This window comes from Enterococcus casseliflavus (assembly GCF_029215545.1).
In the GTDB taxonomy this organism is placed as follows: Bacteria; Bacillota; Bacilli; order Lactobacillales; family Enterococcaceae; genus Enterococcus_D; species Enterococcus_D casseliflavus.
Genome location: NZ_CP119393.1, coordinates 1,209,339 through 1,324,681, shown reverse-complemented (window position 1 = coordinate 1,324,681; position 115,343 = coordinate 1,209,339). Strand labels below are relative to the sequence as shown.

98 protein-coding genes, 1 tRNA gene and 1 pseudogene (1 of these 100 only partly in view) are annotated in these 115,343 nt (G+C 40.3%); 9 read left to right on the top strand and 91 right to left on the bottom strand.

Annotated features, from left to right (window positions below; translation table 11 throughout):
- The 15 genes from P0G38_RS06425 to parE form a co-directional block, all read right to left on the bottom strand.
- Positions 1-2,884, bottom strand: the 5' portion of a protein-coding gene (locus tag P0G38_RS06425; protein WP_275854603.1) for a WxL domain-containing protein. It extends 134 nt beyond the left edge of the window; the window shows 2,884 of its 3,018 coding nt (coding positions 1-2,884); the start codon lies at positions 2,882-2,884; the stop codon falls past the left edge of the window.
- Positions 2,885-3,308: 424 nt separating this feature from the next.
- On the bottom strand, positions 3,309-4,070 hold the full coding sequence (locus P0G38_RS06420; protein WP_142968261.1) for a hypothetical protein: 762 nt from the start codon (positions 4,068-4,070) through the stop codon (positions 3,309-3,311).
- An 81-nt stretch (positions 4,071-4,151) separates the two neighbouring features.
- The gene (locus P0G38_RS06415; protein ID WP_275854599.1) at positions 4,152-6,605 is read right to left on the bottom strand and encodes a glycogen/starch/alpha-glucan phosphorylase; all 2,454 of its coding nucleotides are present in this window, start codon (positions 6,603-6,605) and stop codon (positions 4,152-4,154) included.
- A gap of 117 nt (positions 6,606-6,722) precedes the next feature.
- Entirely contained in the window at positions 6,723-8,156 is a 1,434-nt protein-coding gene (gene glgA, locus P0G38_RS06410; protein WP_010749405.1) for a glycogen synthase GlgA, read from the bottom strand.
- Positions 8,153-9,304 carry a glucose-1-phosphate adenylyltransferase subunit GlgD gene (gene glgD / locus P0G38_RS06405; protein WP_016610808.1) on the bottom strand — a complete coding sequence of 384 codons (1,152 nt, stop codon included), beginning with the start codon at positions 9,302-9,304 and terminating at the stop codon, positions 8,153-8,155. Before glgD ends, glgA begins: the two co-directional genes overlap by 4 nt.
- A complete protein-coding gene (locus tag P0G38_RS06400) occupies positions 9,294-10,436 on the bottom strand; it encodes a glucose-1-phosphate adenylyltransferase (protein ID WP_016610807.1) in 1,143 nt (380 codons plus the stop codon). Before P0G38_RS06400 ends, glgD begins: the two co-directional genes overlap by 11 nt.
- A gap of 31 nt (positions 10,437-10,467) precedes the next feature.
- Positions 10,468-12,414: a 1,4-alpha-glucan branching protein GlgB gene (gene glgB, locus P0G38_RS06395; protein WP_275855224.1), complete on the bottom strand. Its 1,947-nt coding sequence runs from the start codon at positions 12,412-12,414 to the stop codon at positions 10,468-10,470.
- Between the two features lie 177 nt (positions 12,415-12,591).
- The gene (locus tag P0G38_RS06390; protein WP_005229650.1) at positions 12,592-12,999 is read right to left on the bottom strand and encodes a hypothetical protein; all 408 of its coding nucleotides are present in this window, start codon (positions 12,997-12,999) and stop codon (positions 12,592-12,594) included.
- 98 nt (positions 13,000-13,097) lie between these two features.
- On the bottom strand, positions 13,098-13,544 hold the full coding sequence (locus tag P0G38_RS06385) for a hypothetical protein (protein ID WP_194193704.1): 447 nt from the start codon (positions 13,542-13,544) through the stop codon (positions 13,098-13,100).
- 197 nt (positions 13,545-13,741) lie between these two features.
- On the bottom strand, positions 13,742-14,551 hold the full coding sequence (locus P0G38_RS06380; protein ID WP_275854593.1) for a DUF1803 domain-containing protein: 810 nt from the start codon (positions 14,549-14,551) through the stop codon (positions 13,742-13,744).
- 88 nt (positions 14,552-14,639) lie between these two features.
- Complete coding sequence (locus tag P0G38_RS06375) at positions 14,640-15,569, bottom strand: manganese-dependent inorganic pyrophosphatase (RefSeq protein ID WP_275854590.1); 930 nt, start codon at positions 15,567-15,569, stop codon at positions 14,640-14,642.
- Positions 15,570-15,663: 94 nt separating this feature from the next.
- Positions 15,664-16,419, bottom strand: coding sequence for a pyruvate formate-lyase-activating protein (gene pflA, locus P0G38_RS06370; protein WP_010749400.1), 756 nt, complete (start codon positions 16,417-16,419; stop codon positions 15,664-15,666).
- Between the two features lie 104 nt (positions 16,420-16,523).
- The gene (gene pflB, locus P0G38_RS06365) at positions 16,524-18,752 is read right to left on the bottom strand and encodes a formate C-acetyltransferase (RefSeq protein WP_010749399.1); all 2,229 of its coding nucleotides are present in this window, start codon (positions 18,750-18,752) and stop codon (positions 16,524-16,526) included.
- A 269-nt stretch (positions 18,753-19,021) separates the two neighbouring features.
- The gene (parC, locus tag P0G38_RS06360) at positions 19,022-21,484 is read right to left on the bottom strand and encodes a DNA topoisomerase IV subunit A (protein ID WP_016610800.1); all 2,463 of its coding nucleotides are present in this window, start codon (positions 21,482-21,484) and stop codon (positions 19,022-19,024) included.
- An 11-nt stretch (positions 21,485-21,495) separates the two neighbouring features.
- Positions 21,496-23,523, bottom strand: a complete 2,028-nt coding sequence (gene parE, locus P0G38_RS06355) for a DNA topoisomerase IV subunit B (RefSeq protein ID WP_074535153.1) — start codon at positions 23,521-23,523, stop codon at positions 21,496-21,498.
- 284 nt (positions 23,524-23,807) lie between these two features.
- Between parE and plsY the strand changes: the two genes are divergently transcribed.
- Positions 23,808-24,446: a glycerol-3-phosphate 1-O-acyltransferase PlsY gene (gene plsY, locus P0G38_RS06350; RefSeq protein ID WP_275854581.1), complete on the top strand. Its 639-nt coding sequence runs from the start codon at positions 23,808-23,810 to the stop codon at positions 24,444-24,446.
- 52 nt (positions 24,447-24,498) lie between these two features.
- Here plsY and P0G38_RS06345 read toward each other — a convergent pair whose 3' ends face one another.
- From P0G38_RS06345 to P0G38_RS06275, 15 genes are all read right to left on the bottom strand, one after another.
- A complete protein-coding gene (locus tag P0G38_RS06345; RefSeq protein WP_151194979.1) occupies positions 24,499-25,374 on the bottom strand; it encodes an aldose 1-epimerase family protein in 876 nt (291 codons plus the stop codon).
- A gap of 11 nt (positions 25,375-25,385) precedes the next feature.
- Entirely contained in the window at positions 25,386-26,177 is a 792-nt protein-coding gene (gene codY, locus P0G38_RS06340; protein ID WP_010749394.1) for a GTP-sensing pleiotropic transcriptional regulator CodY, read from the bottom strand.
- A gap of 13 nt (positions 26,178-26,190) precedes the next feature.
- Positions 26,191-27,588, bottom strand: a complete 1,398-nt coding sequence (hslU, locus tag P0G38_RS06335; RefSeq protein ID WP_010749393.1) for an ATP-dependent protease ATPase subunit HslU — start codon at positions 27,586-27,588, stop codon at positions 26,191-26,193.
- 14 nt (positions 27,589-27,602) lie between these two features.
- Positions 27,603-28,145: an ATP-dependent protease subunit HslV gene (hslV, locus tag P0G38_RS06330; RefSeq protein ID WP_005229630.1), complete on the bottom strand. Its 543-nt coding sequence runs from the start codon at positions 28,143-28,145 to the stop codon at positions 27,603-27,605.
- Between the two features lie 22 nt (positions 28,146-28,167).
- Positions 28,168-29,106, bottom strand: a complete 939-nt coding sequence (gene xerC, locus P0G38_RS06325) for a tyrosine recombinase XerC (RefSeq protein WP_275854572.1) — start codon at positions 29,104-29,106, stop codon at positions 28,168-28,170.
- A 195-nt stretch (positions 29,107-29,301) separates the two neighbouring features.
- Positions 29,302-30,738, bottom strand: a complete 1,437-nt coding sequence (locus tag P0G38_RS06320; RefSeq protein ID WP_015510006.1) for a flotillin family protein — start codon at positions 30,736-30,738, stop codon at positions 29,302-29,304.
- Between the two features lie 13 nt (positions 30,739-30,751).
- The gene (locus tag P0G38_RS06315; RefSeq protein ID WP_275854569.1) at positions 30,752-31,177 is read right to left on the bottom strand and encodes a hypothetical protein; all 426 of its coding nucleotides are present in this window, start codon (positions 31,175-31,177) and stop codon (positions 30,752-30,754) included.
- 119 nt (positions 31,178-31,296) lie between these two features.
- Positions 31,297-32,598, bottom strand: a complete 1,302-nt coding sequence (trmFO, locus tag P0G38_RS06310) for an FADH(2)-oxidizing methylenetetrahydrofolate--tRNA-(uracil(54)-C(5))-methyltransferase TrmFO (RefSeq protein ID WP_005229622.1) — start codon at positions 32,596-32,598, stop codon at positions 31,297-31,299.
- A 151-nt stretch (positions 32,599-32,749) separates the two neighbouring features.
- Positions 32,750-34,828, bottom strand: coding sequence for a type I DNA topoisomerase (gene topA / locus P0G38_RS06305; RefSeq protein WP_005229621.1), 2,079 nt, complete (start codon positions 34,826-34,828; stop codon positions 32,750-32,752).
- Positions 34,829-34,970: 142 nt separating this feature from the next.
- Complete coding sequence (gene dprA, locus P0G38_RS06300) at positions 34,971-35,849, bottom strand: DNA-processing protein DprA (RefSeq protein WP_121260975.1); 879 nt, start codon at positions 35,847-35,849, stop codon at positions 34,971-34,973.
- 68 nt (positions 35,850-35,917) lie between these two features.
- Positions 35,918-36,682, bottom strand: coding sequence for a ribonuclease HII (locus P0G38_RS06295; RefSeq protein ID WP_005229617.1), 765 nt, complete (start codon positions 36,680-36,682; stop codon positions 35,918-35,920).
- Positions 36,666-37,532: a ribosome biogenesis GTPase YlqF gene (gene ylqF / locus P0G38_RS06290; protein WP_005229614.1), complete on the bottom strand. Its 867-nt coding sequence runs from the start codon at positions 37,530-37,532 to the stop codon at positions 36,666-36,668. Before ylqF ends, P0G38_RS06295 begins: the two co-directional genes overlap by 17 nt.
- 420 nt (positions 37,533-37,952) lie before the next feature.
- Positions 37,953-38,849: a class C sortase gene (locus P0G38_RS06285; protein WP_275854557.1), complete on the bottom strand. Its 897-nt coding sequence runs from the start codon at positions 38,847-38,849 to the stop codon at positions 37,953-37,955.
- A gap of 22 nt (positions 38,850-38,871) precedes the next feature.
- Positions 38,872-40,740, bottom strand: coding sequence for a SpaH/EbpB family LPXTG-anchored major pilin (locus P0G38_RS06280; protein WP_275854554.1), 1,869 nt, complete (start codon positions 40,738-40,740; stop codon positions 38,872-38,874).
- Positions 40,741-40,780: 40 nt separating this feature from the next.
- Positions 40,781-44,371 carry a SpaA isopeptide-forming pilin-related protein gene (locus tag P0G38_RS06275; RefSeq protein WP_275854551.1) on the bottom strand — a complete coding sequence of 1,197 codons (3,591 nt, stop codon included), beginning with the start codon at positions 44,369-44,371 and terminating at the stop codon, positions 40,781-40,783.
- Between the two features lie 343 nt (positions 44,372-44,714).
- On the opposite strand from P0G38_RS06275, the gene P0G38_RS06270 reads away from it, so the two are divergent.
- Positions 44,715-46,208, top strand: a complete 1,494-nt coding sequence (locus tag P0G38_RS06270) for a helix-turn-helix domain-containing protein (protein ID WP_275854548.1) — start codon at positions 44,715-44,717, stop codon at positions 46,206-46,208.
- 128 nt (positions 46,209-46,336) lie between these two features.
- Here P0G38_RS06270 and lepB read toward each other — a convergent pair whose 3' ends face one another.
- The 7 genes from lepB to P0G38_RS06235 form a co-directional block, all read right to left on the bottom strand.
- Positions 46,337-46,885 carry a signal peptidase I gene (lepB, locus tag P0G38_RS06265; RefSeq protein ID WP_005229602.1) on the bottom strand — a complete coding sequence of 183 codons (549 nt, stop codon included), beginning with the start codon at positions 46,883-46,885 and terminating at the stop codon, positions 46,337-46,339.
- Between the two features lie 31 nt (positions 46,886-46,916).
- Entirely contained in the window at positions 46,917-48,347 is a 1,431-nt protein-coding gene (locus P0G38_RS06260; protein WP_275854542.1) for a S41 family peptidase, read from the bottom strand.
- 68 nt (positions 48,348-48,415) lie between these two features.
- Complete coding sequence (locus P0G38_RS06255) at positions 48,416-48,637, bottom strand: YozE family protein (RefSeq protein WP_275854539.1); 222 nt, start codon at positions 48,635-48,637, stop codon at positions 48,416-48,418.
- Positions 48,630-49,151: a peptide-methionine (S)-S-oxide reductase MsrA gene (gene msrA, locus P0G38_RS06250; protein WP_005229599.1), complete on the bottom strand. Its 522-nt coding sequence runs from the start codon at positions 49,149-49,151 to the stop codon at positions 48,630-48,632. Before msrA ends, P0G38_RS06255 begins: the two co-directional genes overlap by 8 nt.
- On the bottom strand, positions 49,151-49,801 hold the full coding sequence (locus P0G38_RS06245) for a YpmS family protein (protein WP_275854534.1): 651 nt from the start codon (positions 49,799-49,801) through the stop codon (positions 49,151-49,153). The genes msrA and P0G38_RS06245 overlap by 1 nt, the downstream gene beginning before the upstream one ends.
- Positions 49,798-50,784 carry an SGNH/GDSL hydrolase family protein gene (locus tag P0G38_RS06240; RefSeq protein WP_010749380.1) on the bottom strand — a complete coding sequence of 329 codons (987 nt, stop codon included), beginning with the start codon at positions 50,782-50,784 and terminating at the stop codon, positions 49,798-49,800. Before P0G38_RS06240 ends, P0G38_RS06245 begins: the two co-directional genes overlap by 4 nt.
- Positions 50,785-50,996: 212 nt before the next feature.
- The gene (locus P0G38_RS06235) at positions 50,997-51,839 is read right to left on the bottom strand and encodes a DegV family protein (RefSeq protein ID WP_026008095.1); all 843 of its coding nucleotides are present in this window, start codon (positions 51,837-51,839) and stop codon (positions 50,997-50,999) included.
- A gap of 126 nt (positions 51,840-51,965) precedes the next feature.
- Here P0G38_RS06235 and trhA point away from each other — a divergent pair, with 126 nt between their 5' ends.
- Positions 51,966-52,619: a PAQR family membrane homeostasis protein TrhA gene (gene trhA / locus P0G38_RS06230; protein WP_005229593.1), complete on the top strand. Its 654-nt coding sequence runs from the start codon at positions 51,966-51,968 to the stop codon at positions 52,617-52,619.
- A gap of 63 nt (positions 52,620-52,682) precedes the next feature.
- Here the strand turns inward: trhA and P0G38_RS06225 are convergent, their stop codons facing one another.
- The 11 genes from P0G38_RS06225 to P0G38_RS06175 form a co-directional block, all read right to left on the bottom strand.
- Positions 52,683-53,171: a dihydrofolate reductase gene (locus tag P0G38_RS06225; protein ID WP_005229592.1), complete on the bottom strand. Its 489-nt coding sequence runs from the start codon at positions 53,169-53,171 to the stop codon at positions 52,683-52,685.
- A 5-nt stretch (positions 53,172-53,176) separates the two neighbouring features.
- Positions 53,177-53,923 (bottom strand): hypothetical protein, encoded by a 747-nt coding sequence (locus P0G38_RS06220; protein ID WP_275854527.1) that lies wholly within the window; start codon positions 53,921-53,923, stop codon positions 53,177-53,179.
- Positions 53,924-53,966: 43 nt separating this feature from the next.
- Positions 53,967-54,914 (bottom strand): thymidylate synthase, encoded by a 948-nt coding sequence (locus P0G38_RS06215; RefSeq protein ID WP_275854524.1) that lies wholly within the window; start codon positions 54,912-54,914, stop codon positions 53,967-53,969.
- Between the two features lie 16 nt (positions 54,915-54,930).
- Positions 54,931-56,838 carry an ABC-F family ATP-binding cassette domain-containing protein gene (locus P0G38_RS06210; protein WP_010749377.1) on the bottom strand — a complete coding sequence of 636 codons (1,908 nt, stop codon included), beginning with the start codon at positions 56,836-56,838 and terminating at the stop codon, positions 54,931-54,933.
- A gap of 203 nt (positions 56,839-57,041) precedes the next feature.
- Entirely contained in the window at positions 57,042-59,078 is a 2,037-nt protein-coding gene (locus P0G38_RS06205; protein ID WP_005229585.1) for a cation:proton antiporter, read from the bottom strand.
- A gap of 3 nt (positions 59,079-59,081) precedes the next feature.
- On the bottom strand, positions 59,082-59,363 hold the full coding sequence (locus tag P0G38_RS06200; RefSeq protein WP_010749375.1) for a hypothetical protein: 282 nt from the start codon (positions 59,361-59,363) through the stop codon (positions 59,082-59,084).
- A 188-nt stretch (positions 59,364-59,551) separates the two neighbouring features.
- Positions 59,552-61,672, bottom strand: coding sequence for a peptidoglycan D,D-transpeptidase FtsI family protein (locus P0G38_RS06195; RefSeq protein ID WP_060792205.1), 2,121 nt, complete (start codon positions 61,670-61,672; stop codon positions 59,552-59,554).
- Positions 61,673-62,079: 407 nt separating this feature from the next.
- Entirely contained in the window at positions 62,080-63,105 is a 1,026-nt protein-coding gene (locus P0G38_RS06190) for an LCP family glycopolymer transferase (protein ID WP_074535133.1), read from the bottom strand.
- A 254-nt stretch (positions 63,106-63,359) separates the two neighbouring features.
- On the bottom strand, positions 63,360-63,560 hold the full coding sequence (locus tag P0G38_RS06185; protein ID WP_005229578.1) for a cold-shock protein: 201 nt from the start codon (positions 63,558-63,560) through the stop codon (positions 63,360-63,362).
- Between the two features lie 141 nt (positions 63,561-63,701).
- Complete coding sequence (locus tag P0G38_RS06180) at positions 63,702-64,307, bottom strand: superoxide dismutase (RefSeq protein ID WP_060792203.1); 606 nt, start codon at positions 64,305-64,307, stop codon at positions 63,702-63,704.
- Between the two features lie 76 nt (positions 64,308-64,383).
- A complete protein-coding gene (locus P0G38_RS06175) occupies positions 64,384-64,827 on the bottom strand; it encodes a GtrA family protein (RefSeq protein ID WP_275854513.1) in 444 nt (147 codons plus the stop codon).
- Between the two features lie 132 nt (positions 64,828-64,959).
- Here P0G38_RS06175 and P0G38_RS06170 point away from each other — a divergent pair, with 132 nt between their 5' ends.
- Positions 64,960-65,769: a DUF1189 family protein gene (locus tag P0G38_RS06170; protein ID WP_275854510.1), complete on the top strand. Its 810-nt coding sequence runs from the start codon at positions 64,960-64,962 to the stop codon at positions 65,767-65,769.
- A 26-nt stretch (positions 65,770-65,795) separates the two neighbouring features.
- Positions 65,796-66,791: a phosphoglycerate dehydrogenase gene (locus P0G38_RS06165; RefSeq protein WP_275855222.1), complete on the top strand. Its 996-nt coding sequence runs from the start codon at positions 65,796-65,798 to the stop codon at positions 66,789-66,791.
- A gap of 68 nt (positions 66,792-66,859) precedes the next feature.
- On the opposite strand, the gene P0G38_RS06160 is transcribed toward P0G38_RS06165, so the two are convergent.
- From P0G38_RS06160 to P0G38_RS06100, 13 genes are all read right to left on the bottom strand, one after another.
- Entirely contained in the window at positions 66,860-67,801 is a 942-nt protein-coding gene (locus tag P0G38_RS06160) for a glycosyltransferase family 2 protein (protein ID WP_010749368.1), read from the bottom strand.
- Positions 67,802-67,858: 57 nt separating this feature from the next.
- Positions 67,859-68,158 (bottom strand): HesB/YadR/YfhF family protein, encoded by a 300-nt coding sequence (locus P0G38_RS06155; RefSeq protein WP_005229567.1) that lies wholly within the window; start codon positions 68,156-68,158, stop codon positions 67,859-67,861.
- Between the two features lie 11 nt (positions 68,159-68,169).
- Positions 68,170-68,835, bottom strand: coding sequence for a potassium channel family protein (locus P0G38_RS06150; RefSeq protein ID WP_005229566.1), 666 nt, complete (start codon positions 68,833-68,835; stop codon positions 68,170-68,172).
- Positions 68,836-68,922: 87 nt separating this feature from the next.
- Positions 68,923-69,552 (bottom strand): response regulator transcription factor, encoded by a 630-nt coding sequence (locus tag P0G38_RS06145; RefSeq protein WP_005229563.1) that lies wholly within the window; start codon positions 69,550-69,552, stop codon positions 68,923-68,925.
- 3 nt (positions 69,553-69,555) lie between these two features.
- Complete coding sequence (locus P0G38_RS06140; protein ID WP_081117280.1) at positions 69,556-70,623, bottom strand: sensor histidine kinase; 1,068 nt, start codon at positions 70,621-70,623, stop codon at positions 69,556-69,558.
- Positions 70,620-71,351: a cell wall-active antibiotics response protein LiaF gene (gene liaF / locus P0G38_RS06135; RefSeq protein ID WP_010749367.1), complete on the bottom strand. Its 732-nt coding sequence runs from the start codon at positions 71,349-71,351 to the stop codon at positions 70,620-70,622. The genes P0G38_RS06140 and liaF overlap by 4 nt, the downstream gene beginning before the upstream one ends.
- Positions 71,352-71,503: 152 nt before the next feature.
- Positions 71,504-71,983 carry a transcription elongation factor GreA gene (greA, locus tag P0G38_RS06130; protein WP_005229556.1) on the bottom strand — a complete coding sequence of 160 codons (480 nt, stop codon included), beginning with the start codon at positions 71,981-71,983 and terminating at the stop codon, positions 71,504-71,506.
- 115 nt (positions 71,984-72,098) lie between these two features.
- Positions 72,099-73,442, bottom strand: coding sequence for an endolytic transglycosylase MltG (mltG, locus tag P0G38_RS06125; protein ID WP_275854497.1), 1,344 nt, complete (start codon positions 73,440-73,442; stop codon positions 72,099-72,101).
- A gap of 61 nt (positions 73,443-73,503) precedes the next feature.
- Positions 73,504-75,036, bottom strand: a complete 1,533-nt coding sequence (locus P0G38_RS06120; protein ID WP_275854494.1) for a lipopolysaccharide biosynthesis protein — start codon at positions 75,034-75,036, stop codon at positions 73,504-73,506.
- Positions 75,037-75,124: 88 nt separating this feature from the next.
- Positions 75,125-76,231 carry a glycosyltransferase gene (locus P0G38_RS06115; RefSeq protein ID WP_275854491.1) on the bottom strand — a complete coding sequence of 369 codons (1,107 nt, stop codon included), beginning with the start codon at positions 76,229-76,231 and terminating at the stop codon, positions 75,125-75,127.
- A complete protein-coding gene (locus tag P0G38_RS06110; RefSeq protein ID WP_010749362.1) occupies positions 76,228-76,584 on the bottom strand; it encodes a DUF2304 domain-containing protein in 357 nt (118 codons plus the stop codon). The genes P0G38_RS06115 and P0G38_RS06110 overlap by 4 nt, the downstream gene beginning before the upstream one ends.
- 1 nt (position 76,585) lies before the next feature.
- A complete protein-coding gene (locus tag P0G38_RS06105) occupies positions 76,586-77,362 on the bottom strand; it encodes a glycosyltransferase family 2 protein (protein WP_051095375.1) in 777 nt (258 codons plus the stop codon).
- The gene (locus P0G38_RS06100; protein WP_060792197.1) at positions 77,331-78,113 is read right to left on the bottom strand and encodes a glycosyltransferase family 2 protein; all 783 of its coding nucleotides are present in this window, start codon (positions 78,111-78,113) and stop codon (positions 77,331-77,333) included. The genes P0G38_RS06105 and P0G38_RS06100 overlap by 32 nt, the downstream gene beginning before the upstream one ends.
- A 236-nt stretch (positions 78,114-78,349) precedes the next feature.
- On the opposite strand from P0G38_RS06100, the gene P0G38_RS06095 reads away from it, so the two are divergent.
- Positions 78,350-80,152 (top strand): LTA synthase family protein, encoded by a 1,803-nt coding sequence (locus P0G38_RS06095; protein ID WP_275854482.1) that lies wholly within the window; start codon positions 78,350-78,352, stop codon positions 80,150-80,152.
- Between the two features lie 805 nt (positions 80,153-80,957).
- A pseudogene (locus P0G38_RS06090) lies at positions 80,958-81,311 on the top strand (transposase); the annotation flags it as partial.
- Between the two features lie 168 nt (positions 81,312-81,479).
- On the opposite strand, the gene P0G38_RS06085 reads toward P0G38_RS06090, so the two are convergent.
- From P0G38_RS06085 to P0G38_RS06005, 17 genes are all read right to left on the bottom strand, one after another.
- Positions 81,480-82,790: a DUF2142 domain-containing protein gene (locus tag P0G38_RS06085; RefSeq protein ID WP_010749356.1), complete on the bottom strand. Its 1,311-nt coding sequence runs from the start codon at positions 82,788-82,790 to the stop codon at positions 81,480-81,482.
- Between the two features lie 20 nt (positions 82,791-82,810).
- Positions 82,811-84,058 carry a glycosyltransferase family 4 protein gene (locus tag P0G38_RS06080; RefSeq protein ID WP_010749355.1) on the bottom strand — a complete coding sequence of 416 codons (1,248 nt, stop codon included), beginning with the start codon at positions 84,056-84,058 and terminating at the stop codon, positions 82,811-82,813.
- A 46-nt stretch (positions 84,059-84,104) separates the two neighbouring features.
- Positions 84,105-87,179, bottom strand: a complete 3,075-nt coding sequence (locus P0G38_RS06075; protein ID WP_275854477.1) for a rhamnan synthesis F family protein — start codon at positions 87,177-87,179, stop codon at positions 84,105-84,107.
- A gap of 26 nt (positions 87,180-87,205) precedes the next feature.
- Positions 87,206-88,435: an ABC transporter ATP-binding protein gene (locus P0G38_RS06070; protein ID WP_010749353.1), complete on the bottom strand. Its 1,230-nt coding sequence runs from the start codon at positions 88,433-88,435 to the stop codon at positions 87,206-87,208.
- Between the two features lies 1 nt (position 88,436).
- Positions 88,437-89,237 carry an ABC transporter permease gene (locus P0G38_RS06065; RefSeq protein WP_151195675.1) on the bottom strand — a complete coding sequence of 267 codons (801 nt, stop codon included), beginning with the start codon at positions 89,235-89,237 and terminating at the stop codon, positions 88,437-88,439.
- Positions 89,238-89,446: 209 nt separating this feature from the next.
- The gene (locus P0G38_RS06060) at positions 89,447-90,613 is read right to left on the bottom strand and encodes a nucleotide sugar dehydrogenase (RefSeq protein WP_060792925.1); all 1,167 of its coding nucleotides are present in this window, start codon (positions 90,611-90,613) and stop codon (positions 89,447-89,449) included.
- Between the two features lie 16 nt (positions 90,614-90,629).
- Entirely contained in the window at positions 90,630-91,481 is an 852-nt protein-coding gene (gene rfbD, locus P0G38_RS06055) for a dTDP-4-dehydrorhamnose reductase (RefSeq protein ID WP_121260935.1), read from the bottom strand.
- Positions 91,482-91,523: 42 nt separating this feature from the next.
- Positions 91,524-92,552 carry a dTDP-glucose 4,6-dehydratase gene (gene rfbB, locus P0G38_RS06050; protein WP_275854468.1) on the bottom strand — a complete coding sequence of 343 codons (1,029 nt, stop codon included), beginning with the start codon at positions 92,550-92,552 and terminating at the stop codon, positions 91,524-91,526.
- 12 nt (positions 92,553-92,564) lie between these two features.
- On the bottom strand, positions 92,565-93,137 hold the full coding sequence (rfbC, locus tag P0G38_RS06045; protein ID WP_060792922.1) for a dTDP-4-dehydrorhamnose 3,5-epimerase: 573 nt from the start codon (positions 93,135-93,137) through the stop codon (positions 92,565-92,567).
- Positions 93,138-93,152: 15 nt separating this feature from the next.
- Positions 93,153-94,019 carry a glucose-1-phosphate thymidylyltransferase RfbA gene (rfbA, locus tag P0G38_RS06040; protein ID WP_060792921.1) on the bottom strand — a complete coding sequence of 289 codons (867 nt, stop codon included), beginning with the start codon at positions 94,017-94,019 and terminating at the stop codon, positions 93,153-93,155.
- A 106-nt stretch (positions 94,020-94,125) separates the two neighbouring features.
- Positions 94,126-94,830, bottom strand: a complete 705-nt coding sequence (locus tag P0G38_RS06035; protein ID WP_086295564.1) for a glycosyltransferase family 2 protein — start codon at positions 94,828-94,830, stop codon at positions 94,126-94,128.
- A complete protein-coding gene (locus P0G38_RS06030; RefSeq protein WP_121260932.1) occupies positions 94,827-95,657 on the bottom strand; it encodes a glycosyltransferase in 831 nt (276 codons plus the stop codon). Before P0G38_RS06030 ends, P0G38_RS06035 begins: the two co-directional genes overlap by 4 nt.
- Entirely contained in the window at positions 95,657-96,445 is a 789-nt protein-coding gene (locus tag P0G38_RS06025; RefSeq protein WP_151195671.1) for a glycosyltransferase family 2 protein, read from the bottom strand. The genes P0G38_RS06030 and P0G38_RS06025 overlap by 1 nt, the downstream gene beginning before the upstream one ends.
- A gap of 268 nt (positions 96,446-96,713) precedes the next feature.
- Positions 96,714-98,012 (bottom strand): asparagine--tRNA ligase, encoded by a 1,299-nt coding sequence (asnS, locus tag P0G38_RS06020; RefSeq protein ID WP_194194066.1) that lies wholly within the window; start codon positions 98,010-98,012, stop codon positions 96,714-96,716.
- Positions 98,013-98,055: 43 nt separating this feature from the next.
- A complete protein-coding gene (locus tag P0G38_RS06015; RefSeq protein WP_005229502.1) occupies positions 98,056-99,249 on the bottom strand; it encodes a pyridoxal phosphate-dependent aminotransferase in 1,194 nt (397 codons plus the stop codon).
- Between the two features lie 50 nt (positions 99,250-99,299).
- A complete protein-coding gene (locus tag P0G38_RS06010) occupies positions 99,300-99,800 on the bottom strand; it encodes a cell wall elongation regulator TseB-like domain-containing protein (protein ID WP_010749344.1) in 501 nt (166 codons plus the stop codon).
- Between the two features lie 48 nt (positions 99,801-99,848).
- Positions 99,849-102,605, bottom strand: coding sequence for a helicase C-terminal domain-containing protein (locus P0G38_RS06005; RefSeq protein WP_275854454.1), 2,757 nt, complete (start codon positions 102,603-102,605; stop codon positions 99,849-99,851).
- Positions 102,606-102,817: 212 nt separating this feature from the next.
- Between P0G38_RS06005 and P0G38_RS06000 the strand changes: the two genes are divergently transcribed.
- The gene (locus tag P0G38_RS06000; protein WP_275854451.1) at positions 102,818-103,588 is read left to right on the top strand and encodes an SDR family oxidoreductase; all 771 of its coding nucleotides are present in this window, start codon (positions 102,818-102,820) and stop codon (positions 103,586-103,588) included.
- Between the two features lie 99 nt (positions 103,589-103,687).
- Here the strand turns inward: P0G38_RS06000 and P0G38_RS05995 are convergent, their stop codons facing one another.
- The 5 genes from P0G38_RS05995 to P0G38_RS05975 form a co-directional block, all read right to left on the bottom strand.
- A complete protein-coding gene (locus tag P0G38_RS05995) occupies positions 103,688-104,320 on the bottom strand; it encodes a YfbR-like 5'-deoxynucleotidase (protein WP_074536758.1) in 633 nt (210 codons plus the stop codon).
- Between the two features lie 110 nt (positions 104,321-104,430).
- The gene (locus P0G38_RS05990; protein ID WP_003126918.1) at positions 104,431-104,631 is read right to left on the bottom strand and encodes a cold-shock protein; all 201 of its coding nucleotides are present in this window, start codon (positions 104,629-104,631) and stop codon (positions 104,431-104,433) included.
- 278 nt (positions 104,632-104,909) lie between these two features.
- Positions 104,910-106,034, bottom strand: coding sequence for a baeRF6 domain-containing protein (locus P0G38_RS05985; RefSeq protein ID WP_005229492.1), 1,125 nt, complete (start codon positions 106,032-106,034; stop codon positions 104,910-104,912).
- Between the two features lie 107 nt (positions 106,035-106,141).
- The gene (locus P0G38_RS05980) at positions 106,142-106,837 is read right to left on the bottom strand and encodes a ThuA domain-containing protein (RefSeq protein ID WP_218212680.1); all 696 of its coding nucleotides are present in this window, start codon (positions 106,835-106,837) and stop codon (positions 106,142-106,144) included.
- Positions 106,838-106,933: 96 nt separating this feature from the next.
- Complete coding sequence (locus P0G38_RS05975; protein ID WP_275854437.1) at positions 106,934-107,866, bottom strand: DUF7916 family protein; 933 nt, start codon at positions 107,864-107,866, stop codon at positions 106,934-106,936.
- A gap of 69 nt (positions 107,867-107,935) precedes the next feature.
- Here P0G38_RS05975 and P0G38_RS05970 point away from each other — a divergent pair.
- Positions 107,936-108,007 (top strand) — tRNA-Arg (locus tag P0G38_RS05970).
- A 76-nt stretch (positions 108,008-108,083) separates the two neighbouring features.
- Here the strand turns inward: P0G38_RS05970 and P0G38_RS05965 are convergent.
- The 8 genes from P0G38_RS05965 to P0G38_RS05930 all read right to left on the bottom strand — a co-directional run bounded on the left by P0G38_RS05965 (position 108,084) and on the right by P0G38_RS05930 (position 115,315).
- A complete protein-coding gene (locus P0G38_RS05965) occupies positions 108,084-109,265 on the bottom strand; it encodes a GNAT family N-acetyltransferase (protein ID WP_275854433.1) in 1,182 nt (393 codons plus the stop codon).
- 60 nt (positions 109,266-109,325) lie between these two features.
- Complete coding sequence (locus tag P0G38_RS05960; RefSeq protein ID WP_275854430.1) at positions 109,326-109,739, bottom strand: DUF3284 domain-containing protein; 414 nt, start codon at positions 109,737-109,739, stop codon at positions 109,326-109,328.
- Positions 109,739-109,924, bottom strand: coding sequence for a DUF3188 domain-containing protein (locus P0G38_RS05955; RefSeq protein ID WP_275854427.1), 186 nt, complete (start codon positions 109,922-109,924; stop codon positions 109,739-109,741). The genes P0G38_RS05960 and P0G38_RS05955 overlap by 1 nt, the downstream gene beginning before the upstream one ends.
- 42 nt (positions 109,925-109,966) lie before the next feature.
- Positions 109,967-110,188 carry a hypothetical protein gene (locus P0G38_RS05950; RefSeq protein ID WP_081118753.1) on the bottom strand — a complete coding sequence of 74 codons (222 nt, stop codon included), beginning with the start codon at positions 110,186-110,188 and terminating at the stop codon, positions 109,967-109,969.
- An 87-nt stretch (positions 110,189-110,275) separates the two neighbouring features.
- A complete protein-coding gene (locus P0G38_RS05945; RefSeq protein WP_371179804.1) occupies positions 110,276-111,691 on the bottom strand; it encodes a PTS sugar transporter subunit IIC in 1,416 nt (471 codons plus the stop codon).
- Between the two features lie 102 nt (positions 111,692-111,793).
- Positions 111,794-112,111, bottom strand: coding sequence for a PTS lactose/cellobiose transporter subunit IIA (locus P0G38_RS05940; protein ID WP_005229473.1), 318 nt, complete (start codon positions 112,109-112,111; stop codon positions 111,794-111,796).
- Between the two features lie 37 nt (positions 112,112-112,148).
- Positions 112,149-112,466 (bottom strand): PTS sugar transporter subunit IIB, encoded by a 318-nt coding sequence (locus tag P0G38_RS05935; RefSeq protein WP_005229471.1) that lies wholly within the window; start codon positions 112,464-112,466, stop codon positions 112,149-112,151.
- 134 nt (positions 112,467-112,600) lie between these two features.
- Complete coding sequence (locus tag P0G38_RS05930) at positions 112,601-115,315, bottom strand: sigma-54-dependent transcriptional regulator (RefSeq protein ID WP_010749333.1); 2,715 nt, start codon at positions 115,313-115,315, stop codon at positions 112,601-112,603.
- Between the last annotated feature and the right edge of the window lie 28 nt (positions 115,316-115,343).

The following is a 115,343-nucleotide window of genomic DNA, read 5'->3' as shown; positions in this document are numbered from 1 at the left end:
GAATCCAAGTTCCCGCCCCTTGCTTTTCATTGGCACGTGCAATCACTTGGTTCTGCGGTCCCAGCTCGATTGCATCAAAGTAGTCTGGTGCTTCAGAGGGATTTTCTCTAGAGGTAACCATTTCAATATTCGTCAAATGCACACTCGCTCCTTTTAAGTGGTGCTTAAACGCATCCGTGCTAACGAACCCTTCCTCTGATAATCGGGCACTCAAGGTCCAGCCCTTTTGAAGAAATCGACGATCGGAAACCTGAATGTAGTTTGGTCGTTCGGTTGATTCATGATCATCCACTAAAGAAATTCGTTGCGGACGCGCCGGATAGCGGCTTGTCGACGAGCGAATCGGTACTGTACCAAAATCGAATTGTGAAACAAAGTCTATACTGATAAACCCGCGATTTTCTGGTATCAAGGGTGGATTTTCAGGTAGAATCGGTTGATCAGGATCAAGGGGATCTTTTGGGTCTACGTCACCAATGGGTTCCACAGTGGTTGATGCTTCTGCCCATTTGCCATCAAGAAATGCCTGAGCGGTGACCACCTCACCTTGAGTAAAATACTGGAAAGGTTCTAAATCAGATAGATCAAGTAAATAATGCCCGTTTTCATCCGCTTGGCTGTGAAAATACGTGCTATTGCCAGCATTATCGACTGTCGTTTCAAGCGTCGGTTCTGGCATCAGTCCCTCTCTTTGGAATCGAAGGTAGCTACCAGGATTGGCGGTTCCCGAAATCGTATAGGCATTAGGTAAGGTTCTATCTTCTGTCAAAGGATCGATGGTCACCGTGACGTCTGGTATGTTCTCAAACAATAACCGTTGCGAACGAGAAGCAAACTGCGCGGCAAACCCTCGACTTGTTTCCTCATTTAGCGAAGATACATTGGTCACATTGGTATTGGTTCCTGAAATCGCCGCAGTCATGGACAGAATCGGTTGCCACTGAAAATCAACTGTCTCTCCTGTATTTCCATGCCGCCACTGGCGAATCGCCTGATTCTTTGCAGTGATTCCTCCCCCTTCAATTAGACCATTTGTGGTGGTCGTTATGGCGCGGGTTCTTTGCAAATTGACACGCTTGGCATCGTCGATCGTCAATCTTGCGGGATTGTTGGCACTGGTAAAGAAAAGTAGCCGTTGGACAGCCTGTGGGCTGTCCGAACGAATATCTAAGGTAGCATCTTTGCCTACGTTGAGATTGCCAGTCGTGCCAGAGAAGTGGAAGATATTTGCGGTTGTATTTTGATTTGTTGCTTCAACCTCTAAGGTGCTGCTGTCTTCTAAGGTGACATGCGTATTGGCACTTAACCAGAAAATATGACTGTACAACGTTCGGTTTGCAGCAGCAACCGACAAGCGACTTTTTTCCATTAAGCGAATATCATGGGGCGTGCCTGATGTGATGACTGCTGGGCTGTTGTTTTGTGTATTTAGTGCCAATTCCGCGCCTTTTCCTAACTCAATGCGTCCATTGCCAGCGACAAAGCGAATATTAGCACCGCCTGCTTCACCAGCTGAACCGTTGGCATTTAATGATAGTCGGGCATTATCCCCTAATACGAGACGCGCATTTGTATTATAAAAATCAAGATTTCCTGAGCTGATCGTCGACATTTCGACGTTTGCTCCCTCACGAAGCTCTATTTGGTTGATTTCAAAATTCGCCTGAGTATTTGTGTGAATCGTCCAAGAAGCATTGAAGTCTGAGGTATATCTAGGCGTTTGGTGTGAAACCGAATGTCCAGAAAAGCTGGCTCGAGAGTGCAACCCGTAAAACAACTGATTGCCCGTATGGTTGAGATTGTGGTACCGAATGATTGAACGCTGCTGATTTGACATATTCAAATCATGGTATTCAATTGCCCCCCAAAAGTTTCCATGGTAGAGTTTCAAATTTTGCAAAGTAATGTCCCACGGGGAGTCTGGATTGACACTGGAATCGCGAAAACAGATCGCTACGGCTCTAAGATCCATCTGATATTTGTCGAGGCCATCGATGATTAACGTTCTTGAGACTTCCCTGGCATTGATATAAACATAGGCTAATCCGCCATTAGGATTGACGCTGCTGCTCCAGCCGTCAATTCCCGTAATGCCTAAACGAGGATTATCGTTCGTTTGAAAACTGGCTGTCAAATAAATATAATTGACCGTCGGATCGACCATTGCAGCCATAAATTCGACCCAATTGGCAACTCCTCTTTTTTTTACGTCGTCGCCTAAAAGATAAAGATTGCCAGGATCAGATGCTGATGCCTCAGGAAGCTGGCTTTCTATTTCCTTCTCTTCTGCTACTTGATCTTCTCGATCCTCTTGATCCAAATGATCCAATTGATCCAATTGATCAGTGGAGTCACTCGAATCAGTTTGCTCATCCTCTTGTGTGTCCGTAGGGTTTGTCTCCCGTGCTTCTTTTATTTCAAGCATTATCATTGAATCTGCTACTTCAAATGGAAACGATCCTGCTGCATCAACTATCAATGGAACCAAAAAATCACTTCTAGGAGTATCGGTCATTAGTTTCCAACCGTTCTCTTCAGTGAGTGGCGTGATCTTGACTCCCTTTGGCAACTCCTCTTCAGCAATAACCGCAGCTTTCGGCAATCGGATCGCTATTTCACTAATGGGACGGTCCGTATGAAACGCAACCAGTAACAGGTCTCCTACAGTCCCGGATTTCGTTGATTCATCAAAATAAATGGCAACTCTTTCCTCAGCCTCTTGCTCTCGTATCAGATCGAATGATTCACTCGCAACCGTTTTTTCCTCCAGCTGCGCAGCAAAGAAAACGTTTGAAGAAAACACACTCATGGTTGAAAAAAAGTAGAGTCCTCCAAGTAAGCCAATAATGATGGTGAAATATACCTTTCTCTTTTTCTTGTTCATTTGTTGATGCCCCACCTTTCAGCGTATCTTTCCCTTGAAATCGATCAAGGATCAGGCCTTCCCAAAGAGCAGCTTTAGCCATCAGGACGCTTGCTTCCCTTTTTCAATTGCAGCTGATCAGAAAACCACTGTCCTGCCACCGTTTGACTTGCCATCGATTTTAAATGACAAAAAAAATCGCCAATTAAAATAACAAACATTATAAATAACGATGGTTTTGATCGTTTCACTTTATTCTATAGCCCACGCTATTGCTTAGTAAAATCAGAATATTCCTCAGGCGGTGAAAAATGTATTTCAACTAATCACTTTGTGAAATCGATAGTTTCGGCACACAAAAAAAACAGCTAGATGTTAGCCATCTAGCTGAAATCATTCATCGTTATGCTCAAAGGACCACTTCTATTAAGAGTAACTGTCACTGCTATTTAGAACGAAAATAGCCATTTGAAGATTCTTCTTGTTGATCGTCTTCAATCATTCCTTTTAATGATCGATCTAAAACGGAACGTTTTTTCTCACCATTTTTTTTATTGCTGGCTCGAAACTCACTGCGTGTCATCCCAACAGAGGGGTGGCGATTGAATTTTTTGACGGTCGGATCATTTTCTTCTTTGACTTGATAAGCTGCTGGTTCAGTATCAAACAACAAATAACTTTCTTGTTTTTTTGCCATTGCATCCATCAAATCGTTCGGCGTAATTTCAGGTTTTTGCTCATCTGGAATAATCGATGCAGGAATATATTTAGGCACGAAATAAGAGCGCCCCGAATATTCTTTTTTCGAAGAAACAGGAACCTCAGCTTTTTCCTTCTTACTGGTCACTTGATAAGAAGAATGGTTCGCCTCTTTGCCAAAAAAGTTGGTTTTTCCTGTTGGCATCTGCTCTTTCACTGGACGTTTTCCGTACTGAGGCAAGTTGGCACGGTGATTGGCAAGCTCTTCTTTTTGACGAACATTGTGCCCCCGATCCCGTTGGCTGGACTGCACTTTGCGCTGCAAAGATTGATTTTCATCCTTGTGAGAATGACTCACGGGATCTTTGATTTCGGTTAAAATCCAATCATCTGCTTTACTGAATGCGGGGCGATGCTCGGATTGCAGCTTCACACCATCTGTATCATCATAAGCAGGAAAACGGAAGTGTTTTCGTTTCACATCTAAATAATTTGCCACTGTACTCATCCTCTTACATGCATTTTTTTCATCATACCATAAATTAAGGAGAATTTCACGAAAGACTACACCATTTCAGATGAGGACACTTCAGCTAAATTCGGCTGGAGGCACCGTCTCAGTCAAGCTTGCTGCATTTGGTTCTTTGACATGGGCAAATAATGGATCGATCTGCCAAATATCTGCAGCATAATTTCGCACCGTTTCATCTGCCGAAAATTTGCCTGCATTCGCAATATTCATTAGGCTGACTTTACGCCAACGTTGCGTATCCTGATAGGCACTATCTACCCGATGCTGCGCGTCACAATAGGCATGAAAATCCTTTAATAAAAAGTATTCATCATTGTATTTCAAAAGGGAATCAAAGATTTCCCGACCTTCAACTTGAATATTCGGGATCGTCCCATCAATAAAGGCATTGACCACCCGTTGTAAGACTGGATCTGACTCATAGTAGGTGTAAGCAGAATAATTATGCTGGGCGTAATACTGATACACTTCTTCTTCCGTCAACCCAAAGATCGCAATGTTTTCATCACCGATCGCATCTCGAATCTCAATATTGGCACCATCTAAAGTCGCGATCGTTACTGCCCCATTTAGCATCAACTTCATATTGCTTGTCCCTGACGCTTCTTTAGAGGCCAATGAGATTTGTTCACTGACATCCGCTGCTGGAATGATTTTTTCTGCTAATGAAACGTTGTAATTTTCTAAAAATAAAACCTTGATTTTATCATTGATGGTTTCATCATGATTGATCAGATTCGCCACTTCATTGATGACTTTAATGATCGATTTTGCGTAGTGATAGCTTGGTGCTGCTTTGGCACCAAAAATAAAGACTCTTGGATGAAACGCTGCAGTCGGATCGTCTTTGACCTCAAAGTAGAGCTTCAAGATATGCATTAGATTCAGCAGTTGTCGTTTGTACGCATGCAGGCGTTTGATCTGCACATCAAAAATTGCCGTTGGATCTACTGTAATGCCCGTTGCTTTTTGAATGTACTTTGCCAGTGCACGCTTGTTACTCATTTTTGCGTCGGCAATTTGTTGCAGAACGGTTTCGTCATCATAATAATTTTTGAGCAGCTGCAGATCCAAGGGGTCATTGCGCCAACTCGTACCGATCGACTGATCCAGCACTTTGGCTAATGGTTGATTGGCTAGCTGAAGCCAACGCCGTTGTGCGATGCCGTTGGTTTTATTGTTGAAACGGGCAGGATAAATGAGATAGAAGTCATGGAGTACCACTGATTTTAGTAAATCAGAATGGAGCTTGGCTACCCCATTGACACTATGGCTGCCGATGATGGCTAGATGTGCCATATGGACTTGATCATCAATAATGATTCGCGTCCGATCCAGTAAGGCTTGCGGATGGACCCCTTGCATTCCTTCGACAAAGCGCCGATCAATTTCTTTGATGATCTGATCCATTCTCGGCAACACTTCTTCAATCATGCGAACTGGCCATTTTTCTAAGGCTTCCGCCATGATCGTATGGTTCGTATAACTCATGACTTTCACGGTGATCGCCCACGCTTGTTCCCAAGCAAGGCCTTCTTCATCAACTAAAATACGCATCAGTTCTGGGACACAAAGCGCTGGGTGCGTGTCGTTGATATGGATTGCTACTCGTTCACTGAGCATCGCTAAAGGCAGATTCGATTTTTTATAATAGCGAATGATACTTTGAATGCCTGCAGAAACAAAAAAGTATTCTTGCATCAATCGTGTGCGTTTGCCGATCTCGTTTGAGTCATCTGGATATAAAACAGCAGTCAAATTTTCTAAGGCTTGCCGTGATTCCAATGTCGCATAATGCGCCTCATCTTCAGCAGGCACTTCGACACTCCACAAGCGCAGTGTGTTGATGTGTTGATTCTGATAACCAACCATCGCGGTGTCATACGGAACTGCCCGCCAGGTAAAGCCGCCTTCATAGACTGGCGCTAGTTTTCCATCCTCTCCCGTAACGAGATAGACCTGCCCACCAAATCGAATAGGCACCGCTTTGCTTTCTTTGCGGACTTCCCAGACATTCCCAGAGCGTAACCAATCATCTGGTAATTCTACTTGATGGCCGTCAATAAATTTTTGTTTAAATAATCCATAGCGATAGCGAATCCCATTCCCATTTCCCGGCAAGCTTAATGAAGCCAGCGAGTCCATAAAACAAGAGGCCAAACGACCCAGGCCCCCGTTTCCTAAAGCCATGTCTTTTTCTGTATCCGCAACCTCATCAAGGGAAACGCCTAACTCTTCAAAAACGGCTTCCGCTTGCTCCAACAGCTGCATATTCAACAAATTGCTTTTTAGCATTTTGCCAGGCAAAAATTCGATTGAAAAATAGTACGCTTGTTTTTGATCCTCCAGCAAGAGATTTTTTCTGGTTTGACGCCAGTCTTCTGAATACATTTGCTTCACCACATTGGCTAGTGCTTGAAACAATTCCTGCGGTGAAGCTTCATCCACTTCAATCGCAAAGAGTTCATGAACACTGATTTCTAGCAGTTCACGCAATCGTTCTTTTGTCATAGGGTTACACTCCTTTTTGCATTCAATTTATAAAAAAGAAGAATCCTTGCCGCCAAAATTGCTAGTCATACAACTAGCAGTTCTGTTGCAGACAAGGATTCTTCTGTCTTAAAACAATCAAACTTTGATAGTATTATACAACTGGATATAAAGATCGGAACTTTGATTCCAGCTGAAATCTTTTGCCATTGCTTGCTTGACCAATACGTTCCACGTTGCCTGATCAGATTGATACAATTCGACCCCTTGCTTCAAGGCATTCATCAAGTAAAATGGTGAAAACTCTTGAAAGCCAAAGCCGGTACCTTGTTTCGTGATCGGATTATAGGAATCTACCGTATCTTTCAAGCCACCGATTTCGTGAACGACCGGTAATGTACCATAACGCATCGCGATCATCTGTGACAGTCCGCATGGTTCGAAGGCGGAAGGCATCAAGAAAAGATCCGCTGCTGCGTATAACTTTTGCGCCAATGCAATATCAAAAGAAATCGCGGCAGCACATTTGTCAGGATATCTCTGAGCAAAATAGCGAAAGCCTTCTTCAAAATCATGTTCGCCAGTCCCTAGTAAGATGAACTGAACATCAAATTGCAAGAGATTTTCCATTTCTTCAAGGACCAAATGGAACCCTTTTTGAGTGGTCAAACGGCTAACAACAGAAATCAATGGGACATCTTTACGGGTAGGCAAACCAAATTGTTCTTGTAGCGCTCGCTTGTTTTTAGCTTTTCCTGATAAATCTTCGACACTGAAAGGATAGTCCAAATGAGGATCGGTTTCTGGATCGTTCATTTCGTAATCAATTCCGTTTAAAATGCCGCTGAGTTTGCCGCTTTCCATACGTAAAATCACTTCAAGCCCACAGCCAAACTCAGAGGTTTTGATTTCTTCACTATAGGAAGGACTGACCGTCGTGATGCGGTCCGCATACAAGATTCCCGCTTTCATAAAGTTCAAGCAATCGTTTAAACGTAGTGTGCCATCATCGTATCTCTCAGTCCCCATCCCAAAAAGATCTGGTAAAATATCGCGACTATACCACCCTTGAAACCCAATGTTATGGATCGTCAAAACGGTGCGTATGTTTTGATACGCTTGAATCCAATGATATTTTTCTTTGATCAAGAAGGGAATCATCGCCGTATGGTAATCATTGACATGCACGATGTCTGGAATAAATTCAATGCGTTCCATCATTTCGATCACGGCTAATTGGAAGAAAGCAAAGCGTTCCCCATCATCATAAAAATCATAGAGCCGTTCGCGGCCAAAATAGTAGAGATTGTCTATGAAATAATAGGTCACAGAGCCTAGAACTAATTTTTTGATCCCACAATATTGCTTGCGCCAACCGACCGCCACTTCAAAGGAAAAACAATCTTCCATTTGCTCCTGGTATTCAGCAGGCATTTTCGTGAAATAGGGTAAGACCACAATCGTCTCGACGCCTTTTTTGACCAATTCTTTTGGTAATGCCCCTGCAACATCCCCTAATCCGCCTGTTTTAAAAAATGGGGCGCATTCCGCTGCTGTAAACAGAACCTTCATGCGCTTGCCCCTCCAATAACGTCTTGGGTCACATGAGAATTTTTCTTAATGACGATTGGCGTTTCTTTGGTTCCTTGCACTTTGACACCTTCTGCGATGGTCACATTTTTATCTAGGATCGCATAAGAGACTTCGGCACCTGCTTTGATCTCATTATTTCCGAAGATGATCGCTCCTTTGACTTTTGCTTCAGGATGGATCTTCGTGCGGCGGGCAACGAGTGACTGTTCGACCGTTCCTTCCACGATGCAGCCAGAAGCAAAGTGGCTATTTTTCACGTCAGATGTTTCTGAATAATACGTTGGCACTTCGTTTTTCAGTTTGGTATAGATCTTTTGATTCGAATAAAGCAACGACGTAAACTTATGCACATCGAGCATATCCATATTTGTTTGATAGTAAGAAGAGATGTCATAAATGTTACTTAAGTAACCAGTGTATTCATATAGACCTGTATTTTCAACAGCGATCATTTCTCGTAAAAATTGACCGAGGTCTGCCGTTGCGCCAACTTTTTGCCCCTCTTTTAGCGCAGCGATCAGACGATCTGTTTGAATGATAAAAATATCCGTACATAAGTTGACAAGGTCACTGACCTCACCTTTTTTCGCTTGGATCGCTTCTTCTAAGTGACCTTCACTGTCTACATTGAACAACAGATCACTTTCGCAAACATTGTCACTGCTGATGCGTTTGTATACGACGGTCATTTCATTGCCTTGTAGCTGATGGATTTTCAGCAAGGCACGCAAATCAATGTTGCATAAGACTTTGCTGCCCATAAATACGGTATGATCCGATTTGGATTTTTCCAAATAGTCGATGACATTATAATAATACTCTTGTCCTTCTGCTTGCTTTTTCAATGAGTCTTGGAACAGGTGAATAAAGAAACGGTTTTGTACGCCGTCCAAGTTCCACTCTTTTCCGCCACCGATATGATCGAAGACCGACTGCGTTTCTCCTTCATTGAAAATCATATAGACTTGTTTGATATTGGCATTTTCGATACTTGAAAGATTAAAATCTAACAATCGATATTTGCAGTCAAACAATAAAGTCGACAGCGGACGGTTTTCTGTTAATGGCATCAAGTCTTGGTATCGTTGCAGATTCCCTAAAATCGCACACATTTTATTAGTTCTCATCAATCGTCACCCCTAAAATTTCAGAATAGCCGACTACGGCAATTTCGTCTGTTCCATCGATCTCTGCATCGTCACCAATCACTGCATTTTCCCCAACGATCACTCGGTTTAATTTAACATTTCTACCGATCACCGCTCCAGGCATGATCACGCTGTCCTTGATCGTCGATCCTTCTTTCACCTGCACATTTTCTGATAAAATACTGTGCTCGATTTCCCCTGCAACATAACAGCCATCCATCACGAGAGAGTTTCTCGCAGCCCCGGTCTCAGTCACAAAATGTGGTGGTGCGATTGGGTTTTTAGAAAATACTTGCCAACTTTTATCCCGAATATTCAACTCCATTGCTGGATCAATAAATTCCATATTGGCTTCCCACAATGAATCGATCGTTCCTACGTCTTTCCAATAGCCAGAGAAGCGATAGGCAAAAACGTTGTCGCCGCTTTCGAGATAAGAAGGAATGACATGTTTCCCAAAATCGACCATTTCGCCGTCTTTTGTATAGTTACTCAACAGCATACTGCGCAGACGACTCCAATCGAAAATATAGATCCCCATTGAAGCGAGATTGCTTTTTGGTTCGGCTGGTTTTTCATCAAATTCGATGATACGGTCATTTTTATCGGTGTTCATGATTCCGAAACGCGAGGCATCTTTCATCGGTACTTCGAGAACTGCAACCGTCAATGAAGCATCATTTTCTTTGTGTTTTTCCAGCATTTCTTCATAATCCATTTTGTAGATATGGTCCCCTGATAAAATCAAGACATATTGCGGGTCCATCTCATCGATATAAGCGATGTTTTGATAGATCGCATGGGCGGTTCCTTCAAACCATTTTTCGCCTTCTGAATTTGAATATGGCTGTAAGATCGTCACACCGGTACTAATTCCATCCAATCCCCAGCTTGCACCATTTCCGATATGGTTGTTTAGTGCTAATGGCTGGTACTGAGTGACAACACCCACATTTTTGATTCCTGAATTGACACAATTACTCAACGTGAAATCGATGATCCGATATCTGCCACCAAATGGAACCGCTGGTTTAGCAATATTCTTTGTTAATTTCCCTAATCGAGTCCCTTGTCCCCCTGCGAGGATCATTGCTAACATCTCTGTTTTCATTTTGTTTGGTGATCTACTCACCGTTCCCCCTCTACTCTTTTTTTTGTGCTTTCTTTACTGCTTTTTTTCGAGTCATTTTGATTTTTTCTGGTTTGATGATTAAAGCCCCAAGTGCAGGCAAAATTGTTTTGATTTGATAGTCGTATTGCTTAAAAGGGGTATTACTGGTCTGGCAGTCTGGGTTATTCGCCACCCAAGTTCCACCAAATACATCCCGTTCCGTGTTTAAAATCTCGCGATACGTTCCTTCGTATGGCACGCCGATCGCAAAATCGTGACGCTCCACTGGTGTCAGATTGACAACCACGATCAAGAAATCTTTTTTCGTTTTTCCTTGTCGTAAGAAAGTCAATGTCGTTTCATCTAAGTTGTCTGCATCGATCACCATCAATGAATCTTCTTGATCATCCAATTCCCAAAGGGCTCGTTCTTCTTTGTATAATTCATTCAAGGTCTGGGTGAAGAACTGCATTTTTGCATTGAATGCGTCGTTTAAATCGACCCATTCAAGACCATGATCATATTTCCATTCTAAAAACTGTCCCCATTCACTACCCATGAATAACAGTTTTTTCCCTGGATGCATCATCATGTACGTATAGAGATTTCGTAGTTGTGAAAACTGTTTGTAGCGGTCTCCCCACATTTTGTGCATCAAACTTTTTTTGCCATGAACCACTTCGTCATGGGAGAGTGGCAATATATAATTTTCTTGCATCCGATACATGAAAGAAAAAGATAAAAGGCTTAGATGATCTTTACGGAAAATCGGGTCCATTTCGTAAAAACGCAGGACATCATTCATCCAGCCCATATTCCATTTGTAGTCAAACCCGAGAGCGCCTCCTTCGACCATTCCTGTTATTTTGGTCTCGGAAGTACTTTCCTCTGCAATCATGACAACTGCAGGATGGGCTAACTTGATGACTGAATTGAGCTTTTGTAAGAAATAGTACCCTTCAAAATTCCGATTGCCCCCTTCGTGATTCGGTTCCCATGGACCTTCATCATAATCGCGATAGATCATGTTGGAAACGGCATCTACCCGAATACCATCAATGTGGTAAAATTCGATCCAGAACAATGCACTTGAGATCAGAAAGCTTTGGACTTGCGGTTTGCCTAGATCAAAGTTGATCGCACCCCAGCGAACATTTTTCGCACGGTTTTCATCCATGTATTCAAAGGTCGGCGTGCCATCATAATAGGCAAGACTGTCATCATTGACACAAAAATGTCCTGGCACCCAATCAACGAAGACACCTATATTTTCCAAATGACAAGCCTCTACAAAGTCTTGAAATTCTTCTGGTGTCCCATAATAGGAGCTAAGTGCAAAGTAACCAGTCAATTGATAGCCCCAGGAGGTTCCTAAGGGATGTTCCATCAAAGGCATAAATTCGATATGGGTGTAGCCCATTTTTTTCACGTAAGGAATAAGTTCATCTTTTAATTCGGAGAAGCGATAAGGGGTGCCATCTTCGTGGTGCTTCCAGGAGCTGGCATGAACTTCATAAATATTAAGAGGTCGATTAAATGTTTTTTGTCTTTTTTTCCGTCCTTGCCATAACCCATCCCGCCATTTTTTTTGTGGGATCGAATGCAACACGACAGCAGTTCCTGGTCGAGCTTCGAAATGGACAGCAAAAGGATCGATCTTCAATACTTCTCGTCCATTTGCTTGTTTTACTTTGTATTTGTAAAGCTGTCCTTCTTTTACTTGATTGGTCTCAATTTCCCAAACACCGGATTCTGCCCTTTTGTTCATCGGCAAGGTGTCCGTCCATTGGTTGAAGTCGCCAACAAGCCAAACTTGCTGAGCATTTGGTGCCCAAACGCGAAACACGTAGCCATCATCTACTTGATGGGCGCCTAAGAAATGCTGTACATAAAAATTTTCACCACTCAGAAAGTCTTTTTCCGCAGTCAGTACCTGTTGTTTGGTAACCACTCTCTCATCAGTCCTCCTCAAATTCATTTTGATCGCTGACTGAAATGCCAACGACCTTGTTACGCTCTTTCATCTTTTAGAAATCGTTTCAAATCAACTACATCTCTCTATCTAGCATAGCATAAAACACTGCGCTAGTAACGCAATAACCCTAGTTGCCAACAAATAATCTTTGACAGAAAAAAACAGCTTGAACGTATCAGTTCAACCTGTTTCAGCTCTACTTTTTAGCTTTTGGAAAATGAAGTATGTGACTACCCATAACTGAAACAAACTTGCTAAAACAAGAATGAAAACTACCATCACTGGAAGTGTTTCAGTTAATTCAAAATATGCCAACAGTGTCCCAAATGCAGAAGAGGCGGAGCAAAAACACCAAAATCGAAACCCATAAAAACTGGTCACCACGGTATAAAGACTGATAATCCCCAACAAGAAGAGCTGAGTAAATCGGTCAAATACCGTATCGGTATAATAAATTTCACCTAACAAGGCTTGGATCGCACCAAAACTTGTCGGTACTTTATAAAGCGTCAGCAGAGCGCCGAGCAAGCTGAATGCACCAATCAGAAGATGACTGCCAGCTAAGCCGATTCGAATGTTTAGTTTCACGCGTCTTTCACAACCTTCAATCTAAGAAAATCCTTTTTCCGCTAACTACTGCTTACACAGCCGTTTTCCTTATTCACTAGAGCCGAAATCATCTGTACTTATTTTGCCTGCCAAAGCTCTTTTACTTGTCCATCCGTGTAAACTTTATAGACTTTATTTGCCGATGAGGAGGTGTTTGTGCGAGCAATCAAGTAATAGTTCCCGTCACAATCAAACTCACCCTCACTTAATAATTTGTAACTCGTAACTGGCCCATTTGCCATTTTCTTTGCTAAGTAACGCATGGCATGAGCTGGATTCACCAGATAGTTTTGATTGATGAGCCAATCAATGATCACGGAAACGATCGTATTTGCCCCAAACCGTTCCTTTTGTTTTAAAGCAAGAATGAGATCGCCATCAGAAAAACGCGTTTCATCGATCCCCGCTTTTGTAATTGCTTGCCGAGCAGTTTCTATTTCTGACATTGATACGAACGTGATCATTTCTGCTTTCGTTTTGTTTTGTTCCAACTGTTCAAAATCAACCGTTTTATATCCTTCCATTTTTATATCCCCTTTCAAAGTTCTAGAATCATCATATCATCAAGAAATCAAAACTCCAAACAAAACGATTGTTGTTTTTTAATTTTTATTCATCAAATTATCATTTGAAGAAATAAGAAAAAAAGCTGCTAGAATCGAATCTAGCAGCTTTTTAATAGTCAGAAAATTTAAAACAAATAACATAATTATTAGAAATTTTAATTATTATTGAAATAAAGTGTATTGTATGAACCTGATTTATTTGCCAAGTGAGCGATCACAAGGCGTTGGACGAACAGATCCTTTTCAGAAGACGGATAACGCTCGTTTTTTAGATTATCACAATTTATTTCTTCCAGCAACAAATGTAGCTCAGGACTTATGATCTCGACCCGTTGAAGTGATTCCAGAAAAATACTCGGACGGACTTTTTTGTTTTTACGAATGCGTTCAAGGATCACACTCACTTGGTCTAAGTAATAGACTGGATCGACATCACCGATCAAATCCATTAATTCATCAAAGATCGCAAGGGTGCGCAACTGTTCATTCGCTTCAAAAAAAGCAGGCAGTGTTGGTGGCCACTGTGTTTCTGAGTAAGAGATCAACTGAAATTGTTCATGGCTCAATGCATAGACCGCTCCTTGTTCAACCCCTTTCTGACAACCATAAAAGTATTTATTTTCAACACTTGACGCAGCAAAGCTTTTGATAAAACCAGCGATTTCTTGTGTTGACCAATGGCACGCTGCTTGATAGAAATCATCACTTACTTGTATCTGCTGTTGATCCTGTTCAGTATAGATGGGGAAGCCTAAATAATAGCGTCGTTCTTGACGGATGATCAACTTTTCTGCGATCAAGCGGTCAAGAATTTTATCAAAAGAACCATCTGTAAACTTCGCTTTTAATGCTCGTAGTGTCGGCGGCTCTTGGCTATTTAATAGCTCCTCTACCAATTCATGGAATTTCGAAGATTCCAGTATCGGTTGCAATGAGCGAAAGTGGGGACTATAAAAAAATTTCACTGCGTGTACTCCTTATCCAAACAATCATGAAAAATGCTGGTTTGATCTACCAAAACAGATCTCACCAGCATTCAGACAGTTAGCTTAATTATCCTTCAAAAACCTCTGTTAATTGAGGTACGATTTGTTTTTTACGAGAAACGACACCAGGTAAAAACGCACGATTGTTGGTTAATGTCGTTTTAAAGGCTGCTTCTACTGGGGCAGTTGGTTCACCAATGACTAGCAGCTCAGAATTACTATCTAAGATATCAGTGGCAACCAGCAAGAACAGATCATAGCCATTTGCTGCCATTGAATCCTTCATAGCCGCTTCCAACTCTGCTTGGCGGTCAAAGACTTCTTTTAAATCGACCGTATTGACTTGCCCGATACGGATGTTTTTCCCGCCCATTGGGAAGCTTTTGGCATCTAGGTCCAGCAATTCTGCTGCTGATTTCGTTCCAAGATTCGTACCAGCTTTTAACATATCTAATCCATAGACTTCCAGTTCTACATCTGCTATAACGGCTAGTTCTTTGGCTGCTGTTACGTCTTCGTCGGTACATGTTGGTGATTTAAACAACAATGTATCAGAGATGATCGCTGAGAGCATGATTCCTGCGATCGCTTTTGGAATTTCCACTTGATTTTCTTTGTATAATTTCAACACGATCGTACTTGTACAACCGACCGGCTCTGCACGATAATACAGTGGATTTGCCGTTTCAAAGTTAGCGATACGATGATGATCAACTACTGCCAATACAGTGACATCCGTAATATCCGCTGCACTTTGTTGAAATTCATTATGATCCACTAACATTACTTCTTGGGTTTCCTTTGCCACTGAATCGATCACCCGAGGGGCAGTTAGGCCAAAGGTATCTAACGCAAATTGTGTCTCTTCATTCGGTGTACCAAGCGCTACTGCTTCACAATCTTTTCCAAGTTGATTTTGTAAATTTGCAAAGGCAATTGCTGCACCAATGGCGTCGGTATCAGGATTTTGATGACCGAATACTAATATTTTCGACATTTCTTCATCGCTCCTATTTCAATTGATATTCACTTTCTAATCATAGTAAAAAAACAGGAAAGAAGCAATAGCAATCTCTTCTTTCCTGTTTTGATCAACGGGTTAAGTAACCTTTATAGTCGTCTACATGAAGCAAACGCTTGGCATTTTTCACCCGATCTTCTGTTGGTGGTTCGATCCCTTCAAGGGGATATTTCAAACCAAGCTCATCCCACTTGTATTTCCCCATCGTGTGATAAGGCAAGATCTCTACTTTGTCGACATTCTTCAGTGTTTTGATAAACTCATCCAAACGGATCAAAAATTCATCATAGTCGCTTCTAAAAGGAACCAGCACGTGACGAATCCAGACAGGTTGATTGATCTCTGAAAGATAATTCGCCATATCCAAAATATTATCATTGGATTGAGTAGTTAGCTCTTTATGGGCTTTGTTATCGATGTGCTTGATATCAAACAATAACAAGTCAGTAACGGTCATCAGCTCTTGAAACTTGCTAAAAAATGGTTCTTCCCGTGTAAATGGTTTTCCACAAGTATCTAATGTCGTGCTGACACCTTCTGCTTTGGCTTTACGAAACAGATCGATCAGAAAGTCCATCTGAAGCAATGGTTCCCCACCACTGACGGTGATCCCACCTTTTTGTCCCCAGAATTCGCGATATTTCAATGCCTCTTCTAAGACATCATCAGTCGTTCGTTCGACACCGGTGCCAATCTTCCATGTATCTGGATTATGACAAAACTGGCAACGCATGCGGCATCCTTGCATGAATACAATAAAACGGATACCTGGTCCATCTACTGATCCAAAACTTTCTGTTGAATGTACTTGTCCTGTTACTGCCATAATGCTCTTCCTTTCTTCGAAACGACGGATGACCACGCTCCGTCTGATACTTTCAAAACAAGAGGCGGCGGATTTTCCCGTCCGCCGCCTGAAGTTGTTGCTTATTACATTGCTTCGTGCATTGTACGAGCAATCACGTCATCTTGTTGTTCTTTTGTTAATTTAATGAAGTTTACTGCATAGCCAGATACCCGAATCGTTAATTGTGGGTATTTTTCTGGGTGAGCTTGCGCATCAAGCAATGTGTCACGGTTAAATACGTTGATATTTAAGTGGTGACCACCTTTTGCTGCATAGCCATCTAGCATTGTTGCTAGGTTTTCTTGTTGTGTTTCGTCGTCACGTCCTAATGCTTTAGGTACGATTGAGAAGGTGTTTGAAATACCATCTAATGAGTAATCATATGGTAATTTCGCAACTGATGAAAGACTTGCCAAAGCACCATGCGTATCGCGACCATGCATTGGGTTTGCACCTGGAGCAAATGGTGCGCCTGCACGACGTCCATCAGGAGTGTTCCCTGTTTTCTTACCATAAACCACGTTAGAAGTGATAGTAAGGATCGACGTTGTGTGTTTTGAATCACGGTATGTTTTCGTGCGTTTTACTTTTTTCATGAAGGCTTTCAACAAGTTGACTGCGATATCATCTACGCGGTCATCATTGTTTCCGTATTTCGGATAATCGCCTTCGATTTCGTAATCTTCAACAATGCCGTTTTCATCACGGATCGTACGAACTTTGGCATATTTGATCGCTGATAATGAGTCAACTGCAACAGAGAAACCAGCGATACCAGTAGCCATCGTACGTAAAATGTCTGTATCTTGTAGCGCCATTTCAATGCGTTCATAAGAATATTTGTCGTGCATGTAATGAATGATGTTCAATGTGTTCACATACAGATCACAAATCCAGTCCATCATTGTGTCATATTTTTCCATTACTTCGTTGTAATCCAAGTATTCAGAAGTAATTGGTTGGAATTTTGGTCCAACTTGTGCTTTTGATTTTTCATCGACCCCACCGTTGATTGCATACAACAATGTTTTCGCTAAGTTGGCACGAGCACCAAAGAATTGCATTTGTTTCCCGATGCGCATTGCGGATACACAACAAGCGATTCCGTAGTCGTCGCCCCAATGTCCACGCATCACATCATCATTTTCATATTGAATCGCTGATGTTTGGATCGACATTTTCGCACAGAATGTTTTGAAGTTATGAGGCAAACGTGTTGACCATAAAACAGTCAAGTTTGGTTCTGGCGCTGGACCTAAGTTTGCTAAAGTGTGTAAGAAACGGAAGCTGTTTTTCGTTACCATGTGACGTCCGTCTTCACCCATACCAGCGATTGATTCAGTTACCCAAGTTGGGTCACCAGAGAACAGTGCGTTGTAATCAGGCGTCCGAGCAAATTTCACAAGACGTAGTTTCATGACGAAATGGTCAACGATTTCTTGTGCTTCTTCTTCAGTGATCACGCCATTTTTCAAATCGCGTTCAACATAAATATCAAGGAAAGTTGACGTACGTCCCAATGACATTGCTGCACCATTTTGCTCTTTGATAGCTGCTAAGTAACCAAGATATAACCATTGGAATGCTTCTTTCGCCGTTTGAGCAGGTTTAGAGATATCAAATCCGTAAATGTTTCCTAATTCTTTCAATTCGCTTAAAGCACGAATTTGTTCACTCAATTCTTCACGTTGGCGGATAATGTCTTCAGACATCGTTCCGTTTCCGCAATACAATAGGTCTTGTTGTTTTTCTTTGATCAAGAAGTCCACACCGTATAATGCCACACGACGGTAGTCACCAATGATTCGGCCACGGCCATAAGCATCAGGAAGACCTGTGATTACACCAGAACGGCGCGCTGCTCTGATTTCAGGTGTATAAGCATCAAAAACTCCTTGGTTATGTGTTTTACGGTAGTCACGGAAAATATGTGAGACTTCCGCATCAATTTCATAGCCGTAAGATTCTGCTGCTTGTTCTGACATGCGGATGCCGCCAAATGGTTGCAAGCTGCGTTTAAATGGTTTTTCCGTTTGGAAACCAACAACTGTTTCTAAGTCTTTGTCTAAGTAGCCAGGTCCATGAGAAGTGATCGTTGAAACGACTTTTGTATCCATATCCAATACGCCGCCAGCTTCACGCTCTTGCTTGTTCAGTTCCATGACTTGATCCCATAGCTTCGTCGTTGCTTCAGTAGCATCTGCTAGGAATTCATCTGTTCCGTCATAAGGTGTGTAGTTTTCTTGGATGAAGTCGCGTACGTTTACTTCTTCTTTCCAAGTTTTTCCTTTAAATCCATTCCATTGTTCCATTTGATGGACCTCCTTAAATTTTCTGTTCACTAATGTAACAGCTTTACGTGAACAGTATAACACACACCTTAATGATTGCAAGCATTTTCAAGAATTATTTTTAACAATTTATTTTTTTTTAAGATATTAATTACTAAAAATGTTGATTTATAGGTATTTATTAAATGTGAAACTTTTATTAAAGTACCTTTTTCGTTAATGTGAAAGATTAATTATGAGAAAAAAAGCAACCCTTCTGTACTGGTACAGAAGGGTTGCTTTGTTATAATTTATAGTACAGAATCCTCTGCGATTGCAGGACTGATTTGAGTTTTCACTTCGTAGATTTGTCCCCCTGTTTTCTCATCCATGATAAATGAGCCGTTGGAGGTCCGATCATTGATCGGGATTTGGTTGGTGATCACTTCAAAGGATTGTCCTTTTTGATTCGTCACTAGCAGTTGCTGATTTTCCCCACTGCCCATATAGACGACGCGATGAGGATTTTTCTTCAATTCCCGCAAGACCATCAATCCGCGCTTCGCCCGACCTAATTGGTTGATTTCTTGAGCCAACATTCGTTTTGCTGCGCCACGTTGGGTGATCAAAACGATCGGTGTATCCCCTTCTGAATAAACGAGCAACCCATTGATAAGATAATCATCCGCTTTAAGGTTCATCGCTTTGACCCCAGCTGCTTTTGGTCCCACAACAGGCACTTCATTAAGCGGGTAGCGTAAGCCAAAGGCAAGATGACTGACTAAGAATACATCCATTTCTTCCGTTTGATCCGTCAAAAAGACGTTGACCAATTCATCTGATTCATCTTTCAGCTTCATGATCGTCATCGGCCGTGTTTTATAGGTGCGCCAAGGTTCAAATTCCGTCATTCGTGTCTGTTTGATCATACCGTTTTTACTAATCAGCACGAAATTTTTCAATGGATCGATCTCTTTGTAGGCAAAGACCCCAATGATCATTTCATCTTGCGCCAGTGTCATGACTGTTTGCGAAATATGTTCCCCTAAATCTTTCCATTTTAAATCAGGTAATTCATGGACCGGTCGATAGATCGTGTTCCCTTTATTAGTAACCAACAACAGGTGATCCAACGTGTTCATTTGATTACTGTAAAGTAAAGAGTCGCCTTCTTTCATGCCGATCTCTTCTGGTTTTGAAGCACCGTAAGAACGCAAGCTGCTGCGTTTGACATAGCCGTCTCTTGTGACCGTCACGACGACTTCTTCTTGGGCGACCAAGACTTGTGTTTCGATCTTGATTTCTTGAATTTCTGCTTCGATCTCAGTCAACCGCGGCGTCGTATATTTTTTCTTGATCTCTCGCAGTTCTTTCTTGATCACTTTCAGCAATTCATTTTCTTCATTCAAAATTGTTGTCAATTCAGCGATCGTTTCTGCAAGTTCTTTTGCTTCTGCTTGCAATTGTGTAATGTCCGTATTGGTCAAGCGATACAACTGTAAGTTCACAATGGCTTCTGCTTGTTCTTCGGTAAAACCATGTTGAACCACCAGATTATTTTTGGCATCTTTTTTGTCTTTACTACCGCGAATGGTGGCGATCACTTCATCAAGAATCGATAAAGCTTTGATTAACCCATCGACGATATGCTGTCTCTTTTGGGCTTTTTGCAGTTCAAAACGACTGCGTTTTTCGATTACTTCACGCCGATGCTTGATGTAGCTTTCTAAAATCCGTTTCAAACCGACTTGTTGGGGGCGCATATTGTCGATAGCCACCATGTTGAAGTTGTAGTTGATCTGCAATTCGGTATTCTTAAATAAATAATTTAAAATCCCTTGCGCATTTGCTTCTTTTTTCAGCTCGACAACAATCTGTAGTCCAGTACGATCTGTTTCATCTCGTACTTCAGCAATCCCATCAATGCGTTTATTCAAACGGATCTCATCCATTTTTTTGACTAAGTTGGCTTTATTGACCTCATACGGGATCTCATTGATGACGATTTGCTGTTTGCCACCTTTGATGTCTTCGATCTTGGTTTTCGAACGCAGGATCACTTTGCCTTTGCCTGTTTCATACGCTTTTTTGATTTCTTCTTTCCCTTGTAAAATGCCCCCTGTTGGAAAATCAGGGCCAGGAATGTACTTCATCAGCTGATCCAAAGAAGCTTGCGGATGGTCGATCAAATAGATCGTTCCATCGATGATTTCCCCTAAATTGTGGGTAGGGATCTCTGTTGCATAGCCAGCTGAGATCCCAGTTGAGCCATTGACTAACAGATTCGGGTATTTTGCTGGTAGAACAGTTGGTTCTTTTTCAGTATCATCAAAGTTCCAAACCAATTCGACGGTGTTTTTTTCAATATCTTTTAATAGCTCACCACTTAATTCTGAAAGCCGTGCTTCCGTATAACGCATGGCAGCTGGCGGATCACCATCCATACTCCCGTTGTTCCCGTGCATTTCAATCAAAATCTGACGTAGCTTCCAGTCTTGACTCATGCGGACCATTGCTTCATAGATACTCGAGTCGCCATGGGGGTGAAAATTCCCCATGATATTTCCGACAGATTTTGCTGATTTGCGGAAGCCTTTGTCATAGGTATTGCCGTCTTGGTTCATGGCAAATAAAATCCGCCGCTGAACCGGTTTTAACCCATCACGAATATCTGGCAATGCCCGTTCTTGAATAATGTATTTGGAATATCGACCGAAGCGATCTCCCATCACTTCTTCCAATGTCAATTCTTGTATATTGCTTTTGTGTTCCAAGAGACCACCTCCTATTCCTTAACTAACTGTTTGCTGTCTGCTTGTTCGGTATCCATTAATTTTTCATCAACTAATTCAGGTACCGTATCTTCTTTTTTATCCAAAATACTGCCATCTTCTTCTAAACTAAATTGAACATGACTTTCGATCCACTTCCGACGAGGTTCTACCTTGTCCCCCATCAAAGTGGTGACGCGACGTTCTGCTTGGGCAGCATCATCGATCCGTACCCGAATCAGTGTCCGCGTTTCTGGGTCCATGGTCGTTTCCCACAATTGGTCGGCATTCATTTCTCCTAAACCTTTGTAGCGCTGTAGGAGATAGCCTTTGCCGATTTTTTGGGTCAGTTTGCTTAGTTCATCATCGGTCCAAGCGTATTCGACTACTGCTTTTTTCCCTAACCCTTTTGACACTTTGTACAGAGGCGGCAAAGCAATGTATACTTTCCCCGCTTCGATCAAAGGTTTCATATACCGGTAGAAAAAGGTTAAAAGCAGCACTTGGATGTGCGCTCCATCGGTATCCGCATCGGTCATGATGATCACTTTATCATAGTTGCAGTCTTCAATTGAAAACTCTGGGCCAACACCGGCACCGATAGTATAGATCATCGTATTGATTTCTTCATTTTTCAAAATATCCTGCATCTTGGCTTTTTCAGTATTGATGACTTTGCCTCGCAATGGCAAGATGGCTTGGAACTTGCGGTCTCGTCCTTGCTTTGCTGAACCACCCGCAGAATCCCCCTCCACCAAATACAATTCATTTTTCTTAGGATTACGAGATTGCGCAGGTGTTAATTTACCAGAAAGCAGTGACTCGCCTTTTTTGCGTTTCTTTCCAGTACGGCTTTCTTCTCGCGCCTTTCTGGCAGCTTCACGGGCCTCTCTTGCCTTGATCGCTTTACGAACCAGCATTTGACTCATTTCACTGTTTTCTTGCAGGTAATAGCCTAGCTGCTCGCCAATCACATTGTCTACCGCATTTCTTGCTAAGGGTGTCCCTAATTTCCCTTTGGTCTGTCCTTCAAATTGCAAAAGATTTTCTGGCACGCGGATCGACAGCACTGCCGCTAACCCTTCACGGAAATCACTGCCTTCAAGGTTCTTATCTTTTTCCTTCAACAAATTGACCTTGCGGGCATACTCATTGAAGGCTTTGGTCATTGACGTCTTCATACCAACTTCATGGGTACCGCCATCTTTGGTACGTACATTGTTGACAAAAGACAAGACGTTTTCTGAATAGCCATCATTGTATTGAAAGGCAAGCTCTACCTCGATCGCTTCTTTGGTACCGGAAAAATAAACCACCTGGGTCAAGGTATCTTTTTCTTCATTTAAATAATCAACAAATTCTTTGATGCCTTCCTCATATAAAAAGACTTCATGAATCGGTTCTTCCCCTCGTTCATCCGTCAGGGAGATTTTGACTCCTTTCAACAAGAACGCTGATTCTCTCAAACGTTCAGCGAGAATCTCATAGGAGAATTTGGTTGCCGAAAAGATTGTATCGTCTGGTTTGAACGTAACGGTTGTTCCCGTTGGTTTACGGGTTTTGCCGATTTTTTTCAAAGTACCTGCTGGTTTCCCGCCGTCTTTGAAGCTCTGTTTGTATTCGATACCGTCTCGAACGATGACCACTTCTAGCCAGCTGGATAAGGCATTTACAACACTGGCACCAACCCCATGAAGGCCGCCAGAAGTTTTGTAGCCGCCTTGGCCAAACTTTCCGCCAGCATGTAACACGGTGAAGATCACTTCAACAGTTGGGATTCCAGATGCATGTGTCCCGACCGGCATTCCCCGACCATTGTCTCGAACACTGATACTATTGTCTTTATGGATCGTAACATCGATTTCATTGCCGTATCCTGAGAGTGCCTCATCAACCGCATTATCGACGATTTCATACACTAAGTGGTGCAAGCCGCGGCTATCGGTCGAGCCGATATACATTCCTGGCCGTTTTCTTACTGCTTCCAGACCCTCTAAGACCTGAATGGAAGCATCATTATATTCTGTGGTTTTCTTTGCCAAACCCACCGCTCCTTTAATCTTGATCAGTCCTTTTCTAATGCTGAAAGGACTGCAAAAAAAATCTTAACACAAAATACGCTTTTTTCAAGCGAACATTTTTCTAAACTATCTTATCCTTTTTCCTTTGTTTGCACAAGCTAGAGTCGCAAAATGGCTTGTTTGTGTTCCACAGCTCTGAGAAAAGCTGTTTTTCATCTTTGTCTGATCAACGAAAGATTTTCTTATTGTTGGAAAGGCGTTTTCATGCTAAAATTGCCCTAGCCTTGCAAAGAAAGTTGGTTATTATGAATACGATTCTTTTATTTATTGTTGCTTACCTTTTAGGTTCGATCCCCTCTGGTGTTTGGATTGGCCAACTGTTTTTCAAAAAAGATATTCGCCAATTCGGCAGCGGCAATACGGGAACGACCAATACATTTCGCGTTTTAGGAAAAAAAGCCGGCATCGTTGTTTTATTGATGGATATCTTAAAAGGAACTTTGGCGACCAGCTTGCCAGTCATCTTTGGGCTCCAAACTGTCAATCCGCTCTGGTTTGGGGTCTGTGCGATCTTAGGTCATACCTTCCCGATCTTTGCCAAATTTAAAGGCGGCAAAGCAGTGGCGACAAGTGCTGGGATGCTCTTAGGATACAATCCGTTCTTTTTCATTTATTCTTCATTGATTTTTGTTATCTGTCTTTATGTGACAAGTATGGTGAGCCTGACCAGTATGATCGCGGCGTGTTTGATCACCTTATCGACGATCGTCTTGCCTTTTATCGCTCCTGCGATCTTGCCTGAGCAAAATTGGCTGCTGACCTTCATTGCGATTGGCGTAACGATTTTTATCTTTATTCGCCATCGTGAAAACATTACCCGCATCAAAGATGGGACCGAAAGTCGGGTACCCTTTGGACTGAATAAACGTCAAACGAACAAATAAGCAGAAGCTGAGAAAAGTCATTGCGCTTTTCCCAGCTTCTTTTTTCATACGTTTATTTAACTGTAATGGAATACTTTGTTTCAAATAATTCTTCAGGCGGAAGTGCTTGAATCCCCAGCTTTTCTGACAGCTCACCGGAGGCTTCTAGCGTATCTGCGATGCCGCACCATGGTTCAATACATAGAAATGGCGATTTCACTGGATACGTGGACCAAAAACCGACATACGGCATATTATTGTAGCTTAACGTGACACTATGAGGCGATTTTTCACTGCGAATCGAGTAGGAATGTAATCCTTTCGTTTCATAAACTAGCGCATCATTTGCAAACATGTCATGGGTCAAGCGTAGATCCGTATTCGTTTGACCGAGTGTGCGTTGCTCATAATCAATATAGTTGCCTTTTAACGGCAATTTCACTCGTGATTTCTTTGGAGAAAAAGAAAGATAATAGTCTTCAAAAGTCAGCCCTTTTTCAAGAGGGACGTTGAATGCAGGGTGTCCACCAATGGAGAAGAATAGTTCTTTTTGACCGCTATTCTTCACTTGGTATTTGACGACTAAGCCATCACCGCCTAATTCATAACTGACATACAGCTGAAAATCAAACGGATACTTTGCTTTGGTTTCAGTTGAACTTTCTAGTAAAAACAAAGCGTAATCTGTGCGTTTTTCAACGACAGTAAATAACATGTCTCTGGCAAATCCATGACGAGGCAAATGATAACTCTTGCCCTCATGTTGATAGGTGTCCTCTTTTAACGCACCCACGATCGGAAATAAGATCGGTGCATGCTTTCCCCAGTGGTTTGGATCAGCTTGCCAAATATATTCAAGGTCATTGCTCGTATCGACTAAGCTTTGCAGCTCAGCCCCTTTTTCTGCAATCTTTGCTTGCAGATGACCGGCCGTGATGGTAACTGTCATGGTCTCATCTCCTAATATTGATGTTTCGTCAATTCCTCTTTAAAGCGGCTGTTAAGCACTTTTAAGTAGGTGCCTTTCATCCCCAAAGAGCGGGATTCAATAATACCGGCAGACTCTAATTTACGCAAAGCGTTCACGATCACCGAACGGGTGATACCGATACGGTCAGCGATACTTGATGCGGTCAGACGACCTTCGTCGCCTTCTAATGCCTCAAAGATCGCTTGAACAGCTTTTAGCTCACTATAAGAAAGCGTGTTGATCGCCATTTGAACAGCTGTGGTACTGCGAACATCTTCTTCGATACTACGGGATTTTTGGTACAAGAATTGCATACCAACAACTGTCGCACTGTATTCCGCTAATACCAAATCATCATCATCAAAGGACTTATCGATTCTGGAAAGAATGATCGTCCCTAAGCGTTCTCCTGCACCGTAAATCGGTACGATGGTTGTTAGTCCGTTAGGATACAACTCACGGCCTTCCACAGGAAAAGCGGTCATATCGTCACTGATCGGCACATTGGCTTCTGTGGAAGTCAGATGATCGACTAAATCTGTATAATTTTTAGGAAACTGTTTTTCGACAAACATTTTTTTGATGCGCTCATTATTGACATCATGGTTCTCAACAAAACCTAACACGCTACCATCGACGCTAATAATATACGCATTGCTGTCTAGGATGTTTCCTAAAATGACAGCCATTTTGTCGTAAGGCAAATCAGAAGCTAAATTAAAGGTGTTTTTTTGTTGCAATAATTCGTTGATTTGTCTTGTCTTTTCTAATAATGTTTTCATTGGTCCGCTCCCTTTATAAAATATACCGACTTAAGTCTTCATCTTTTGCGATTGACGCAAGTTTTTCTTCCACATACGCTTCTGTGATCGTGATTTCCCCCATTTGCATCTCAGATGCTTCAAACAATAGATCTTCAAGTAGTTTTTCTAGTATCGTATGCAAACGACGGGCACCGATATTGTCGGTATCGCGATTCACTTGATAGGCGATTTCGGCAATTTTTTCGATGGCTTCCATCGTAAAGACTACTTTGACATTCTCGGTTCCCAACAAGGCAACGTATTGCTTGACTAAGGCATTGTTTGGTTCCGTTAAAATCTTAACAAAGTCTTCCTTCGTCAAGTCATCCAGTTCCACGCGGATCGGGAAACGTCCTTGCAACTCAGGGATCAAATCGCTTGGTTTTGATAGATGGAATGCGCCTGAAGCGATAAAGAGAATATGGTCGGTTTGTAACGTTCCATATTTCGTATTGACTTGTGAGCCTTCAACGATCGGCAAGATATCTCTTTGCACCCCTTCACGAGAAACTTCTCCTGATTGCTGTGATTTCGAAGATACTTTGTCGATTTCATCAAGGAAAATGATGCCACTAGATTCCGCTAAGCGTAATGCTTCGCTATGAATATCCGCGTCGTTGACCAGTTTGGAGGATTCTTCTTGAATCAACAATTCCCGCGCTTCTTTCACGGTTACTGTGCGTTCAATTTTCTTTTGCGGTTTCAATGCACCCAATGTTTCATTTAAATCAATACCCATTTGTTCTAAGCCATTGTTCATCATTGGCGCTTGATTTTTCGGTTCATCGACTTGGATCGTCACTTCCCGGTTGTCTAAAAGCCCCTTTTCTAATTGCTCAAAAATAGCTTGGCGATTGCTGCGAATCTCATCCGTCAATTCTTCTTTTGGTTCTTCTGGTTGTTGTGCGGCGTTGAACATATTCATCATTTGTTCATAAGGATTAGTGTTCTTTTTCTGTTCCTTTTTAATACCAGGGACTAGGACTTTTACTAAACGACGGTTGGCTTTTTTCTCTGCTTGGATCCGCACGTTTTTATATTGTTCTTTTTTCACGATTTGGATCGCATTCTCAACGAGGTCACGTACCATCGATTCTACGTCTCGACCGACATAGCCGACTTCCGTGAATTTCGTTGCTTCTAGCTTAACAAAAGGCGCATCAACGATTTTCGCTAACCGTCGCGCAATTTCCGTTTTCCCAACGCCCGTTGGTCCAATCATCAAAATATTTTTTGGTGTGACATCTTGTTGCATCTTTTCATCTAATTGCAGCCGGCGGTAGCGATTTCTTAAAGCAACCGCCACTGATTTTTTGGCGTTGGTTTGTCCAACGATGTATTCATCTAATTCTTTCACGATTTCTCGTGGTGATTTGTTTTGGTTTGTCATATCGTCATCCCTCTTTAAAACTCTTCTACAATGATATTGTGATTCGTAAAGACACAAATGTCTGCTGCGATATTCAAGGCACCTTCAGCGATTTCTTTGGCAGATAGTTCACCGCCATAACGTTTCATCGCACGGGCTGCCGCCAAGGCATAGTTTCCACCTGAACCGATAGCTAAAATCCCTTCATCTGGCGAAATGACCTCACCTGTCCCAGAGACTAAGAGCATCTCCTTGTCATTCATGACGATCAGCATTGCCTCTAATTTTTGCATCGATTGCTGCGTCCGCCATTCTTGTGCCAATTCTACTGCAGCTCGTTGCAAGTTTCCGTTGTATTCATTTAGTTTTCCTTCAAATTTTTCTTCCAAGGTAAAGGCATCTGCCACACTACCGGCAAAGCCAACGATCACTTCACCGTTGTATATTCGACGGACTTTCCGAGCGGTTCCTTTCATAACGACCTGTTCTCCCATCGTTACTTGTCCGTCACCGGCCATGGCAAACTTGCCATCTTTTTCAACCGCACAGATGGTGGTTGAATGAAATTCTGACTTCATTTACGTTCCTCCTGTACCAATTTTACGCACGTGGATGAAATTGGCGATAATTTTTTTGTAAACTGTCTTTGGTGACATGCGCATAAATCTGTGTCGTCGATAGATTGGCATGCCCCAACAATTCTTGAACGGTCCGCATATCGGCGCCGTTGTTTAATAGATGGGTCGCAAACGTATGCCGCAGCATATGAGGATGGATTTTACTGTCTAAACTGCTTTTACGGATGATTTGATTCAACACATACTCGATCCCAGTTGCAGTGATCCCATCACCTAGATGATTCACGAAGAGAACCTCGTGTTCCTTGTTCTGCTTTTCCATCAGTTGCTTGCGTCCTGAGGTAAGATAGCGTTTGACTGCCGCTTGTGCGTAACTGCCGAAAGGAACATAGCGATCTTTGTTGCCTTTTCCGTGGATCAGCAAAACGCCGCTTTCCCAATCGATCGCGCCCAGCGTCAGACTGCTACACTCGCTGACCCGCAGACCTGAACCGTAGAGGACTTCTAACAATGCTTGATTGCGCTGTTGTAATGGCTCATCACCAGCGACACTTTGAAAAAGAGCATCCATTTCTTTTTCATAAAAAAAACGCGGCAATTTGGCGTTTTTCTTTTTTAAATGAATGTAGGCGAAGGGATTCTCTTTGACGATCTCATGCTTGGTTAGAAATTGGTAGAATGAACGCAAGCTAGCCATTTTCCGACTGATGGAATTACGGCTATACCCTCGTTCCGTCAAGTAGCTCAAATAGACACGAACATCACGATACTCCACCGCTAACGGGTCTTCATTGCCAGACTCTTTCAAGAAGTGAAAAAAATCGCTCATATCTTCTTGATACGCTTTTTTTGTCTTTTCTGAATACCCTCTTTCAACAATAAGATAACGAAAAAACTCTTCTTGTAATTGATCCGTTTGCAAAGTAACCCCCCTTTTCATGATTCGAAATAACTTTAGCATAGACCACAAAAAAAAACAAATGAATTGTCAGAATTTAATCAATATTTCAAAGTTTAGACATAATTGTGAAAACTTTCTAAGAATCTTCGTAAGATTCTTATCATTCTTCAGAAAGATCACTCAAAAGAGCCATAAAAACGTACCAGTCCCTTTCTCAAAATAGAGAGGCACTGGTACGTTTCCATTTATTTCCTTTTATTCGATCCGCTCCGTTGTTGGCTGAGGCGAACCATTGCTTTGTGAAACAGCCTGAACTAGCTCTTTGTTTCCTTGTTTTGTGGACATGGTGTCATTGATCAACGCCACTAAGTCTAATCCGGTGGTTTCTTTGATCGTATCAAAGGTTCGAGCTAAGCCAGCTTCACCCATTGATTGAAGCCCATCATTGCCGCCAAAGCTGACCACTTTATCGATATTGCTAAGGGGTGCATTGACTTCTTTCGCAATTTCAGGCAGCACTTTGATAAATTCCATCAAAATACCAGCTTCGTTCAGTTTGGTCAAAGCGATCGCCATTTTTTCTCGGCTTTCCGCTTCGGCTTGACCGACTTTTGCGATTCGTTCCGCATCGGCACTACCTAATTTTTCAATTCGTTCCGCTTCCGCTTGTGCAGCCAATTTGACTTTTTCCGCTTCGGCTTGTGCTCGGGCGATTTCACGGGCTTTGTCTGCTAATGCGTTTTGTTCAACGACATATTTATCTGCTTCGGCTTTTTTACGGACAGTTGCATTCAATTCTTTTTCTGTCAATTCCGCTTGTTTCTCTTGTATCTCAATATTTTTTTCTTGCTCGATCAATTGCACTTTCATTTGTTCACCGACCGCGATTTGCTCTGCTTTCGCATCCGCAACTTCACGTTCTTGTTTGTACTGCGCTTGTTTCAACGCCATATCTTTTGTCGCTTCTGCGATTTCTGTTTGGCGACGGATCTCTTCATGCTGTGCCAACTGTTCATTCTCGGCTTGCTTGATCCGCGTTTCTCTTAAGGCATTGGATTCTGCTACTTCAGCATTCTTCTTCACTTCAGCAATCTGGGGACGCCCTAACGCATCCAAGTAGCCATTGCTGTCGCTAACGTCTTTGATCGTAAACGAAACGATCTCCAACCCCATTTTTTTCAAATCCGTAGAGGCAACTTCTTGTACTTGTTCCGCAAAATCATCGCGGTTTTTGTAGATGGCTTCCACCGTCATCGTACCTAGAATTGCCCGTAAGTGACCTTCTAAGACTTCTTGCGCTTCATCTTCCAGTTCACCAGTGGATTTACCCAGATATTGTTCAGCGGCTGTCTTGATCGACTCGGTACTGTTGCCGACTTTCACTAACACCGTGGCACTGGCTTTGATCGGTACGCCTTGTTCTGTATAAACTTCTGGTGTCCCAATCTCTAACTTGTGAGTCAGTAAACTTAATTTATGTGCCTTTTGAACAATAGGAATCACAAACGTCCCACTGTTTTTTAAAATCTTGATGCCTTCTTTTCCTAAAAACGACCCCGTGACGATCAACGCTTCATCGGGTTTTCCGATTCGGTAGCGTATCATCAAAAAGGCGATCAATAAAACTACGAGGACAACGCCCCATAAAATTGGATTACTTAAAAAATCAACTGCTGATCCTGTATCCACCATAACCTAACACTTCCTATTCTATAAAATTTTTACTTTCAACCACCAACGCGATCCCTTTTTTATCAAAATCGACAATGATGACTTTGGTGCCGACTGGCAATCGAACATTGTTCTCACGATCTTCTTCTCGAAAAAAACGAGCAGGATAAACAGAACGTGCACCTTGACTCCCTATTTCCATGACTTCGCCGATTGTGTCTCCGACAATCTTTTCCGTCAGTTCGCCGATCACAAACTCATTGCGGCTAATGACATTGCTGCGGTTTTTGTCTGTGATGCGATTGTAGAGCCACATAAAGGGGCCCAACAGCAAACTAAGTGCAACAAAGACAACGAAAATGCCCCCGACCAAGAGGATCAGCCAACCTAAAAATTGGATCACTGTAGGAAAACGCTGTAAATAGTTTTGAATCAAATGAATCCATTCTCCGATCACCATCTTCACCACCTTCTGTCATTGTTACTGTCTATCATAAGTCACCTTGATTAAAGTTTCAAGACAAATTAAAAAAAAACTTTCTTACCAATTATCAGTAAGAAAGTTTTCGATCATCGTTTTTATAGTTGTTCCTTGGCTTTTTCTAAAGCAGCTAACGCTCGATTTGCCAATGCTTCATAACGGGATTTCTTGTCTCTGATTCGCTCTGGAAGTTCTGGTAGCAACCCAAAGTTTGCATTCATCGGTTGGAAGTGTTTGCCTTCAGCATGGGTGATATAATACGCCATACTACCAATTGTCGTTTCTTGCGGCATAATGATCGGTGCTTCGCCTTTTGCAAGTTTGGCAGCGTTGATGCCAGCCATCAACCCGCTGGCTGCACTTTCCACATACCCTTCGACCCCTGTCATTTGACCAGCAAAAAAGAGGTCCTCACGTTTTTTCGATTGATAGGTTTGTTGCAAAAGCTCAGGTGAATTCATAAAACTATTCCGATGCATCACGCCATAGCGCACAAATTCAGCCTCTTCCAATCCAGGAATCATCCGGAAAACCCGTTTTTGTTCGCCCCATTTCAAATGTGTTTGAAAGCCAACGATGTTATAAAGAGAAGCCGCCGCATTGTCTTGACGCAGCTGAATCACTGCGTAAGGACGCTTGCCAGTTTTCGGATCTTCCAATCCAACTGGTTTCATCGGTCCGAACAACATGGTTTTCGGCCCACGACCAGCCATGACTTCGATCGGCATACATCCTTCAAAGAATTTTTCTTTTTCGAATTCCTTCAAAGGAGCTACCTCTGCATTGACCAAGGCCTCACGAAACGCATAAAACTCCTCTTCATTCATCGGACAGTTCAGATAGGCTGCTTCACCTTTATCGTAACGAGATTTCAAATAAACTTTGTCCATATTGATGGTTGATTTGTCAACGATTGGTGCTGCGGCATCATAGAAATAAAATCCTTCTGATCCGTTAAAGGCTTGGATCGCTTTTGAGAGCGGTTCAGAAGTCAATGGACCTGTTGCGATCACAGTGATCCCTTCTGGAATTTCAGTGATTTCCTCTTCGATGACTGTAACTAAAGGATGCTCTTTGACACGTTTGGTGACCAACTCTGAAAAATCATCGCGATCCACAGCTAAGGCACCACCTGCTGGAACCGCTGTTTTGTCTGCAGAAGTGATAATCACTGAATCCAAGCGACGCATTTCTTCTTTCAAGACACCGACCGCATTCGTTAAATTGTTGCCTCGTAGTGAATTGGTACAAACAAGCTCGGCAAAATTATTTGTGTGATGAGCTTCTGTCGACTTCTTAGGACGCATTTCATAAAGATTTACTGCGACACCTGCTTGCGCTGCTTGCCACGCAGCCTCGCTTCCGGCCAAACCGGCACCAATAACATTGATTTCTTTCATAGTGCTCTCCTTTTATTTCAAAAGCTCGTCTCTTTTCATCAGAAACAGCTTGTATTAATCAAAAGGACCGGCGCTTTCTTTTGTCAGCCAACGATGAGGCTGACCGTTCAAGAGAATACGCCGATTCTTTTTTAACAGGATATCCTGCTAGTTATTTTTGCACATTTTCTTCATAGTCGCCTTTGATACAAACGACTTGTTTCCCGCCTTTGACTTTCTTTTCGACTAAATAATTATCACACTTCGGACAATTACGACCCACTGGTTTGTCCCAAGAAGTAAAGTCACATTCAGGGTAGCGGGTACAACCATAAAACAACCGGTTTTTCTTCGATTTGCGTTCAACGACTTGCCCTTGATGACAGACAGGGCACTCAACGCCGATTTCTTTCACGATTGGTTTTGTGTTGCGGCAATCTGGGAAATTACTGCAAGCATAAAACTTTCCGTAGCGGCCTAATTTAATCACCATCGGATGACCACAAAGATCGCAATCAAAGCCTGCAGGTTCATCTTTGATTTGAATTTTTTCGATACTTTCTTCTGCAGTCGTCAATTCTTTTTCAAATGGGCGATAAAACTGATCGACAACTTTGACCCATTCTTCTTTCCCAGCTTCAATGCTATCCAAGCTATTTTCCATTTCAGCAGTAAAATGCATATCAACAATTTGCGGGAAGAATTCCTCGATCAACGAATTGACGATCTCACCAAGTTCAGTTGGCTCAAAACGTTTTTGCGTCAATTTCACATAATAACGCCGCTGAATGGTTTCTAACGTCGGTGCATAGGTTGAAGGACGACCCACACCGTTTTCCTCAAGGGTTTTGATCAACGTTGCTTCGCTGTAACGAGCAGGTGGTTGGGTGAAATGCTGTTTCGGTTCGATCGATACGGATTGAACGACATCTCCTTCGACTAACTCTGGCAAGATGTTCTCTTTGTCTTCTTTGCCATCATCGCGACCTTCCACATAGACCTGCATAAATCCTTTGAATTTGATCTTTGAACCATTGGCAATAAAGATGACACCATTTTGATCCAAAGTAACTTTCATCGTATCCAAAATAGCAGGCGTCATTTGACTAGCCACAAAGCGAGACCAGATCAAGCGATACAATTTTAATTGGTCTTTGTCTAAGAATTTCTCCATGGCTTCTGGCGTACGCAAAACACTGGTCGGTCTTACCGCTTCATGGGCATCCTGTGCCCCTTGTGCATTGGCGCGTTTTTTGCCACCGTGAGCGGAGAACTCTGACCCATAGGTGTTTTCGATAAATTCGGCTGCTTCCCCTTTGGCTGTGTCAGCGATTCGCGTCGAGTCGGTACGCATATAGGTAATCAAACCGACAGTCCCTTGTTTGCCAAGGGCGATCCCTTCATAGAGCTGCTGTGCGACCATCATGGTTTTCCGTGTTCGAAAATTCAGTTTGCGGGCTGCTTCTTGTTGCAAACTACTGGTGGTAAATGGTGCAGATGGATTCCGTTTGCGTTCTTTCTTTTCAACCTTTGTCACTTGAAAGTCTTTACCAGAAAGGCGATCGGTGACTTCTTTAATACTTTCAGCATTCGGTAATTTTTTCTTTTTGCCATCTAAGCCCCAAAAATTGGCTTTGAATTTCTTCGTGGCTTTTTTAAAGTTTCCATCAATGCTCCAATATTCTTCAGGAACAAAATCACGGATCTCTTTTTCACGATCAATAATGATCTTAAGCGCCACCGATTGAACACGTCCAGCACTTAACCCTTTTTTGACTTTGCGCCAAAGGATCGGACTCAATGAATACCCGACTAATCGGTCTAAGATCCGCCGTGCTTGTTGAGCATCGACGAGATCCACATCGATCGTTCTTGGCTCTTTGAAGGCTGCTTTGACCGCATCTTTAGTGATTTCATTAAAGACGACACGATTTTTATCTTTTAAATCTAGTCCAAGTAGAAAAGCTAAATGCCAAGCAATGGCTTCTCCTTCTCTATCCGGGTCACTTGCGAGGTAGACTTTTTCAGCTTTTTTCGCAGCAGAACGGAGACTTTTGATCACGTCACCTTTTCCACGGATCGAAATGTAATGAGGCTCATAATCATTTTCGACATCGATCCCCATCTTACTTTTAGGGAGATCACGAATATGACCGACACTTGCGACGACTTTGTAATTTCGTCCAAGGTATTTTTCAATGGTTTTCGCCTTTGCGGGCGATTCCACGATTACTAAATATTTATATGCCATATAAAGAATGGCTCCTTCCTGAATTTTTCCTACTATTATATTCTATCAATCAGTGAACCTATCGTATGCAGATGAAACATACAAATCGTAGCTTATCATAGCTTTCAAGAAAAGGTTTGTCAAGGAAGGTTGATTGGAAAAATCAAAAAAAGGCTAACTCTTGTAAAATATCCGACACGCTAATCGTACATTTTGCACCATCTTGAATCAAGCGGTGACAACCTTTTGACTGATCCGAAATCATTTCACCAGGCACTGCAAAAACTTCTCGTCCGTTTTCCATCGCTAACTGTGCCGTAATCAAAGAACCGCTTCTTTCCTTGGCTTCAATTACGCAGACCCCTTTTGAGATCCCCGCAATAATGCGATTGCGCAGCGGAAAGTGGTATCTTTGCGGTTTGGTATCGTGCGGATATTCGCTTAGCACCAGATGTTCTTGACGGATCTGCTGGAACAAACGGTAGGCAGATGACGGATAACAATGGTCCATCCCAGAAGCAATCACAGCAATGGTTTGTCCACGATTTCTGATGGCTGATTCATGGGCAAAGCTGTCGACACCATTGGCCAATCCGCTAACGATGGTATAATTTTCCGTCACTAGAGGTGGAATCAGCTTTTCGCAAACTTTTCGTGCGTATAAGGACGCCGTTCTTGCACCAACAAAGCCAATCATGGTCGTTTGTAGCAATTGCAGATTCCCTTCATAAAAAAGCATCAATGGCGGGTCCGCGATTTGTCGTAAAAGCATCGGATACTCCGCCGAGAAGAAAGTGAGGTAGTTTTGTGCGCCCATCTTTTGTGCGATGTGTTCGTCTGTCAATCGCTCCCATGATCGCCGAAAAACCGCACGGTGCTGTGGAAGGACCCCGATGGCAATCATCTCTTCCAGCGAACAATTCATCTCTTTTGTTTCCAACCAATGCCAAATGATCTTCCAACAACCTTGCAGACCAATTCCCTGACAGTAGTACAGTTTTATCAACTGTTTTTCAAAATCTGTTGCTTGTTGATACTTCATAAACAAAGCCCTCTTTTCTTAGTAATCTTACTTATAAGATTCGCTAAAAAAAGAGGGATGGATGAAATTTATAGATATTGTTTTACTGGCGCAAATGTTTTTCGATGAATAGGACAGATTCCGTGGGCAGCTAGCCCTTCTAAATGGACTTTGGTTCCATACCCAGCATTTTGATCAAACCCATAAAAAGGATAGACTTCATGAAAATCTTTCATTAAGTTGTCTCGATATACCTTGGCGATGATACTTGCTGCGGCAATGGAAATGGAACGGGCATCTCCTTTGATCAAGCTTTGTTGAGGGATTTCCGTATCGATCGTCATCGCATCGATCAGTAAATACTCGGGCTTGACTGCTAAGTCGATCAAGGCTTCTTTCATTGCTAGACGACTGGCTTGATAGATATTGATCCGATCGATCTCTTCTGGACTGACCACACCGATACCGACAGCAACGGCTTTGTTTTGAATTTCGATAAACAGCTCTTCTCTTTTCTTGGCAGAAAGCTGTTTGGAATCATTTAGACCTAAGATCTGACATTCCTTAGGCAAGATGACCGCAGCTGACACAACGGGTCCTGCTAATGGTCCGCGCCCCACTTCATCTAAACCAGCAATAAAACGGGCGCCTTGCTGAAATGCTTCGTTTTCAAAACGCATCATTTCTTCGTATTTTTCCTGCAATAGCTGGTGTTTCACTCGCTGTTTCTCATATTGTTGCAGCAGCTTTTGGACCCCCGCTCGTTCATCTGCTTGCAGCGCCTGCAAATACGCTTGGTCATTGAAAGCTGGATCAAATAATCGCTCTTTGATTGTCTTAATCGGTTGTTTCATCTTGGCTTTCCATTTCCTCCACTCGATCTAGTGTATATCGGCCCAATTTCCCTTGCCGAATGTCGAAGACAACGAGTTCGCTTCCTCGATCGTAATTGTCTTTATAGCCACGTTTTTCCGTGATTTTCATCAACAGATCGGGCGCTAACAACGCCTCTTCTTCCGCTTTTAGTTGGTAACGATTCGCGATTCTTTCAGGATAATAGCGGGCAAAAAAATCAAGTCCATACAATGCGATATCATCCAAATGGATCAGCTGGTCTTTGATCGCTCCGGTCAATGCCAGTTTCTTCCCAATCTCAGGATCTTCAAATTTTGGCCATAAGATCCCAGGCGTATCTAGAAGCTCTAGATCAGTCCCAAAACGCAGCCATTGCTGCCCTTTCGTCACGCCGGGTTTATTGCCCGTCTGAGCGATTTTCTTCCCTACTAAGCGGTTCATCAAGGTCGATTTTCCGACATTCGGGATGCCGATCACCATTGCTCGAATCGCACGTGGCTTCAAGCCTCTCGCTTTGTCGCGAGCAATTTTTTCCTTCAAGACTTGTTTCGCTGTAGGAACAATGGCTTTAACCCCTTGATTGTCTTGGGCGTTGATTGCCAGTGCTAGATAGCCTTGTGCTTGGAAATAATGCTCCCATTTTTTGGTTTGAACGGGATCTGCGAGATCCGCTTTATTGATCAAAATCAATCGTGGTTTTTGTTGTAATAATTGATCTAACATGGGATTGCGGGATGAAATCGGCAAGCGTGCATCCACGAGTTCAAAAACGATATCCACGAACTTTAATTTTTCACTTACTTCACGTCTGGCTTTCGCCATATGGCCTGGAAACCATTGAATGGTCATTTGAACGTTTTCCTCCTTGGTACTTCTTCGAATTGATAAAAAAGACAGTCGTTTTTATATTCGTGTAGTCTATAGGTGACAAGAACGAGGATCGCTTGCTTTTTTTGAGTCAGAGAAACCCATCAGTGCAGCAAACTAGCTGAACTGTTTACGAATCAATGTTCTTTTTCCAACCGGATGCATAGGAAAAGCTTCGAGCGCGTTTGTTTCAACGCTCCTTGACTTTTAATTTTGGGGAAGTGGTTGAATGAAGCATCCTTACCGCTTTATTTTGGTTTTTCCTAACACACTCACAATAGTCTGACTGCTTTTTTGCTATCTTTTATCTTAGTTATTGTACCATATTTCACACGACATGTTTCATTCTGACTTAGGTTAAGAAGTCATTTTCTTCTACTTATTGAGAAAAACGAACGATCCTTACTTTTCATCAATGGAAGTATTCGAATGAAGACGTTTTTTCCGCTGAATCCTGTTACTAATCAACAAGAGGAGGATAAGAACAGTGATCACGCCTAGCATCAATCCTACTTTTTGCTGCTGTGCTTTTTTGGCGGCGGCTGTTTCTTTTTCTTCAACATAAGGAATTCTTTTGCCCCGTACCAATAAACGATGGCTATTGACCATATAGGGGGTACAGGTCAACAGCGTGACGTAATCGCTGCCTTTCACAATTTTTAATGCCTGAGTATCATCAGGGTCGACCGTTTTTATCTGATCTACTTGATACGCCAATGTATCCTCAAACGTTTCGATATAAAACTCATCACCGATCTGCAACTTAGGCAGATCAGTAAAGAGCGTTGCACTCGTTAACCCACGGTGCCCACAAAGAACCGCATGGGTATCTTCACCACCTATTGGATACGAAGCGCCCTCCAATAATGTTGCGCCTCTTTTTAACAACGTATCGGTGGTTTGATCAAAAATCGGGAGAGCGACACCAATCACGGGGATCTTTAAGACGCCGATCGTATGTCGTTCATAGTAATCAGGTGTATCAACTGATTCTGAGTCCCTTGTTTCTGATAAATCTTGCGTTTCTTTGATTCCAGGATTGCTTGGCTGCTGTGCCAGCTCTTGATTTGCTCGTTCCAACTGGTTCCTTTTTTGTTGTTTTTCTATTTCACTCATTTTTTTGGCTTGGCTTTGGTAGTAACTGATCAACTGTTGATCCAAAATCGTGTTGAGCTGATTACTTACAAAAGGATAACTGATGATCAAAACCCCTAGCAGCAGCAGAACACCCATCAAAAAATCCAATAAAGTTACTTTTCTAGTTGGTACTTTTACGCCATTTCTTCGTCTGATACTCATCGTGCTTTTTCATCTCATTTACTTACCCTTTCCGTTTTACAAAATAACCCCCTGCTAAACCAACGATCACCACTCCGATTGCGCCCATTAAATACGTGCCGACACCACCAGTTGCTGGTAAGGTTCCTTTGCGGCGGTTAGGAACTTTTTCGGGCTCTCCCAATTGCTCTTTCGTTCCATAAGACGTTTCATGGACTTCAAAAGCGATGCGATTTGTTAGCAGCACGTAATTTTTCGGTGCTTTTACTTCTTCCAAATAGTACGTTCCAAATTTCAACCCGATGATATCAACCAATCCATCTGTACCTGTGGTAAATTTCGTCGCTTCATCCGCTGTTTGCACCCAAGATACCTGTTTGGTTCCCTCTTCGATTTTCAAGTAGTTGGCATCATCACGGTCTTGATCTCGTACAACAAAAACTGCATCTGCCAGCGCTTCGGTAGCGGTCACAGCCCCATCGACTTTTAAGAAGCGTTTGCCCCCTGTCAAAACTTCCACGCTTGGCGGCGTTTGATCCGTCATGAAATCTGTTTCTACATTTGCTTCATTCGTAAAGCCATTGATAGGCATAGCCTGTTCATTTAAATACATATAATACACAAAGCGCAATTGATTTCCCGTCGTTAGTTGCGGCACAAATTCTGGATTGATGGTTACCGTAAAGCCATGCTCTTTTTCCGCTACTTGATAGTTCGTTGAATCGATTTTCTTTTCTCCATCATACAACGCATAGCCAGTTTCTCCCTCTGCTGTATTTTCAAAAGTCAACGCTGGATCGTGCGCATCAATCAATTGGAACTGTTTGTATTTGTTTTCTGCTCCTACTTTGTCTTGGATACCTAATGGGATATTGACCGTTAGGTGATATTGAATTCTTTCGCCGATTCCCACGTCTTTGCCGTCTAATTGTGGTGTTGTTTTGGTAACATTTGTCGTGTCATTCTTGACTGTTAGCTCAACCGTGACGTCATTGCCTGCTGCGATCGAAAAATCCTTGATGGTTTCTTGTTCGATCAAAGCGGCTTGACTTGGGGCTTTCGTTTCCTCTAATTGATAGGTGCCTGTTTCTAACTGCTCAACTTTTAACTGTCCTTTTTGGTTTTCTTCAACATCGATGGTCGTTGCTCCAGCAGCATATTGTTTACCTGTTAAAAAGCGGTACGCTGCTTGTTTGTCAGTCGTCCACGTATAAAGTCCATCGGCTGCACTTAAAATATATTTCATGGTCTGTGCGTTTCCTTCTTGCTTTGAGATGACAAATTCCGCATCATTCAGTGGTTCGTTTTCCCCCGTTCCTCGTTTATTCACAAGGAGCGTTCCTTCATTTGTGACAGTATTTTTAGGATAAAGATGAATCGTGTCTAATTCTTCTTCCCCGTAAGCATACGACCCGTCTGCTTGTTGGATCATTTCGTAAACAGGAAAGGCGATCACCATGTTCTCAGCAGTGGTAACACCGTCTTTAGGGTCTTCTACAATGGTGTAAACTGCATCCCGATCGGCTTGTTTTTTCGGCAATTCAAAAACCAAATCACCGGCTGCATCTGTTTTCCCGCTAGCTACAGGGGAACCAGGCGTCAAGGTTTGGACTTGACGCTTAGCTTCTTCAACGGATGCCCCTGCAGATCGTTTTTCATAAAATGCTGTGGTCACATCATAGACAGAAAAAGTGACATCGGCTAAGCCTTGGTATTGATCAAACTCTGCCATCTCAGTCCCACTATTTTGAATCAATGAACCTGGCAGATTGACCATTTTCTTTTTATGCAGATGGACCTGTGCCAAATTGCTCTCTGCGGATACTTGCTGATTTTTCGTTCCAAAAAAGACAAATGGCAGAAGTAAAAATAGGAGACAAACCATTTTCGTATGATTAAAAATCTTTTTCATTGTTCTTTCCTCTCTTCTATGTTTGATATTTTCGTTTATTTCACGAACGGTCAAATTGCTTTAATGAAGGCTTATCTTTGCGCGTAACGTACAGATAGCTACCTGCTAAAAGGACTAGCAGACCTGCTGAAAGAATCGCCAGCCACCCATGCCAATTCCCTCCTGTTTCAGGAAGAGACACTTTCACTTGATTGGTGACGATCAATTCTATTTGATTGTTCTTTTCTCCAGAAACAAGAAGATTCGGCTGCAATTTTTCGTCAATCAAGACACTGCCATCCTCTTCGATCCTAATTTTCACAGGTGCTGTTAAACCAGCATAGCCTGTAGGCGTAACAATTTCTTCTAAGGTATAGCTGCCTGGTGTTAGATCATGGAAATGAAATACCGCTAGCGATTCTTGGGATTCTGGTAATTCTATCGTCTGACCGTTTCCGCTTAAGCGGAATTTTGCTCCCTCAAGCGCTTGTCCCAGTTCATCCTGTTTATTGACAACCAAATCAAAAGGTTTTAACTGATTGCCATGGGTAAGAGTCCAACAGTTGGCATCTGCAGCGACGTTTTCCCCTTGATACTGGATCTTTCCGTCTGAACCAACGACAAACTCATAATCACCAGCAATCGTATCGTATCCAAGCGGACCAGCTGTTTCTGAGATGCGATAAGCGCCCGGCTCAAGAATCGTAAATTCAGCCATCCCCACATCATTCGATGTTTCTGAGGCAATTTCTTGATAATCCCCCGCTGCTGTTTTTTGTTGCAGAGAAAAGACAGCCCCAGCTAACAGTACTTGCTGCTCTTTTTGTACCGTATATTTTCGAATAGCAACTGGAATTTCTGTAAACGGATTGGTGATCTCCAGCGTAATCGTATGATCGTCCACTGTGACGGGTTGCCCATCGATCGTCGTATTCCCTTGCGCATCAATATGAATTAGCCACTCTGTCTGCTTAGACAAATGATGTCCCGCCGGTGCAGTGACTTCCTCCAAACGATAGGTCTGATCTTTTTGCAACACTGTATCTGCTGGCAGCCCATACGTTCCATCCCCTTGATCCACAAGGGTCACTGTCTCTCCTGCCCCCGTTAATTCAAAAACGGCACCTGTCAGCTTCACCTCTCCTACAGCGGATTTTTTGATCAGGTTTAATGCCAAGGGCACAAACGCCTTTGTGTTTTTCCATGTATAAGCGTCCACTTTTGTCGCTTCATAACCTGCCACTGCTCGTTCATTTGTGACTTGATAATCAAAAGTTTCTCCTTGATTGTTATACAGCGGTAGTAAACGGGTTTCTTCGTACTCCGGCCCATCCTTTTCAGAAAGCGCGTAAACCTTGCTTCGTTCCCAAGTTGTCTGGTCTTGGGCATCGGTCTCAGTAAGTTTGAGATACCCTGTTTGCCAGCTTTTCTCATTGCTGACAGGACTCCTGCTTATTTCAAAATAGATCGTTTCAGGACGACTGGAGGTATCGCCATCGTATTCTTCCCAGTGCTTTTTGATCGTCACCTCCTTCCCAGGTGCTTTGGCGGATGGCACACCAAACAATGCCTTTTGATCGGACTGATGATTCGGATAAAATACCGTTTCGCCATTCATTTGATACCAAGTATCTGGTTTAAAATCCGCTGCTTCTGTTTGAATCCGCACTTGATAATGAATTTGCAGTTCTTGCCCTTCGCCTAAATAAAGACCTGAAGCATGGATTGTATTGTCAGACATCGAAATGTCAGGCTGCACCGTTAGAGCAGCAGACCCGACACTTTTGACGGACAAGCTATTTTCTTCGTAGACAAATGGCTGCGAAATGGGGTCAGTAATCTCGCCATCGGTGACTGTTGCCGAAATGTGAAGGGCTTTTTTCTCGAGATAGTCGGCAATATCCGCTGCTTCATTGGCTGACTCATAATAAAGATGGCCATCTTCATCAGCAGAAACCATCTGTCTCATTTTTTTCTCGACATCGGCCTTTGTATACCCAGCGGTTTGATCTCCTTGCAGTTGAATCCCCAACCCATGAATCTCGATACCACGTTCTTTTAACGCCATCGCTTCACCAATCGTGGCGATAAAGGTATTGTTGATCCATTTATAATTGTTCTGTTGATCAAACGCAAAATAGCCATTGTAGAGAAACGATGTATTCATCGGCTGGTCTTGAGTAAGAGAAAAGGCGGTTCCATAATAACTGCCGTCTGCCTGGGTATGCACTTTAGACACATGATAACTGTAAGTAGGAACGCCATCCGTTAGCAAAACGATGACTTTCTTATGTCCATTTTGCGTCGATAGCATATCCCCTGCTTGACGTAGCCCCCTTTGTGTAAAGGTTCCCCCAGCTGCTGTTTCTGGCGTCATCGATCGGATCGTCTCTTTGACTTCAGAAAATTTTCCTAATTGGCAGGTTTTGTTTTGATAATTGCTGCCATCACTGGAATAACCGACATAGCCCATGTAGACACTATCCTGAATGCCGCTTCCTTCAATTTGATTCAAAAAGCGATCCACGCCTTTTTTCACTTCTGCGATCCGTCCCATCTCATTCATACTGCCTGACCAATCCACTACCAACACGACATCGATGGGATCAATTTGACGTTGAACATTCCCTCGTACATTTAGGTAGACATCAAATAGTCCTGGGGTATTCGTCTCTTTGGCAAATTTTCGTAGCGCGAAATCTGCTTCGTCTCCTACACCACCATATTCAATATATGAATGGGTCAAATTTGCTGGATCGCCATTCCATGTAGTTATGCCGTCCCACGTTTCGCCTGCATCCTTGTTCCCCTGATGATTTAAGACGTTACTGTTCTCATCAGTTTTCCAGTTCGCCGCAGGATACGTCCCGCTTTGGTCTGTCGTATAATCTGGTTCAATCGAAGCAAAAGTTTGTGAAACAGTCGTTTTTTGATAAAGACGTTCTTGTTTAAATGGTTCAATGAGCGTTTCCTCTTCAGAAGCACTTGTCGCCGTTCCTGTCTCGTTTGTCTCTTCCTTCGTTTCTTCGTTCGAAACTTCTTTTGAACTTTCAGTCGCCGCTTGCTCCGAGGTCGACTCACTCACGGCTTCTGAAGAGGATCCAGTGCCAGAATTGACTTCTGATGTTTCTGAAGAAGCAGAATTTGTGGCAAGTGGGATTTCAAAAACTGATTCATTCGAAGACAGTAGGTTGTACGATTCTTCACCTTCCTTGTCATATTCTTCGATCTGAATCATCAATTTTAGCTTTTTCGTTTCTTCAGGCAGCTGAAAGATTAGTTCTTGTTCCGTTGGTGTTTGCAAGAAATCTTGGGTTGTAAGCCAAGACTGTGCGGAATCATCCTTGACTTGAGTCATCTCTTCATTGCTTGTTTTTAGTAACAACTGTTCCTTCGTTTCATCGATCGCGTATAGTTGTACCCAGAGACGCTGCTGTTTGTTTTTTTGTGGTAGCTGATAGCATAAAGAAAATTGAGTGCCCTCTTGGTGACCAGTCAGTTTGATCTGCTTCGTTTCAGCAATAGTGATCGTATGTTCTTCTTGTGCACTTGCAGTCCCGTTTGTTTGCAAACTCGAATAAATGAAAAATAGTATCCCCCCTAACATACAGAAAATGAAAGAGAACCCGTGGTGTCTCTTTGTCAAAAACATAAAAAGACCTCCTTTCAAAGAATCAAAAATTACAAGCTGATCATACAAGAAAGAAGCAAAAGACACCTCTTTTTTTTATTTTCTGAAAAATAGAACTAATTGGCACACCTGTAGTTATTCATAAGAAAAAAAAGTTGGTTATTTTAAAGTTAATTCATTATCGATATGTTATTTAATAATGTAAAAAAACTATCGTTTTTCACCTGCGATTTCTATTTTTGTTCTTTATGAGACAGTTCTATGAAAAATTTGTCTCAATTTTTCTAAAAAAAAGCAAAAGTTTTGAGACGTGTCTTTACACCGTTATATAAATAAGTTATTAATAAAATAAGAAGGTGATCATTTGATTGAAAAAATACTCTTAGATACCCGAGCGTTAGACAAAATCGGACTCTACGGAAAACTATTATCAATTGCTCCGGGTGAATACAACCTAGAGTTCGTGAAAAATCTGACCCACTTAAGTGCAACACGATTGAAAAGTTTACTTTCCTCAATCCAAATCGACTTGCAAAACCTCTCTCCAGTAAATCTTTCATTACATAAAAACACCCTGAATCTTCCTAAAAATTTGATTGAATACAACCAATATCAGCAATTTTTAGCGCAAGAAAGTATTTCTTACAAATTATTGTTAAGCATCTTGACCAATCAAGATGAAAGTTTACTGGCATTTTGCCAAAGAAACTATATCAGTCGTTCGACTTGCTTTCGGCAAACAAAGAAGCTGCAAGACCATTTGAAAGAATTCAACGTGACGTTAAATCAGTCCGCTATGGCACTTACAGGTTCGGAGATGGTGATTCGCATCTTATTGTTTAATTTTATCTGGCACATTTCTTTAGGAGATAGTTTGGCGAGGGCATTTGATCAAGAGATCGAAGAACTTTTTGTGACTTACGAAGGAACGAAGTACAAAAGCAAGTATGAGATTGGCAAAAAAGAAGCCTTGCTTCATTGCAAAATCTGTCTATTTCGTATCAAGAATGGCCACGCGACAAATCTTTATCAGTTAACGAACCAGTCCTTTATTCCCAGTGGTGAAAATCTTGATTTCTTTTCAGCTTTTTTTGAAATCATTGATTCAGCGATAGATATTCTTGAGATCAATGCTTTGTTTTTCCTTTTTTATTACTGGCCGATGCTAACTTCAGCAGCAGACGTGCGCCTTCCGATCATTCAAGACTGTTACAAGCATGAAAAATCGGAGTTAAAGGAACTGATGGCTGAATTTGAAGCACACTGCCAAAAATTTCTCTGTGATTTTGATTTCGACCATCAATCGTTTCTTTATATGAATACATATCTTACATTGCTGAAGTTCTGCATATTCAAGCAAAAAGTCCCTCTTTTAAATTTTTTCGAAACAACTGTAATCAAAGATAAGTACCCATTACATACGATTTTGACAAATACGATTCAGAGCTTTTGGCGTAAAATAGCAAACCGCAAAGGCTACGAGTGGTTAAAAGCCTGTTATACGGATCTTGCTTTTTATCAAGCGTGTTTGCTTTACCCCATTTACATCGAAAAGGAACAGAAATATAAGCTTAAAGTTGCTTTTGTCTATGTATCCAATTACTTGGTCTCAATGGAAGTGTTTAATATATGTGAACGATTGCCCTATGTTGAAATTGAACGGATCACGCTGCCCACAGAGGAACCCTTTGACTTTTATATTCTGAGTTCCCCACAGCTTTTACCTCCTTTTACAACCGAGGAAAACACTGCGATCATTGATTTTTGCCGCTACCGTGATTTTGAAACGAATCTATGTCAGAAACTCTTGGCTGCTTTTAATGAAAAAATACAAAGAATAACTGCCAATAGCGCCTAAGTTCACCCTTTTCTCGATACAAATCACATCCTTTTGAAAAAGGATCATTGCTATACAAAATCCCCCCTTGGAATCAACAGATGATTCCAAGGGGGGATGTTTATTAAGAACATTCTATTTTTCTCAGTCTAAATCAGCCGAATATGAGTCAATGGATAATAAACAAAGCGGGCATTGCCTAAAATCGCATCGCCTGATATAGGACCAAAGGAGCGGCTATCTTTAGAGGCACGTCGATTATCACCAATGACAAAATAACTGTCTTTGCCTAATTTCTCCACGCCCAATAAAGATTCCAAATCAAAATCATTGGTATAAGAGGCAGACTCATGATCGTTGCTGCGGTTTTTCACTAGAAAATCTTCATCTACCGGTTCATCATCAATGTAAAGCTGATCATTGACATATTTTACCGACTCACCCGGCAAGCCAATCACCCGCTTGATATAGGTCGAACCATCTGGCAGCTGGAAAACAACGACATCAAAACGCTGGATCGGTGAAATCTTTTCGATGACTACCATATCTCCTTGTTGCAACGTTCCTTCCATGGAGTTCCCTTCAACAGGAACCGGAATCAGTAAAAATGCCCGAATCAAGAAGGCTGTTGCAAAGGCGATCAAGGCATATTTCACAACTAGCCAAAAACGATCAATCCACTGTTTCTTGGCATTCACAAATCTACCTCCTCTCCGATTTATTCCTTACTTATTTTTCTGAAAGCAAGGACAGTGCTTTTAAGTACGCTGGGTCCTCTGCTTTGAGTTTTTCTGCTACTTCTTTTTCAATTGCTTGGGCAGTGTCGGCATCGACTTCACCAGTTGCCTTTAGGTCATGGTCTTCTTGGAAGGCTTTCACAGCTGCAGTCGTCTCGTCATTGAAGGTATCTCCGCTCGTGGCATACCCTAACGCTTTAAGAAATTGATTCAGATTGTTGACAGCCGTTGACGATTGTCCAGCTTTTAAGGCATTATCACGAGGTAATGGCGGGAAATATGCATATTCTGGATAATCCTCTTCATAGTCTGGCATCACACCTTGATCGTTGACCCAATTTTCATTCGGTGTCAGCCATTTCATGACCGTCATTTTTAATTCACTATTATCCCCCAGATCCTTCACATTTTGAACAGTCCCCTTACCAAAGGTTTCCGTACCAACGACTGGGATATCCGCTGATTCTTGCAAGGCTGCAGCAAAAATCTCAGCTGCGGAGGCACTGCCGCCGTCGACTAAAACAACGACTGGCTCTGTGACTTTGAATCCTTCATCCAATGCTTCGCTCGCTTTGGTCTCACTGACAACCCCTTGATTGTTGGCAAACTTCACGATCGTTTGACCATTTTCTAAAAACATACTTGCCATGATCTGGACTTGATCCAGCAATCCACCAGGATTTTGTCTTAGATCAAGAACAAACGATTTCGCACCGTCTTCCCGCAACTCGGTGATCGTTTCTTTCAACTCAGCTGCTGTGTTTTCGGCAAAGGAGGTAATATCAATTCGACCGATCGTATCATCATTTTCAACCAGTTCACCATGGACCGTTTCGATTGGGATCACGTCCCGAGTGATTTCCACATCAAAGGTATCTGCTCCACGCTGAATCGTTAAGGTCACCTGCGTGCCTTTTTCCCCTCGAATCTTACTCACGACTTCAGACAATTCCTGTCCTTGCGTATCTTCCCCATCGACTTTGACGATTCGATCATTCATGCGCAGACCACTTTTTTCTGCAGGGGTGTTTTTGATTGGCGCTTGTGCGACCTCGGGATAGTCTTCCACGATCGACAAAGTAGCACCGATCCCTTCAAAACTTCCTGAGAGGGACTGATCCAAGTTATCCGCATCTGATTGGTTTAGATACGTCGTGTAAGGATCGTCAAGCGCATCGGTCATCCCTTGAAGAGCACCCTCAATCAATGCATCCTCATCGACTTCTTGGTAATAATTCGCAAGGATCTGGTCATACAACGACTGGATTTTCTCCATCCCGCTGGCTTCTGTCGTCGTTTCTGTCGCCGGCTGTGTCGTCTGCTGATTTTGCTGGGCTGTTTGCCATAAATAGACACCGCCTCCCGACAAAATCGCGACACAGACAAGAGAAACGATATATCGGCTTGTCGTTACATTTTTCATTCACAACACCTCTCTGAGAAAAAACAACTTCGTTCTGAGCATTTGTGCAGGCAAAACGAAGGACGTTTTTATTTGTTATTTTCGTGATACTCTGCCCAGATACGATCAAAAATATCCATGGATGGCAAATAATCAACGTTTAGTTCCAGATAAGAAGAGACTTCATCATAATCATCACTGTGCTTTGGAAACTGAATATCATGACTCGCATGAGTGGCAAAGATCTGAGCCTCATCTGTATGACTCGGACCTTTGACTGCCATTAAATAGCTATAAAAACTTTTACGCATGTTCTTGCTCCCAATGATCTTCTAAAAAGGCTGCTCGACGGGCATGATTGCGAGCAAAATTTTCAGGATTCTTTTTGTAGTACTCTTGATGTTCTTCTTCCGCTAAATAAAAGGGTTGCGCTGGTTCGATCGTAGTCACGATCGGATCGGTAAAGCGACCGGAAGCCTGAAGTGCTGCTTTGCTGGCTTCGGCTTTTTTTCGCTGCTCTTCGTTAAAATAGAAGATAACCGGACGATAATTGTCGCCGCGATCTTCAAATTGGCCAAAAGCATCCGTTGGATCTGTTTGCTGCCAATAAATCGTCAAGAGCTCTTCAAAACTGATTTTTTCTGGGTCAAAAATGATTTCTACTGCTTCAGTATGCCCTGTTTGATGGCTTTTGACTTCTTCATAGGTTGGATTTTCGGTATGTCCTGCGGTATAGCCAGAAAAAATCGAATGCACCCCTTCGAGTTCATCAAAGGGCTGGATCATACACCAGAAACACCCACCTGCAAAAATTGCTCGTTCCATTATTCATCCTCCGTTTCAGCTGGTAAATATAAGCTCATTTGAATTTCATCATCTACAAGATTGATTTTGTTTGCCTTGATGAACAATCCGTTTTGCATGCGGAATTGATCCAATCGTATCAGTATAATTTGTTCATCGGCATTGACATCGATCCATTCGGGAAATTTAAAACTACGTTTGATCATTTTCATTACTTCACTGGTGGGCAAATCCAAGGTGCCAATCGATAAACTTTTGGCTTTTAATTGGACATTGCCTTCTTCTGTCACATAAGGATCAAAATAGAGATAAAACGTGATAGGAAACCCTAATACTTGAAACTCGCCTGTTAAGAGTGCTTCGTTTCTCAGCTCAAAATTATATTTTACCTCTTGATCCTTTTGAAAATCAGATAGATAAAAATCAATCAATTGATTGACTTGGCTTTTGTTGCTGTTAACGGTCAGAACAGGACTGCCCTCCCGTTGAACAAGTTCAGCACTTTCATTTAAGCCAGTTTCTCGCTGCTGAAAAATTCTTGAAGCAAAGAAAACCGTTGTCCCCAAAAGGATGCCGACCAGAATTAGAAAAGCAATTTTCCAGTAGTTGATCGATTTTTTAGTGCTTGCAGCTGTTTTTTCCGACTGCTTCGTTGATTCGCTTGGTTTCATTTTGCTTCCTCCTCTAGCAACCAGTAGTTTTGTGTTTTGATCACTTCATCGCGAACGGCATTCGCCATCAGTTGATACCCAAGATTATTGGGATGGAAGCGGTCGCCTTCATACAAAACATTGTTGGTGATATTATTCCCGACAGCTTGCGATGAGTCGGTAGTCGCCGACGTGCTGCTTTGTGTCTCATCAGCATTTGGCGCCGATGACTCAGGTAAACTTCCAGTGTCGGTTGTTTGTGTTGTTTCCTCAGTTGCGTCTTCTTCTGTATCCGCAATACCGACCTCATCACTTAACCCTTTATAGAGCAAATCGTTGATAGGAATAAAAAAGGCATTTTCTTGCTGATTGACGAACGTTTCCGTCTGTTTATTCCAGTTATCAATGATCGTCTGCATGTCGGTGATCTCTGGAAAGTTCAGATAAAATGGATTGTAAATACCCAAAACATAGATTGGGGCATCGCTATTTAGTTCACGGATTTGAGCGAATAAATCTTTTAAGCGTTCATTATATTCTGCCATCGGTTCCGTAAACGTCTCGATACTCAGACCGAAGAAATTGCTTTGGATCACTTTTAAGACGTCATTTCCGCCGACGGTCAAAGTAATCAGGTCCGCTTGACTAAGGTCTTGGCGCAAGTCTTCATCATTTTTGACTCGTTTTAAAATCTGGTCGCTTCGTTCACCAGCGACCCCATAATTTTTGGTTACTAAATTGCTCAGATCATAGCGGTCCTCTAGATCTCCTGCCAAAATAGGCACAAAGCCGCCCCGAGCTGTTTCATCCCCAACACCCTCTGTCAATGAATCCCCAAGTGCGAGGTATTCAATGGCGGATTTTTTCGAATCATTGGCTGCTAGCTTATCCACAGGGGTCAGCAGTGGTTGCGCTTTGGGAACAGCTAAATGAAACAGTACACCCGTTCCAACGGCTATCAGTCCCACAACGATCAAATAAGTTACTAATTTCTTCCATTTCACAGGTATTCAAACTCCTTTGTAATCTTTGCTATTTTAACAAAATTCTCATAAAATTCCTAGTCGCAATCCTTCAAACTTAAGAAAGAAAACAGCTCCCTACTCTCTGAATAGACAAAGAATCGCAGCTTCATTCTGCTTTTTCTTCCTTTCAGCTTTTCATACACCAAAAAGCGATTCGTCGTCAAACGAATCGCTGAAAGGAAGCACCTTTTTTATTCCGTACTGTAAGTGATCGCAAACGCACCTCTACCTGTATGAGTGGCGATGATCGGTGTTGTGTGAAGCAATGGGATCTCCAAGTCAGGAAACAATTCTGCTAGTTCTTTTTGGAAACGTTCCGTGATTTCTAACCCTTCTGCATGAGAAATACCAATTTTCGTCACTTTTGGCATATTCTTCAATTCTGCTTTTAATTCCTCAAACCATTTATTGAACGTCTTGACGCCGCGTCCTTTGACGACTGGAATCAGTTCTGAATGATCAAAATCCATGATCACTTTCATGTTCAGTAAGCTCGATAAAAGACCTTTGGCGCGACTGATGCGACCACCTTTTACTAAGTTTTCTAACGTTGAAACGCCGATAAATAATTTCGTATGCTCACGCACCAGATCCACTTCTGGTAAAACTTCTTCTAGTGTCTTACCGGCTTTAGCCAATTCTGCTGCCCGAATCACTTGAAAAGCCAACGCTTGGTCTGTCGTGTCGCTATCGATCACGGTGACTTTGGCTTTTGATAAATGACTGGCTTGACGAGCCGCTTCCACAGTTCCACTAAGACCTTTGGTCATATGGATCGATAGTATTTCACTGCCATCTTTGCCTAATTCGTCATACAGTTCTACAAAATGACCGATCGGCGGCTGACTAGTTTTAGGTAATTCTTTGGCTTGCGCCATCATTTGCATAAATTTTTCTCCCGGCAGCGTTTCATCATCTGGATAAACGACACCATCGATCATTACAGATAAAGGCACGACATGGATAGCCAAAGCATCACGGACACTTGGTTCCATCGTACTGGAAGAATCTGTCACAATTTTAAGATTTGCCATCATATATTCACTCTCTCTTTAAATCAAGTCTTTTTTCGTGGTAAAATAACCACAGACCATTTATACTAAGTATAACAGAGAGAAAATTTTTTTTCATCTAATTTCGATTCGAAAGGACGGTGCCGAATGCAGCACATGAAGTTTAGTCGCAGATATTTGATCGTCAATGAAGTATTAAATGCAGTAACCCACGGGATCGGATTAGGACTGAGTATCGCAGGACTGGTCATTCTCTTAATCAAGGGGGCAAATCTAGGGTCACCTATCCACATCGTTTCCTATGCCATTTATGGATCGATGATGATTTTGCTCTTCCTCTTTTCTACCTTATTTCACAGTTTGATTTTTACCAAAGCAAAAAAGGTCTTCCAAGTCTTTGATCATGCCTCCATTTTCTTGCTGATCGCTGGAAGTTATACACCTTTTTGCTTGCTTAGTATCCAAGGCTGGCTTGGCTGGTCACTCTTTGTCTTGATTTGGCTACTAGCAATTAGCGGCATCGTTTATAAGTCACTGACTCTTCATAAAAAAGAGACCGTCTCAAAAATCTCCACCCTGATCTACATCATCATGGGCTGGCTATGTGTTATTGCCTTTAAACCTCTGATCGAACATTTAGGCTACTGGGGAACATTTTTACTAGCAAGCGGTGGTGTTTCTTATACTGTAGGTGCGCTATTCTATAGTTTAAAATCTGTTCGGTTCATGCATGTGGTTTGGCACTTATTCGTTATGTTAGGTGCTGGACTGATGTACTTTTCCGTCTTGTTGTATACCTAAAAATGAAGCACTGCTTACAAAAAAAGAACAGGAAACTTTCGCTGCAGAAAGCTTCCTGTTCTTTTATTTTCTACGATAAAATTCAAATTGATGGGGATAATGGTTCTTTTCATCGACGATCCCATCGATCACATGATCAAGTTTCCATTGCGTCCAATCAATCTCTGGGAAATACACATCTCCGTTAAATTCCGCAGCGATCACTGTACGGTACAATTGATCGCAATCGTCAATCATCGCTTCAAAAACACCCGCTCCACCAGTTAAAAAAACGGGATGCTCTTGCTGCTTCACATACGCCAAAATTTCCTCACGGTCATGCATCACTAAGGCGCCGTTGGCTTGATAATCCCGATCACTCGTCAAAACGATCGTCGTACGCTGTGGCAGTAATCTTTTTCCCATGCCTTCAAAGGTTTTGCGCCCCATTATAATCGTATTATTGATGGTTTGCTCTTTAAAAAATTTCAAATCATTCGGCAAATGCCACGGCAGTGTACCATCCGCTCCGATCAACCCCTTTTGATCTTGTGCCCAAAGTGCGATCAACATAAAAATTACATCCCTTCTGTATAGAATGATTCCGAAATAATAGCAGCAACCTGCAGCCGCTGCATCAGCTGAAAAGCTGATTCATGCTCAAATGGATCTTTGTTGCGCTCCTCAAAGCGCAAGCCATCACAGGCTTGGTAAACAATTGTGCCGCCGCTTCTTTGGACATTTCGCGGCCATTCCCCATCGTTTAAACGCGCGTTGTTGTTTTTCAGCAAGGTCGGTATCAGGGAGATAGGAAAGAGAGCACTGCCAGCTGCGACATCAATGTCTTCTATTTGAAAGAAGTCAGCAGCGATCTCGTTGATCAAGCGCTCCGTTCTTTGCCACGTTTGCGGATGACTCGCAAACGCCCTTGCAGTTCGTCCTAGGATACAATACGTATTTTCTGGTAACGGTTGTTTGCTAACTGCCATAAGCTCTTCTGGATAGGTCTGAATCCACGTCACTACGCGATCAAAATCACAAATATGCAGCGAATCCAGAGTTGGCAGGTGGTGCTGGGCAGCATCAACAAGCCTTCTGCGGGCATCCGCTGCTCCTTTTGCTGGTATAAAGATGGCAGTACACTGCTGATTTGATCGAATGGCTTCCTTTAGCTCTGGCACTGTTTCTTCGGATACGGATAGCCAAACTGCAGCATAGTGCTGATGCAAGAAATCGATGACTTGCTCAATGAGCGCTACAGTAATCGATCCAGCATGTCTCTGATGAAAGGTCGCCGCAAAGCCTCGCTTGTGGGGTTTCACCATTACGCCTCATTCCTTTCTTTATGAAATGAAACCAAACAACCACTTAAACTGCGATCGGTGCTTTGATCGTTGGATGCGGATCATACCCTGCCAAGGTAATATCTTCCATTTCAAAATCAAAAATCGACTGTTTTTCAGGATTTAACTGTAAGGTTGGCGCAGGACGTACCGAACGAGTCAACTGTTCCTTCATCTGTTCCATATGATTGCTGTACAGATGAGCATCGCCTAATGTATGGACAAAATCCCCGACTTCTAGTCCAGTTTCATGAGCAATCAGGTGCGTTAATAGCGCATAACTAGCAATATTGAAGGGAACGCCTAAAAAGACATCGGCACTGCGTTGATACAATTGACAGCTTAAGCGACCCTCATGAACATAAAATTGAAACATTGTGTGACAAGGTGGCAACGCCATCGTTGGTACATCTTCAGGGTTCCATGCGGAGACGATCAACCGGCGAGAATCCGGCGTCGTTTTGATCATATCGATCACTTCTTTGATTTGATCGATAAACCCGCCCGTACTTTTTTCCCAATGCCGCCATTGATACCCATATACATGGCCCAAATCGCCGAAGGTTTCAGCGAAAGCATCATCAGCTAAGATTTTTTCACAAAATAGTTTCAACTCATGTTGATACTGTTCATTGAAAGCTTCATCCACTAATGAACGGCGACCAAAGTCTGTCATATCAGGACCTGTATAAGCATCACTTTTAATATAGCGTTCAAACGCCCATTCATCCCAAATGTGGTTATTATGTTCCAGCAGGTAGCGGATATTGGTATCTCCCTTTAGAAACCACAATAATTCGCTCTTGATCAAGCCAAAAGGAACTTTTTTTGTTGTCAGCAAAGGAAAGCCTTGGGACAGATCAAAACGCATTTGATGACCAAAGACACTGCGTGTTCCCGTTCCTGTACGATCACTTTTATCATTGCCTTCTGCTAATATTTTTCTTCCTAGATCTAAATATGCTTGTTCCATCGTTCTCTCCTTTACTCTATACAAATTCGCTCAAATATTCCCAGCGATCCATTTTTTCTGCCAGTTGCGTTTCAACCTCGCTGATTTCTTGCTGTAATTTTTGTAGCTTAGTAAAGTCCGCGCCTTGATGATTCATTTCTTCGGTCAAAGCGGCTGCTTTTTCTTCTAATGCCGCGATATCATCTTCAATCGTCGCCCACTCTTTTTGTTCCATATAACTCAGTTTCTTTTTGACAGGCGCTGCAGCAGACGCCTCACTTTCAGCAGAAAGTGAATCGGTTTTTGTTTCTTTTGGCTCTAGTACACTCGAACTAGCTTTATTGGTATTGGCTGCTAGATATTCATTGATGGAACCAAAGTAGGACGTAATCCTGCCATTTCCTTCGAAGATCAGCAATTTTTGGGCAACTTTATCTAAAAAGTAGCGGTCATGGGAAACAGTGATGACTGCACCTGGAAATGTTTCCAAATAACTTTCCAAAATCGTCAAGGTATCAATATCCAAATCGTTAGTCGGTTCATCTAACAAGAGAACATTTGGCTGTCCAATCAATAGCTTGAGTAAAAATAGTCGTCGTTTTTCCCCGCCAGACAGCTTGCCGATCTTGGTGCCATGCATGGATCGCGGAAACAAAAACTGTTCCAGCATTTCTGCGACACTGACTTGGGAGCCATCCACTTTTTGCACTTCCTCGGCTGCTTCTTGCAAATAAGCAATCATTCGCTGATCAGGGTTCATCGCTTCAATCGTTTGCGTATAATAAGCCATTTTCACAGTCACGCCCATCGTACGCTCCCCTTCTTCTAAAGGCAGGCGACCAGCTAAAATATTGAGCAACGTCGATTTGCCCGCACCGTTTTCTCCTGTGATCCCTAAGCGTTCTCTTGATTGAATCAACAAATCAAAGTGAGACAAAATCGTTTTGTTTTCAATCTGATAACTTGCATCTTTTAGCTCTAAGACTTGTTTGCCTAAGCGTGTCGTAGCAACATCAATGGCCACTTCGCCGTTTCGTTTTACTTGATGTAGGTTTTCTTTTAAATCATCGAAACGATCGATCCGTGCCTGTTGTTTCGTTGTACGGGCCTTCGCTCCAGTGCGAATCCAAGCCAACTCATGTTTGTACAACTGCTTGCGCTTGTCTTCTTGCGTCTCCTCCACACGTTCTCTTTCTGCTCGAGCATGAAGATACGTCTCGTAATTGCCCTGATATTCATGCAGCTTGCCAAAAGACAGTTCAAAAATCCGATTAACGACTCGATCCAAAAAGTAGCGATCGTGGGTCACCATCAGTAATGCACCCCGATAATTTTTTAGATAGCCTTCCAACCATTGGATCGCATCATAATCTAAGTGGTTAGTCGGTTCATCCAATAACAACAAGTCTGGTTCATCGATCAATACTTGAGCCATAGCCACTCGTTTCTTTTGACCTCCAGATAACTCACTGACCTTTTTTTCTAACTCATTGATCCCAAGTTTTTGTAAAATAATCTTGGCAGTTGTATCTGTATTCCAAGCATCGGCTTTATTCATCGCTTCTTCTGCCAACTGATAATTCCGTTGCGTTTGTTGATCCAAGCCATTATTCTCTAAGGCAATCAGCGCTTTTTCATAGTCACGAACAACGCGAATCAGCGGACTGGTGCCTTGAAAAACAGCATCTACAACAGATAATTCTTCTTGTAACTGATTGTCTTGAGTCAAGAAACCGATGCGATAATCTTGGGCGGCAAATACCGTTTGGCGATCGCCATCACCGCGATCCAAACCGGCCAAGATCCGTAACAAACTCGATTTACCCGTGCCATTGACACCGATCAAACCGATTCGATCTTTTTCATGTATCAGAAAAGAAAGCTGATCAAACAGTGTTTTTTCACCATATGTTTTGGTTAATTCACTTACTTTTAATTCTTTCACAGAATCCCTCCTGAGTTTTTTCTTCGCTCATTGTACCACATTTCATCAGCGGAAACGATGAGAGAAAAAAATCAATTTTTGTAAAAAAAGAATGCCTTCGTCAGTCTACTCCTTCTGATCATCGATGTTGATCATTGTTTAGGAATAACCTGACGAAGACACTCCAAAAAACGTGCCTCAAGTTGTGCGCCTCTTGAGACGTATTATCGGCGAAACATTCGCTGCTTCGGCTGTTCTTCTGCTCGAGACATCGCATACGATTCTAACAGATTGACATTGCGTCGGTATTCATTTGCAGAAATCGTTGAGATTTTCTCAGCCACTTCATATTCATCGATCGTCTTGCGCTCAAGGTAATAGCCCCAAAGGACTTTCTTAACAAAAATCGGGTCTTGCTCGATCATGATCGTTTCAATGAAATTGCTGTGTTCAAATCGTTTGATGCTCATTTCTCGTTGACGAATAAAGAAATTGATCAGCGAGGAATCATAGACATCTTCTAAATTGCTCAAACTGTGAAAAATATATTCACTGTTCTTTAAGTAGATTTTTTGTACTTCAGAAATGTCTCGTTGCTTCAAGGCAGCTTTTAACTGCTGCTGTCGCTGTAAAAACAAGCGAGGATGAATCAAAATACGGATAAATCGCTGAATAAAGAAGAGCCAAAAACTAAAGAATGAGAGAATTTGTTTTGCGAGGGAATGCTGCTGCTGAGAAATAAACCGTGAATAAAAACGGTAGCCATTTAAGCTGACTTTCCCATTTCGATAAGCTTCATCCAAGCCGTCTTGTTCGATCGATAGGATCAATCCTTGAATTTCTTGGATTTCTTGTTTTTCTGAATCAGTCAAACTATTGCGATACAACTCCCAGCGCCGATTTTCATAGGAATTGATGACAGCATCGATCGCTAAACGGCCTTTATCCGATAGTTCCTGCTTTTCTTCTGCTTCCAATTGTTCGATGACGTCTTCTAAGATCAGCAAGTGATTGAAGTCGACGCTTTCGGCAGCTTCCCCATCTGCCAAGTATGGCAAGACCATCACGCTGATGATCAATGTCAGTAAGATCACACAAGCGGTCAAAAACAGAAGCAAGCCTCTTTCATGAAAGGGTGCATCATGCACCATCACAGGCAAAATAAAGATGGCTGCCAAACTGACTGTTCCCTTGACTCCGCCAAAAGTCAACAAGGCGACTTGATTCATTGATACTTGTTTTTTTGACTGTAAAAACCAATAGTAAAACAACAAAAAGAGAAAACGAACAAGGAAGATCACCGCCGTGATCACCAAAATCGTAATCACTAGATGCCAGTTTGCATAATTATTGCTCTCCCAGATTGGTGAAAATACTTGTGACAACTCGATTCCTAGAAAAAGAAACACCAATGCATTCAATGTAAAGACAATGGTCGACCAAGTACTTTCTGAAATGTTCGCCAGCTCTGCATCAAACAATGAGATCCGGCGTTTTCTTTGGGCTTGGGCTACACCTGCCACAACGGCTGCGATAATCCCTGAGACGCCAATCATTTCTGCCAGCAAATAGGCAGCAAATGGCAAGAGCAGTTCAATCAATAAGTATACTGTGACATCTTGTGCCGAGATTTTTTCAATAAAGCGCAAAATTCGGCGTTTCAGCCACACGATCAAGTAACCGACAAGCCCGCCGCCGATACTAGAGAATAGGAGCTGGAACCCTGCGTTGGCTGCTGAAAAGCTCCCGGTGGTCAAAGCTACGATAGCAAACTGCAATGCGGTAACCCCTGAAGCATCGTTCAGTAAGCCCTCGCCTTCCAGAATGTGCATAATGTTTTTGGAAATTTTCAAACGTTTTGCTAATGAGGAGACTGCCACTGCATCAGTTGGTCCTAACGCAGCACCAAAAGCGAAACAAGCAGCCAGAGGAATCGTGGGCATCAACCAATGGAGCGTTCCGCCGACAGCAAACAGTGTCATTAGAACGCCGCCAAAAGCCAAAAACAACACGATCTTGCTGTTTTTGAGGATTTCAGGTACATCTGCTCGTTCTCCTTCACGAAACAGCAATGGTCCAATGATCATTACTAAAAACATTTCCGGTTCAAAAGCGATTTCCTGTCCCATTTCTGTTAAACCTAGTAAAATCCCTAAGATGATTTGAATAAAAAAGATCGGTACCGAGGGTAATATTTTGCTCGCCACATTTGATAACGTGACGAGAATTGCAATGATAATGACGAGTTCAATAAATTCCATCCATTACCCTCTTTTCTTTCGAATAGCTAATAACAGCTCAAGAAAATCTTCTTTTTTCAAAAGGATCTTATCGTTTAAAAGATCTAACTCCTTTTCGTTATTTTCAATTTCGCATTGGACACGCCGTGATTCCAAGCGGTAAAGATCGTGTTTCATTCGCTCAAATTTACGGAAGAGCAATGGATTTTTCCGCTGCAAGTATTCACGAATCTCTTTTTTTTCAGCTGGTGTAAATTGTCCCAACTGTTTCATCAGTTCTTGTTTGCTTAAACATTCCTTGTTCATGATTGTGCTTTGGGCCCCTTTTATTATCAGTTTATCTTTTTATTTATCGTATAAATCAAAATTATCTCTTGACCGCTAGTATTCTAAGCCAATCATTCAAAAATAGCAAGTCTTTCTCACTAAAAGATGGTTTTCTGTCCGCATTCTTATAAACTAAAAAAACCGCAGCTTTCACTGCGATTTTTTGTTTATTTCATATACAAGTCGTAATAAGCATCCATGATCTCTTTCGCGATTTGAATATTTGGATGCGTATCGGTGTCTCCTTTTAATTGAGGCATCACGATCGCAATCGCAATATCCGCATCACTACTTGGACCGTAGGCAACGATGTTTAAGTTAACTAAGCTGATGGTATTGCCATTACTATCCACGATGGGTGTTTCGGCAGTACCTGTTTTGGCAGAGACTTCCATTTTCGCAGAAGCCAAGCCTTTGGCAGTTGCCCAAGCATCCGTTCCATGAACCGCATCGTAAAAACCATTTTGGATAATTTGCATTTGCGCATCTGATAAACCAACCTCGTTCAATACCGTTGGTTCGATGTCCTCAATCAGCGAACCTAGTCCGCCTGTTTCATCATTGTCGTAGATTCCGTCAACGATGTGAGGCTGCAATCTTTTGCCACCATTAGCAACAGTTGCTGCATATTGTGCCAGTTGCAGTGTCGTATAAGTATCAAACTGGCCGAATGCTAAGTCGAGGATCTTTCCGCCATCACTGACAGGGTCCATGTTCTCAATGGATGTGCTGATACCAGTTGCTTCTCCTGGTAAGTCGATACCTGTTTCAGTTCCCATACCAAAAGAGGCAAAAGAGGAACGGAGTTTTTCGTAGACATCCCCTTGACGATCCACTGTTGGAATCGAGATGCCTGACTGATAATTGATGCCCATCAAACGTAAAGCGACTTGCATCATATAGGAGTTAGAAGAAACTTCCAATGACTGCTCCGCAGAAAGATTGCGATTATTTGCCCCAGTTGGGTTGAAAATAGAAGCTTTTACATCGGAGCCGATTCTGATTGGTTGATCCAGCAGCACTTCGTTGCCGTTTAAGACGCCGTTTTCCCAACCGGCAGCCAAGGTTCCTGCTTTGACGACGGACCCTGGTACAAAGGAATTAATAAAGGTACCAATGGCATTTTCCTGCATTTCATTTGATCCCGTGTCATGATGATACCCGGACATGGAAAGGACACCGCCGGTTTTCGGATTTAACGCCACTGCGTATACCCCTGGGGAATACTCTGCAGCACCAGAATCAATCAGTTTTTGAAAATTGTCTTGCAAAATCTTGTCAACTTTCGCTTGAAATTCAGCATCGAGTGTTAGAACCAGATTATCCCCCTTTGCGCCTGCAAAGGTTTCTTTTTGACTTTCAATATTGTTGTTGTTGTCAAGCGATATTTCAGAGATGGATTTTGTTCCTTGTAAAACTTCTTCATATTGCTGTTCTAAATAACTACGTCCAACGCGATCATTACGTGCGTAACCTTTTTCTAAGAATTCGTCTAGAACTTCTTCAGGTATTCCTTGTTCTTCACTAGTCACCGTTCCGATCAAACTAGCCAGAGAACTTCCTTCAACGATCTTTCGTGTCCAATCGGTCCCGGTGGAGATTCCTGGTAAATCGACCATGTTTTCAGCAACAACTGCCAATTCTTGGTCAGACACATCCGACGTCTTAATAAAGACCGTACTCAAGGATTGTGCGCTGTTCATCCGCTTGAAAATCGTGGCTGCTTCTAATTCGGCATCGGAAAAATTGATTTCTTCTTCAGTCACTTTCTCAACGGTTGCCGCATATTGTTCAGAAGTACCTAAAGAACGCTCTTCATCACTCAATCGTTCAGTTGCTTTTTCAAGATTGTCTTCATCTGCCAACCAAAAGTCCTTAAGATCTCGATCAGACAAGTTTTTGTCGACTGGCATTTCGATCAACTCGCTCAATTTTTTGGCCGTTTCTAAAAGATCTTGAGCGGTCATTTTGTTTCCACGGGTAAAAGTGATTGCTGCATTGGCTTGATTTTCCACTAAAGCTTTCCCAGAAGCATCGTAAATCATCCCCCGAGGGGCACTTCCTTTTACTTCCACTACAGATGAAGCTTTCAATTGCTGCTCAATATTGTCGCCATTGACGATCTGTAGATAGCCTAATTGGACAATCAATGATACAAACAAAGCAAATATAATAAAAAACAAAAAGTTCAATCGAAATGGAACATGAGATTTGCGATACGATTTGGCCTTTGGTTCTTCTGGCCCCTTACGTATCCCTTGGACAACTTTATCTTTCAAATTCTTCATCTCATCTATCCTTCCAATCTATAATGACTACTGTCCTATTTTACCAAAAAATTCGATCTGAAACAGAAAAAACAAAAAATATCCATTAATCCTTAGAAAAAACTATAAAAACTCAACGATATCTGCCTGAATGTTTCACAGATAGATTATTTCATTTTCACTCTTTCATGAAAAAATTGTTTTTTTAAGCTTTCTTCTGTTTTTTCATTTGTTGATTTCGTGAAACAAGATATACATTTCAGTTTTTGTGGAAAACTAGATCGATTGAAGCGATGGAATCTTTCATATAAACGAAAAATCGACACACAAGCAGTTGCCCATGTATCGTTTCCGCTATACTATCAAACAGTTGAAGGAGATGTGTAAAGCGACACACCCTCAAATGATCGAAAGACAGCTATATGGTTTTATTCACTCGCATCCTCACCATCGGAAAACACTGCACTGTCATCATAGAACTGATAGTTCACATAGCCTTGCGTATGTTCATCTCCTTGTGAAAGCTGATTGTTTGGAGGGAGGGCCAGTTGTTCTCTGAGTGTATTTTGCATGTGTAAGAGCTGATTGACCCCTAAAAGCTGATAGTAGACATCATTCAACATTTGCCCTTCCCCTTGCAGCTGCTCTTGATGAATCGTCGTAAAAGCCGGTAAATAGTTTTTTCCGATATCCAGCATATCGTCCCATGTCAGATCCGTCTTTGAATTTTTCTCAACTGCTTTTAATATTTTCTGATAATTATTGACTCCGTCCAAACTCATTATTTTTTTTAGAATTTTTGTTACAACCTCACGTTGTCTTTTCTGTCGACCAATATCTCCTTCTGGGTCTTCTTTACGCATGCGTGCATAAGCTAAACCAGTTTTCCCATTTAAAGTGATTTTTCCTTTTGGAACATGAACCCCCTCTAGCGTAAAGTCGATATCATTCGTTACTTTGATCCCACCAACTGCATCAATCAAATCTCTCAGGCCTTGCATGTTGATTGTCACATAATGATCAATCGGTATATCCAAAAGATTTTCCACAGAATCCATTGCCATGGCTTCTCCGCCAAAAGCATATGCGTGATTTAACTTATCTAGCGTTCCATACCCGACGATTTGAGTAAATATATCCCTATCCAAGCTAACAATCGTAGATTGCTTTTTTTCTGGATTTACTGTAACAACCATCATGCTGTCTGAACGGCCTTGTTCGGTCCTTCCTAAAGCTCCGGTATCAATTCCTAGTAACAAGATGGAAAAAGGTTCTCTTTTTTCAATGTTGACAGTTTCTGAACGCCTTTTTGTTTTTCGATCTACTGGTTTAGAAATATGTTCAAAAGTTGAACTTGTATCTTTATAAACTTGCAAGCCGTACACAGTTAATCCGATAATTCCCAGGACTAAAATCCCTAATGTTCCTATTACTATTCTTTGATATTTTCGCATCTTGCACCTCGTCCGATAAAAATAACAATCGACTAAATTTTCGCATAATTTATATCATACAGCAATCTCATTTGTTATAAAACTTTTGTTTTAATAAAAATGTAATGTAAATGAAACAAAACGAAAGTATCCCTCACTTGAAGGAAAGAAATAATTTTCTCATTCTTTTCCTTCATGGTTTTGCCAGAAACTAGCTAGGACGAAAAAAACCTTGCTTAGCTGCAAGGTTTTCAGTCGATTCTGTAATTAAGTAATTAGACTTTGGTCACTTCCGCTGCCTGCGGTCCGCGGGCACCTTCAACGATCGTAAATTCAACTTCTTGTCCTTCTTCAAGCGATTTAAAACCATCTCCTTGAATGGCAGAGAAGTGAACAAATACATCATCGCCACCGTCAACTGTAATAAAACCAAACCCTTTTTCGTTGTTGAACCATTTTACTTTCCCATGTTCCATAGTGTGTAAAGCCTCCAATAATTATAATCCGACGATTCCGTCGATTTCATTATAGCGGAATATGTAAGCGTTAGCAATAACGAAATTTCTTTCCATCAACAAAAAAGAAGCCCTTAGACAGGCTTCTTCCTAATAGTTTGTTTAAGCTTTTGCGAAATATTCGTTCACTTTATCCCAGTTAACAACACTCCAGAAAGCATTGATGTACTCTGGACGAACATTTTTATATTTTAAGTAATACGCATGTTCCCAAACATCTAAACCTAAAACAGGTGTTTGACCATCCATCAATGGTGAATCTTGATTCGCTGTTGAAGTGATCGCTAGTTTACCGTCTTTAACGACTAACCATGCCCAACCTGAACCAAAACGTCCAGTTGCAGCAGTTTTAAATTCTTCTTTAAAGTCTTCAAAGCTGCCGAATGTTTCTTCAATTGCCTCTTTGATTGCCCCAGTAGGTTCGCCACCAGCATTTGGGCCTAAGATTTCCCAGAAGAACGTGTGGTTAGCATGGCCGCCGCCATTGTTGCGAACCGCTGTTTGAATATCTTCAGGTACAGAAGAAAAGTCTGCTAATAATTCTTCAACTGTTTTTTCACCTAATTCAGGATGTTTTTCAATCGCTGCATTTAAGTTTGTTACATAAGTGTTGTGGTGTTTATCATGATGCAAATGCATCGTTTCTTCATCAATATATGGTTCCAATGCATCGTATGCGTAAGGTAAATCTGGTAATGTGTAAGTCATAAAAAAAATCCTCCTCAATGATAATGTTTACATAAGTAACATTATCAGACTATCAGACTTTGTTCAAAAAATATGCTTACTTTTTCTCACTTTTTTTCGTATTGAAAATCAAAAATTTACTAAACACATAATTTGCCAAAACAACAACGACTTGGGTGACCAGCTTGGCAACAAGATCGCCGGTAGCTAAAACTGAGATAAAGAAATACATACAGAGCATGTCCAAGCCTAATGATATAACGCGAAAAAAAATGAACTTTCCAAATGCCGCCCAAGACTCTTGCTTCGTTTTTGTTTTTGCTTCGAAGACCCATAACTTATTTGTAAAGTAAGCGAATAAAACAGAAGCGATCCAAGAAATCACATTCGCTTTCTGGTAATAAAAACCAAACCCTTCACGAAAAATAAGATAGACGACAATATTGACTACGGTGGTCAAACCACCAAAAAATAAATACGTGAGTGGCTCCCACAGTTTTTTTTGTTGTAAGATTTGTTTGTATTCAATAAACTTTTGCATACATATGCCTACTTTCATTACTTTATTTACTTATTCAATAGATATTTGGCTCTTTTTTTGTGAATTCCTTGTAATCCTGAGAACCCTTCGTTACAATTACTCTAGTTATACCACAAAGGAGTTTATCAGCAAATGACTATCGTCCAACTATTTAAAATTGCTTTTTTTCGAATACCAGAGCTAAAATTCGTCAAAAAAGCAGAGTTTTCCAAAGTGATCGTTTTTCTATTAGGTGCAGCCGTGATGATGGCTTTGCCAATTACCATCAATGTCTTAGGCGTCTTTCGTGATGTGCAAGCAGATGGACAAAAAATCGGAGAAACGATTCCTGATTTCACGATCGAAAATGGACAGCTTTCTGCCGCTCCAAATACGCAAGGATTCATCTATCAAACCGATTCGATCATCTTTACTTTTGATCCTGATGGCAATCGTACACCAGCGGATATTGCATCTGATGTCACCGGCTCGGTGATCGCAGTAGGTTTGTTAAAAGATCAGCTGGTCATTCGTATCCCTTCTTCTGGTTTCTCAACGTCTATGTTCGATTCAAACCAATTAGAATTTGATTATAGTGAACCAGCACTGCGTAATCTTAACGGTCAGGCGATTCGTGAAACCTTATCCAACCAAGCGATCCCATGGCTGATAAAAATCATTGTCTTTTTTGTCGCCTTATATCCCACGTTTGTCAGCTTACTGATCACCTTAATCATGGGAACCTTTATTGCAACGATCTATACGAAATTGAAGCTATTCTCTTATACCTTTTTCGAAAATTTAAAGATTCTCATTGTCTGTGCTGCATTGCCTACACTCATTAGTGTTATTGTACAACTAGCGCTGCCTTCCTTTGATGCTACCACCTTTATTTTGTTTGGTTCCCTATTCTTATTTACACAAGGTGTCAAAGATTCACCAAAAATACAATTAAAAAAATGATCTATGCCATGTTCAATTCATTGAACATGGCTTTTTTCTCATTCTTTGCTACACTTAAGATACAAGGAGGCTTGGCAATGAAAAAAATAATCTTAGCCACTCGCAACTTTCGCGACACGTATGTGGAACAAATGGAAAAAGACTATCAATTTATCGTGTACTCAAAGGACCAAGCAATTGATTGGTCACAAGTGGAAATCACTATCGGTTGGAAGCCAGCATGGAACGAACACCTGTTAACCGAAAAAACAAATTTGAAATGGGTCCAAGCGATTTCGGCTGGTGTGGACACCTTGCCATTAAAAGAGTTTGCAAAATACGACATTCTCTTATCAAATGGCAGTGGCATCCATGCAGAATCGATTACAGACCATTTATTGGCTTTGCTCTTTATGGAAAACCGCGGGATTTTCCAAGCAATCCAACAACAAAGAAAACAGCAATGGGCACCGGATACGATTCCTTATGCAAAGCTATCTGATCAAGAGATTTTGATCGTTGGTACGGGACAAATCGGCCAAAGATTAGCCAAAGCATTAACCTTTTTTGGTGTACATCCGATCGGCATTAATACAAGCGGCCATGAGGTGGCGGGTTTTGAAAAAACGTTTGCGTTATCTGACTTACACGCTTGCGCAAAAACCGCCGATTGCATCATCAATATTCTTCCACTGACAGAAGAAACCACACATTTGTATGATGAAGCCTTTTTTGCACAAATGAAGCCTTCTGCTTCATTTTATAATGTCGGTCGTGGTCCTAGCGTGGATACTGCCGCATTAACAAAGGCATTAGAGAAAAAGCAGCTGGCATTTGCCGCACTAGATGTTTTTGAAGAGGAACCTCTACCAGAAAATGATCCGCTATGGCATACCGAAAACCTGTTGATTACTCCTCATATCTCAGGACACACGCCCCATTTTCAAAAGGCATTTATGGATATTTTCTTAGCGAATTTCCAACAATTTTTAACAAAACAAGAACTTGTTAAAAATGAGATAAACTTGGATAAGGGATACTAACAAATTCTTTCCGAAAAAAAAAGTGTACAGTTGAAGGCAACCCCTTCAAATTGTACACTTTTATTTTATCATTGTTTTTCTTGGTCTTTTTCGGTTTCTTTCAAGAAGTACAAGGGTCTATTTTTAGTCTCTAAGAAAATTTTTCCGATATACTTGCCGATGATCCCTAAACAAAGCAATTGCAATCCACCAACAAATAAGAAGATACTGACCATTGAAGGCCACCCTGATGTCGGATCTCCAAAAATAAAGGTTCTTATCACAATAAAGATCAAAGCAATCAGAGAACCAAAACAGGAAAGCGCACCAATAAACGAGGCGATATTCAAAGGTGTATCTGAAAAATTGACGATGCCATCGATCGAATATTGGAATAACTTCCAAAATGACCAGGACGTCTCACCCGCTACTCTTTCTCGATTCTCATAGGCGATGTATTCTGTATCAAACCCAACCCAGCTGAAGATCCCTTTTGAAAAGCGATTGTACTCTGACAGCTGTAAAACTGCATCAACCATATTGCGGCGCATCAAGCGAAAATCTCGCGCACCGTTTACCATTTCAGTATCGGCAATTTTGTTGATGATGTTATAGAACGAGTTCGAAAAAAAACTGCGAATCTTTGGCTCACCTTTTCTATCGGCACGTCTCGTACCCACACAGTCAAGCTCTGGTTTACTTCTTAGCAAAGAAAACATTTCAGGTAGTAATGACGGCGGATCTTGTAAATCTGCATCCATTACAGTGACAAAATCGCCTCTAGCAGCTTGTAGCCCCGCATAAAGAGCAGCTTCTTTGCCAAAGTTTCTCGAAAAAGATAGATAGCGAACACTTTCAGGGTGGGCGTGATACAAGTCTCTTAAAACAGACAGAGTTTGATCTGAAGACCCGTCATTAACAAAAATATATTCAAAAGGCATATTTAAGTGTTTCTTCACTTTTTCTGTTTCTTCAAAAAAAATCGGCAAGCTTGCCTCTTCATTAAAACAAGGTACAACAATTGATAACATCGGTTTCATCTCCTAGAGCCAATCGTGGGAAATCGGTCAGCTGGGACCGAATCCACATTATTTTTTATCTTCGCTAAAATCATATTTCGGTTCATCTAACGTTTCATCATAGTCCACAGTTAGATCATAGCCTTTGAAAAACCATTCGTCTGCTTCATCAATAAAAAAAAGCAAGCCATCAATGGTTTGTTCGACGATCGGACGTTCTGGTTTATCGACTGACATTCCCACGGAAAATCCGTCATGCACTTGTGTTTTGCCATAAATTTTTCCGAAAAAACGAATCCCGCTTCCTTGGTCTACCACCAATTCTTTTTTAAACCATTGCATTGCTTCAGGACTTATTGTTAAGTTCATTTTCTTCACTCCTAATCATTCATATGTTCATCAAGTATATCTACATCATCTGTATTGCCGATCACGAGTAAATTGTCATTTTCACGCACGATCGCCTCTGCATCAGGCGAAACGATCACTTGTCCTGGTCCCCGACGAATCGCAACGACTGTCAGACCATACTTTTGTCGAAAATTCAGTTCAATCAGGGATTTATTGAAAAAACGTGGATTGGACACACGAATCTCTGCTAGAGAAAATTCATCAGATAGTTCAATATAATCTAAGATATTTTTGGAAACTAGATTATGGGCGATGCGAATCCCCATGTCACGTTCGGGATGGACGACACGGTCTGCGCCGAGTTTTTCCAGTACACGGGCATGGTATTCGTTTTGGGCTTTCGCTAAGATATTAGGAACACCCATTTCTTTTACCATCAAGGTCACCAAAATACTGGCTTGAATATCCTCACCGATCGCAACAATGACATGGTCAAAGTTACGGATACCCAATGAACGTAACGTCATCTCATCTTGTGCGTTGCCGACCACTGCATGGGTGGCGATATTCATATACTCATTGACACGATCTTCGTTGCTATCGATCGCCAATACTTCTTGACCTGATTCAATCAACGTACGACAAATACTACCACCGAAACGGCCTAATCCAATAATTGCATAATTTTGCTTCACCACAAACGCTCCTTTGTTTGCCAGATCATTATTTAGTATAACAAAAACCTCCCCTGCTTGCCATGAGGAGGTATGATTATTAAGATTTTATTTTATCAAGCCATGTTTAAAAGCATATATCGTGGCTTGTGTACGATCTTCTACTTCTAATTTTGATAAGATATTTGACACATGTGTCTTCACTGTTTTCAGCGTAATGAAGAGTGCATCCGCAATCTCTTGGTTGCTCTTTCCTTCGGCGATCAACAGTAACACTTCTTGTTCCCGATTGGTCAAATCTTCATGCAGGATCGGTGTCCGATTCGTCAAACGATCCATCATTTTCGTAGTGACTTCGGGTTCTAAGACCCGCTCTCCTCGCTGGGTTGCACGAATGGCTTCCGCAATCTCATGAGCAGTAGACGTTTTTAACAGGTAACCTGCCGCACCCGCTTCTATTGCAGGATAGACTTTTTCGTCATCAATAAAACTAGTGACAATAATGATTTTTGCTTCGGGCCAATCATTTAAAATCAATTTCGTAGATTCGATCCCATCCATTTCATCCATCACCAAATCCATCAAAATCACATCTGGACGTAATTCCAATGCCTTTTCATACCCGACTCGACCATTTTCCGCTTCCCCAATTACTTCTATATCGTCTTGAATCGATAGATAAGAAGAGACCCCCAGACGAACCATTTCATGGTCATCAACTAACAACACTTTAATCATACGTTATGCCTCCTTCAACAGTGGAACTTTGATTTCAATACTGGTTCCTTGATTTTTAAAACTAATAATTTTCAACGTTCCGCCAACGGCACTTACCCGTTCTCGGATATTCATCAAGCCATAGCTGCCAGCCTTTTGATCTTGTGGATCAAAGCCAACACCGTCATCGATCACCCGCAATAACACGTTATTATCAATACGATGCAAGTAAACTTCCAACTCATTGGCCTTGGCGTGACGCAGTGTATTAGACAAGAGTTCTTGGATCACACGAAAGAGTTGATCTTCAATCGAACTAGGCATCGTAAAGTCTTCAATATCCCAAGTCAATAGAATTTTGATTTTGGTCTCTAATTCTTTTAACAATTGCTCGATTCCTTGCTTTAGACTCTTCCCTTCCAAAGTAACAGGTCGTAGATGAAGCAAGAGCGCCCGCATTTCAGATTGCGAAGCATTGATAATGTCTGTGACCATAGCTAACTGTTTCTTTTGGCTTTCTGGAGCATCTGTTCGAATCGCTTGCTCATTTAGTGCAGACATCATCATCATGGCGGCAAACAGCTGTTGAGAAACAGAGTCGTGCAATTCACGAGCCAGACGCTGCCTTTCTGCTTCTAAAATCTCTTCTTTCGTCTGACCATCAACAAACTGCGGTTTCGCATTCAATTGCTGTAATTCCATCGACATCTGTTTCATCTTCGATTGGATACTGGCAATATCACGATCCACATTCGCAATCAAATGGTTTTCAGACGCATGGGGGATTTTTGTTTCTAATAAAGGGCTATCGATATAGCCGCTGGCTAACAGTCTTAACTTTTCTTCCACTGGACCGTATTGACGGTTGCGAAAAAAAGAAATCAGTAAAAAGATAGCTAAAGCAATCAATGCAGATATTACAAGTAAGTGAAAGACGATTGGGATAAAGAAGAGCTTGATTTGAAAGACTTCTATCAGCCAATTATTTTTCCCACTGGCATACAAATAGGAAAACAGCATCAAAATCATGGTAAAAAAACTTGCTAATCCTGCATAAAAAGCGATCATGCCTCTTGAAAATTTCCCGATCATACCCGAATCACCTCAACATCACCAACAAGGGTATTCGTCAAGATTTTCAAACGCCGACTATTTTCGCCATAATCAGGGCTGTAGATCGTCACTTTTTCATTTTTCAAGCTCGTTTCTTCGCCTTCAAAGATTACAGAGCCAATAAAAGTACTGTGCTCTAATTTGATTGCTATACCAGCAGGCACTAAAATACGAGTTCTGCCAAAGCCTTTTCGTACGATCACGACGTTTTCTTTCTTAGGCAATAAAGTGTTGCCTAGATCGATGAAAGTGTCTCCCGTCAAGATATCTAAATTGATATCGTCCCATTCATAGACTTGACTGCCGATCCGTTCATTGCCTAACCATTGCTGCTTTTGTTTCAGTGGATGATCAGCTTTGGGTTCTTCAGTTTCAACGATAATCATTTGTTTTTTGCGCCAGAATGAATTTTTAGTTAAGTCGATTCCGGTAATCTCGACTCCTTTTAAACCAATAAATAAAATCGCAAAAATCAGCATCAGCCACAGTGCTGGACTATTTAACAAACTGATCAAAATAGCAATGGAACTTGAGACCATCAAGAAATTTTTAAAATTGCTCTTGCGCTCACTTCGGTTCACAAGGACCAAGCACGTCACACCAAGTATTAATAAAAATAATAATGGCGGATTAGATAAAATTTGCCATACCGCAAAAAGCAGTAAGAGCGCTTCAACAATAAAGAAAAAACGCCAAGGACTTTTCATTCAAGCTCCTCCTCCTAGTAATTCTACTCTATCATACCTGAAAAAAATGGTTTGTCCATCCGTCGCTGGTCCGAAAAAAGACCCTGTTTGATCAAATTCCCTAAAGGAGAATGAACAACAGGGTCAACTAGATTGATCGAGTGATCAAGCAATTAGCTTTTCTTTACTTCTGTGATTCTTACTTGCATATCTCCGCCTGGCGTTGAGATCGTCACTTCATCATTGACTTTTTTCCCAATCAAGGCACGAGCGATTGGTGAATCATTTGAAATTTTCCCAGAAAACGGATCTGCTTCAGCACTACCGACGATCATGTACTCTTCTTCGTCACCATCAGGCAACTCAACAAAAATCACTGTTTTTCCGATGGAAACTTCATCAGAGTCTACACCCTCATTATCAATGATCTCTGCAAAACGAATCATATTTTCTAAAGTAGTGATTCGGCCTTCGACAAACGCTTGTTCATCTTTAGCAGACTCATACTCTGAGTTTTCGGATAAATCGCCAAAACTGCGGGCTACCTTTATACGTTCAATGATTTCGCCGCGTTTTACCGTTTTCAATTCTTCTAATTCTTGTTCTAACTTTTCTTTTCCTTCAAGTGTCATTGGGTAAACTTTTTCTACCATAGTTCTTTTCTCCTTTTAGTAACTTCTAATAAATCGCAAAAGGTAATCTTTTGCGATGAGTCCACAAAAGATTACCATGCTTTTTTTTAAATGTAAACTATAAACCTATGAAAATTTAATTTGAGGTATTGTTTACATATTGTTCCACTAATTGCATATGCTGTTCATAGGTTTCCGCAAAGTAAACTTCTTGGGTATGAATATCAGCAACGAAATAATAGTAGTTGTTCGGTGTTGGATCTAAGACCGCTTGGATCGCTGCTTCACTTGGATTGTTGAATGGTCCAGGTCCGTAGCCAGTATGCACATAGAGATTATAAGGAGAGTCAACTTGAGTGTCCTCATAAGTAACTAGCTCTTTGTGCTCACCTAACGCGTATAGAATAGAAATATCCGATTGCAGCGGCATATCAATCGCTAAACGATTGAAAAATACCTGTGCGATATTTTTACGATCTTCTAGCTTACTACCCTCTTTTTCAACAAGTGAAGCCAAAGTAAGGACTTCTTGAACCGTCATTTCTTTTTGAGCGATTTGATCGAAATATTTCGACAAGACTGAATTTGATTTATCCACCATTTGGGTAACGACTTCTTCTAGGGTATTCCCTGTATAGTAGTCATACGTCGCTGGGAACAAGTATCCTTCTAGTCGGTAACGCACACCTTGCGCATCGCCGGCACTTGCTAAAAGCTCAGGATAGGTTTCTTTCATTTTTTCAAAGAACTCATCGCTTTCCATCAAAGCTAAGAAATCGTCTTTCGAGATATTCGTTGCTTCCGCTAGAGCATCACCGATTTGATCAACATCAAATCCTTCTGGAATCGTCACTTTTGCATCAGAGGTGACCGAGCCTTCGCCATTTTGCAACTGCTCACTTATCGCTTCCAGTGTCATATTTGGTGAAAAATGATATGTTCCTGCTTGAAAGCCCGTCAGATTATTAAATTTTGTGTAATAATTAAAAATCATTCCACTTTTGATAATGTTCTCATCCTCTAAGATCTCACCAATTGCTTTATTCGAAGAACCGCTTGGAATAACAATCGTCACCTTCTCAGTATCATCGGGATCTAATGGCTGCAAACTTGAAGTAACATATCGATAAGCTGAGAAACCTAATATTCCGCCGATTATTAAGAAAACAAGAACAACAATCATCACGATCTTATTAACTATTTTGTCTTCCTTGCTGCGCTGCAATCTGCGTTGGTTTTTCCCCGTTAAATCGTCATTATTTGGGTCTATTTTATTATTGTGACCAAAAGCTTTACTTTGGCTTCTAGAGCATTTTTCTTTCTCTGTGCTTTCTTTATTCGACCGAGAAATGATTGATTGACGCTTTTCTTGCTGAGAATTCAATTCGCTTCCTATATCCCGTTCTTTGTTTTGGTTTGACTCTAAAGACTTTAAAACTTCGTCTTTAAACGATTTTTCTGGATGCTGTTGTTTAGACAAAACAACTCCTCCTTAAATTCTTCTTAATTAAATGATATCACTTGTGAAACTGTTTTAGAAATTAATTATGTTTTTTTCTTAAAACAAGGTGTAGGAACCAACGAAATTCTCTTCGTTTAATATTAATAGCAATAAATGAAGATATTAATATTATACTTGTGATTAAAATTTGGAGAATAAAACCTTGAAATCCTCTAAGCTCTGATGTCAATAGAGCTGTTACAATTGCCAATATTAAGCCTATTACTGTTGTGCCATAATTTTTAACAGCTAATATTGCAAACTTTTTAAACGGTTCAGAAAAACCATGTTTGTATAAAACATATGGTTCAAACCAACATGAAATCGTTATGCTGGATATGATGGTTCCTAACAAAACCCCATCAACGCCTAGATGGAACACTGTGATGAAAAGTATAGAAAGTCCCAAATTCACTATAGATTCGAAAACCGGTTTATACTTCTGGTACCATGCCAATCCATAAGCATCAATAAAGCTAAGCGCACTTTTCCTTGAAATTGTTATAGAAAAATTTAAAACAATTAATATTACTGTAAAAAAACTAAACGTAAATTTACTGCCAAGCCAAAGAATAATAAATGGGTTAAACAACACAATCAAATAGAAACTACAAAAGTAGCCGATAGAATGAACAAAAAAAAGATGATTTTCAAACATACGCACTGAATCTGAACGGGAACCAGTTATTCCGACGTTTCCAATTGTAGCGGTCATTGAATTAATAATCTGATTGATTAAATTTGTAACGGAAGTAACTATTAACGTGTAGTTCACATACATTCCTACTTGAGATAAACCTATAAAAATTGAAATAAGGATGTTGTCAGTTCCGTTAACAACCATAGTTCCTATTTTATTGGTAAATTGACCAATTGTGTTTTTCTTTATTTCAGATTTTAAATTTTGCGGCAACTGTGTATCACTGGGTTTATCCTTAAGATAAGGGAACTTTTTATCCGCTATAAAAGAAATACTTAGATTAGCAGCTATCGTACTTAAAAGTTGAAAGATTAGATACGCAGTAAAGCTACTATATAGCATTATAGCAAAACAACTTGAGATTTGAAACATCATCCAATATAAAAAGTCATTTGAAGCTACTATATAGTTCTTTTGATCTGCTATAATTATACTTCTTTTATAAGTGAAGAAATATGACACTACTGTATTTGATAAAAACAATAAATAATACAAATACAGATGATCAATCTGAGCAGAACTATCTACGATAAAGGGTAAAAAAGGGATTAGAACGAGCCCTAGTCCTGCAATTATTAAGCCAATCAAAGTATATATTTTTTTATAAAATTTCATCAGAATTTTCACTAGTTCGACTTCATTTTCCGCTAAAGGTTTATAAAGCGAAAAAATCAAGGCAGGTCCTATCCCTAGCTCAGCAACAGATAGAACCATCAAAATATTACTTATTACACCATTGAATCCCAGTATTTCAACACCTAAGAATTTAATAAAAAGAGTTCTTGTAACAAAACTCATAATCATCTGAATTACAAAAATAACTCCAGTGATAAATGAGTTCTTAAATAAGTTTTTTGTTTGATTATTTTCCATTAGAATCCTTTCAACTAAATAAATTTTATTTTCTTTACTCAATATCTCGCTGATTGAACCATTGGATAGCAAACCAACAAAGTAAAATTTATTTTCTTTTAGTCTCTTGTTCTTTTAAATAATCCACCACAGGCTGAAACGTTTTTTCAAACGTATAGTTTGACTTACCATATTTGTATATGAAGTTTGTCAGTTCTTTCTTCGACATGTTTTTTCTCAAAGAATCATACCATTCAACGACTTTTTCAATATCTAGCGGTGTATCGTCATTGGGAATTTTGTAATAAAAAGATAAATTTTCTGAATCCAGCTCTGTTTTAACCCCTGATATAATAGGTAAACCTTTTGCTAAATATTCCTTTCCTTTTAAACTACTATTATAAAAAACACCCGATCTATGACGAGCCAAAGAGTCAATTCCAATATCTGCTGTCTGATAAAATCGATCTAAATCGGAAAATGCTATTCTACCATGAAACGTAACCTTGTCTTCTAATTGATATTTTTTAACCAATTGTTCATATTCTTTAAGCACAGGACCATCACCAACTAGTTGAAACTGAATCTGGCGTTGTGATTTACTTGATTGATAATAATTATTCAACCCTTCGATGACTCTATCATAACCATGGTAAAAGCATAGCGCAGCTACGCCTAAGAGTTGTATTGAATCACTCGAACATTTAATTAATGGCGGACGCTCCGGAAAGTCGTATGCATTTGAAATATTTAAGCATGGAATATCATAGATTTTTTTATCGTCGGAATAAGTAACGAACAAATCAACATACAATTTCAACTTAGGAACCCATAATTTTTCTTTGCTTTTTATAATCCATTTAAGCAAACCCTTGAATTCATTTATGTAAGGATATGTCGGAATTTCCATAATAATAAGAATCTGCGGATTCTGTAATTTTATTTTAGTTAATAAGTCAATAACACTTTTGTCTAAGACGGCGCCTTTTCTTATATAAACAAAGTCATATTCAATCCAATTAATATTATCAGACATAAAATATTGTTTAGAAAAAAATGGGATAACATTGCGAATTAGGTGAAATATATTTCTCTTGGGATTAATCGCCTTATATATAGTAAAATTGTTCTTTTCAAATTCTTCGATTTGTCTATAGATTTTTTTCTCTATACCACCAGCATGCGATAGATCTTGCGATAGATATACGCCTCTCATTGTTTCTCCTTTTTTAATTTATTCATTTCATGTTTTAAAAGTGACAATTGCTGTGTCAATGTTTTAATTTGACGTTGGGTATTTATCAAGGCAATACTGCTTGTTAAAGCAATAAATAACAAAAAAGCAGTTAATGTAAACAATGCTAATGAAGTCAGTGTGGTGATCCCAAATGAGTGAGCAATTTTTGTTCCTAAACTGGGAAACAAAGCGCCAAAAATCATGATTACGCTTAAAAATAACCACTTATTCATTTGTCTGACTTCTGCATGATCTTTCCGAATTAAAAATATCGTTAACAATAAAAAACCAATTGCTAAAAAAATAGCAATTATTTGGAGCTGTATTGGCATATTACTTATCCTCCCTCTCAATCAAAGAAGCAATCAATATAGAGATCGAAACATTAAACATATAGGCAACTGAGTCCAACAAATGAATGCTTGATTTCCCACTAGTCCTCTCAAACATTCTAACGCCGACTTCTTTTACTCTAATGTTTTTCGCAATTAAATGCATATAACTCTCAGGTTCTGGATATTGACTTGGGTATCTACTAACAAATTGTTCTATAACTTTTCTGTTGCCCGCTCGATAACCGCTTGTAACATCCTTTATTCTTAGACCAGTCAGCATATAAATTAAATTGGATAAAATTTTTATTCCTGCCTGCCTGGCACCAGTGGATTTAAAACTAGATTTACTATCAGAAACAAATCTTGAACCAACAGTAAAATCAGCTACGTCATTTATGAGAGGCTCTATCAAATTAGGTAGACTTTGAATATCATGCTGTCCATCCCCATCAAACTGAACAGCGATGTCGTAATCATTTTCTAAAGCATAAATGTACCCGGTCTGAACTGCTCCACCAATACCAAGATTATTAACAAGTTCAACATGGTTGATATCATTTTTTCGAAGGATTTCTTCTTCATTGTCAGTTGAGCCGTCGTTTATTACAATGTAATCAAGGATATATTTATAATTTTTTCTATAATCATTTACTTTGCGGATAACATCTTCAATACCGTCCGCCTCATTATAGGCTGGAATGATTAACAATATTTTGGGATTCAATTTTATCTCATCCTTATTTTCATAGTTGATTGCTCTTTTGGTTATTAACATAATATTTCATCAATAACTTCGCAATAGTCTTTCCCCAGTAACGTTGGTACAATTCGTATTCCTCAGCTTCTCTTGTCTTTGAAACTGTATTAACCGTTGTTTCTGATTCTGAGTGGATACGATGATACATCAAACGTTCAGGAATGTATAATATTTCTCCATGGCGCTTCATTATGCGTTCCCAAGCATCCCAATCAACCGCCATTCTTAAAGATTCATTAAAAGAAAAATCTTTTAACCGATCTAAATCATATGATACAGCTGGGCAACATATAAAATTACCAAAAGCATATATTCTGCGCTGATATTTCTTGTATGGCAACAAACTCAGTAAATGCAATCCGAAGGTCTTTATTTTCAAATTAACATTCCGTTCTCTTATGTTGTCTTGCTCATCAATTTCTTCATAATCACAAAATACTATATTAAGATTATTGTTTTCTTCGAAAGAATTCAATATTTTTTCTCCATAGTTTGACAAGTAGAGATCGTCTTGATGAATAATTGTCGCATATCTTGTTTCTACAACAGACAAAGCATTGTTCCAATCCTTTCCAATACTGCCTCCCTCTTTTATAAATAAAGGGATCCCATATTGTCCAGAAATTTTCTTTATATATTCGTTTGGCGTGCTTGTGTACATTATTATCTTGGAATTATTATTTAAAACACTCGTCTGATTCTTACAAGATTCAATACATTTTATTAAAAATGGCGATTCCTTATATGCACAAATTACAAAGGTATGCATTCTCTTCCCCTTTCCTATTCTAGAGCTGCCGCTACAAACTCAATCTTTAAAATTATACTCGACTTCTAAATAAATCTCAATAATCAAATAAAATATATAACCTTTTCTTACTTTATCATACTTCATCTTTTTAAGATTGTATTTAATGAAATAATTTACTTAATCGAAGATTTATATTAAACTTTTTGCTAACGACACTTATTTCTAAAACAGTTTTTTCTGGGAGGATTTTTTAAATGCTTATAAGCCTGGGTCTTTTTTTTATTTTGTTTTTTTACTGTCGCTCTACCTTTTTGAAGCGGCTTTTTTTCGCTTTTTTTATTGCTAGCTTTCATTTCACCCTTAGTACTTTTATTTCATCCAATTTTACTCGAGTCGTACTTTTTTTAGAAAGGGTTTCAGAAAATGGTACGGTTGTAAGGACCATACTCTCATTAGTCCTTGCGTTAATTTTCTATGCAATTTTTAGATTTGGTTCAAACTATTGGCTTGAGAAACCTATAAAGATTGATAAAAAATATGTTGCACTTTCACTACTACTGATATTGTTGACATTTTTAGGTTTTTTGGCCTCTAATAGCGCCTATTGGACTAAAAGCTACTTCGGAAACGTTGGAATAGATGAAATTTTTTATACACTTTCTCAACCGCTAACTGGAACTGATCAAGGACAGATTTACGCATATCTTTTAGGTCCTTTACTAAACTCTATAGTCATTACACAAATTATCATCATTCTACTCTATTTCATGATTATGATTCGTTCTTCGAAAACCACTAGAATAGTCAAATTTTCAAAAAAATCATGCTTTCTTTCTATTTTTTTTACAGTAATTTTATTGTTAGCAAATATAGTATTAGGCCTTAATAAACTTGGTTTTAATGAATTGAAAGCTTACTTTTTTGAAAAATCAACTATATATGAAGATTTTTATGTTGATCCAAATTCGATTTCTATAACTTTTCCTGAGGACAAGAGAAACTTGATTTATATTTTTGTTGAGTCCTTAGAGACAACTTATCTTTCGTCAGCTGTTGGAGGCGCCCAACAAGAAAATTTAATGCCTAATATCACAGAACTCTCATATTCAGATGGACTAAATTTCTCCAACCAAAAGCTGTTAGGGGGGGCAATTCAAGTTCCTGGTGTTGGATTTACGGTAGGAGGAATGGTTGGACAAAGCACAGGCGTGCCTTTACGTGTGACCGGCGGATATAGTGAAAACGACTATGGCAATACTGAACATTTCATGCCAGGAATTACCTCTATAGGTGACATATTGCATGACAACGGATATAACCAAATTTTATTATTGGGGTCAGACGCCGATTTTGGCGGTAGGAAGAAATTTTATGAGCAACATGGAGACTACGAGATACGGGATTATAATTATGCTAATGACCATGGTTGGATACCAAAAGATAGAAAAGTATGGTGGGGATATGAGGATGAGAAACTCTTTGAATTTGCGAAAAACACACTTTTGGAACAAGCATCACTAGACCAGCCATTTAATTTGACTATGCTAACGGCAGATACTCATTTTCCAGATGGATACAAAAATGAAAATACACCTGAGATTTTTGATGAACAGCTTAGCAATGTTATTTATTATTCGGATCAGATGATTGGCGACTTTATTGCTTGGATAAAAGCACAGCCATTTTATGAAAATACAACTATTGTTATTGCTGGAGACCATTTAAATATGGACCAAGGTTACTTCGCTTCAATAGAAGAAACTTACCAGAGAACGGTTTTTAATTTATTCATCAACTCTCCTATTACTACATTAAATAACACTGAGCGTCAATTTAGCACACTCGATCTTTTCCCTACAACATTGGCCGCACTAGGCGTACAAATAGAAGGCGACCGAATAGGACTAGGTACTAATTTATATTCTGATACTAATACTTTAATGGAATTCTTGGGATACGAGACATTTACCTCTGAATTAAGTAAAAACTCAAGTTTTTATAATAAGTATATAATGAAAGGTTCGGATCTTACCATAAATACAAATAGTAATAATTAGTGAAAAATATATCGATCGCTGCTGCATGGAATACTTCATAAATCGCCCCGACAAAAGCATCCAAGTGATGTTTTTGTCTTTTTTTTCGCTTGCTCAAAGCAACATGTCAGAAAGATCACTTTCTTGTTAGCTATATGATTAAGTAGTTTTTGAAATAATATATTCTGATAGAAATCTAATATTTTTTTTAACACGATTCAAAATCCAAAAATATTTTGCTGGTCTAATCTATAAACTCTTTTTTCAAATAACAACAATATTTCACATCCGCTCTTAAAATAAAAAATATATAGTAGCAACTGGAAGAGGGGAGATTTTTCTTGATTGTCCACAACCACTTTTTATGTATCAGCCAAATTACACTTTCCAAGGTGACCTGCATGACAGAATTGCAAGTCAATCATAATATCCTCTCGTTTATACTACTTTTGTACATAAAAAAGTTTTCTTAAAATACCTTTTTTACATCGATTCTTTAAAGAGCGATTATTACTTTAATATTTATTAAATCAACTATATTGTGAGTAGAGGTAAATTAAAAAAGAATGCTGCTTGATTTATCACCTTTTTTTATTTTAATCATAATATAATTATATGAATATTTTTTTGGTAAAAAAGCGAAATTTTATTTTAACAGACTTCTTATAATCCCATTATCTATAAAGTGAAAATTAAAAGCATTTCAAGTTTCCTGTTACAACATGACACCAAAAGATATTTATATCATGTAATGAGAATAAGGCTTTCTATTTCTCAACCGCCTAATCATTCTCCTCAAAAAATCAGCCTCTATAATTTTTATGGGACAGAAACGATGATGATTGATCGATTGCTTGAGTTTTCTACGCCCCTGAAGGAGGCGTATCCCTTTTTTCATGAATTAGTTGAAGCCTTTCGAGACAAAGACCCTGACTTATTTTTCTGCATATTGGCAGAACTTCCCGAAACGTTAGATGACGGCTTTCGGGAGAAGCTTCAAAACCTTCTGTCCTATGAAGAAGGCATCACCAACGCAATGATCTATCCTTATTCCAATGGAAAAATAGAAGCGAAGAATACCCACATAAAGACAATGAAACGAGTATCCTACGGATTTAAATCATTCGAGAACATGAGAATTAGAATCTTTTTGATCAATCAATTAATCAATGTAAGATAACAAAAAATCTGAGCCAGAATGTGGTTCATTCTGACCCAGATTTGATTTTACACAACTCATTTCATCTATTATTGAAAAAACAGAATCAGCAAATTTCTATACTGAAAATGAATTAGAAAAGAAAAAAACTAATCTAAAGATAAGCAACCCTGTTCATAAGTTCTCCCATCATAAAAACCAATAAGTATCCAAAACCAAGCCTGTAGAAACAATAAAATTGAATACTAAAGTTAATATTATAGCAAACCTTAATAGCTTTTCACTCATCTCGACTTTTATGCTATCTTTTAATGAGATGAAAAAAGGAACAAGAAAAATAAGAAACGGAGTAAAGTATCTCCCTTGTGCACCTACCGAAATTATTGCATTCTCTCCTAATACTAGCGGTGTCCAAGCATAGTACATTCCAGCGATTATAGCCAAAATTTGAATTACAATGATTGCTAACGATGAAAATCCGAATATTTTCTTGATTTCAAAATCACTATCCAGAGCAGAAATAAAAGCCAATAAAGCTACATCTATAAAAATAATCCACAAAGGGATTTCTACCGAAAACAACCCAATATAACCAAACATACCCACGGTTAAAATGCTGTTTAAATGTCCATTTAGATTATTATTAAATAGAGTTCTCACCAAAACGAGCAGTAATTCTTTAATTCCCTGTATACCACCAAACATTTTAATACCTACTAATCCCCCAAGAACAAGCAAAAGGACGATCAGTATATATTTGTATTTGAAGATCAACTTTCTTATATGCTGATTAACTTTCTCCAAAGGAGAAAGTTTTCCTGCTAATATGAAATTGATTGGGAACAGAAGCAATAGAAATAAAAAGTTATTACTTTTCGTAATATATAGTGCTAGAGCAAATAGCAAAATTTGAAACAACTTTTTTAAATTGATTTGAGGATTTTCAATCATTAGGCTTAAAAAGGCAAAAAAGCCAAGAATCGCTACGAAGTTTGCAGCATCATAAGATAATGATCCTGCTTGTTGAACCATTATAGGGAGTAAAGATAAAAGCACCATCGACCATTTACCGTATCTAGTCTTTGTAATAATTAAATACATACTGGCTATATAAAATACAGCGTTAAATAAGCGTCCCAATGTTACCATCACACCTATTGATGGATAAACAATGCTTCCTAGTATCATTCCTAAAACTTGCGGAATATGCATAATTCTTTTCAATTCAAAGCTTGGTTGAAATTTTTCCTCGGATAAATCAATTTTTTCCGTAAACAACTGTTTATATTCACTTTTGTTAATTTCAGTATCTGCACTAACACTATTCATCCAATCAAAACTCGTGTCAGTTCTTACAAATATTGAATTCCATGCCATTCTCGCATGGTTCATCTCATCGGGCACTCTATTAATAGGCATTAAAAATACCGAAATCCCTATAAATAGAGTTGCTAGTACGAGAAAAATTCCTTGCGGTTCTCGTAATTTGTTTCGAACCATTATTTTAACCCCTTAAGTATTTATTTATTTTTAATTTTATACATCACTCTCTGCACAAAGGTTCTTATTTTTATTTCTAGATTTGCTAATTTACTTTTCTTTTCGTTGATTACTAATAAGTTTTTTATGTGTCTTATAGCATGTTCATTTGTCTTTGCTTGATTTATTTTTTCTATTAAAACATGATAAACTGACTTGATTTGATATTTTTCTTTCGCTGTTTTAATGAACATTTCTGATTTACTTTTTACTTCTTCAAAATTGTCTATAAAATAATTAATAGCCTCTACAAGCGAATCAATATTACCTAATGGATATATTTTCCCATGTTGAAACATCTCATATGCAGATAAATGGCCTGGATTGTCCGAAATGATCACTGGAATACCATTGAGTAAAGCTTCTACATAAACTAATCCATATGTCTCTAAACTTGATGTAAACACACAAATATCCTTATCTGTAACTATATCCCATGGATTCTCTACATTCCCGGTAAAAGAAACTGATGCAATAGTATGCTCCTTTATATATCGTTCGCATTCTCTTTTATACTCTTCATCCCAACCGCCAACAAAAACTAGTTCGATATCTTTTCTATTTATTTCATGGAATGCTCGAATTAGCTCCAATTGATTTTTTCTTTTGGTTATTCTTCCAACTGAAACGATTCTTTTTTTCTTTCCTATTTGAATATTTGAACTTTTTAGTTCTGTATACGGCGCAAAAGGAAGTATTTCTCTACTATTAAATAATTTATTCAGATGATTGTTTAAATCACCTGTGACCGAAAATATATCCGTGGAAAATTGATCAATAAAATCTAGTTTATTCTTATAGTAAGCAAACTCTTTTTCTGGATATTCATGAATTAACCAGATATGAGGAATAGATTCTAGACAAGAAGCAAGAGCACCTTGAAACATATTTACCGTATTTGTAATCACCACATCCACTTGTTTTTCTTTTATAATCTCGGTTAATGTCTTAATTGTGTCTCTATATGAAACAACTCTTTCTTCTTCTGAACCAAATATATGTGCGGGAGCATCTTCCCACCACCAACGTTGGCTATTGATCAAACAGCATTCAATGCCATTGGACTCACAATATCTAGAATAATCATTTTCTGTTGCAACTCCATATATCGGTGCTGCATTAACTACATGATATCCTTCTGCAGCTAAAAACTTCATTAAGTTGACGATAGATATTTCTGCTCCATTATCGAGCGTACCCGTTGGTGACACGAAAAGTATTGTTTTCATCTTGTCTCCTTCATTTAAAACATACCTATACTAAAGAATATTTTATTTAATCGTTTATTTTATTTTTTGCCTCTTCAGATAAAAAATCTGTCAATTCATCGCTATGTTGAATTGTCGTACAATTGTTAACAACATAATTATACGCGTTACGTCCAATTTTTTTGCGCAACTCTCCATTCGTTACAAGCAGCTCTAGTTTTTCAAACCAATCTTCAGATGAATCAACTAAAATGCCAGTTTCACCTTCAATTATCATGTCCTTGAATGATCCAATGTTACTGGCAATTGTTGGAATTTTTAATAACCCAGCTTCTAACCACTTAATTTCAGATTTTGCCCTGTTAAATATAGTGTCGACAAGCGGCGCAAGATTTATATCTACATTTTTAACAAGTTGCGGCAGCAATCTCCAGTCAACAAATGGATGGATCACAATTTGTTCACTATATTCTTTTAACTCATTCGGAATATCGATATGACCCGCTAAATGTAATTTCACGTTATTAAAGGAAGCTAAAATTTTCAATATTGCCGGCATAATTAATTCAAAATTTTCGTTATGAGTAATTGATCCAGAAAAATACCCAATATGAACACATGATGCATCACTAAGTTTTTCTGCATTATTGCTTAGCTTTATTAATTCCTCACTGCCTAAGTTACGGTTTAACAACACTTTAGTATTATACTTTTTTAGCTCTTTTTTCAAATCTTCTGTGGAAGCTATTGCAATATCACATAGAACTAGCATTTTTCCATAGTTAGTCACGCCAGCATCATAATTTTGCTTCTCTATTTTAGATAATCCTTTAACATACGAAAGCTGGTCAGTGTATTTCGTATCAATCACTAAATCATCAATATCATATAAAACTGGCTTATTAAATTCTTTGGCCACTTGAATCAAATTGACCAGCATCTCATTATATGGCGCTCTATAAATTATAATATGGCTCGCTCTTTCTGCATCGCTAATTTTCAGCTCAGAAAGTCCCACAGACTTCACTCTAAAATTCAAATTTTTTAATTGTTCAATTTTATTTTCAACACGATATTTTGTCAGTTGTGGAATAACATTTTCAACACCATCAATAATCAATACATACTTTTGTGAATCTTTCTCCTTTATATCCTCTATGATCTCTTTGATGATTTTAACAGGATAATCTGTCTTTTCTTCTATATATTTTACCAAACTAGGGATTTCTGTTTGCCTATTCAAGCCTTGCCAAATAAATTTCTCATTTGTATAGTTTGATAATGCAGTATATTTGATTACTGGTATACCCTCTTTAAGCATCTCAAGAGGATGGATATACATTGCACTATCCTCGTTTTTTTCTGTTAGCGCACCATGCTTAAATCCTAAATCTGAAAAATGCTTTGTGAATACCGTTTCGTGCATACCAATTGCTTTATCTCTTGAATTTGTATCATTCATTTTTTCCCAATAAGAATAAAACCCTGAATAAGAAAGCAATGTCTTTTCTATTACTAAGAAGTAAGACTGTAAGTGTTTAGGAATATAGCCGTATTTGTTTAAATTAGTAAAATCGTTATATTCTTCTCCATAAGTCAAACCCCAAAAATCCAGTTTTTTATCTGCCATTTTTTTAAAAATAGATGATAATTCACCAACAGGTCCAATGTTGGTATCATTTACTAACAGTAACTCATCATATTCCAAAAGCTTCTCTTTACCCAAAAACAAAATTCCATGTCTAAATGCTGCCGTATCGTATCCTTTATTTTCTCTGGTTTCTACACGGCCTAATTGTTCCAACTGCTCAATATCCGAGCTTGGTAAATCACCATTTACTATAATTAAGAGATCTGTACATAGAGCTTTAAATGCTTTCAAGAAAAGAAGTTTATATTCTTGTAATTTCTCTTTGTCTTCATAAATAACAAAAATCAAAATTCTTGATGGAGCAACATAGTTATTATTCTTTCTCTCTACACTCCTTTTAACCCTCATCAGGAGTGTAGAGGGTTTTACAACTTTTGTTGAGTATTTTCTTGTGTTCTCTTTTAATTTACTCCACACTTTTAAAGCAAGAGCTGGATTTTTAATAAAGCGATATCCATAATGTATCGGCTTGATGAAAAGATTCCCTAATTTATATGAATTTGAATTTCGAATTTCATTTTTCTCATTTTCCAAAGTTGCAATAATTTGTTTCATTGTATATTGTTCTTTTTCATATTTTTCAATTTCATAAGAGAAATGTTCACCCAACTTTTTTCTTTCAACAAGCAGATTTTGCTTATCCAATTCTAAAAGTTTTTTTTCATCGTTTTTCACGATAATTTCGTGATCTTGATTCTTTACATGTTCTGTTAACTCAGTCAAATGTTTTGTGAGATTGCTTAATCTATTTTCCAATATCATAGTATTGTGTGAAACTGCATTAAGAATTTCATTGGGATAGTCTTCAATATGTTTTCTTAATATATAAAAATAAACTTCATAATAAAATTTATCAGAAGAATGCTCTCCGGTCCTAGAAATCGAATTTGCTAGTACTCGATAATTCAGCTTAGCTTCTTCACATTTTTTTGGTTTTGCTTTATTAACTAAAATTAAATTCATGATAAAATCATAATCAACTAATTTTTTTCGGTTTAAATTCAAGTCATAACGAACATCTTTAATGATGGATGCTCGTATTAGTGAACAATTATCAATAAAATTATTTGTTAGATAGGCTTGAAGCTCGAACGGTCTGGCTTTCATGAAAAGTTCTTTTGATGAAGCATTGATTAAGTCGGTATATACTATATCGACCTCTTCGCTTTCAGCCAAAGAAACTAATTTTTCAATAAACTCAGGATCGAGATAGTTATCACTGTCAATAAAAAGAACATATTTGCCCTTTATCCAATCTAACCCACGGTTTCTTGTTACGCAAACACCACTGTTCTCTTGATAAATATACTCATATTTTGTGTTAGAAAGTTCAAGAGTTTTAAGAATTATTTCTTCTGATTTATCAGTTGAACCATCATTTATAACAAGCAGTTCAATCTCAGGGTACGTTTGAGAAAGTACACTTTTTAAACATTGTTCAATATATTTTTCGTGATTGTAACATGTCACAATAACAGATACTAACCCCATAAAGTTTTGCCCACCTCATTACCAGACTATATTTCGATTTCTTCCCAAGATCCATTTCGTCTAACTAATCCGCTAGAAGAAATTCTCTCGCTTTTAGACATTTCTTTTTTTGGAGAAATAATTATTATAGGTGAATTCTCCTTATCAGAGAACGCGAATGGTTGGTCTGATTCATTTCTGACTGAAACACCTAACCGAAGTTTGCAACCATTCATTTCGTTCAAATTACATGTATAACGCAAAGTTTTTTTCCCTAAGCCTGTGGTCATATGATCTAATGAATTGTCATTATATACCCAAATATTTCGATCAATATCCGTTAAAGAAAAAGCTATATATGTTTTCATTTCCTCTAAAACTTCATACGAAACTTCAAACGCTATTCTTTTTTGATCTTTCTCTATTAGTTCATCTGATAGCAACCGTACTTTGAAGTCTTTAATGTAATCGTTCTCTTCTTCTTTCTTTACATCGATATCGTCTGTTTTTTCAATAACGGTGGAGGTCCCCGTCTGTGTAACATTGTCTAAAGAATATTGATTTGCTACATCATCTGGGGTCCCGATGATTTTTACTTCCCCTTTATCGATCATCAGTGCTTTATTACAGTATTTACGAACAGATTCCATTGAGTGAGTCACGAGGATAATGGTCTTGTTCTCATCTTTGGCCTTCATGAAATAGTCATTGCATTTTCTTTGGAACGCTTCATCCCCGACAGCCAATACTTCATCTAAGACTAAAATATCGCTTTTCGCTTGAATCGCTACAGAAAACGCAAGCCGAACCTGCATACCGCTTGAATAATTCTTTAATTTTTGATTCATAAATTCAGTTAATTCCGCAAACTCAACGATATCGGAATACATTCCATCCACTTCTTTTTCGGAAAAACCAAGCATAGCGCCATTCAAATAGACATTCTCTCTCCCAGTTAATTCTGGATTGAATCCAACGCCTAACTCGATGAAAGAAACCAATTTTCCGTTCACTTCTACAGACCCTTTTTCAGGTGTATAAATTTGGGAGATAATTTTTAATAAGGTTGATTTTCCACTCCCATTTCTTCCGACAATTCCAAAGAAATCTCCTTTATTCACTTCAAAAGAAATATCTCTTAGGACTTTTTGCTCATTGTATCCTTTGATTCCTTTAAAATAATTAACGATCGTTCTTTTTAAACTCGTTGTACTTTCTGTAGGAAGACGAAACGATTTTCCTATATGATCAACTTTCACTGCTATTTCATTATTCATATTAAATAATCTCCGCAAATTTTTTCGAATTTTTATTAAAAATCATGTAGCCGGCAACTAATACGATCCATGGCAAAACATATGGAATTGCGACGATCCAATTCGTATTTATTAATTGCCATACCGTAATATTACTTGTACTTGTTAAGATATGCCGCATATCTTGAATAATTTGAGCCATTGGATTCATCATCAAAAGTTTGGCAATGTTCACGTCCATATTCATTACAAGTGTCAATGGGTAAATTAACGGTGTAAGGTAAAAACCCGCTTGAAGGACAACCTCCCAGATCGGTCCAATGTCTCGAAACCTAACATAGATTGTTGCCAAAATAAAAGACACGCCCAATGAAAAGGCATAGAGTTCAATCAGAAGCAGCGGTGCTAAAAAAGCATAGATTGAAATATCCGCTCCATTGATCATCGCAAATAAAAGAACGATCACAAGGCTGATTACTAGATTGATTAAGGCGTTGATCGATACAGCAACAACAATGATATGTGTAGGAAAGCTTAGTTTTCTAAGCAGATCGCCTCGTGTGACGATTGATGACATACCTAAATTTGTCGTTTCGCTAAAAAAGCTCCATAGAACGGTTCCCAAAAGTAACGCCACTTCAAAGTGAGGAACATCTTGTCCAAATTTAAGAAAACGTACAAAGACCACATACATGACAGTAAACAGCATCAAGGGCTTTAAAACAGACCAAACATAGCCCATAATACTTCCTTGATATCTTAGTTTAAAATCGGTTTTTACTAATTCTTTCAATAAAATTCTATTTTTACGCTCGAACATCATTTTCTCCTTTAAGGTTCCACTAATCTTTTTTACGGTAAAACTTTTTAAAGCTATCCTTAAAAAGTATACTCGACATTCCCCTCTTTCTCAACCTTTACCAGATCATTTCAAAAATTGAGAAAAAAAATTAATGTTTCATTGACAGATTAAACGAAAAAAAGAAAGCCGCATTCAACGAACGAAATTTGGCCTCCTTTTTCTCAAAGTTTTTAGTCTCTTTCAAACAAATCTCTTGTGTATACTTTGTCTTCTACGTCATGCAGTACATCTTCCATACGATTTGCTACAATAACATCAGAGATCTTTTTAAACGTCTCAAAGTCATCAATAACTTCAGAGTTATAGAAGGATTTCTCTTTTAAAGAAGGCTCGTATACTACTACGTTGATTCCATGGGCTTTGATCCGCTTCATAATTCCTTGAATGGAAGAATAGCGGAAATTATCAGAATGAGCTTTCATAGTCAATCGATAGATGCCCACAACTTTCGGTTGTCGATCAAGGATCTGCTCCGCGATGAAATCTTTGCGGGTCGTATTTGCTTCGACGATCGCTTGAATGATATTATTCGGAACCTTATCATAGTTAGCTAGGAGCTGCTTGGTATCTTTGGGCAGACAGTAGCCACCGTATCCAAAAGACGGATTGTTGTAGTGGGAGCCGATTCTAGGATCCAGCCCGACGCCTTCAATGATTTGTCGTGAATCAAGTCCCCTCACTTCCGCATAGGTATCTAATTCGTTGAAATATGCCACGCGCAGCGCCAGATACGTGTTAGAAAACAGTTTTATTGCTTCAGCTTCAGTCGGATTTGTTAAAAGCACGGGAATTTCATTTTCCCATGCATTTCGCTTGAACATCTCGGCGATCTCTTTCGCTCGCTCACTGCATTCTCCAACAACAATTCTCGAAGGATGCAAATTGTCGTATAAAGCTTTTCCCTCACGCAAAAATTCAGGTGAAAATAAAATGTTCTCTGTGTTAAAACGTGCTTTAAGATCTAATGTATACCCTACAGGAACTGTTGATTTAATAATAAACACAGCATCTGGACGCAACTCCAGCGCTTTTTCAATCACCGATTCTACAGTCGACGTATCAAAATAGTTTTTATGCTCATCGTAATCTGTAGGCGTCGCAATAATTAATACATCCCCAAAGTCAACAGCTTCATCAAAAGCTTTGGTGAAATGAACAGACAAGTCTGTCCGCTCCAAAAATTGGTGAATTTCTTTGTCTTCAAGAGGTGAGATTTTCTTTTGCAATTGATCGATTTTTTCATCCACAATATCATAAGCAAGTACTTCTTCTTTTTGCGCCAATAACAAAGCGTTTGCTAATCCTACATAACCTAAACCAAAAACGGAAACTTTCATCATGATCCCTCTTTTTCTAGTTTTCTTCTTTCTCTAAAGATGCAGTCATATCAGCCAATGCTTCTTCCCAAGTAGGAATAACAAAACCGGTATTCTTTGCTTTTGTAAGATCCAACACCGAGTATTGTGGTCGTTTTGCTTTTTGCGGATATTCTGCTGAAGTGACAGGTGCAACCTCAACATCCGTTTCTTTCAGAATTTCTTTGGCAAATTCGTACCATGAACAGCTATTGTCATTTGATAGATGGTAGATCCCATAGTCTGCATTGTTTTCGATAATATAGACCATAAATTCAGCTAATGTTCGGGTCCATGTTGGACGGCCATATTGATCATCGACGACGGTTAAGCGCGGGTGCGTTTGCGCTAAACGTTTCATTGTATATACAAAATTATGTCCATATTTACCAAAAACCCATGAAGTTCGGATAATGAAGTATTCATCTAAAAGATCTTTCACTGCTTGTTCACCCAACAATTTTGTACGACCGTATTCATTTTGAGGATTCGGCTTATCTGTTTCTTTGTAGACCCCCTCTTTTTTCGTTCCATCGAACACATAATCAGTACTGATGTAAACAAACTTTGCTCCTACCGCTTTCGCCGCTTTCGCCACGTTTTCCGTCCCGTTGACATTGATTTTCTCATCAAGTTCCTTGCCTTCATCTTCCGCCTTATCTACTGCTGTGTATGCAGCACAATGATAAATAACGGTCGGTTTTAATTCTTGAATAAACGCAAGAGTTGCTTGTTCGTCCGTAATATCCATTTCCTGAGCATCCGTTGAGACATAGTTTAATCCTTTTTCATCTAATAGATGTCGCAGCTCCGTGCCCAGCTGCCCATTTCCGCCTGTCAGTAAAATCATATTTCTCATCCCTTCAAAAAAAGCAGGTTTCCCTGCTTTTAATTATTGTCCATTCGTAGCATAATTTTTTTCTACCGCTTCTTTTTCTGTCTTCCACCATTCTTCGTTGTTGCGATACCACTCAATCGTATCGGCTAAGCCATCTCGGAAATTGGTGAATTCCGGTTGCCAGCCCAATTCTTCTTTCAATTTTGTCGAATCAATTGCATAGCGTAAATCATGACCTGGTCGATCATTTACGTGCTCATACGCGTCTTTGGGCTGATCCATTAGTTCTAAAATCAGTTCAATTACTGCTTTATTATCCTCTTCACCATCGGCACCGATGAGATACGTTTCACCCATTTGTCCCTTTGTTAAAATCGTCCACACAGCTGATGAATGATCATTTGTATGAATCCAGTCACGGACATTTTTCCCGTCACCGTACAATTTCGGCTTGATGCCGCTCAAAATATTGGTAATTTGTCGAGGAATAAATTTCTCAATGTGTTGATAAGGTCCATAATTATTAGAACAATTGGAGATCGTCGCTTGGAGACCGAATGAGCGCACCCAAGCTTTTACCAAAAGATCGGAACCAGCTTTTGTTGAAGAGTAAGGACTTGATGGGTTATACGGCGTTTTGTCCGTGAATTTTTCTCCCGCTCCTTCGCCATGTCCCGGAAGATCTTCTCTCAAAGGAAGATCGCCATATACTTCATCGGTTGAAACATGATGGTATCTTACATTATACTTTCGGCATGCTTCTATCAGCGTATACGTTCCAATAATGTTGGTTTGAACAAACGGAAAAGGATCTTTCAACGAGTTGTCATTATGAGATTCTGCAGCATAATGAACGACAGCGTCTGTATCCTGAACCAATCTATCTACCAGCTCCTGATCAGCAATGTCGCCGACAACTAATTCGAAGCGATTCTTTGGAAGACCATTAAGATTGTTCTTATTTCCCGCATAGGTCAGCTTATCTAAAACTGTTACAAAAACATCAGGATGATTATTGATCACATAATGAACAAAGTTAGAGCCGATAAATCCTGCTCCACCAGTTACAATAATTTTTTTCATCACTTTCACTCCTTATACTTCACCATAGACAAATGTATTTTCTATTTCAAATTCTTTCAGTGTTGGATGTTTTTTATCTTTTTCTGATAGAATCGCTTTTTTCACATCTATAGGCCAAGTAATTGCCAAATCGGGATCATCAAATGCAATGCCGCCATCAGCTTCAGCATTATAATAGTTGTCACACTTATACAAGAAGTTCACATTTGGGGTCAGTGTCATAAACCCGTGAGCAAATCCGCGAGGTACTAATAACTGACGATGGTTGTGTTCGGTTAACAAGTACCCTTCCCACTCTCCATAGGTCGGGCTGCCTTTACGAATATCTACGATAACATCAAGTACCGCACCAGTCACCACACGAATCAATTTTGTCTGTGCTGCTTCACCTTTTTGAAAATGCAGGCCTCTTAACACACCTGCTTCAGCAGATAATGAGTGGTTATCTTGAACAAAATCAAAGTCAATTCCTTGTGCTGAAAATTTTTCTTTTGAATAGCTTTCAGTAAAAAAACCTCGATGATCGCCGTAAACGTCCATCTCTATTAATTTTACATCTGTCAATTTTGTTTCTATAACTTTCATCAAAGCGTCTCCTCTTTATTCAGCAGCTAGTCGTAATAAATATTGACCATACTGATTTTTTTTCAATGGCTCAGCTAAAGCAACCAACTGCTCTCTTGTGATATAGCCCATTCGGAATGATATTTCTTCCAAACACGCAACTTTCAAGTTTTGCCGTTTTTCAATCGTTTCAATAAAAGTAGATGCCTCAAGCAATGTTTCATGTGTTCCTGTATCAAGCCAAGCGAAACCTCTTCCCATGACTTCAACAGAAAGTTTATTTTTTTCTAGATAAACTTTATTGATATCGGTAATTTCTAATTCTCCACGCGCAGACGGTTTGATATTCTTGGCGATTTCGACTACTTCGTTATCATAGAAATACAGACCTGTTACAGCATAATTTGATTTCGGCTTCTCAGGTTTTTCTTCAATAGACAAGGCGTGCATATCGTCATCAAACTCCACTACACCAAATCGTTCAGGATCATTTACATGATAGCCAAAAACAGTTGCACCTGATTCTTTTGCAGCAGCTCGTTGAAGCATTTTCGATAGACCGCCGCCATAATAAATATTGTCTCCTAAGACTAAACAAACACTATCAGTGCCGATAAACTTTTCCCCAATAATGAATGCTTGAGCGAGGCCGTCAGGACTTGGCTGTACTGCATAGTCAATTTGCAGTCCTAAGTCTTTGCCATCGCCGAATAACTCTTGAAAGCGAGGAGTATCTTGAGGAGTGGAAATAATTAAAATTTCTTTGATCCCCGCCAACATCAATGTAGACATTGGGTAAAAAATCATTGGTTTGTCATAAATAGGCATCAATTGTTTAGAAGTTGCTTTTGTTAATGGATAAAGGCGTGTTCCTGAACCGCCTGCTAAAATAATCCCTTTCATTCATTACGCTCCTTAAATAATTTACTTGTATTTCTCACCACAGCATTATCTCATTTCTAGAAAGCTTTGTCATTCAATTCAAAGTTTTGAAATGAAAATGTAACTTTTATTTATCAAATACCTTTCTCATGAACAGGCTTCTTATTAAACCCCAGCGCCACACGAATTGCTGGCCAAATGAAGCGGATGTTTTGATTTCACTGGCATTTTTTTCATGTCTTCGATACAACGTTAACTGCTTATCAATAAGTTCGATACGGTTGCCTGCCATTGCACCGATCCACATATCATGCATTGGAATTGCTTGCGGAAACGGAAGAATAGCTGGCTTCAACTCTCTTCGAAAAGCCATGCCTGCTCCGATGTATTTATTTTTAAGCACATTTCGTAAAAATCCGACTTTTACATTCCGATAGGCAAAATAGGAGGGTTCAATCACTTCAAGCTGCTCATCGACAATTCTCAAATCAGAAATGACTACCTGTGTCTCTTTTTTTTCATCAAATTTTGCTTTTGTATCAGCAACTTTATCGGGAAGCCACACATCGTCTTGGTCGGCCAAAAAAATCAGATCGCCTGAAGCCTGCTTAATTGCGTGTTCAAAATTCTTGATAATGCCTTTTTGCGGTCCTTCCAAAAGTTTGATTCGGGGATCTGCGCGATAAGAATCGAGGATATTTCTTGTCTTGTCAGTAGAGAAGTCATCCGAAATAATCAGCTCATCATCAGGTGCAAGTTGAATTAGAATGCTGTCCAGCTGTTCTTGAAGATACTTTTCTCCGTTATAAGTGGCTACACATACTGATATCATAAATGATCCTTCCTAAATGACAAGTATTCTTTCCATGTTCTTCGGCTGAATCGGCACATTTTGGGTGAAAGTGCTTGTTTTATTGTTCGAAAAAAAAGCTGTTTTTCATGTTCCTTTTTCTTTTCTTTATCGAAATCCCTATAGAATTTCGATTCACTGGTAAGAATCTGCTCATATCTTTCCCTAGTCATCGTTTTATAATGCATGACTGAAAGATCATGATTCAGCTTTTGGTTTGCGATCAAAAACCGAAAGCCTTCTTGATGTAAGCGAAGAAAAAGCCAATGATCTAAAAAATCCAGCGGAAAAGCATCATTGAATCCGCCGATTTTTTTTATAGCCGCGAGAGTGACTGCGGTGCCGGAATTGATTGCCATAATCCGCTGTTTTTGCTCACCGATAGCAGGATATGCCAGATTTCGATTGATGTAACGATCAGCTAAGACCGGTGATACCTGTGTTGTGCCACTGTAAATCAGCGGCACAACAGCACCTATTTCAGTTCCGATCGTCTCAGTCATAAGAAAGTTTAGGTAGGCTTTTGTCAGTTCCGTATCTTGATCCAAGAGAAGCAGCAAGTCAAAATCGCCGCTAGACGCAGACTTAAACCCTTTATTGTATGCTTTGGAGAGGCCGGGATTGGCTGGATCATGGAAATAGCTCACTAATGGATGCTGAAAAAAAGGCTCATCATGACTTTGTGGACTGTTATCATAAACCAGCAATTGGATTTGCTGGTTCTTCACCGCTTTTTCCAAAAGCGGTGAAGCCGACGCTTCTTGCCAGCTTCTTTCATACATTACGATCGTCACAAATAAACGGTTCATCAAAACAGCCTCCAACCCCATTTATTAAAAAATTTCATCATCGAATGCATAAACACCAAAAAGAGTTTTGCACTTCTATGAGCTCCTTTGCCGTATAAGTGCACGACTTTTTCAAAGGGCGTATACAAAATGCGGTACCCCGCTTTTTCATATCTCAAACACAAATCATTGTCTTCAAAATACATAAAGAACTGTTCGTCAAAGCCGCCGATTTCTTTAAAGCGAGCGATTTCTACCAACATAAAACAACCAGAGCCCATTCGGATATAACTGGTTTGATCTTGTGGAAGGTCACGGCACTCATAAGCAGACAGTCTTTTTTTAAATACTTTTTTTACCCAATGAAACGGAATAAATCGCAAGAAATAATCGAATACAGCTAATCGTTTTCTTACTAAATACTGAATAGAGCCATCTTCGTTCAAAACCTGAGGAACTACGACAGCTACTTCATTCTCTTGAATTCTTTTTAATAATCCTTCAATTGATTCTTTCGTGACAAGAATATCAGGATTGCAAATAAATCCGTATTCTTGCGTTGCATTCATTAATAATTGATTGTGTCCATGACCAAATCCAAGATTTTCATTGGCTGAGATGACAGTGACAAATGGATAATCTTGCATTTTAGCAATGTATTCTGCTTTCGAATTATTATCAAATATTTTCACTTCAAAGCGTGGATCCTCTCCTATCTCTTTCTCCAGATGATCCAATGTTTTGAATATATCACGACTATTATGTGTCACAATACTGATGATTATTTTATTCGTTTTTCTATTATCCATAGTGTATTGTCCTTAATGTTATAAAATGAGAGATACTAGTCAATTTGTTATTATATCATATCCCCGCGCGTAAAAAAAGCACACTCGAGCAAGCAAAGCGATTTCTTCTATTCAGTCCCATCCGCCCGTTGGATTGCTGCTTGCTTCTTTTCTGAAGTAATCCCTCATCATCAAGAGCAGATAAAAACACCAGCCCCGCTAGAGACTTTCTAGCAAGGGATGGTGTGATGAGTGAATCGTTTACGCTTTCGCACAAAATCTTTTTAAATTAAGGATAAATCCGATTCAACAACCGTGGAAACGGAATGGATTCTCTTACGTGCTCGATTCCTGATAACCAGGTAACGGTCCGTTCTAATCCAAGACCAAAGCCGGTGTGAGGAACTGAGCCGTACTTGCGTAGATCTAAATACCATGAATATTCATTTTCGTCCAAGCCGTGGGCGCGGATTTGTTCTAGCAGGTATTCATGATCGATAGCACGTTCAGAACCGCCTATGATCTCGCCATAGCCTTCTGGTGCGATCATATCGGCACAGATCACGACATCTTCTCTCGTTGGATGTGGCTTCATATAGAAGGGTTTGATGGCTTTTGGATAGTTTAAGATAAAGACGGGCTGATCGAATGAATTGGCAATAAAGGTCTCATGTGGTGAGCCAAAGTCATCGCCCCATTGAATATCAGCAAAGCCGTTCTTTTGTAATAATGCCACTGCATCATCGTAAGAGATTCGTGGGAATGGTAATTTGGTGTATTTTTTCAAGACTTCACGGTCACGGCCTAAGACATCTAGTGCATAGTCACAGTTATCGAGCACATTTTGCACTAAAAATGCCACGTACTGCTCTTGGACTTCTAAACTTTCTTCTTGATGCATAAAGGCCATTTCTGGTTCAATCATCCAAAATTCAATCAAGTGACGACGTGTCTTTGATTTTTCGGCACGGAAGGTCGGTCCAAAAGAAAAGACTTTGCCAAACGCCATAGCGGCAGCTTCCATGTACAATTGACCGGACTGAGATAGATATGCTTTTTGATCGAAATAGTTGGTTTCGAATAAATCAGTCGTTCCTTCTGGTGCTGATCCGGTTAGGATCGGTGGATCGATTTTGATGAAGCCATTTTTGTTGAAGAATTCATACGTTGCCCGGATGATTTCGTTTCGGATTTGCATGATGGCGTGTTGTTTTGAGGAACGCAACCATAAATGACGATGGTCCATCAAGAAATCTGTTCCGTGTTCTTTTGGTGTGATTGGGTAATCATGGCTTTCCCCAACAACTTCTAAACCAGAAATACCAATTTCATAGCCGAATTTTGAGCGGCTGTCTTCTCTGATTTCCCCAGTGACCAGTACGGCAGTTTCCTGATTTAAATTTTTTGCTAATTGGAAAACTTCTTCCCCTACTTCACTTTTTACAACGATTCCTTGAAAATACGCTGTTCCGTCGCGAAGTTGTAAGAAGGCGATCTTTCCGCTGGAACGTTTGTTAGCAACCCATGCTCCGATTTGAACGGTTTCGCCAACGTGTTTTTTTGCATCTAAAATTTGAATAGATTCCACTTGATTCTCTCCTATCTAATTAATAAAGGCACCATAGAGCATTTTAAGCTTTTTGGCGTTTCTTTTCAACAAAATCATGGATTCGTTTGGTAGCTTCTGCTAACGTGTCCCAATCAGTTGCATAGCTGATCCGTAAATAATCTGGTGTACCAAAACCAGCACCAGTCACTACTGCCACGTGGGCTTCCATCAGTAATGCTTCTACGAAGGCATCAATGGTTTGATAGCCGCACATCGTCATGGCTTCTTTGACATTTGGGAACAAGTAAAACGCGCCTTGGGGTTTCGTCACCTGAAAACCAGGAATAGCGGCAATTAGCGGATATAGTTTGTTCAAGCGCTCTTCGAAGGCCTGACGCATCACTTCGATCGATTCTTGATTCCCAGTCAGTGCCTCAACTGCTGCGTATTGGCTAGCAGCCGGCGGGTTGCTAGTAGCTTGGGAAGCGATATCGATCATCGCTTTGATGATTTTTGCATCGCCGACAGCAAATCCGATCCGCCACCCAGTCATAGAATAGGTTTTAGAAACGCCGTTGATCACGATGGTTTGTTTGCGGATCTCTTCTGATAAGCTTGCGATCGATGTAAAGGTATTGCCGTTATAAACCAAACGACCATAGATATCATCGGCAATGATCCAAATATTATTTTCCACTGCCCAGTTGCCGATTGCCGTTAACGCTTCTTTTGAGTAAATCGCCCCTGTAGGGTTGGCAGGCGAGTTTAAAATGATGGCTTTCGTTTTCTCTGTACGAGCAGCTTCTAATTGAGCCACAGAAACTTTAAAATCGGCTTCTTGCTTGGCTTCAACAAACACAGGTGTCCCTTGCGCTAAACGGACTTGTTCCGCATAGCTGACCCAATAAGGCACTGGAATGAGTACTTCATCCTCTTCATCAAGGAGCGCTTGAAACAGCGTATAAAGGGCAAACTTCGCGCCATCTGTCACGATCACTTGGTTTGAATCATAGTCAGCACCATAAAACTCTTTCATATAAGCAAGAATCGCCTGTTTTAACTCAGGAATCCCCGCAGTTGCTGTGTAAAAACTAGCCTTGCCGCTCTCAATCGCTGCGATCGCTGCTTGGCGAATGTTTTTCGGGGTAATAAAGTCGGGTTCACCGACAGTTAGACTTAATACGTCTACACCTTGGTCCGCTAACGCTTTTGCCTTAGCAGATGCCGCTAACGTTGCGGAGGGTTCCAATTTTTCTGCTCTTTTTGAAAGTACCATGTTTATCATCCTTTCTACGATCCAAAATTCATTCTATCATAAGCGTCTTCCTATAGTTCAGTGATCGCTTTGATTTCTTCGCCATCTTTGAAACCAATCAAATAATAGTTCAAACGACCATCGCCATCTTTCGTCATGACTTCCCAAGTTGGCTCGCCTTCAAAAATACCCAATGCGGCCTTTTGGATTTCCTGACCTTGATGATTGTCGCGAACAAATGCCTTAGCTTGTGCTTCCGTCAGCCCATCCGCTTGATTAAAAACAGAAACCTTCTCACCGCTTTTTGGGATGATCACAACGATCTCATTGTTATTCGTATCCTTTCCAACAATGCTAAAGGAGGTTTCCTCACGGGTAAACCAATAAAATTGTTCGACCTCTGCTAAATCGGTGTATCTTTCTGCTATTTCGATTGCTTCGTTTCTTGCTTGTCGCATTGGACGAGAAGAACGGAGATAGAAAATAGAAGCGAAGAGAATAACGACCAATAAGACTGTGATCGCACTCAGCAAAATAACCACACGCCGATGTTCTTTGTCTTTTGTTTTCACACTTCGTACTCCAATCTTAAATAAAATTCATTATATCAGATGTTTAACTCATTTTTCAAAATCGGCTGCTGCTTTTTCCTCTTGCGCAAAAAAATGTTGGATGTCTTCGGCGATCTCGGTTGGACTTGCTTCAATCAGAGGTAAGTTTTTGGGTAAGCCTTTGACCATTCGTTTGCCATACTTTGTCGATAGCAAGCGTCGATCAAGGACGACCATCACGCCGGTATCCTCCTCGGAACGGATCAAGCGCCCCAACGCTTGGCGCAGCCGTAAAATCGCTTTAGGTAAGGCATCTTCTTTAAAAGAATCAATGCCTTCTGCTTCCAAAAAGGCGTGCCGTGCTTGGACCATGGGTTGTTTAGGGTTCTCAAAAGGCAATCGGGTCACCACAGCGATCTTCAGTGCCTGTCCTGGTAAATCGACCCCTTCCCAAAAACTGCTAGTCCCTAATAAGATACCATTTTCCGCTAATAAAAATTTCTTTAAGATTTTCTCACGGGTTCCGCCAGTCCCTTGAGCAACGATTTCTCTGCCATAATGCAGGGCTTTTTTATTCAATCGATCATAGACATTTTTCAAAGTCTCGTGTGCCGTAAACAACACAAGCGCTGGTTGCGGATTGTCAAACAAAATCGGGACCAACGCTTCGACTAAATAATCCGCGTATTCGGCAGCTGATGCTTGTTGGATCGAGAGACCTTTTTTGATTACATACAGTCGCGTTTGCTTGCTGTAATCATAAAAGGCAGGAATCGTTTTGACTGGCACATCCGTCAAGCCGATCTGATGGGCAAAATATTCTTTGTTGCCTGGGATCTTCAATGTCCCCCCTAGATAAATGATGTGCTGATAGCGTTGGTACCAGGTGCTCTCCACAATCGAATGTCCTTCTAGATCAGCTAACTCAATCACAGCATTTCCTGACTGGGGATGCTTTTTCAGCCAATGAACGTAACGAGGATGCCACCAAGTCAACCACGCGGTCACTGTTTGTTCCTGTGCGTCCATTTGACTAAAGAAATCAAACAAACGGGCAATCACGATCCGTTGTCTTGCATACCACCGATCATTGGTCAACTCGAATCGCTGACGTAACTGTTGTTGGATCTCATTGATTTCTTGATAGTAAAGGCTCCATTTCTGATGCAGCTTGTCTTGTTCTAACGTGCCATCATAGAGGTCGTCATGGTGCACGACTTGCAGCTCTGGCGCATCGATCGACAAACTGCGAAAATACTGTTCTTGTGTTTCGACCAAAACCGACAATGCATTTCGATACAACGAGAACATCCGTTGCAAAAAATCGTCCTCGGTAATGATCTGGGCAATTTCTTCAAATAGTCCTTCTTCATTCAGCTGTAAAAACTGCCGCTTGAAATGAGCAGAGTCAAAGACATGTTGACTAAAGCCTTCTGCTTGCTGCGGCAACTGTTGGGCTTCATCGATCAACAAATAATCACTCGTTGGCAACAGTGGCTGCGCCCGTCGGTTTTCCTGCATTAAAAAGGCATGATTGACGATCAAAACATTGCTTTGCGCCATCCGCCGATATAAATGTCGAACAAAATCTTGTTCATAGAAGGGTTGATCTTTGGCTAAAAAGTCGACCCCGCGATGGCGAATGTCGGTAAATAAAGGATGATCAAGACGAACTAAATTCAATTCATCAAAGTCACCTGTTTCTGTTTTGGTCAGCCAGACTAAGATCCCCATCTGATATTGGGCGTATTGCTTTTGTTCTACCGGTTGATCCAGCGTCGCTTTAAAGCGCTGCAAATCAATGTAATGACGATGGCTTTTGACCAAGACCGCTTGCAAAGGCTGCTGCAGTACTTGGTTCACCAATGGAATGTCTTTGCTAATGATCTGATTTTGTAAAAGAATCGATGAGGTGCTAACGATCAATGGATTTTCTGGCGTCGCTAAATAAGCGGCTGGAAACAAGTAACCGATGGTTTTTCCCATCCCCGTTTCTGCTTCAATAATCAAATTTTTCTCTGGTTGGGTGTAATGCGTATACACCGCATTCATCAAACGTGCTTGTTGTTTCCGATAGATCAAGTGCTCGCCAAAGCGCTGTTCTTTTTCCGTTTTTACTTTCGGATACGTTTCTTGAAAATGCGTGGCTTCAAAAAGCGGAACAGTTTTTTTTCGCAGGACGACGCCGTCGATCACTTCGAAATCTTCCGCCAACTCTTGTCCTTTTTCTTTCAAAATTCCGTGAATATACTCACTCGTTTGCATCCCCATCTGACCGCTTAAAAGCGCAATCTGTTTAAGAGTCGTCCGTGGTAGCTGTCGCATGATTGCTTCAATGTATAAAAATAATGCTGCGGTCACTTCTGCATCACTATCGGCTTGATGTGGGTTGTCATGACGAAAGCCGATGCTGTCTGCCAGATCACCTAAGCGAAAGCTGCTTTCTGTCGGCAAAAACACTTGCGCCAATTCCACCGTATCGATCCCTGGAATCGATAAAGGCGGCAGACCGCAACGAACAAATTCATTGCTTAAAAAATGATAGTCAAAATAAATGTTATGCGCCACAAAAATCGTATTGCTGAGTAAGTTGTAGATCGTGTCAGCTATGTCTTCGAAATAAGGCGCTTTGCTTACTTGCTGGTTTGTGATGTGTGTCAATCGTTGAATTTGCTTAGAAATTCTGCGGTCAGGGTTGATATCTGCGGCAAAACGATTGATGATCTTGCCATCTTGGACTAAGACACAGCCAAATTGAATAATTCGATCAATCGTCGAATCGGTTCCTGTTGTTTCAAGATCCACCACAGCGTATATGGGTTTCATTGTATTCCTCCTTGCACACTGTCTGCATTATACTACAAAATCAATGGCGATTACATCTGTTTTCCCATCGGATACGAGGGTTCGCAGGAAGAAGAACCTTACTATCTAGTATCCGTAATTATCAGCTAAAGGAATTTGTCACTCGTCCCTGATCGCTTTTTTCGACAAAAAAAGGGATCTTTTTTATAATTTACTATAAGGAGGCGAAAAAAATGAATGATTTCAAAAACAAACGAGTGATTGTAACCGGGGCTGCTTCAGGGATTGGAAAAGCGGTGGCAGAACAATTTCTAGCGCAGGGCGCACTTGTTGGCTTGATTGATCGCAACGAGGAGGAGCTGCAGGAGTTTCTTGCTGACTATGACGCACAAACCCACTATCGTGCCGTTGACGTCACCGAAGCAGAGAAGCTGCAAGAAGCGATGAGTGAACTTGTGGAAGAACTAGGCGGTCTCGATGTGCTCCACGTCAATGCCGGCATCAACGGTACTTGGACACCGATCGAAGAATTGACGGTGGCAGAGTGGGACCAGACGATCAACACAAATTTACGCAGTACTTTTATTACCGTCAAAGCGGCGATCCCATTTATGAAAGCAAACGGCGGCAGCATTGTCATTACGAGTTCGGTCAATGGAAACCGCATCTTCAGCAATTTTGGTGCGACTGCTTACAGTACATCTAAGGCAGGTCAAGTCGCCTTTACAAAAATGGCTGCGCTGGAACTTTCTGGTTATAATATTCGGGTCAATGCTATCTGCCCTGGGGCGATCGCAACGAATATCGATGCCAGCACAGAAATTGAAGAAGAGGTTGCTCGCGTTGAGATCCCCGTCAAATATCCAGATCGTTCTCGACCATTAAAACAAGAAACAGGCGTGCCAGAACAAGTCGCCAACCTTGTGCTTTTTCTATCTTCAGAGGCTGCGGGCAATATTTCTGGAACGGAAGTCTATATTGATGGAGCGGAATCTTTGCTTTAATACAACAAAAAAACGAAAAATCAAACCTGATCCCCTCACTTGTTTCAAGTAAAACCTGTGAGATGGATCATTTCTTGATTTTTCGTTTTTTCTTTTTGTTTATTTTTCCACCAAAGCTGCGATTTCTTCTAGAAAAGCAGTCTTGCCATAAAAATCTGCATTCAATAACTCGGGAAAAATGGCTTCAAAGAAATAGGTCACACATGGACGATGCTGAAACGCTTTGACCGTCAAAACCGCTTCACGAAACATTTCTTTGAACACTTTGTCGGGGTTGCTTTTTGAGATCTCTTCAAAAGATTCATACAAAAGATCGATCTTATCCGCAATTGCCAAAAGTTGTCCTTCAAGCCTGTTGTCTTTGCCATCCGCCAAGCGTCTGCGATACGTCGTTTGAAAGCTTTGGGGGATTTCTTCTTCGATGAAGGCATCGGTCATTTTTTCTTCAACGGTTGATAACATCGCCCGCAATTCTTTGTTTGCATATTTGACTGGCGTTTTGATGTCGCCGATGAAACGTTCCGTGTAATCATGGTTCAAGGCTTTTTCATAAAGAATTTGCCAATTGACTTGATTTCCTGCTTGTTCTTCGATATCGGCTAAGGTCTGGGCAATCATGGTTACTCGAAACGAATGAGCGGCCACGCTGTGCTCGGTAAACTTAAAAAATCCAGGTGCGCGTTGGATTTTTTCTAAATTAGCCAATCCAAGAATAAATTCATTCAATCCCATCAGTCTGCCTCCTTTTTTTCTAAGAGTATAACAACTACTTTCTCCGCAAGCAAATATCACGCGCACAAAAAAAAAGAGCAGCTAAGCTGCTCTTAAAAGGCATTCACAAATTACGCTTTGTTAACGTTAGTCGCTTGAGGGCCACGTTGTCCGTCTTCGATATCGAAAGTCACTGCTTGACCTTCTTCTAAAGTTTTGAAGCCTTCGCCTTGGATAGCTGAGAAATGAACGAATACATCGTTACCGTTTTCTGCAGTGATGAATCCAAAACCTTTGTCTGAGTTAAACCATTTAACTGTACCTGTTTCCATAATAAAAATCCTCCTTGTGTTTATACACATATTTTGCAATTACTTGTATAAGGTGAAAATGTGGAAGATGTTTAAGATGAAACAAGCTACCATAATTTACCGTAACAAAAACTACACTTTGTATTATAGCACATTATCTTCTTTATGACTAATAGAAAATCAAAAAAAATGAAAACGCCTTTATTTTTTTATAATTCGCAAAAAGACTGCTGCACTAAAGATCTGCAACAGTCTTTTCTTTTTTGTAAACGATTTATTTACGAAGGACGCAACTGCGTTTAGTAGCGCAAAATCGCAGTCAAACTTTTTTCTCCTGGGGCATCTTTTTGTTCCAAAATAGATACCTCGCCGCCATTTTCTAAAACATCGATTGCCAGCGTATTTAACACTTGGCGACGATCGTATTCCGTGTCAGGATCTTCTCCAAACCCATCGGCGAGATTGGAAGTCGCTACAAACAGATTGGCGATCCTGCCTTCTTTAGCTGCAGGTACGATATCAACCAATTGGTCAATAAATTTCCGATCCAACAGCTTGCCGTATTCCCCAACTTCTTTTTGTGTCAACTCCGCAATCAGCTTTTGCGTACACGTTTGGATCTCTTTCAAAGATAACGATGCTGGTGAAGAGGAAATGCTTGGTTCTGCTTTGAAAAAGTTCGTTTTTGCCACTTTTTTAAACAGCGTTTGATTTTCTGGTAAAGCAAAAAGATACATTGGTAAATGCTCTTCGTTTGAAAAATCATTCTTAAAAAATGCATCAACTGCTTGGTAGTAGTTGACGTGATCGATCTCGACTTCTTCATCTTTGGCACTAAAGCCGTGATAAGCGACGCCTTCTCCCCCTGAGTTAGGGCCACCTTGGGCACTGTAATTAAAGTTGCCGCCGCCAGTGATTTCTTCCCCCAGCGCTTTTTCGATCGTTGTCGGTGCCTCTTCTGGCAACTCGACTTCACGCACTTGATTGTTTTCAACTTGATAGACTTGCATTGAATCGCGATTCAACGCTAAGAGATAAAATGGATAATTAAATTGTGCGTTTTTGATGACAGCTAATACATACGGGGTTTCCCCTACATAATATTGATCATCCACACGAATACTTAACCGATGGACCAGTACATCTTCTGGTGTGATAATCACCGCCACACTCGTTGTACTGTTACGCCAAAATGATTGATCTGCAAGCAGTTCATCAATTTTCGTTTGAAAAAGATCCCAAGAATGTTCTGGGTATTTCTTTTCAAAGCGGCGCTTCGCATCTTTGGCAAAGTTCTTAAATTTGATTTGATCCTTTTCGACATTCTGGTGGCCGACATGCGTATTGAGCATGATCGTGACAAATGGTCCTTTGATTCCGTCAGATATTACCTGCGATAAAAAACTTTTTCCAAATTTTCCCATTCCACATTACCTCCTGCTTAATCAAATACAAATAAAGTGTACCATGCTTATTTTCTTCCATAAAGTAAAACGATTGCACGCGTTTATTTCCTCATTCGTTTTTCTGATTACTCACTATACTGGCTATTTTTCAGCGGATCAGCCAAGGTATTTCTGGTGGCCCATAGAAAGCCTCGTTTGGTCCAAGTCTGAATGGTGGGCTCTTCTAGCTCTTTTAGACTGTGTCCAATGGATTGGAAAAAGACTCTGCCCTTGCCCCATTTTTTGATCCACATCATTGGCAGTATGACTTCTTGGTTAGCTGCATTCGGATGATCTTTAGCAGCAAATGTTGAGGTAGCTAACACAGTGACGGCTGGATCAACCAGACAATAGTATTGCTCCGTCGTCAACTGAGGGATCGATTGAGTATTTGCCGTAATATAGTGATCTGTCGTAAGATCGATGCTATAGGTCGTTTCCAATCCACCAGGATGTGCCAAAAAACAGCCGCCAGTCAGAAACAACCAGCCTTTACTGGCTTGAAAAGCCGAGGCAAAGCCGCCATGAACGCCTGCTAATCCTAACCCTTCTGCTACAGCCTGAGTGACATTTTGCAGCGGCTCATCAGGCAATTCTCCTCGCGTCCAATTCATGATCAACAGATCCAGCCTTTTTAATTCTTCTTTATGATAGAGAGGTTCAAAATCTGAGGCGAGGGTCACCTGATATCCTTCTGACTCCAGCAACGTTTGGTAAAACTGACTGGTTTCTTTTGGGGTGTGTCCTTCCCAACCTCCGTAAATGATCAATGCTTGTTTCATTTTGTGTTTCCTCCTTTCTTTCTAACTTAGCGAAAAAAATGCAAAAAGCGAAGCAGAACGATTCTCCGTTTTCCTTCGCTAGTAATTTTTTCTGATTTAACGGTTGATTGAACGTCCGACACGATTGATCGTATGGCGCATGCCTCTAATTGCAACCGATGTTTCGAAAATATTTTCGGTCGGTGCCATGCCGCCATAGCCGGCATCACCAATATGCTGCAGATCGACCCCACAAGTTTTGTTGATAATGGCTAATTGTCGCAACGTTTCTGGACGCGCGCTTTCTTGACTCGTTCCGATCGCTGACATCGTCAATAAGTCATATTGTTTGGCAATTTGAACAGCGTCGATCAGATCCTTTTCTAGAAAGCCTTGAATCGAGCCAACGGAAGGCAGTAACAAAATATCTGCTCCAGCTTCAGCGTAAGAAATGATGGCTTCTCGATCAACCACAGGTTCATCTGAGCCGGCACTGTGCATTTTTCCAGCGATGATCAACCCAGAGAAATGTTCTTTTGCCAATTTTACTGCTTTAGCGATTTCTCGGTTGGTCACACCCGTTCCAGGATTGCCTGTAAAGCAGAGAAAGTCCACCCCGAGTTCTTGGGCTTTTTTGATGGTGTCAACCGAACTTGTTCGGCCTTGACTGATGCTGATCTTTTCACTCATCATTTCCGTCGTAGCTGGGATCGGCTCAAGATTGATGCCGACAGGTCGTCCAATCAGTTGTTTTAGTTGAGGAATCGGATTTTTAATGGGCTGTGTAGGATCAAGCAGCTGCTCCAATGTGATACCAGGCATCCCAAAAATAGCTGGACGATAACAATCAAAGCCATTTAACAAAATCAAGTCAGCCCCAAAAGCTGCCGCGACTTCTGCGTTGGTGATGTCGCCAGCTTGCGGCATGGTTTGAACCACCGTTTCACAGACGATCACTCGTCCTTCGCTCGCTTTAATGGATTGTTTCAATTCTTGCGCCGACATTTCTTTGATTTCACTATAGTTTGCACTTATCAATCGTTTGACCATGTTTTTCTTCCTTTCTTTTCCTTCTCATCTTGCGAGAAACACGAATAACAGGTAAAATATAGCTATTGTGTTCCCTTAGTTAAATGGATATAACAAGTCCCTCCTAAGGATTAGTTGCTGGTTCGATTCCGGCAGGGAACGTTTTTTGAAGAAAAAGATTCCTTATTTTTAAGGAATCTTTTTTTGTTGGAAAGCAAATACCTCTGCCTCGATTTGCTTAGAAATAATCTTCCAGAATCGGCTTTCCGTCTGGTAAGTTTTCCTGAATCATCACTGCAGCTTCCTTCTCCGTTTCCATTTGCTGGAAAAAGACCAAGGAATCAAGGGATTGTGCCTGCAAAAACAGTTGCACAAAACGCTGAATTGACAAGGTTGCTTTTGGCAGCTGGGTGTCCGTCGTTTTCGTGACATGATGCTGAGCGTTTTCGATCGTCACTTCATAACACCCATTATTCCATGGGGCATATGCATCCCCTTGAATTTCTATGGCAAAACGACCAGCTTTTTTCAACGTAAATGGATAGCTTGTTAGAAACCCTTCCACATCGACGACTCGTGCCATCATGTCGGGGCGCACTTGGTAGTGAGCCAATGGTTTGGCTGCATTTACTTGCAGAACTTCCCCATCAAATCCTGGTCGATAATGGATCTGCGCTACTGAATCTGCATGGGAAACGATAAACCGATTGAATCCTTGATACGCGTCAGCGGTCAAATAGCCCCACTCTTGAATATCAAAGCGTCCTCCTTCAACAAAGTAGATCAAATACCCTTCAGGAACGCCCGCTTCATTGCGATAAATCGCAAACGTATACGGTCTGCGCAAAACAAACTTGATTTCTTCCCACCAGGGTTGGCGAATCAGCCCACCTTTTTGATGGCGAGGCAATTGATGATAAATCTCGTGAATGATCGGCTGTGCTTCCTCCCAATTCATGCGTTGAATCCTTCCGTTCACTTTCTTGCCATCGGGCCATTGATGCGCATCAACTTCATAAACGGTGCGTTCAAAAGTATATTCATACCCATATCTGCGATAAAACGCAAAGGAGAAAGGTGCTAGATAAGAAAGAACGATTTTTTGTTCATAGCAATCTTTAATGATTTGTTTCATGATCCGATCGATTCGACCTTGGCTGCGATACTCTGGATAAGAAGCCACAAAACCGATCCCTGCCATTGGATAGGTCGTTCCATGAAAATTCACATCAAAAATCGTTGCCATGATTTGGCTCGCTAGTTTTCCATCCTCGTCGTAGGAACCATAATTCCATGAATTCTCCGCAAGCTTGCGATAGCGCTTGATATTTGTTTCATTCAACTCCCACTGAAAGGCATAAGAAACCAATTCCAGTACTTCTTGCGAACCGAATTCGGTCATTTTTTTGACATCTGTCATTCCTTCATCTCCTCTACTTGAAAACACGCAAGAAACGCAAAAAAGGCGTCAGTCGACCCCTTAATATGCTTCTTCCATCATACTCAACATTTTTTTAAATTGCTTGCGTTTGAAATATCCTAGAATGGTGCCTAAGAGCATGTCATTCAATTGCTGCATGAAGCCATGTGATTTCATGGTTTCCGTATAAATGACTTTACTGCTCTTTTCATCAAGCGGCGCTACTTCATAGCGAGCGACAAATTCATTTTTCGTCGTTTCTGTTTTGAATTGATAAACTTGATTTTCAATGATTTCTTCGATCTCGATCTTCGCACGACTCATAGTAGAAAATTCCTTTACATATTGAAATCCTGCCAGTTGCTTTCTAGAAAGTGTTTTTCCAGTTGCTTTTCGTATGTCAAAGATAACAGAATCCATAATTTGATCGTAAAAGACATTTGCTGGAATCGATAAATCTTTTTCAATTCTCATTAAGACTTCCTCCTATCTGACTCTTCGGCTTTCTTCTTTCCTTTCATTAACAGAAGACTGCCAGAAATAAGCAAGAAAATACCTGTTGTAAAACTGAATATATCTAACTGCTGATTACTTGGATTCATACTGTATAGGACTACGAGTAGACCGATACTACATATAAACAAGCCGTTTTTTATCATTTTCAATCATCCTAACTATTCGTTGATCCACAGAGAACCTACTCAAACACTAACTGCTTGAAAGTATAAAACAGAACCCCAAGGCTGTGCTTTGATCAATTCTTTTGCTTTTTTTGCCGCCGCTTCTGAATCGGAAGCTGTCGTAGTAAAAATAAGTTTAATTCCTTGTTTTTCTTTAAATGTAAAAGACATTCCATCTTCGTTATATCCTTCAAGTAATTCTTTGATGGCATCTTGCTGCATTGCACTTGCTATTGAAATCATATTCTTTTCCTCCTAAATAATCAATAATAAAAGGAGGAACTGCTTTACTTCAAGCGAAGCCATAGCAGTCCCCCACAATCTACAGGTCTATTCGCCTAGTTTTGGATCAATTTTATTTGCTGAAATAACGAATGGTGCCCATATGAAGAATGTAACGACCATACATACCAACGTTACGATTGGGGCACGCCAGTCAGCTCCTGTTGCCAAGAATGATAGCAACATTGGTGGAACGACCCACGTTACTTGTTGTGAAACAGGTGCTACTAAACCAAAGTACGTTGCTAACCAACCGATTGAAGTGGCTACTAGCGGAGCAATAATGAACGGAATAAACATGATCGCATTCAATACGATTGGCAGACCGAACATTACCGGCTCATTAATATTAAACACACCAGGTCCGATTGACAATTTTGCAACAGTTAGATAATCCGCACGTTTTGATAGGATCAAAATAGCAATCAGCAATACAATTGTACCGCCTGAACCACCAAACCAAGCAAATGAGTCAAAGGATCCGCGTACCCACATATATGCCTTGCCATCTTCGATTGCGGCAAGAACCGCGTTTGTACCGGTTTGTCCTTCATATCCTTTTTGGAAAATATCGATATTGATCAACTGCGCTTGTCCCCAAATACCTTCTAAAACTGGAGCTAGTACGTTTGGACCATGGATTCCGAAGAACCAGAAAATTTGAACAAAAACAGTTACGATCAGTACTGCACCAAGCCCTTGAGACAAGCCTAGGAATGGTTCTGCAATATATTTTTGGACAAGATCAATAATTAATTGTCCATCAGTCAGTTTACCGACAATAAAGTTAATAATAGCAATGACATATAAGGCAATTGTTGCCGGCAAAATCGCAGCGAACGCTTTCGATACTGCTGGCGGTACTGAATCAGGCATTTTGATAGTGATATCAGCTAACATCAATTTACAGAAAATAATAACTGAAATAGCCCCCATGATCATTACGGTAAAATAAGCGTTTCCGTTTAGATGATCGAGTTTCAACCAACCCCATCCACCTGCTGTAATTGCATCTGCTGTTGCAGACCATCCGGAAGTTGCTGACCCAGCATTGATTTCATCCATCAAAGCTGTTGGAACAGCTGTCGCCACAGAAGTGCTGTATGAAAAAGCAATTCCTTGAATCAGTGTCGCTACTCCAACGATCCCACCTGCGAGATCATTCACTCGATAAGCACGAGCCAGATTATATCCCCAAGAAAAGGCAAATACTAAACCAGCAACAGCCAATGTACCATTCCATACGAAGCCATTGATACTAATAATTTCACGAATAACTGGAATGGTACTGGCATCATAACTCGGCCAAAATTGCGGTGGTAAGTCACGAATGATCGCGTTGATCATTACTGCGATCGAACCAGCCATAGTAGCAGGCATTGTTCCAATAAAGGCATCACGTAATGCAACTAAGTGCTTCTGGGCTCCAATTTTTGCAGCTACAGGGAGAATATACTTCTCCATCCAACTTGTTAATCCATCCATTCTTAATTCCTCCTATAAGTTCTATTCGTCAAAGAAGATTTTTTGATTCATCGACAATAACTACTTCTATCCGTTCAAAGATTATTCGTTATTTAGACGTCGATAGACATCAATGATTTCTTTCGCTAAATCGGTAAATGCGATTGACGTCATTAGGTGATCTTGTGAATGCACTGTCAACAATGTCACGGTCATATGATTGCCTTGCGCTTCTTGTGTCAATAATCCTGTTTGCGAATGATGCGCTTCCACAAGAGATGCTTCAGCATCTTTGATTTTTTGGTCAGCTAATTCGAAGTCCCCTTCTTTTGCTGCCGCGATTGCTTCCATTGCGTCACTTTTTGCATTACCACCATACATGATCAATCCCATAATGGCTTCCAAATTTTGCTCATCCATCTTTAAAAATCCTCCTTACACTTCGATCCTAAAAATCTTAGTTCATTAATGTTTCTGCTTGTTGCAATACTTTTTCGCCGTTCATCATGCCATAGTCTGCCATGTTGATCACGTCCAAAGGAATGCCTTTTGGTGCTAGTTTTTGTTCAAATTGTGATTTCATGAATCGTACTTGTGGGCCTAATAATAGAACATCGACTGGTTTCGACTCCAAATGTTGGTCGGCTTCTGAAGCTGAAACAGCAAAGATATCTGCTTCCATTCCTTTTGCTTCGGCTGCTTTTTGCATTTTCGTCACCAATAGACTGGTACTCATTCCTGCTGAACAAACAAGCATAATCGTTTTTTTCGCCATCGCGTATCCGCTCCTTTCTGTTGTAAGTTACACTTTACTATAAAGCAAAAAGCGTGCCAAAAAAAAATAAGTCCAGACCTTTATATATCAATGGTCTGAACCAATTTTTCTTTTGCACACTCACGGATTTATCATTACACACTAATATTGTGTGCGGATTCATCATAACTTTTTATTTCATTTTCTAAGAACATTTGTGTTAAATAGGCGATCTCATCTTCAGAGATTTTGATTTGATAGTTTTTCTCTATCTGCAATAAATGAGTTCGCAACACATCTGTTTCGATACGATAGCGTTTTTGGAAGGCCGCCAAATTGGGGAAGGTACGGGAATGTTCCTTCTTCAATAAACTTTCCACTAGAAAGGCTAAATGAATCACTAAGCCCGCATCAACGGTAGGTTCAACAATCACATGCAATTGATTTTGAATTTGATGAACGATTCGCTGCAGACTTTCGATCAGATGATAGACGGACCCCACATGCGTTAAGGTATTTTCTAATGAACGTACGATTTTTTCAATCGGCACTTCATCTGAAACGATCCGCTTCAGCACATTCAACCGATTGTCATCAAAGACATCATAGGCGGAAAAGAACGGGATATTTTGATAATCGATCTCGACGGTGCCCGCAATGGCTTTGATCTCATATTCTTCTAGCAAGCCATCAATATGTTTCTTGAAGGTTTCTTTTTCAATAAATTGCATTTGAATGATCTCGACTTTTGATTGATCGACGACGGGATAAATTCGTTGATAAAGTTTGGCAGCGACACCTTCTCCAGTAAAGCAAGTGACGATGACTGCTTTTTTATTCCCCTTCGCTTCGCGAACTGTGCGGAACTGTTCTTGCACGATGGTTTCAAAAGAACGCTGAATGTTTTGATAAATGTCTTCTAAACTTCGGCCACTTTCCGCCATTCGCAAAGCCTCTAAGACGATCATCGTACTGACCATCGAGATGGCTTTCGTACGAATCCCGGTCTCTTCAGAAATCAAATTCGCAAATGAATTGAGGGAACCCATATCAGTTAAAAGCAATAAGCCGTTGCTCATCTTTTCCTTATTGTCAGTGACATAGTTCAATAGCTGTTCATACATTTGACCGACTTCCATATCTAAAGACATATTCATCGCTTTGCCGTGGTCAGTTTCAAGCAGCTCTTGTGCCGTTTCCAACATACTGCTGGCAGTCGCCTTGCCGTGCATCAAGACAATGATCTCGACTTTTTCAAGGGGGAGCTGTGAGGGTTGTTTGACTTGAATCGCTAAAAACATACTGATAAAGCCGATCTCATCGAAGGGGATCTCGACATGGCGTTCTTCTTCGATGATGGTCGATAGATCCATTGCCACCTGGAACTCGGATTTCAAGTTTTTTCTGACTGTATTCAAATCTGGGTGAACGATCATATGTCCTTCCTTGACACGTTCCAGTGTACTTTGCAGATGCAGTGCAAAGGCAAAGCGGGCTTTTTCACTATAGGTTCGAGACAATCTTTGCCCAGCTAGATCATAAAGAACATTTGTCAGTTTCCAAATGTCTTCTGGAATCAGTTCTTTATGAACGGGATTTTGGATCAATTCTTCGACATACTTTTCAAAGTACGCATCGACATCTTTAGAGATCAAATTTTCTAGATCGACATTGGCTACGCCCGTTTCAATCAGTGAGCTGACTTTTTCTTCGATCTCATTATACACTTGCATATTCCGTTGTGGATCACGAGACCAGACGACATCTGGGTCGCCAGGTTCAAAACTTAGAAAGTCGCCTTTGCCATCTAAAAACCGATCCAAGCGTTCCGACATTTCTTTGATCTTCAACAAGCCTTTTTGAACTTGCAAGGAGCAGTCGCCTTTTCGTATCAGCAAGTGTTTTTTTCCATAGGTTCGATAATGCAAAAATGCTTTGGCACAGACGAGTTTAAGGTCGCGCTTGATTTGACCAATGTTGCCTTCTGCATCATAGAGCATAAAGGCCAATATCGCATCTCGTTCGACATCGATTCGTTGATTTAGACGGGTCGCCTCTTGCTTGATAAACAACGAAATGATTTCATACCGTTCATCTAAGGAACGACTTTCCACATTTGGCAAAGTAATAGCCATGGGAATTCGCCGATTGAAGGTCGTTAAAAAGGTTTCTGATGATTCCGTGGTGGCACCGATGATCTGCACGGCGGCTTCATGAACTTGATTACTTTCCCCTAATGGACGGTAGATCCCTTTATCAATGAAGGTAAAGAGCATTTCTTGGCCTTCTGGCGGCAGTCGATGGATCTCATCTAAGAACAGGATGCCGCCATCGGCTTTTGCCATAAGTCCTGGACTATCTTCTGCAGCACCTGTGTAGGCGCCTTTTTTGATGCCAAAGATGTGACCAAACAACAATTGCGGATTTTGTGCATAATCCGCACAGTTAAAGGATACGAATGGGGCATCTTTTTCTAACATATTTGATTCAACCGCAAAGTGATACATACATTCGGCAAATAAGGATTTACCGGTACCTGTCTCACCAAAAATAATGGTATGGAGTCCTCTAGGTGGATATAAGATCGCCGCTTTGGCTTGCTGGATACTTACTTTCAAGGAAGCTTGGACTCCAACCAGACTTTCAAAACTAACTTCAGAAGAAACATCCACATGGACCGTTTCTTCTAAAGGCTCATAAACAACCGGACGGCCGGAACGTTTGCCGATTTTCTTTTCTTTATAAAGCTCACTGAGATAACGGCTTGCATTGCTGCGATCGATTTGTAAGATTTTAGCGACATCAACTGCGGTCAACCCTTGCTTATGCAGTTCGATCGTTTGAAAAATCTCTTCTTTTCGCGAATTCATTCGATAGCCTCCTCATTTTTTTACACAC

Coding starts and splice junctions, on each gene's coding strand:
- P0G38_RS06420 (WP_142968261.1), bottom strand. CDS start 4,070: ATGAGTACAGTGGCAAATTATTTAGATGTGAAACGAAAACACTTCCGT.
- P0G38_RS06415 (WP_275854599.1), bottom strand. CDS start 6,605: ATGACAAAAGAACGATTGCGTGAACTGCTAGAAATCAGTGTTCATGAA.
- glgA (WP_010749405.1), bottom strand. CDS start 8,156: ATGAAGGTTCTGTTTACAGCAGCGGAATGCGCCCCATTTTTTAAAACA.
- glgD (WP_016610808.1), bottom strand. CDS start 9,304: ATGAGAACTAATAAAATGTGTGCGATTTTAGGGAATCTGCAACGATAC.
- P0G38_RS06400 (WP_016610807.1), bottom strand. CDS start 10,436: ATGAAAACAGAGATGTTAGCAATGATCCTCGCAGGGGGACAAGGGACT.
- glgB (WP_275855224.1), bottom strand. CDS start 12,414: ATGAATTTGAGGAGGACTGATGAGAGAGTGGTTACCAAACAACAGGTA.
- P0G38_RS06385 (WP_194193704.1), bottom strand. CDS start 13,544: ATGGAAGGATATAAAACGGTTGATTTTGAACAGTTGGAACAAAACAAA.
- P0G38_RS06375 (WP_275854590.1), bottom strand. CDS start 15,569: ATGTCGAAAATATTAGTATTCGGTCATCAAAATCCTGATACCGACGCC.
- pflA (WP_010749400.1), bottom strand. CDS start 16,419: ATGGCAGTAACAGGACAAGTACATTCAACAGAAAGTTTTGGATCAGTA.
- pflB (WP_010749399.1), bottom strand. CDS start 18,752: ATGGAACAATGGAATGGATTTAAAGGAAAAACTTGGAAAGAAGAAGTA.
- plsY (WP_275854581.1), top strand. CDS start 23,808: ATGAATACGATTCTTTTATTTATTGTTGCTTACCTTTTAGGTTCGATC.
- P0G38_RS06345 (WP_151194979.1), bottom strand. CDS start 25,374: ATGACAGTTACCATCACGGCCGGTCATCTGCAAGCAAAGATTGCAGAA.
- codY (WP_010749394.1), bottom strand. CDS start 26,177: ATGAAAACATTATTAGAAAAGACAAGACAAATCAACGAATTATTGCAA.
- hslU (WP_010749393.1), bottom strand. CDS start 27,588: ATGACAAACCAAAACAAATCACCACGAGAAATCGTGAAAGAATTAGAT.
- hslV (WP_005229630.1), bottom strand. CDS start 28,145: ATGAAGTCAGAATTTCATTCAACCACCATCTGTGCGGTTGAAAAAGAT.
- xerC (WP_275854572.1), bottom strand. CDS start 29,106: ATGCTAAAGTTATTTCGAATCATGAAAAGGGGGGTTACTTTGCAAACG.
- P0G38_RS06320 (WP_015510006.1), bottom strand. CDS start 30,738: ATGGTGGATACAGGATCAGCAGTTGATTTTTTAAGTAATCCAATTTTA.
- P0G38_RS06315 (WP_275854569.1), bottom strand. CDS start 31,177: ATGGTGATCGGAGAATGGATTCATTTGATTCAAAACTATTTACAGCGT.
- trmFO (WP_005229622.1), bottom strand. CDS start 32,598: ATGAAAGAAATCAATGTTATTGGTGCCGGTTTGGCCGGAAGCGAGGCT.
- topA (WP_005229621.1), bottom strand. CDS start 34,828: ATGGCATATAAATATTTAGTAATCGTGGAATCGCCCGCAAAGGCGAAA.
- dprA (WP_121260975.1), bottom strand. CDS start 35,849: ATGAAGTATCAACAAGCAACAGATTTTGAAAAACAGTTGATAAAACTG.
- P0G38_RS06295 (WP_005229617.1), bottom strand. CDS start 36,682: ATGAAACAACCGATTAAGACAATCAAAGAGCGATTATTTGATCCAGCT.
- ylqF (WP_005229614.1), bottom strand. CDS start 37,532: ATGACCATTCAATGGTTTCCAGGCCATATGGCGAAAGCCAGACGTGAA.
- P0G38_RS06285 (WP_275854557.1), bottom strand. CDS start 38,849: ATGAGTATCAGACGAAGAAATGGCGTAAAAGTACCAACTAGAAAAGTA.
- P0G38_RS06280 (WP_275854554.1), bottom strand. CDS start 40,740: ATGAAAAAGATTTTTAATCATACGAAAATGGTTTGTCTCCTATTTTTA.
- P0G38_RS06275 (WP_275854551.1), bottom strand. CDS start 44,371: ATGTTTTTGACAAAGAGACACCACGGGTTCTCTTTCATTTTCTGTATG.
- P0G38_RS06260 (WP_275854542.1), bottom strand. CDS start 48,347: ATGAAAAATGTAACGACAAGCCGATATATCGTTTCTCTTGTCTGTGTC.
- P0G38_RS06255 (WP_275854539.1), bottom strand. CDS start 48,637: ATGCGTAAAAGTTTTTATAGCTATTTAATGGCAGTCAAAGGTCCGAGT.
- msrA (WP_005229599.1), bottom strand. CDS start 49,151: ATGGAACGAGCAATTTTTGCAGGTGGGTGTTTCTGGTGTATGATCCAG.
- P0G38_RS06245 (WP_275854534.1), bottom strand. CDS start 49,801: ATGAAACCAAGCGAATCAACGAAGCAGTCGGAAAAAACAGCTGCAAGC.
- P0G38_RS06235 (WP_026008095.1), bottom strand. CDS start 51,839: ATGGCAAATCTTAAAATTGTGACAGATTCTTCCAGTACGATGGAACCA.
- trhA (WP_005229593.1), top strand. CDS start 51,966: ATGCAGCACATGAAGTTTAGTCGCAGATATTTGATCGTCAATGAAGTA.
- P0G38_RS06225 (WP_005229592.1), bottom strand. CDS start 53,171: ATGTTGATCGCACTTTGGGCACAAGATCAAAAGGGGTTGATCGGAGCG.
- P0G38_RS06220 (WP_275854527.1), bottom strand. CDS start 53,923: ATGGTGAAACCCCACAAGCGAGGCTTTGCGGCGACCTTTCATCAGAGA.
- P0G38_RS06215 (WP_275854524.1), bottom strand. CDS start 54,914: ATGGAACAAGCATATTTAGATCTAGGAAGAAAAATATTAGCAGAAGGC.
- P0G38_RS06205 (WP_005229585.1), bottom strand. CDS start 59,078: ATGGAATTTATTGAACTCGTCATTATCATTGCAATTCTCGTCACGTTA.
- P0G38_RS06200 (WP_010749375.1), bottom strand. CDS start 59,363: ATGAACAAGGAATGTTTAAGCAAACAAGAACTGATGAAACAGTTGGGA.
- P0G38_RS06195 (WP_060792205.1), bottom strand. CDS start 61,672: ATGAAGAATTTGAAAGATAAAGTTGTCCAAGGGATACGTAAGGGGCCA.
- P0G38_RS06190 (WP_074535133.1), bottom strand. CDS start 63,105: ATGCGAAAATATCAAAGAATAGTAATAGGAACATTAGGGATTTTAGTC.
- P0G38_RS06185 (WP_005229578.1), bottom strand. CDS start 63,560: ATGGAACATGGGAAAGTAAAATGGTTCAACAACGAAAAAGGGTTTGGT.
- P0G38_RS06180 (WP_060792203.1), bottom strand. CDS start 64,307: ATGACTTACACATTACCAGATTTACCTTACGCATACGATGCATTGGAA.
- P0G38_RS06175 (WP_275854513.1), bottom strand. CDS start 64,827: ATGCAAAAGTTTATTGAATACAAACAAATCTTACAACAAAAAAAACTG.
- P0G38_RS06170 (WP_275854510.1), top strand. CDS start 64,960: ATGACTATCGTCCAACTATTTAAAATTGCTTTTTTTCGAATACCAGAG.
- P0G38_RS06165 (WP_275855222.1), top strand. CDS start 65,796: ATGGCTTTTTTCTCATTCTTTGCTACACTTAAGATACAAGGAGGCTTG.
- P0G38_RS06160 (WP_010749368.1), bottom strand. CDS start 67,801: ATGTTATCAATTGTTGTACCTTGTTTTAATGAAGAGGCAAGCTTGCCG.
- P0G38_RS06155 (WP_005229567.1), bottom strand. CDS start 68,158: ATGAACTTAACAATAAGTCCTGAAGCAATGCAATGGTTTAAAAAAGAA.
- P0G38_RS06145 (WP_005229563.1), bottom strand. CDS start 69,552: ATGATTAAAGTGTTGTTAGTTGATGACCATGAAATGGTTCGTCTGGGG.
- P0G38_RS06140 (WP_081117280.1), bottom strand. CDS start 70,623: ATGATCGGGAAATTTTCAAGAGGCATGATCGCTTTTTATGCAGGATTA.
- liaF (WP_010749367.1), bottom strand. CDS start 71,351: ATGAAAAGTCCTTGGCGTTTTTTCTTTATTGTTGAAGCGCTCTTACTG.
- greA (WP_005229556.1), bottom strand. CDS start 71,983: ATGGTAGAAAAAGTTTACCCAATGACACTTGAAGGAAAAGAAAAGTTA.
- P0G38_RS06120 (WP_275854494.1), bottom strand. CDS start 75,036: ATGGAAAATAATCAAACAAAAAACTTATTTAAGAACTCATTTATCACT.
- P0G38_RS06115 (WP_275854491.1), bottom strand. CDS start 76,231: ATGAGAGGCGTATATCTATCGCAAGATCTATCGCATGCTGGTGGTATA.
- P0G38_RS06110 (WP_010749362.1), bottom strand. CDS start 76,584: ATGCCAATACAGCTCCAAATAATTGCTATTTTTTTAGCAATTGGTTTT.
- P0G38_RS06105 (WP_051095375.1), bottom strand. CDS start 77,362: ATGTTAATAACCAAAAGAGCAATCAACTATGAAAATAAGGATGAGATA.
- P0G38_RS06100 (WP_060792197.1), bottom strand. CDS start 78,113: ATGCATACCTTTGTAATTTGTGCATATAAGGAATCGCCATTTTTAATA.
- P0G38_RS06095 (WP_275854482.1), top strand. CDS start 78,350: ATGCTTATAAGCCTGGGTCTTTTTTTTATTTTGTTTTTTTACTGTCGC.
- P0G38_RS06085 (WP_010749356.1), bottom strand. CDS start 82,790: ATGGTTCGAAACAAATTACGAGAACCGCAAGGAATTTTTCTCGTACTA.
- P0G38_RS06080 (WP_010749355.1), bottom strand. CDS start 84,058: ATGAAAACAATACTTTTCGTGTCACCAACGGGTACGCTCGATAATGGA.
- P0G38_RS06075 (WP_275854477.1), bottom strand. CDS start 87,179: ATGGGGTTAGTATCTGTTATTGTGACATGTTACAATCACGAAAAATAT.
- P0G38_RS06070 (WP_010749353.1), bottom strand. CDS start 88,435: ATGAATAATGAAATAGCAGTGAAAGTTGATCATATAGGAAAATCGTTT.
- P0G38_RS06065 (WP_151195675.1), bottom strand. CDS start 89,237: ATGATGTTCGAGCGTAAAAATAGAATTTTATTGAAAGAATTAGTAAAA.
- P0G38_RS06060 (WP_060792925.1), bottom strand. CDS start 90,613: ATGAAAGTTTCCGTTTTTGGTTTAGGTTATGTAGGATTAGCAAACGCT.
- rfbD (WP_121260935.1), bottom strand. CDS start 91,481: ATGATTTTACTGACAGGCGGAAATGGGCAGCTGGGCACGGAGCTGCGA.
- rfbB (WP_275854468.1), bottom strand. CDS start 92,552: ATGAAAAAAATTATTGTAACTGGTGGAGCAGGATTTATCGGCTCTAAC.
- rfbC (WP_060792922.1), bottom strand. CDS start 93,137: ATGAAAGTTATAGAAACAAAATTGACAGATGTAAAATTAATAGAGATG.
- rfbA (WP_060792921.1), bottom strand. CDS start 94,019: ATGAAAGGGATTATTTTAGCAGGCGGTTCAGGAACACGCCTTTATCCA.
- P0G38_RS06035 (WP_086295564.1), bottom strand. CDS start 94,830: ATGATATCAGTATGTGTAGCCACTTATAACGGAGAAAAGTATCTTCAA.
- P0G38_RS06030 (WP_121260932.1), bottom strand. CDS start 95,657: ATGAACCGTTTATTTGTGACGATCGTAATGTATGAAAGAAGCTGGCAA.
- P0G38_RS06025 (WP_151195671.1), bottom strand. CDS start 96,445: ATGGATAATAGAAAAACGAATAAAATAATCATCAGTATTGTGACACAT.
- P0G38_RS06015 (WP_005229502.1), bottom strand. CDS start 99,249: ATGGTACTTTCAAAAAGAGCAGAAAAATTGGAACCCTCCGCAACGTTA.
- P0G38_RS06005 (WP_275854454.1), bottom strand. CDS start 102,605: ATGAAACCCATATACGCTGTGGTGGATCTTGAAACAACAGGAACCGAT.
- P0G38_RS06000 (WP_275854451.1), top strand. CDS start 102,818: ATGAATGATTTCAAAAACAAACGAGTGATTGTAACCGGGGCTGCTTCA.
- P0G38_RS05995 (WP_074536758.1), bottom strand. CDS start 104,320: ATGGGATTGAATGAATTTATTCTTGGATTGGCTAATTTAGAAAAAATC.
- P0G38_RS05990 (WP_003126918.1), bottom strand. CDS start 104,631: ATGGAAACAGGTACAGTTAAATGGTTTAACTCAGACAAAGGTTTTGGA.
- P0G38_RS05985 (WP_005229492.1), bottom strand. CDS start 106,034: ATGGGAAAATTTGGAAAAAGTTTTTTATCGCAGGTAATATCTGACGGA.
- P0G38_RS05980 (WP_218212680.1), bottom strand. CDS start 106,837: ATGAAACAAGCATTGATCATTTACGGAGGTTGGGAAGGACACACCCCA.
- P0G38_RS05975 (WP_275854437.1), bottom strand. CDS start 107,866: ATGGTCAAACGATTGATAAGTGCAAACTATAGTGAAATCAAAGAAATG.
- P0G38_RS05965 (WP_275854433.1), bottom strand. CDS start 109,265: ATGACAGATGTCAAAAAAATGACCGAATTCGGTTCGCAAGAAGTACTG.
- P0G38_RS05960 (WP_275854430.1), bottom strand. CDS start 109,739: ATGAGAATTGAAAAAGATTTATCGATTCCAGCAAATGTCTTTTACGAT.
- P0G38_RS05955 (WP_275854427.1), bottom strand. CDS start 109,924: ATGATAAAAAACGGCTTGTTTATATGTAGTATCGGTCTACTCGTAGTC.
- P0G38_RS05950 (WP_081118753.1), bottom strand. CDS start 110,188: ATGATTTCAATAGCAAGTGCAATGCAGCAAGATGCCATCAAAGAATTA.
- P0G38_RS05945 (WP_371179804.1), bottom strand. CDS start 111,691: ATGGAGAAGTATATTCTCCCTGTAGCTGCAAAAATTGGAGCCCAGAAG.
- P0G38_RS05940 (WP_005229473.1), bottom strand. CDS start 112,111: ATGGATGAGCAAAATTTGGAAGCCATTATGGGATTGATCATGTATGGT.
- P0G38_RS05935 (WP_005229471.1), bottom strand. CDS start 112,466: ATGGCGAAAAAAACGATTATGCTTGTTTGTTCAGCAGGAATGAGTACC.
- P0G38_RS05930 (WP_010749333.1), bottom strand. CDS start 115,315: ATGAATTCGCGAAAAGAAGAGATTTTTCAAACGATCGAACTGCATAAG.